Source organism: Aeromonas sp. R7-2 (assembly GCF_040908105.1).
Lineage (GTDB): Bacteria > Pseudomonadota > Gammaproteobacteria > Enterobacterales > Aeromonadaceae > Aeromonas > Aeromonas caviae.
The window spans coordinates 1-113427 of sequence record NZ_JBFODC010000026.1 but is presented as its reverse complement, the minus strand read 5'-3'; the positions used below and the strand labels follow the sequence as shown (position 1 = coordinate 113427).

The window sequence follows — 113427 nt, the reverse complement described above, 5'->3', positions numbered from 1 at the left end:
GCCCGCCAGTGCCTGCACATCGGCGGCCTTCAGGAAGTCATCGGCCAGGGCAACCGCCAGCCCCGTCGGTGCCACGGGTTTGGGAGCAGGCACCGACTCGGCCTTGTCAGGCTCGGCCACGGGTTTCTCTGGTTTGGTCACCGGCTTGTCCGGCTCGCCGACCGGCGCAGGCGTCCCCCCATAGGGATTGACCGCACACCCGCCCAGCAACAGGGCACCCACCATCAACAAGGAACGCAGCTTCATCTTTTCTCTCCGCCAGAAGTGTGCAAGGCGCACTTCGTCCATCATCCATCTTGACGGAGCCAGACTCCGCCGCCCCTCCATGCTAGAGACAAACCCGCCCCGGGTCGATGCGCACATGGGCAGGGGGCGACAGAGACTGGCGAAGCGGAGGGCACAAAAGGGTGGCAAGGCTCCACCCGATTCCGTTAGGGTAGCCAGAGACCCGATTCCAGAGGCGCCCCCATGCACGGACCCGATCCCGCCAACCCCCACCCCATGAACGGCTTCCCCCAGGTGTGCTTTATCAAGAACACCATCAAGGGAACCAATATCGAGGTGGGTGACTACACCTATTACGACGACCCGGAGGATGCGGCGGGCTTCGAGCGCAACGTCCTCTACCACTTCCCCTTCATCGGCGACAAGCTCATCATCGGCAAGTTCTGCGCCATCGCCCGCGGGGTGAAGTTCATCATGAACGGCGCCAACCACCAGACCTCCGGCTTCTCCACCTACCCCTTCTTTATCTTCGGCAACGGCTGGGAGAGCGCCGCCCCTGCCCCGGGCAGCCTCCCCTACAAGGGCGATACCGTCATCGGCAACGATGTCTGGATAGGCTATGACGCCCTGATCATGCCAGGGGTCAAAGTCGGCAACGGCGCCATCATCGCCGCCCGCTCAGTGGTCACCACGGACGTGCCCGACTACGCCGTGGTCGGCGGCAACCCCGCCAAGGTGATCCGCTATCGCTTCGACGACGACACCATCGCCCGTTTGGGCGCCCTCGCCTGGTGGGACTGGCCGGTGGAGCGGATCAGCCGGAATTTGAACTTGATCGGCGGCGGGGAGATTACGGAGTTGGAGAGGGCGGGGTGATGGCTGCCCACCTAGAGGCATCAGGAGAACCTCACCCTACAGCCCTGGAGAGCACGGAACCATCACCAGATCAGTGCGTTACATGGGAAGTTAAAACAATCAGGTCCCACTGGAGTTATCAACATGACCACACCCGCTTTCACTGTCGTCCACTCAACACCGCCCGTCGAAACCTATCGCTATCTTCGAACCGCAGCCGGGCTCAGCCCAAAGACGCTTGAAGCCGCAGAGCGTGGTCTGCCCAATACGCTGTTTGCCGTCCAGGTGTTTTGCGGCCAGACCGCCATCGGCATGGGCCGCATCATCGGAGATGGCGGGACATTTTATCAAGTGGTTGATATTGCTGTGCTGCCTGAATATCAGGGTCAAGGGGTAGGCAAGAAGATCATGACGGAGATCGCGGACTATATCGCCCGCGAGGTACCGGAGTCAGGCTATGTCAGCTTGCTGGCAGATGGGGAGGCGTACCGACTCTATCAACAATTCGGTTTCTCGCTCACGGCGCCTGCCAGTCTTGGTATGGGGCTTAAGCGGATTGCCGCCGAAAAGTCCTGACCAATCAATCACCTTCATACCCAGGACTGTCATGTTGGGATATCCGCCTTCTTGTCTGCCCGGTGGAACAGGTCAGCCCGCAGGTGACACTGAACAGCCGCGGGCAGATAGCCGTGCAGGAAGCCATCCCCCAGCCATCATCAAACAGGAAGCACCATGCAACTCACCCCACCCCAACCGCCTCAGGACGATGAGATCGAAGCGCTGCGCATTGGTCTCTCGGGCTACAACAAGGATCACGCCGGCACCCATCTGCGCGAGCGGATCGCCAGCTTTATCAAGGATGAAGAGGGCAAGGTACACGGCGGCATCATCGCCGACATCAAGTGGGGCTGGCTGCACGTCGACTGGCTCTGGATCGACGAACGCATCCGCCGCGATGGCTGGGGCGGCCGCCTGCTCGGCGCCATGGAGCAGTACGCCCAAAGCAAGTGCATCACCAACTACCACTTGGAAACCACCAGTTTTCAGGCCCTCCCCTTCTACCAGAAGCAGGGTTACGAGGTCTTTGGCCAGCTGCCCGATATGCCGCCGGGGCATGTCAGTTATTTTCTGAGGAAGATGAAGTGCTGAGATCCCAATACCATCAGATAATCCGTTCCAGCATTGAGAAAGAGGTTGGCGGAAAAATCTTGGGATCGGAAATGACACTCTCAATCATGCCCTATGTGAAAGTCGGAAACCGCGCCATCGTCGGTGGCAACCTCGTCAAGGTGATCCACAACCGCTTTGACGACAACACCATCACCCGCCCAAAACCCTCTCCTTGTGGGATTGGCCTATAGAGCAAATCAGCCGAAATTTGCAGCGTATTTCCGACGGAGACATTATGAAACTGAAGAAAACGAACAATGAGATTAACTATTAGTCGATATGCATTGCTAAATTAGATTTATACGACGTCGAAATAACGTAACTCTAACATTATGTAGCTTTATATTTTAGTGAGGGAATTCAAGTGAAGTATATAACCATTGATGATTATTGTGCCAGGCTACAAGATATGTATAACTCAAGTCCATTTACGTTGAAATCTGATGATAACTTTAGTTTTTTCCTCATTTGCTACATGTATAAACTAGATCTACACATGAGTTCTATACGCAAATTGTCACCTTCACCAGACGTACAGCTGATTGCTCGATCCATGATTGAAACACTCATACAGATGCTATGGGTAGCACATAGTCCAACTCAACGAGCTTCTATGTGGCGTGAATATATATTTGTAGAAGACTGGATGAAATTAGATGAACTTCTGCGTAAAGGTAGAATCATTCCAGCAGAAGAACAGCTTCTCATTAACAATGCATATACAGCCATCAGAGAAAAATACCTAACTGGCAGAGGTGATAAGATTCATAAAAACTGGAAAAAAGGAAATGACATTCACAGCATGGCAAATGATGTTGAAGCAAAAGAACTATATTCAATATTATATTCCGGCTTGTCCGATTGGGTTCATAGTGGTCCTAACTCATTTTCACATATGGTGACGTTTACTCCAGATATGAGGTTGAACATACGAAATGACGCACCTAACCATATTTTAAACTCTAGTTTTAGCATTGCCTTTCAATGTATCTTTCAAGCACTTGAAGTTTGCTCTAAACATTTTTCCTTAGGATTGGATAAATCACTTTAATCTATATACGAACAATATATTAATGATATGTCACAAGAAAAATAGCTCCGTAACTATAGCTACCATTGGATTCAATTAACGAAGTGAATTGCACCCTATGATTCCTCTGAAGTTATGGCGGGCACGGCCTTGGTTCCCCCTCCAATCCGCCGAGGGGAAGGGGCAAGGTCAGGAGCGCCATCAGGGATGATGGCGCAGACGCAGCCGGCACAGGGATGTGCCGTCTGCGGCGGTCCGTCCGACCTTGCCCCTGACCCGAGGGAAACCGCGCAGCGGTCGGATTGGCGGGGGTGGCCGCTCGATTGGTGACTTTTCTTTGGCCACGCAAAGAAAAGTTACTCGCCCAAGCCCGAAGGGCGGGCGAAACCCCTTCGAGGCCAGCGGCCTCGCGTCCAGCACGGCGAAGCCGTGCCACCACACAACGGCTCCTGCCGCCAACGCCATACCTCGGAACGGACGATTACGCCTAACGGCTAATCGACCCTACGATGGCAATGAAATATCGCATCAAGACCCCTCCCCAGCCCTCCCCTTCGCAGGGGAGGGAGCTAAAGCGTCGCCACCAGCAAGGTGTGTGGCCGAACACCGCCCAACCATGCCGGATGCCACCGACAAAGAGGGGCGTGGCCACCCCTATCGGCCCAGGAAGGGCTCCCAATCCTTGAACACCGGCTGCAACCCCGCCTGTCGCACGGCGGCGGCCACTTCCCCCACCGGGCGGTCGTCGTGGATGGCGAACTGCTCCAGCTCCTCTTTATCCCCCTCGGCATAGCCACCCGGCTGGGTGCGCGACTCGGCCGACATCTGGGTGATGCCAAGACGCACCGCGCCGTTGCGAAAGGTGGCGGACTCGCGGGTGGAGAGGGACAAGTCCAGGGTCGGCGAGAAGAGACGCCAGGCGCAGATAAGCTGGGCCAGTTGGCGATCCGACATGACCACGGCAGGCTCCAACCCGCCGGTACAGGGGCGCAGACGCGGGAACGAAAGTGAATAGCGGCTCTGCCAGTGGTGGCGCTCAAGCCAGGCGAGGTGCTCGGCGACAAAGTAGCTGTCGGCACGCCAGTCCGAGGAGAGGCCGATGAGCGCCCCCAGCCCGATTTTATCGATCCCGGCGCGGCCCAGCCGATCCGGCGTGGCGAGGCGCCATGCGATGTCCCGCTTGTTGCCGCGCAGGTGGTGGCGGGCGTAGGTGGGAGCGTGGTAGGTCTCCTGATAGACCATGACCGAATCGAGGCCGAGGGTCTTGAGCTCGGCGTATTCATCCTGCGAGAGGGGCTGCACCTCCATCCCCACCGTGCTGAAGTGACGGCGGATGATGGGCATCACTTCGCGAAAATAGGCGAGCCCCACCTTGTGTTCGTGCTCGCCGGTCACCAGCAGCACGCTGTCAAAACCGCGCGCCTTGATGGCCAGACACTCGCGCTCAATCTCCTCGCTATTCAAGGTCTTGCGCTTGAGGCGATTGCTCATGGAGAAGCCGCAGTAGGTGCAGTCGTTGGCGCACAGGTTCGACAGATAGAGAGGCACATAGAAGCCGATGGTGTTGCCAAAGCGCTGGCGGGTCAGGCGCTCGGCCTCGGCTGCCATCTGCGGCAAATACGCCTCGGCGGCCGGGGAGATCAGCGCCATAAAATCGCTCAGGGTGCGGCGGGAGGTAGTCAGCGCCCGCTCTACATCGGCGGCGGTCTTGGCGCGGATCTGCATGCCGATATCGTCCCACTCCAGCTCCTGCCATCTATCGAGAAAACTCTCCGACTTTCTCTCAACCCCCTCCCGGCCTCCCCCTTCACAAGGGGGAGGTGTTAATCCGCCCCCCCGATCTCCTACTTCACAAGAGGGCGAAGTCGACACTCCCTCCCCTGGCAAGGGGAGGGTCGGGGTGGGGTCATTGGCATGCTGACTCATAACGCCCCCAGAAAATCGGTAAGCGGGCTGGAGGCTTGCGCCTGCAGGGCGCGGGCGCCGAGACCGGCTTCATAGGCGCTGCGCCCGGCAGTGCAGGCCAGCGCAAAGGCGCGGCCCATGGCGATCGGGTCGCCGCTCACCGCAATTGCGGTGTTGACCAGCACGGCATCGGCCCCCAGCTCAAAGGCGGCCGCCGCATGGCTCGGTGCACCGATCCCCGCATCCACCACCACGGGCACATTGGCCTGCTCGATGATGATGGAGAGAAACTCCCGGGTCACCAGCCCCTGATTGGAGCCGATGGGGGCGCCGAGCGGCATCACGGCGGCGCAACCCACCTCTTCGAGCCGTTTGCAGAGCACGGGGTCGGCACCGCAGTAGGGCAGCACCACAAAGCCCTCTTTCACCAGCTGCTCGGCGGCTTTGAGCGTCTCGATGGGGTCTGGCAGCAGGTAGCGGGGATCGGGGTGGATCTCGAGCTTGAGCCAGTTCGTCCCCAGCGCCTCGCGGGCGAGGTGGGCGGCAAATACCGCCTCGGCGGCGGTCTTGGCCCCCGAGGTGTTGGGCAGCAGCTTGACCCCGAGTTGCCGAAGGGGCGTGAGGATATCGTCGTGGGCCTTGCCCGGTTCGAGCCGCTTGATGGCCATGGTGACCAGCTGGGAGCCACTTGCCTCGATGGCGGCGGCCATCAGTTCCGGGCGGGCAAACTTGCCGGTGCCGGTGAAGAGGCGCGAAGAGAAGGTGTGATCGGCAATTTTGAGCATGTCAGCCTCCGGCCACTGCGATAAGAAGAGATGAAGTGCCGCCGCAAGGCAGAGCACGCGAAGATGGGACTGCGAGCATCATGGATCAGCCTCCCGCGATGGCGGTGAAGAGGTGGAGTTCGTCCCCGTCATTAAGACGGGTCTCGGCCCAGCGGCCACGGGGCAGCACGGCGCCGTTGAGGGCCACTGCTACCCCCTGAGGGGGAATCTCCTGCACCGCCAGCAGCTCAGTCAGGCGCTGGCCGGTGGGCAGCGTCAGCTCGATATCGTTCAATCGGATCTTCATGGTTAATTCTCCAGGGCCGGGTGGGTGCTGCCGCAGACCGGGCAATCGGGGTCGGGAGCCAGCGTGAGGGTCTGCCACTGATGGGTCAACGCATCGAACCGGCGCAATGTGCCCGCCACCGGGCTCGGCATCCCGAGCAGCAGTTTCAGTGCCTCCAGCGCCTGCAAAGAGCCCATCACCCCCACCAGCGGGCCGGTGACGCCGCTGGTCTCGCAGCTTTCCCTGATCTCGGTATCCAGCGGATAGAGGCAGGCGTAGCAGGCGTGATCGCTGCTGGTGCGCACCATCAGCTGCCCCTGCCAGCCCACTGCGGCGGCACAGATCCAGGGCTTGCCCTGAGCCACGCAGGCGGCGTTGATGGCCTGGCGGGTGGCGAGGTTGTCGCAGCAGTCGATCACCAGATCTACCTCGGCCACAAACTCCGGCAGACTGGCGGCATCGAGCCGCTGGTTGATGGCAATCAGCTCCACCAGCGGGTTGTGGGCCGCCAATCGCTCGCGGGCCAGCTCCGCCTTGGAGTGGTTGACCGCCTCGCTATCGAACAGGATCTGGCGCGGCAGGTTGCTGGAATCCACCGTATCGCCATCGGCCAGCCACAAGGTGCCCACCCCGGCCCCGGCGAGATAGAGGGCGAGCGGCGAGCCGAGCCCGCCGAGGCCCACGATCAGCACGGATTTATCCTTGAGCCGTGCCTGACCGGCTTCCCCAATTTCCGCCAGCATCAGCTGGCGGCCGTATCGCAGGTACTCTTTGTCACTAAGAGAAGCGGCATCAGAGCGCATGTTCTGCCTCCCGTATCACGCAGGCCGAGCGCGGTTCATCCCCCGCCCCCACGGCAGCGAGCAGCCGCTCGGTCGCGCCCTGCCAGTCATCGCTCGCCGTGATGGCCGAGACCAGCGCAATGCTGCCGACCCCGCTTGCCTTGACCGCCGCCACCCGCTCCTCGCTGATGCCACCGATGGCCACCGTGGGCCACTGCGCCATCAGGGCGCGGTAGTGGTGCAGCCGCGCCAGCCCCTGGGGGCGCGAAGGCATCGCCTTGGTGTTGGTCGGGAAGATATGGCCCAGCGCGATATAGGAGGGGGCAAGCTCGCGGGCCCGCATCAGCTCGAAGTAGCCGTGGGTGGAGATGCCAAGGCGCAGCCCCGCCGCCTGAATGGCGGCGAGATCGGCGGTCTCCATATCCTCCTGCCCCAGATGCACGCCCCAGGCGCCCGCCTCGATGGCCTGCTGCCAGTAGTCGTTGATAAAGAGCCGCGCTCCATGGCGGCGACCGAGCGCTACCGCATCACGAATGGCCGGCGCCACCTCTGTGGCGGGCAGATTCTTGATCCGCAGCTGGATGGTCTTGACCCCGGCCCCCAGCAGGCGTTTGAGCCACTTGACCGAGTCCACCACCGGATAGAGGCCGAGGTTGTGTTCGGTCGGCGCAAAGGGGCCCTGCGGCAGACGGGCGCTGCTCGCTTCATACAATCCAAAGCGGCGATCGAGCGGTGAGCCCGCCAGCACGGCACGGGGGAAGTGGGCAAGATCGGCAGGCCAGCCGAGATGGGCGATGGGCCCCGGGCCTGCGCCCACCCCTTGCGCCGCCGCCAAGCCCTGTTGCAGGTAGGCGCGCGCCAGGGTGATGGCGTCCTCCACCGGATAGTCCTGCGCCACCACGGCGGCGATGGCGCTGGCGTAAGCGCAACCGGTGCCGTGACCGTGGCGGGTATCGAGGCGCGGCGTGGCGAGCCAGAATTCGCGGGTCTCATCCTGGTAGTAGTCGAGGCAAAGATCCCCGCCCCATTCAAGGTGGCCCCCCTTGACCAGCACGGCGCGAGCGCCGAGTTCGCGCAGCCGCCGGGCGGCGAGGCGCACCAGCTCGGGACTGGTGGCGGGCAGGCCGGTCAGGGCTTCCAGCTCGGGACCATTGGGGGTGATCAAGGAGAGGCGCGGCAGCAGGTGCTCGCGCACCGCCACCAGCATGCCGGGCTCCGCCATGGGGGTGCCGGTGCTGGCGATGGCCACCGGGTCGTAGACCACGAAGGGAGCCTCGACGGTCGACAACCTGCGTGCCAGCACCTCCACATGCAGCCGGGTCGGCAGCAGGCCGATCTTGATGGCGGCGGGTGGCAGATCCAGCCCCAGGGCATCGATCTGGGCGGCGAAGGTCTGCATCAGCACGGGGTCGACCATCTTCACCGCCACCGAGTTCTGGGCCGTGATGGCGGAGATGACGGAGCAGCCGTGCACGCCGAGGTCATGCATCGTGTGCAAGTCGGCCTGAATGCCGGCCCCGCCGCCGGAGTCGGACCCGGCGATGGTCCAGACCACGGGGCGGGCCTGCGTCACGGCGGACAGGTCGGCGGGGCTGACAGCCCCGCGCTCGCTGCTCACGCCTCCTCCCCTGCGGCCTGCTTCAGGGTCGCCGCCTGATGGTAGATCTCGCCGCCGGTCTCCTTGAAGGTTTCAGCCATGCGGGCCATGCCGCTCTCCACCTCGGCCACCACCCGCTCCTGCTGACCGTCCATGCCGACCAGCTTTATCTCTACGGCTTCCAGCTTGGCGGCGTAGTCGCGCACGTCCTGGGTGATCTTCATGGAGCAGAACTTGGGCCCGCACATGGAGCAGAAATGTGCCACTTTGCCGGACTCCTGAGGCAGGGTCTCGTCGTGGTAGGCGCGGGCGGTGTCGGGATCCAGGGCCAGGTTGAACTGATCCTCCCAGCGGAACTCGAAGCGCGCCTTGGACATGGCGTTGTCGCGGATCTGGGCGCCCGGGTGGCCTTTGGCCAGATCGGCGGCGTGGGCGGCGATCTTGTAGGTAATCAGCCCCTGCTTCACGTCCTCCTTGTTGGGCAGGCCCAGGTGCTCCTTGGGGGTCACGTAGCAGAGCATGGCGCAGCCGTACCAGCCGATGAGCGCGGCGCCGATGCCGGAGGTGAAGTGATCGTACCCTGGGGCAATGTCGGTGGTGAGCGGGCCCAGGGTATAGAAGGGCGCCTCGTGGCAGTGCTCCAGCTGCTCGGTCATGTTGCGCTCGATCATGTGCATGGGTACGTGGCCGGGGCCCTCGATCATCACCTGCACGTCGTACTCCCACGCAATCTTGGTGAGCTCGCCCAGGGTGCGCAGCTCGGCGAACTGGGCCTCGTCGTTGGCGTCATAGACGGAGCCCGGACGCAGACCGTCACCCAGCGACAAGCTCACGTCGTAGGCGGCGCAGATCTCGCAGATCTCGCGGAAGTGCTCGTAGAGGAAGTTCTCCTTGTGGTGCGACAGGCACCACTTGGCCATGATGCTGCCACCGCGCGACACGATGCCGGTGAGGCGCTTGGCGGTCATCGGCACGAAGCGCAGCAAGACGCCGGCGTGGATGGTGAAGTAGTCCACCCCCTGCTCGGCCTGCTCCAGCAGGGTGTCGCGGAACAGCTCCCAGGTGAGGTCTTCGGCGATGCCGTTGGTCTTCTCCAGCGCCTGATAGATGGGCACGGTACCGATGGGCACCGGGCTGTTGCGCAGGATCCACTCGCGGGTCTCGTGGATGTAGCGGCCGGTGGAGAGATCCATCACGGTGTCGGCGCCCCAGCGGGTGGACCACACCAGCTTCTCCACTTCCTCTTCGATGCTGGAGGTGACCGCCGAGTTGCCGATGTTGGCGTTGATCTTCACCAGGAAGTTGCGGCCGATGATCATGGGCTCCGCTTCCGGGTGGTTGATGTTGCTGGGGATGATGGCGCGACCGGCGGCCACCTCATCGCGCACGAACTCGGGGGTGATGTTCTGGGGCAGTCTGGCGCCAAAGCCCTGACCCGGATGCTGGGTGCGCAAGAGCTCGGAGCGCACCCGCTCGCGGCCCATGTTCTCGCGCAGGGCGATAAATTCCATCTCGGGAGTGACGATGCCAGCACGGGCGTAGTGGAGCTGGGTGACCCGGCGGCCCGGCTTGGCGCGGCGGGCCTTATGTTGCGAAGAGTGCAGATGTTCGAAGCGCAGGTGATCCAGCCCCTCGTCCGCCAGCCGCTCCTGAGTGAAGGTGGAGCTCAGCCCGTCCAGCGCGTCGGTGTCAGCACGCTCCAGCACCCAGGCTTCGCGCAGGCGCGGCAGACCGCGGCGCACGTCGATGGGGGCGGCCTCTTCCCCATAGGGGCCCGAGGTATCGTAAACCGGCACCGGCTCGTTGGGCTCGAACTGGGGAGCTTCCTTGGTGCCGCCGACGAAGGTGTCGGCCAGCTGGATCTCCCGCAGAGGCACCCGGATATCGGCGCGGGAGCCTTCGATAAAGATGCGGCGGGAGTTGGGGTGAGCCATCCCTTTCAAGTTGTCGATAAAGGTCTGGGCGCTGGAGCGCTGCTCGCGGCGGCTGGATTTGGTGGTATCAGATACATTGGTAGACATAGCAAAACTCACATTAACTGGTTGAAGTTATGGGTGTTTGCTTGTCTGGAGTTCGAGGAGAAGATGAACTTGCGGCGGGGTGTGCTCGGGGGAGTGAGCCGGGCATGGATCTTCCCTGCTCTGCCGTCCCTCTGCCCTGTGTGGCAGATCCGCAGGCCTAACGGCCCGGCGGGACAACCTCCCCCTGTGCGCCTGTGCCAGCCAGAGGCGGTCTGCCTCCAGTTGGCGGGAAGGTGTGCCTTCCCCGGCGCGGTAACCCGCAAGTTACCCTTGTTTCCCTTCGCAGGTCTTAACCTGATCAGGTTCCACGGATCCCGAATTAACGGTCTCAGCTTAGCGTCGTTCGACGGTCAGCACTCCGACAAGATGTGCGCCAGTATAAGTGGGGAAATTTAAAGTACAAGCCATTAACAAGGGGAAAGGGAGAGAGGTCTCACTCTTCGGCGTCGAGGGGATCCTCGGGGTCAGGAATGAGGATATCGGTGAGGCGGCCCTCTTCATCCCGGCTCAGCACCAGGCGGCGACCCGGTTGCAAATCGGCAGCGCTGCCGTTGATCCAGCGAGTGTCAGCATCAAACACCAGCATGCCGAGTTCCTGTAGCAGCAATGCCTGCTGATTATGGGTGAGCAGTCGATCCTCCGCCCGCCGCCAGCTGGCCCCGAGCGCCGGATCCGGCGCCCCGTCGAGCACCCGGATCGTCTCGGCGACGCCGTAGCGGCTCTGGATCGCGAGGTGCATGCCGGGCACGAGTCCGTCCGGCTGCGCCACGCCGTGCAGTTCGGCACTGCCGAGCTCCAGCTCAGCCCCCTGGAATTGCAGGCGCACCCCGTCGTTGTGCTCCAGCTCCACCAGCCAGAGCTCGGCGTCGTCGGCAAGGGTGCAGAAGGGCAACAGCAGCAGGCAGAGTGCGGTTCGGGTCATGGCAGGCGGTCCGGGGTCACGGGGTGAGGTTTAACTATGGCCCCGGACGGGCAATTTTTCCCGGTCCGCCCTGACCGGTCAGTCATCCTCCCGGCACTGGCTCAGGCGCATGCCGTCAAACTTGCACTCCAGCTCCAGCCAGCGTCCCTCGAACGGGGAGAGGCTCCCATCCGAGGTGACATAGCCCCAGATCCGTCCCCCTTCCACCGGCCCTTCCAGTTCCATCTCGTCCTCCTCTTCCAGCGCCTCCACCTCGCGAACGAGCCGCCGCGCCCCTGCCGCCGTCTCCTGCACGACCCCTTCCAGATCGACCCAGGTCCCGCCGAGATCGTCCTCATCCAGGCCATCCTTGAAGCGGGTGCGCTCATCGATCACGAAGGGAATGCCGTTGACCATCAACTGGCCAAGCTGCCAAGTGGTGCGGCCCGTGAGCTTGAACTCGGCCGCCTGCACCAGACCAAAAGGCAATAGAATCAATAACCAGAAGGCGCAGAGAGACTTCTTCATCGGGGATCCTCGGGGTTACACTGGCACACAGGATGACCCATCCGGTGTGAAATGGCCGTGAAATAGCGGCACAGACCAGGAGATCAGAGCATGAAAATACTGGTGGTGGAAGACAGTCCCCAGGTGGCGGAGACCATCATGGACTATCTGGCGCTGGCCGGGCACAAGGTGGATTGCGCCTATCATGGCCAGGCCGCGCTACAACTGCTGGCCCAGGAGCGCTTCGACGTCATCATCATGGACGTCATGATGCCGCGCCTCGACGGCCTGCGTACCGTGGAGCGGCTGCGTGCGGACGGCATCGCGACCCCGGTGCTCTTTCTCACCGCCCGTGACAGCCTGGAGGACAAGCTGGCAGGCTTTCGGGCGGGGGGCGACGACTATCTGGTCAAGCCGTTCGCCATGGAGGAGCTGGAGGTGCGCCTGGAGGCCCTCAGCCTGCGTGGCCCCAGAGGGGACATGGGCGTCCTCGGCTTTGGCGATCTGACGGTGGATCCCGCCAGCGGCCGCGCCACCCGCGCCGGGGTCGAGCTCAAACTCGGCAAGATCCCGTTCCAGATCCTCACCCTGCTGGTGAAGCGCGCGCCACAGCTGGTGACGCGCCAGGAGGTGCTCGACACCGTCTGGGGCGACGAGGAGCCCGACTCCGACGCCCTGCGCAGCCACATCTATGCCCTGCGCAATGTCCTCGACAAGCCCTTCCCCACCCCCATGCTGGAGACCCTGCACGGCCAGGGCTACCGGCTGGTGACCCCATGACGAACCCGACGCCGCCCCTTGCCTCCGGTCTGCCGAGCCTGCGCCGGCGCCTGGTGCTGGCGCTGGGAGGGGCCGGTCTGCTGCTGCTGGTGATCCTGAGCCTGCTGATGGTGGTGGCAGAGAACAAGATGGAGGAGCTGAGCCTGCGCCACTGGCTGGAGGCGGAGGCAACCCGCTATGACGACGACTGGTTGCGCCTCGGAATGGCGGCCCCCGCGCCCAGCCCGCGCCAGTTCTCCAGCTACTGGACAGAGGCGGGCCGCCTGCCCGCCTGGCTCAAGGCCTACCAGAGCCCCGGCTTCTTCGAGCATCAGCTGGGCCGGGAGGACAAGCACTTCCTGGTACGCGCCCACCCCTCGGGTCAGGGGCTGCTCTATCTGGTGTTCAACGACGATGCGGACGACTACCTGGACCCTTACGAAGCCAAGCTGCATCTGGTGACCCGCCTCATCGGCCTGGCCCTGCTGCTGGGGAGCCTCGCCTTCGGCATCTGGCTGGTGCGTCACATCACCAGGCCGCTGGAGCGGCTGCGCCAGCGGGTCGCCCACCTCACCCCGGATCAGGGGGACTTCGTGCCCGATGCCCCCTGGCAGGAGCTGCGAGAGATAGAGCTGGCGCTGCTGGCGGGCAAGCACGAGGTAGCCGCCGTGTTTGCCCGTGAACAGGAGTTCAGCCGCTTTGCCAGCCACGAGCTGCGCACCCCCAACATGGTGATCCAGGGATCCGCGGCCCTGCTCGGCAAGGTGAATGACCTGCCCGCCCCGGCAGCCCGCGCCGTCAGCCGCATCCGCGCCGCCGCCGACGAGATGGCCCTGCTCACCGAAACCTTCCTGCTGCTGGGACGCAAGGAGGCCGTGGAACGCCCGCCCCAGCAGGTGGCGCCGCTCATTCGCCGGGAGCTGACCCGCCTCGCCCCCCTGCTGCAACGGGAGACGCTGGACATTCGCCTGCAACTGGACGAGGAGAGCGAGGTGCAGGCCCCCCTCTCCCTGCTCGCCATCGCCCTCGGCAACCTCTTGAAAAACGCCCTGAGCTACGCCGAGGGGCACATCGAGATCACCCTGCACGAGCAGGTGCTCACCATCAGCAACCCCACCGCCGCCGCACCGGATCAGATCCTCGGCTACGGCTGCGGCCTCACCATCATCCAGCGCATCTGCGAGAAGCTGGGCTGGCAAATTGAGACCCACCTGGTGGATGGGGTCTTCAGCGCCCGGCTGGTGATGATCCCCGGCGCCCCCGGGGCGGCATAACCCCCTCATTCCCGGCCCTTCTTCCCGGCTGTTCAACAGAGTGGGAGAAGGGAGACACTTCCCGGCAAGCCCGCTGCCTTCCAGCCCCCCCCAGATAGCAACAAGGCGCCCGAGGGCGCCCTGTGTTTACCTGTCTGACACTCGTTTGGGGCTCATTCCGCCGGCTTGTGCTTGCGGCTCGCCTTGAGCTCGAGGAACTCGATGATCTTGCCCGCCACGTCCTTGCCGGAGGCAGCTTCCACCCCCTGCAGGCCGGGGGAGGAGTTCACCTCCAGCACCAGCGGGCCGCGGGCGCTTCGCAGGATGTCCACCCCGGCCACGTCCAGCCCCATGATCTTGGCGGCCTGCACGGCGGTAGCACGCTCTTCCGGCGTGATCTTGATGGCTTCGGCGGTGCCGCCCCGGTGCAGGTTGGAGCGAAACTCCCCCGGCTGAGCCTGGCGGCGCATGGCGGCCACCACCTTGCCGTTGACCACCAGGCAGCGGATATCGGCGCCGTTGGCCTCGCGGATGTACTCCTGCACCAGGATGTTGTTGTTGGTCTGGATAAAGGCCTCAATGACGCTCTCGGCGGCCTTCTGGGTCTCGCACAGCACCACGCCAATCCCCTGGGTGCCCTCCAGCAGCTTCACCACCAGGGGGGCGCCCCCCACCATGGTGATGAGATCCGGTACGTCGTGGGTGCTGTGGGCATAGCCGGTCACCGGCAGGCCGATGCCGTGGCGGGAGAGCAACTGCATGGCGCGCAGCTTGTCCCGGGAGCGGGAGATGGCCACCGAGCTGTTGAGGGCCATGGTGCTCATCATCTCGAACTGGCGCAGCACGGCGGTGCCATAGAAGGTGATGCTGGCACCGATGCGCGGGATCACTGCGTCATAGCTCTCCAGCTCCCGTCCTTCGTAATGGATGGAGGGGCTGTGGGAGGCGATGTTCATGTAGCAGCGCAGGGTGTCGAGCACCTCGACCTGATGCCCACGGGCCCGGGCCACCTCGACCAGACGGCGGGTGGAGTAGTTGTTAGGCTCACGGGATAAAATGGCAATATTCATGGAAATGGCAGACCTGATAATCGGACTGGAGAGTATAAGGTGCCATGAACGACTGGCAACGCCAATCCTTTCCCCTCACCATGCGCGGTTCTGCAAGAACGGGCAAAAACCGAGAGTGCCGCAATCAAGAACGGACCGTTCTGCAAGACGGTGCCAGCCACCAGCCCTCATGCCGGATGGCGCACAGCGACGTCAATGGGGGCCGCGCAGCCCTTGCTGCAACTCAAGCAGCAGGGCAACCTCCTGCAAACGGCGCGCCGTGGTGCCGGTCCAGCCTCCCAAAGGCACGGGGGCCAGCAGGGTCTGGGCGATACAGTGGCGATAGAGGGGCCCCTCACGTTGCCAGCCCCGCATCCCGTCGACGTCGTGATGGTGCAACCACTCCAGGTTGCCGCGGCGAAGCAGCTCGATGCGCCGCCCGTCTTTGAAGTGCAGGCAAAGCCCCTTCTTCTCCACCCCGGGACCGGCATACTTGTCGAGCCAGAGGGTCAGGGGCACCCCTGCCGCTTCGCCACGCAGGCAGGCTCGCCCCTCGGCGCTCTCCAGATCCCCGCGCCGGATGGGCTGCCCCAGCCGGTCGCAGACGCCCTCCGCGATCAGGTGCAGGCGGTCGTCCCCACCCAGGGCCACCAGCAGTTCCCGGATCATCGCCAGCAGATGGGTGCCGATGTCGAGGATGACACCGTCCGGGTGGCGCAACAGCCGCCGATCCGGCTCGCCGGTGGCGAAGTTGAGGGCATAGGGATGCCCCGCCTCGTCCAGGCCGCAGGGTTCCAGCAAAAAGCCCTCCACCGCGCTGATATCGGCGAGGGTGGCCAGCCCGATCCCGGCGCAGCCTGGTTCCCGAGGCTGCCAGCCTTCATCCAGTTTGCCGCTCAGCAGCAACTGCTGGACGGCATTGCGGGCCATCCAGTGATCCAGCGCCAGCACCCTGGCCGCGACCTCGGGGTCCGCCAGCAGGGCGCGCAGGCGATCGTGCTGGGCCAGGGTGGCCACCACGGGTTTCTCCACCAGGATGAGGGGAATGGCGCTGGCCAGTGCCTGTTCCAGCACGGGCAGATGCAGCAGGGAAGGCGTGGCGATCACCAGCCGATCCAGGGGTTCGGCCAGCAGGGCTTCCAGGGTCGAGGCAGACATGACGCCGGGCAGGGTGATGGCGGGATCAAAACCCCATATCTCGGGATTTTCCGCCAGTGCGGCGAGTGCAGGTAGATAGGCTGTCTGCACTACGGCCCCCAGACCGACAAATCCAATCTTCATGGCAACCTCGATATGGCGTAAGTACCCGGCGCCTGCCCCGCACCGCATGAAGCGGGGCAGACGGGGATCAATGCAGGTTGGGCCCCAGCCAGCGTTCGGCCTCTGCCAGGGTCATCCCCTTGCGCTGGGCGTAGTCTTCCACCTGATCCTGCTGGATCTGGGCCACGGCGAAGTATTTGCTCTCGGGGTGGGAGAAGTACCAGCCCGACACCGCTGCCCCCGGCCACATGGCGTAGGACTCGGTGAGCTGCATGCCGATGGCCTGCTCCACGTCCAGCAACTCCCAGATGCTCCCCTTCTCGGTGTGCTCCGGGCAGGCCGGGTAGCCCGGCGCCGGACGTATCCCCTGGTAATTTTCGCGAATCAGTTCCTCGTTGCTGAGCGCCTCGTCCGGGGCATAGCCCCAGTGCACTTTGCGCACCTGCTCGTGGAGGTATTCGGCAAAGGCCTCGGCGAGGCGATCGCACACCGCCTGGATGAGAATGGCGTTGTAGTCGTCGTGGTCCGCCTTGTAGGCCTTGGCGATGGCCTCCTCGCCGATGCCGCCGGTCACCGCGAAGGCACCGATCCAGTCGGGCTTGCCGCTCTCTTTCGGCGCCACATAGTCCGCCAGACAGTAGTTGGGGAAGCCCTGCTTCTCGCTTTGCTGGCGCAGGTGGTGCAGCACCTTGCGCACCTGGGTGCGGGACTCGTCGGTGTAGACCTCGATGCTGTCCCCCACGGCGTTGGCGGGGAACAGGCCGACGATGCCGGCGCAGCGTACGCTCTGATCCTTCTCCAGCTGGTCCAGCATGGCGTTGGCGTCGGCGTAGAGGCGCGTCGCCTCCTCCCCCACGACTTCATCCTCCAGAATGCGGGGGAACTTGCCCGCCAGCTCCCAGCTCAGGAAAAACGGCGTCCAGTCGATGTAGGGGCGCAGCACAGAGATGGGCACGTTTTCGAAGGTCTGCACGCCGGGCTCCCGGGGCGCCGGGGGCTCATAACCGACCCAGTCCAGCTGATGGCGGTTGGCCCGGGCATGGGCCAGGCTGACCGGCTTGGAGCGCGGCTGCTTGCGGGCATGCTGATCCCGTGCAATCTCGTACTCCTTGTCGATGCGGGCCACGAAGGCGGGCTTGAGCTCCGGGCTCAGCAGGCTCTGGGCCACCCCCACGGCGCGGGAGGCGTTGGAGACATAGACCACGGGCTCCGAGTAGTTCTGCTCTATCTTCACCGCGGTGTGGGCCTTGGAAGTGGTGGCACCGCCGATGAGCAGCGGCAGCTTGAACCCCTGACGCTCCATCTCCTTTGCTACGTGCACCATCTCGTCCAGGGACGGAGTGATGAGGCCCGACAGGCCGATGATGTCGGCGTTCACTTCCCGGGCCGTCTTGAGGATGGTCTCGCAGGAGACCATGACCCCGAGATCCACGATCTCGAAGTTGTTGCACTGGAGCACCACCCCGACGATGTTCTTGCCGATGTCGTGCACGTCGCCCTTGACGGTGGCCAGCACGATTTTGCCGTTGCTGGAACCGCCGGACTTCTCCGCCTCGATGTAGGGCTGCAGGTAGGCCACCGCCCGCTTCATCACCCGGGCCGACTTCACCACCTGGGGCAGGAACATCTTGCCGGCGCCGAACAGATCTCCCACCACGTTCATGCCATCCATCAGCGGCCCCTCGATGACGTGCAGCGGCTTCTCGGCCTGGGCGCGCGCCTCCTCGGTATCCTCCTCGATGAAATCAGTGATCCCCTTGACCAGGGCGTGTTCGAGCCGCTTGCCCACCGGCCAGCTGCGCCACTCCTGATCCCGCGGATCCTCCGCCTGGGCACCCGCGCCGCGATACTTCTCTGCGATGGCCAGCAGCGCCTCGGTGGCGTTGTCGTTGAGGTTCAGCACCACCGCCTCGACCTTCTCTTTGAGCTCGGCCGGGATGTCTTCGTAGATGGCAAGCTGGCCCGCGTTGACGATCCCCATGTCCATGCCGTTCCTGATGGCGTGGTAGAGGAAGACAGCGTGGATGGCTTCGCGCACCGGCTCGTTGCCACGGAAGGAGAAGGAGACGTTGGAGACGCCGCCGGAGATCATGGCGTGGGGCAGGTGCGTTTTGATGTCCTTCACCGCCTCGATGAAGTCCACCGCGTAGTTGTTGTGCTCGTCGATGCCGGTCGCCACCGCGAAGATGTTGGGGTCGAAGATGATGTCTTCCGGCGGGAAGCCGACGCGGTCCACCAGAATGCGGTAGGCGCGCTGGCAGATCTCGAACTTGCGGGCCCGGGTATCGGCCTGGCCCACCTCGTCGAACGCCATGACGATGACGGCGGCGCCGTAGCGGCGCAGCAGTTTCGCCTGCTCGATGAATTTGTCCTCCCCCTCCTTCATGGAGATGGAGTTGACCACCGGCTTGCCCTGCACGCACTTGAGGCCCGCCTCCAGCACCTCCCACTTGGAGGAGTCGATCATCACCGGCACCCGGGCGATGTCCGGTTCCCCGGCGATGAGGTTCAGGAAGCGCACCATGGCCGCCTCGGCGTCCAGCATCCCCTCATCCATGTTGATGTCGATGATCTGGGCGCCGTTTTCCACCTGCTGCTTGGCCACATCCAAGGCCTCGTCGTAGAGCCCTTCTTTTATCAAGCGCTTGAACTTGGCCGAGCCGGTGACGTTGGTCCGCTCACCCACGTTCACGAACATGGAGTCCGCCGTGATGATGAGAGGCTCCAGGCCCGACAACCGACAGGCCACCGGCAGATCCGGCAGGGCGCGGGGTGTGATGCCCGCCACGGCGTCCGCCATGGCGCGGATGTGGGTCGGGGTGGTGCCGCAGCAGCCGCCCACCAGGTTGAGAAAGCCGCTCGAAGCCCACTCGCGGATATGCTCCGCCATCTCGACCGCGTCCAGATCGTACTCGCCAAACGCATTGGGCAGACCGGCGTTGGGGTGGGCGCTGACATGGGTCTCGCTGATGCGGGACAGCTCCTCCACGTATTGGCGCAGCTCGTCCGGCCCCAGCGCACAGTTGAGGCCGAAGGAGACCGGTTTGACGTGGCGAAGGGAGTGGTAGAAGGCCTCGGTGGTCTGGCCCGAGAGAGTACGACCGGAGGCGTCCGTGATGGTGCCGGAGATCATCACCGGCAGGCTGTAACCCAGCTCCTCGAACACCAGGTCCACCGCGAAGGCGGCCGCCTTGGCGTTGAGGGTGTCGAAGATGGTCTCGATCAGGATGATGTCGGCACCGCCCTCGATGAGGGCGTGGGTCGATTCGGTGTAGGCGGCCACCAGCTCGTCATAGGTGACGTTGCGCTTGCCCGGGTCGTTCACGTCCGGCGAGATGGAGGCGGTACGGTTGGTGGGACCCAGGACCCCTGCCACAAAGCGCGGTTTCGCCGGGTCCTTGGCGGTCCACTCGTCCGCCACGGCGCGGGCCAGGCGGGCCGCCTCCCGGTTTATCTCGGCCGAGAGCGCTTCCATCTCGTAGTCCGCCATGGCGATGCGGGTGGCGTTGAAGGTGTTGGTCTCGAGGATGTCGGCCCCGGCGGCACAATACTGGTCGTGGATCTCGCGAATAACGGCGGGACGGCTCAACACCAGCAGGTCGTTGTTGCCCTTGATGTCGGTATGCCAGTCGGCAAACCGCTCCCCCCGATAGTCCGCCTCACCGAGTTTGTAACCCTGGATCATGGTGCCCATGGCCCCGTCGATGATCAGGATCCGCTCCTTGAGACAGGCTTCCAGCCTGGCTGTGACATCCGCTTTCTTGTTCGACTCTCTGCTCGACACCGCTCGTACCCCTTACATCCATGCAACTGCGTGATGCCCATCCTAGCAGCAATCAAATTAAATGGAAATCTAGCCGTCTATCTGTCCGTGATGACGATTAAATATAACCATAAATAGGTAATGAGCATGATCTAACCCGGGAGTACCCTATGCCCGTCCTCAAGAGGGATACGTGCTTGCTGTTTACCAAAGAGAAAAATAACTATGAGCGTCTACTACACACTCTGCTTCCTGGCAGCGTTGGCGATCTTCATCGCCTTTGCCAACCAGTATGTTGTGAAGATCCAGACCACCATCGCCATCACTGCGGGCTCCATGCTGATCTCCGCGCTGCTGGTGCTGTTTGGCAAACTGGGTTGGTTCAATCTGGAGCCTCTCGCCATCAAGACCATGGAGAGCATCGACTTCCAGAACTTCCTGTTGAAGGGGATCCTGGGCTTCCTGCTGTTCGCCGGCGGGCTTGGCATCAACCTCAAGGCGCTGCGTAGCCAGAAGTGGGAAATCACCATTCTGGCCATAGCCGCCACCCTGCTCTCCACCTTCCTCATCGGCTACGGCTTCTGGTTCATCGCCAAGCTGCTGGGCTGGGATGTGCCGCTGGTCTACTGCATGCTGTTCGGCGCGCTGATCTCCCCCACTGACCCGATTGCCGTACTGGCCATCGTCAAGAAGATGAAGGCGCCACCCCAGATCGCCATCCAGATCGAAGGGGAATCCCTGTTCAACGACGGTGTTGGCCTCGTCATCTTCGCTACCGTGTTTGCCGTGGCCTTTGGCGGTGTGGAGCCCACCTTCGGCAGCGTGGCCGGTCTGTTCCTGCATGAGGCTCTCGGCGGCATCCTGTTCGGGGCCGTGCTGGGTCTCATCGCCCACGTGATGATCAGCGCCACCGACGACGGCTCCCTGGAGCTGCTGCTGACCCTCTGCATCCCGACCGCGGGCTTCGCCTTCGCCAACATGATCGGCGTCTCCGGCGCCCTGGCCATGGTGGTGACCGGCATCATGATCGGCAACTGGACCCGTCATTCCGGCTTCTCCGAGCAGAGCCAGCACCACCTGGATCACTTCTGGGAGTTGATGGATCAGTTCCTCAACGCCCTGCTGTTCCTGCTGATCGGTCTGGCACTGGTGCTGCTGGATCTGGCCTGGCGCGACTGGATCCTGCTGGTCATCGCGGTGCCGCTCTGCCTGGCCGCACGCTTCATCAGCGTCTCCCTGCCCTATGTGGCGTTCCGCAAGTTCCGCAGCTACAACACCTTCTCGGTGCGCATCCTCACCTGGGGCGGCCTGCGTGGCGGCCTGGCCATGGCCATGGCCCTGGCCCTGCCATCCGGTGTCATGATGATCCCGGAGCACAACGTCGATCTGCGCCAGGTGATCCTGGTGATGACCTACTCGGTGGTGATGTTCTCCATCGTGGTACAGGGCATGACCATTACCCCCATGATCACCGCCGCCAAGAAGGCCTGCGGCGACGCCTGAGCCCGTCCCTGACCGGCAATGAAAAGGGCTCCCTCGGGAGCCCTTTTGCCGTCCCCGTGGCAGTGAAAAACAGGGAATGACTGGGTGAACGCACAATTAGTGTTTGCTTTTTACACATTTCTAGGAGAGAATGCGCGCCGGCTAGTTAATCAGCCCTGATTATGTTCGCAATGCTTCACCTCACGATGAATCCTGCCAGTACCCGCATAACCTTCTTCTGATTTACTCGCCTTGAGAACCGTTCAGGCTGTCTGCCTGCGTTGCCCGGCTCTCACGGTGCAGACCCGATCTGCCCACTCCCAAGTAGCATCATGCATCCGCGTGGTCCTTGGCGCCTTCCTTGAAAGTGCAGACGCCCCTGAACCGGGCTGGGTATTCCTGCGCGCTCGTCCGCCATCGTGCTGACCGCGCCCATTGACCTGACATTTGCCAATACAAGGAGCAAACACTTAATTTATATAGAGAAATACCATGATGAAACACGTACAGATCCGCAAACCCCTGCGTCGCAGCAAACCCATCAACCTGCCCGTGCAAGAACACGACGACGATGCGTTCCTGATCCAGTTCAGCACCCGCTTCAGCGGCGGCTTCGCCATCTCCTGTGATGGCATCGCCGGCGAGTTCTCCATCGAAGAGCTCAACTGACCTTGCCTGCCCACCGGCAGCGCCCGATGCAGACAGGCCGCAACTCACGGCGGCCTCCTTGCCTGACGTCATAGTCTGCATGGCCCCGCTCCCAGAGCGGTGGCTAGACCCCGCAAGTCTCCTTGTCCGGCGCCTCCAGCAGCAGGCACTCCTCCTCGCCAGCTCCCAGCCTGACCCGTTTGCCCTGACTCAGCCCCAGCTTGGCGAGTAGCCGGACCGAGCGCTCATTGCCCGGGGTGACGATGGCGACCACCCGCTCGATACCGAGCCGTTCACGGCCATCTGCCATGGCCGCCCGCGCGGCCTCGATGGCATAGCCCTGGCCGCGCCAGGCGGGCAGGAAGGCATAGCCGATGTCTTCACAGGGCAGGGTATCGCGCTTGATCAGACCGCAGATGCCGAGCCTGGCCCCGTCTTCCCGCCGCACCACCAGATAGAGTCCGTGACCGTGGCGGGCATAACTGACCGCAGGCCCCTGCTGGATATAGTTTTCGGCATCCGCCAGGGTACGCACCCCGCGATCGCCGATGTAGCGGTGAAAATCACCATCGTTGAGCAGTTCGAGAATGAAGGGGGCATCGACAATGGTCAGTTCGCGCAGTTCCAGGCGCTCGGAGAGGATCATGACATGGGCTCGTTCGGCAGAGAGAGTGTCCAAGACTGCTCCCGCCCCGCTTCCTTGGCAAGACCCGGAGGATATTTTCGCCCCCGGGAGCCGCGTCCCCGCTATACTGCCCACCCCATGGAACAGGCAGGAGAACGGCCATGACCGATACCCCCGAATTTTTTGATGAAGAGACACTGCTGGAGATGGTGGAGAACCAGCTCGCCGACGGCCACCCCCTCCAGGTGAAAGCGACCCTGATGCGCCTGGTGATGAAGGGCACCCCGCGGGAAGAGGCGCTGCAATACATCGCCTGCGCCCTGGGCGCCGAACTCATGACCATGGAAGCCGAACAGGGCCCCTTCAACCTCGTCCGTTACGGCGAGTTTCTCGACAGCCTGCCCGAGATGCCCTGGGCCGAATGACCCGGGCCGATTAGGCAAGCCCCGGCGCCAGCCATTATCATTACTGCCACCACCAATGACGGGAGTATGGGGATATGCGCTGGCAAGATCGCCGTGAGAGCAACAATGTGGAAGACCGACGCCAGCAAGGCGGCGGCAACGGGGGTCGCGGCCTGCCCATCGGCGGCAAGGGGCGCCTTATCCTGCTGGTGGTGGTCATGGTGGCGGGGTACTACGGCGTGGACCTCGGCCCCCTGCTGCAGGATCCGGCCCCGCAGAGCCAGCCCCAGCGTCAGAACTCGTCCCAGGCTGCCAACGATCCCCTCGCCCGCTTCACCTCGGTGATGCTCGCCTCCACGGAGGACGCCTGGGGTGAGATGTTCCAGCAAAGCGGCAACCACTATCAGGCCCCCAGACTGGTGCTCTATCGCGGTGCGACCCGCACCGGCTGCGGCCAGGGGCAGTCGGTGATGGGGCCCTTCTACTGTCCGGCCGACAGCACCGTCTACATCGATCTCTCCTTCTATCAGGACATGCGCGACAAGCTGGGGGCCGACGGCGACTTCGCCCAGGGCTATGTGATCGCCCACGAGGTGGGCCACCACGTGCAGAACCTGCTCGGTATCTCCACCAAGGTGCGCCAGCAGCAACAGGGACTGAGCCAGGTTGCCCAGAACCGGTTGTCGGTCAAGCTCGAACTGCAGGCGGACTGCTTCGCCGGGGTCTGGGGCCACTACATGGAAAAAGAGCAGGTGCTGGAACGCGGCGATCTGGAAGAGGCGCTCAATGCCGCCCAGGCCATCGGCGACGACAGGTTGCAGCAGCAAGGTCAGGGCCGGGTCGTTCCCGACAGCTTCACCCACGGCACCTCGGCCCAGCGCCTCGCCTGGTTCAAACGCGGTTTTGACAGCGGCAAGCCCGCCAGTTGCGACACCTTCGCCGCCCGCTAGACGCCCAAAAGAAGGGCCGGAACCTGACAGGATCCGGCCCTTTTGCCATGCATGGGAATCTCAGTACAGGGAGTTGACGCTCACCTCCTCCTCCCATGCGGCAGCGGCAAGTAGGTGGAGTTGGCCGAACGGCCGGTGACGAAGTAGATGTGATCGCCGCGCGGGAAGTGCATGGCGATGAGCGCCTTGCCCACCTCTTTCGGCACGCTGAACGCGTCCCAGCCGTTGCTCATCTTCTCCCAGAAGGCCGGATTCTTCAGGCAGCTCTCACCATTGGGGGAGAACGCCTTCTTGCCGCGATAGCACCCCGGGCTGGAGAAGAACAGGGTGTCATCGATGTCGAAACCCACCGCCATCGGCGGCAGCCCATCCAGGCTCCTGGCAATCTGCGTCATCGACACCCAGTGAAGGGGGGCCTGCTGGGCCAGGCTCACCGCAATGACACCGGCGGGGCTGGCCGGGATTTCGACTGCCACGGCGGGCAGGGTCAGGCTGGCGGCAGCCAGGGCAAAGCGGGGCGATAAGGACATTAGTCCCGATATAAGATGTTCATGACGAACTCCCCAGGCCCAAGTCTCACCCACCAGCAGGCTCTTTCGGCACTTCTTGTCCCCCGCTCTCGCCCCGGTGGGCTATAACTGCTGTACGCCTTCTAATGGCATTCAAATCAATTGCACCATTTACCGGAGATGCCATGGACGTGCACACCGCAGCTGCCCATTCGAATACTGTCACTCCCGCTTCATCCCAGGCCAGACTGGAGGCCGTCGACCAGCTGATGGCCCGGCTCGAGATCGCGCCAGACGGATTGATTCTGGATGCCAACCCCCGCTTTCTCGCCATCATGGGATACCAGCTGGCCGAGCTCAAGGGTCAGCACTACAGCATGCTGTTCCCCGCGGAGGCAGCAGAATCCGCCAACGAGGCCGCCCGTTGGCAGGCGCTGCGAACGGGGCAGGCACAGGAGGGAGAGTTTCGCCGCCGGGATCGGCAGGGGCGGGACATATGGCTGCGAGGCAGTTGCAGCCCCCTGCTGGACGAACAGGGCGCGCTGGTTCAGGTCATCGAATACACCATGGACCTGACCGAACAGAAGCAGCTGAACGCCAACTTCGAGGGGCAGCTCAACGCCCTGAGCCGGGTCATGGGCAAGGTGGAGTTTTCACTGGATGGCATCATCCTCGATGCCAATGCCCGCTTCCTGGAGACAGTGGGCTATCAGCTGGAAGAGCTGAAGGGCCAGCACCACAGGCTGCTGGTCGATCCCGACTACGCCCAGTCGGCCGACTATCGCACCTTCTGGGAAACCCTGCGCCGCGGTGAATTCCTGGCGGGAGAGTTCTGCCGAATCGGCAAACAGGGTGAAGAGATCTGGATCCAGGGCTCCTACAACCCGGTGCTGGATCTCACCGGCAAGCCCAGCAAGATCGTCAAGTTTGCCACCGACATCACAGCCCAAGTAGAACAGCATCACCAGCTCAAGCGCGCCATGGAGGAGGCGGAAGAGGCCGCCAGGGTGCGCGAGGAGCTGCACAAGTCGCTGCAGGAGATGTCGACCCCGGTCACCCCCATCTGGGACGGGATCCTGCTGCTGCCGCTGGTGGGGATCATCGATTCCATGCGTACCGCCGACGTGATGAACAAATCGCTCACCAAGATTGCCGAGACCCGGGCCCGGGTCTTCGTGCTGGACATCGCCGGAGTCGCCACCGTGGATACCGGCGTCGCCAACCAGCTGATCAAGATCACCAAGGCGACCCAGTTCATGGGGTGCGAGGCCATCATCTCCGGCGTCTCGCCGGCCATCGCCCGCACCATGGTGGAGCTGGGGGTCTCTGTCGGCGACATCCGCACCACGGCGACCCTGCGGGATGCCTTCGAGATCGCCCTCAAGCGGGTCGGATCCACCCTCTAGGCCTCCAGGAGAGATGCATGCTGCTCAACAATGATCTGGGCATCGCCGACGTGGCCGACTGCATCGTGGTCAGCATGCGCCCCGACCTCGGTGACGAGGGCATGCAGCAACTGATGCAGGCCCTCTCCCAGCGGCTGATGCTGGGCCGCCAGCACGCGGTACTGCTCGACTTCTCCGGGGTCATGCTGCTCGATCACCACGAATTCAGGCAGGTACGCAAACTGGCTGAGGTGTGCCGCCTGCTCGGTGCCGTCTGCCTGCTGGTTGGGCTCAATGCAGGGATCGCCGCCTTCCTGGCGCTGGCCGATGCCGAGCCCGGGCCGCTGCGCTGCTTTCTCGACATGGATGATGCCTTCGCCCATGTTCGCAGGACGCTCAAGGATGAGGAGTAGCGCATCATGCAGTTGGAACAGAGCCTTCAAGAAGCCAGCTACCCGCTGCGCCACGACATCGACCTGCACCTGATGGTGATGGCGGTACGCCGCCTCCCCTTCATCGCCAACCTGTCCGAGGTGGACCGCGCCATGCTCTCCACCGTGGTCTCCGAGCTTGGCAGCAACATTCTGAAATACGCCGAGCGGGGAGAGATCACCCTCACCCTCCACCATCCCAGCGGGCGTCCCTGCATCGACATCGTCGCCCGCGATCAGGGCCCCGGCATTGGGGATGTGCATCAGGCCATGCAGGATCACTACAGCACCTCGGGCACCCTGGGGCTAGGCCTGCCCGGCGTGCGCCGCATGATGTCGGAACTCACCATCAGCACCCCGCCGGAAGGGGGAACTCTGGTGCAGGCCCGCAAGTGGCTGGGCGCGGCCCCTCTGGTATCCAGGCCAATCCCCCCCCTCGCCTGTGCCGGCCAGCTGCACGCCGGCCTGCAACTGGCATGGGCCAGCGAGAACCGCCCCTGCTATCCGGAACGGGTCTCCGGTGATCTGGCCTTCATCCGGCCGGGGCCGGAGGGGGTATCGCTGATCCTGATCGACGTGAGCGGCCACGGCGCCTCGGCCAACAAGCTGGTACAGGTGCTGGAGGCGGCGCTGCAGCAAACCCGCGAGCAGGAACCGGCCCGCCTGTTGCAACTGCTGCACCAACACTGCATCGGTACCCGGGGCGCCGCCGCCGGCGTGGCCCTGGTCAACGGCGAACGGGGTGAGCTGAGCTATGCCGGCATCGGCAATACCCGCATCTGCCTGCGCGGCCACGAGCCTTGGCGCGGCATCTCCCGCGACGGGGTGCTGGGAGAGCGCTTCCCCACCCCCTTGCTGCAGCGCCAGCCACTCGTCGCGGGGGACGTGGTGATGCTCTATTCGGACGGTATCAGCGAATCCCTCAACCTGCGCGACGGTACACTGGATCTGGCCGCCGAGCCCGCCCAGCTGGCACGCCAGGTGATCGCCCACAGTGGCCGCAGCACCGACGATGCCAGCTGCATCGTGCTGCGCGTGCTGGCAGGAAAGGAGGACTAGATGCGGCAACTGATCGGCGAAACCCTGCTGTCAGGCCCGGCGGCGGCACTCACCGCCCGGCGCAAGGTGATCCAGGTACTCACCTGCCTCGACGGAACTCCCACCTTCGTGGCACCGCTGGCGGGCGCCACCTCCGAGCTGGTACGCCAGCTGGTGGCAAACGCTGAGCCGCTGCAACTGCAGTTGTGGCTGGAGCCTAGCACACAGGAGTTGTGGCTCTCGCTCTCGGCTGACGCCCCCATCCCCCCCGAGCCGGACGGCCGCCAATCATGTGGCATCCGATTGGTCGCGCACGCGGACAACGCCATCGCCCTGGTCTACCGCCTGCCCCGCGGGCCCGATGAACTGCTGCTGCAACAGATGCAGCAGCAGTTCGCAGAACCGACCCGGGACGAGCTGTTTGCGGTGATGCAGGCCAAGAACCAGGAGCTGGAAGTGGCCTATGAGCTGGCGGAGGGCGCAACCCGGGCCAAGAGCGATTTTCTCGCCAACATGAGCCACGAGATCCGCACCCCCATGAACGCCATCCTCGGCATGTCCCATCTCGCCCTGCAGACCCGGCTCGATCCGCAGCAGTTCGACTATGTCAGCAAGATCCAGCGTTCGGCCCAGCATCTGCTCGGCATCATCAACGACATCCTCGACTTCTCCAAGATCGAGGCCGGCAAGCTGGATCTGGAGCGGATCGAATTCGATCTCGACCATGTACTGGAGAATCTGGCCACCCTGGTGGGTGAAAAGGCGGAAGCCAAGGGCATAGAGCTGCTGTTCGAGGTCGATCACCAGCTCGACACCCTGCTCTATGGCGATCCCCTTCGCCTCGGCCAGATCCTGATCAACTACGCCAACAACGCCGTCAAGTTCACCGAGCAGGGGGAGATCCTGGTCAAGGTCAGCTGCCTGGAGAAACAACCCCAGGAGGTGTTGCTGCACTGCTCGGTACAGGACACCGGGATCGGCATGAGCCAGGAGCAGCAGCAGCGGCTGTTCCAGTCATTCCAGCAGGCGGACAGCTCCACCACCCGCAAGTATGGCGGCACCGGCCTCGGCCTCGCCATCTCCCGCAAACTGGCGGAGCTGATGGGCGGCGAGGTGGGGGTACAGAGCGAACCAGGCCAGGGCAGCACCTTCTGGTTTACCGCCCGACTCGGTAGGGGCAGGCGCAGATCCCGCTATCTGCCGAGCCTGGATCTGCGCGGGCGCCGCATGCTGGTGGCCGACGACAGTGCCAGCGCCCGCACCATCATGGCCGCCCTGCTGCGCAGCATGAGCTTTGTGGTGGACACCGCCGAGTCGGGCCAGCAGGCACTGCAGATGATCGCCGGCGCCGAGCAGGAGGGACAGCCTTACGAAGTGGTATTGCTGGACTGGCACATGCCGGGGCTGGATGGCATCGAGACCGGTCGCCGCCTCATCGCCCGCGGCATGGGCCCGCGTCCCTATCGGGTCATGGTGACCGGCTACGGACGGGAAGAGGTCTTTCGCCAGGCCGATGCCGCCGGCTTTGATCGGGTGCTGGTCAAGCCCGTATGCGCCTCCGTGCTGTTCGATACCGTCATCGGCCTGTTTGGCCAGCAAACCAGTTCACTCACCTTCAAACCACCGCAGGTGGCCCATCGCTACCGCTTCGACGGACTCAGGATCCTGCTGGCGGAAGACAACGAGCTCAATCAGCAAGTCGCGCTGGAGCTGCTGCGGGCGGTCGGTGCCGATGTCAGCATCGCCGGCAATGGTGCCATCGCGCTGGAGATGGTGGCCCAGACCCACTACGACCTGATCCTGATGGACATGCAGATGCCGGTGATGGATGGCCTGGCCGCCACCCGGCTGTTGCGCGAGCGGGAAGACATCGGGCAACACACCCCGATCCTGGCGATGACGGCCAACGTCATGGCCGGTGACCGCGAACGCTGCCTCGCTGCCGGGATGGACGATCACATTGCCAAGCCCATCGACCCCGACAGGCTGTATGCGGCCCTGCAGCGCTGGGCAACCTCCTTCAGCCGCGAGGTCAACAGCACGCTCACTGCCTCACACGCATCACCCGCCACCGCCTTGCTGCCACAGCTGCAGGCGATCGGGCTCAACGCCGAGCCAGCCCTGCAACGATTGATGCATAACTGGGAGTGGTATCGGGATCTGCTGCAACGTTTCGCCCGCCAGGGGAGTCAGCCGATGGAAACCCTGCTGGCCGCCCTGCAGGCGAATGACCGGGAAGAAGCGCATCGACAGGCCCATACCCTCAAGGGCATAGCCGCAACGCTGGGGGCCGGGTCGCTGCAGGATGTCTCGGCCCGGCTGGAGAGCGCCCTCGCCCGGGGAGACGATGCCACCAGCCTGCTGCCGCTGGCCGAGCTGGGGCTGCAACAGCAGCAGCAACTGGCCGCCAGCCTGCTGACACTGCTGCCGGCCCCTGCCACCCCCGGCTTGCCGGAGGCTACCCCCGCCGAGCTGGCCCCCCTGCTGCACCAGCTGACCGAGCTGCTGCTGGAAGACGATGCGGAAGCCTTCATCCTGTTCCAGCGCAATCAGGCCAGGCTCGCTCCCCTGCTGGGCGAGGCAGCACCGGCCATGCACGATGCCATGACCCGTTTTCGCTTCGCCGATGCCCTGGCATATCTGCAACAAGTCCGGGCCCTCAGACCCGATCTGTTCAACCAAGAGTGAGGCGCCATCATGCTCAACTTGCTGGATCCCGATACCAAACCCACCCTGCTGGTGGTCGATGACACACCGGAGAACCTCTCCCTGCTCAGCGCCCTGCTCAGCCCCCACTACCGGGTCAAGGTCGCCATCAGCGGCCAGCGGGCACTGGAGATCCTCTCGGCCGGCACCCGGGTGGATCTGATCCTGCTCGACGTGGTGATGCCCCAGATGGACGGCTATCAGGTGATGCAGGCGCTGCAGGAGATGCCGCAGGTGCGGGAGATCCCGGTGATCTTCCTGACCGCCAAGGTGGAGGAGAGTGCGGAGGCGCACGGCCTGGCGCTGGGAGCCGTCGACTACATCCACAAGCCGATCACCCCCGCCATCGTGCTGGCCCGGGTCAGAAACCACCTGGAGCTGAAAGCGGCGCGGGATCTGCTGCACGACCAGAACGCCTTTCTGGAGCAGGAGGTGGAGCGGCGCACCCGGGAGAACGAACTGATCCAGAACATCACCATCCACTCCCTCGCCTCTCTTGCCGAAACCCGCGACAACGAGACCGGCAACCATATCCTGCGCACCCAGCACTATGTGCGGCTGCTGGCGGAGACCCTCTGCGAGCATGCCCGCTTTCGTGCAGAGCTGACCCCCAAGACCATCGATCTGCTGTTCAAATCGGCCCCGCTGCACGACATCGGCAAGGTCGGCGTGCCAGACCGGATCCTGCTCAAGCCTGGCAAGCTGGATGCGGACGAGTTTGCCCAGATGAAGCACCACTCCATTCTCGGCAAGGAGGCCATCGTCCATGCCGAGGAGGCGCTGGGGGTAGAGGTGGAATTTCTGCGACTGGCCAAGGAGATCGCCTGCTACCACCACGAAAAGTGGGACGGCACCGGCTATCCCTATGGCCTGCACGGTGACGAGATCCCGCTCTCGGCCCGCTTGATGGCGCTGGCCGACGTGTACGACGCCCTCATCAGCAAGCGCTGCTACAAGGCTGCCATGTCCCACCAGGAGGTGGTGCCGATCATACTGGCGGGACGAGGCAATCACTTCGACCCCGACATCACGGACGCCTTTGCCCGTATCCACCAGCAGTTCCACGAGATCGCCCTGCGTTACAACGACGACAAGGGCGAGCGGGAGTCCAATCGCGACTAGGCGGTGGCGGGCAGCAGATCGGTAAAGACGAAGCCGTCCCGCAGCACCGTCTCCCCCACCCGGATGGGCAAGGGATGCAGGAACATGGGGCCGTCCCAGGCCAGGGTGTGGAACTCCCCGTTCTCGCCGCAGGGATCCACCCCGGCGGGCAGGGCAGCCAGCAAGGCCGGGCCGAATTCATGACCACCTAACCCGGCGTCCAGCTTGCCCGGATCCAGGGTACAGACCCTGGCCTTGAGCCCGGCGTCGATCATCGCCTGCGCCAGCTCGGTCGTGTCGCTGCCCCAGAGCGGGAAGAGCGGCGTGATGCCGGTCCCCGCCAGTTGCCGCTCCCGATAGGCGCGCACATCCTCAAGAAAGAGATCCCCGAACGCCATGTGGTAAATGTCCTTGGCCTGCACATCGGCGATGAAGCCCGTCATGATGCGCCCATACTCCTCGTTGCTGCAGGGCCAGGGCAGGTCGATGGTGGTCAGCGGCAAGCCCACACACTCAGCCTGTGCCAGCAGCAACTGCTTGCGCACCCCGTGCATGGCCACCCGTTCGAACGCCTGGTTGAGGGTGGTGAACAGCCCCACCACCTCGATGGCCGGATCCTGGCGCAGGCGATGCAAGGCCCAGGCGCTGTCTTTTCCGCTGCTCCAGGAGAGCAGTACCTTTTTCTTCGTCATGATCTCTCCAGCTACTTGCCGCACCGTGCTGCAAGACAGTGTTGCGAATTGTGCGATTTACATTGCGGGACACAAAAGCATACCCTCGTGGGTGAGCGTATCCCCGCAGCACACCGGGGAGAATAACTAAAAAAACGATGGGAAACATAAGGATATGAGTAAAGTCAGCACATCGCACGACCACGGTCGCCCCCTCAATCGACAGGATTACAAAACCCTGAGCCTGGCGGCGCTGGGCGGCGCCCTCGAATTCTACGACTTCATCATCTTCGTCTTCTTCGCCGTGGTCATCGGCGAGCTCTTCTTCCCGGCCGACATTCCCGAGTGGCTGCGCCAGTTCCAGACCTTCGGCATCTTCGCCGCCGGCTACCTGGCTCGTCCCCTGGGGGGCATCATCATGGCCCACTTTGGCGATCTCATCGGCCGCAAGCGGATGTTCACCCTCAGCATCATCCTGATGGCCTTGCCGACCTTGCTGATCGGCCTGCTGCCCACCTACGCCGTGCTCGGCATCGCCGCCCCCCTGCTGTTGCTGCTGCTGCGGATCCTGCAAGGGGCCGCCATCGGCGGGGAGGTCCCCGGTGCCTGGGTCTTCGTGGCCGAACACGTGCCCGCCCGCCGGGTCGGTGTCGCCTGCGGCACCCTCACCGCGGGGCTGACCGCCGGCATCCTGCTCGGCTCCCTGGTGGCGACCGCCATCAACCGTGGCATGAGCCCGGGCGATGTGAGCGACTGGGGCTGGCGTCTGGCCTTCGTGCTCGGCGGCGTGTTCGGCATCGTCGCCATGTACCTGCGCCGCTGGCTGCACGAGACTCCGGTCTTCGCAGAGATGCAGGCCAACAAGTCCCTGGCCGAGGAGCTGCCCCTCAAGACGGTGCTGCGTGAACACAAGGGCAGCGTCGTCGTCTCCATGCTGCTGACCTGGCTGCTCTCCGCCGGCATAGTGGTGGTGATCCTGATGACCCCGACCTATCTGCAGAAGGTGCACGGCATCAGCCCGGCCGATGCCCTGACCGCCAACTCCCTGGCCATCGTCGCCCTCACCCTGGGCTGCATCGTCTATGGTCGCCTGATCGATGCCATCGGCAGCGGCCCTACCTTCATCCTGGGCTCCCTGCTGCTGGCCGGCGCCACTTATACCTTCTACCACAGCCTGGCAGCCGGCACGGATCAGCTGGTGCCCCTCTACATGCTGGCTGGCTTTGCGGTGGGGATCGTCGGCGCCGTGCCCTACGTCATGGTCAATGCCTTCCCGCCGGTGGTGCGCTTCTCCGGGCTGTCGTTCTCCTACAACGTGGCCTACGCCATCTTCGGTGGCCTCACCCCCATGCTGGTCACCCTCTGGATGAAGGAGGACGTGCTGGCCCCCTCCCACTATGTGGTCAGCCTGGCCGCCCTCGGTTTCGTGCTCGGCATCTGGCTCTGGCTGCGCCAGCGCGGCCAACGCCAGGCCACCCCGCAGGCCGCCTGATCCTTCCCAAGCAAGCCCCGCACTGTCGGGGCTTGTTCTTTGCGGATATCATCGACCAGGTGGCGACCCGCCCGCTCACCCCAATCCGTCCACCTGCCCGAGGTCCACTATGTTCTTCCAGGTCATCTTTCTCGCCTTGCTGGCCCTGCTGCCCATGGTCAACCCGCCCACCACGGCCACCCTGCTGCTGGGACTGAGCAAGGGCATGTCCCGCGAGCACATTCGCCGCCAGATCAACATGGCCGCCCTTTATCTGTTCGCCACCCTGTGCGTCAGCTTCTTCATCGGATCCTCCATCCTGGATCTGTTCGGGATCTCCATTCCCGGCCTGCGCCTGGCCGGTGGCCTCATCATCGCCTTCATCGGCTTTCGCATGCTGTTCCCCTCGCCAAACCAGTCTGCCGGGGTCGAGGCCAACCAGAATATCGCCTTCGTGCCCCTGACCATGCCCAGCATGTGCGGACCCGGCACCATGGCGCTGGTGATCAGCGGCGCGGCCCAGATCGCCGAGCTGCCGGCCGAGACCGATCGCGTCGTCATCTATGCCGCCATGGTCACCGCCTTCGCCCTGATGAGCCTGATCAGCTGGGGTGTGCTCAAGCTGGCAGATCCCGTGTGCAAGATCCTGGGTGCCACCGGCATCGACGCCATGACACGCATCATGGGTTTCCTGCTGGTGTGCATGGGTATGCAGTTCTGCATCAACGGCGTCAAGGAGGTGGCGCAGGATCCCGTCTTCCATGGTCAGGTGATGGAACAACCCGCTGCCGCCTTGCCGTCCCATGCCGGATCCACCGCCCTCGATCATCTCGCCGTGCCGCGCCAGCCCTGATTGAAAACGGTGTCATTTTTCGTGCAAATCCCTCCTGATCTTGCGCCTGATCATATTGCCTTCATCTTGATGGGGTAGTCTGGTTTTTGTACAGGCAGGGTTCAGAAGGTTGCCGCTAGCGTGGCATGTGCTGAGCCCATTACTTGAGGAGATATGCAAATGGAAAAGATGCTGACCGAGATTGGAAGCTACAGCCTGTTTCATGAGTATCTGAATGTGGTCGGTGCCGCCAGCCCCGCGCTGACCCGGATCAAGACAGGATGGGAGTTCAAGCGAAAGGATCGCCTGCTCGCCCAGATAAGGGTGGATGACCACGGCCACGCCCGCTTCTTCATCGACGCCCGCGCCATTTCGGTCAACTGACCCGACCCCTTTCCCAGCCCCGGCGCCTGCCGGGGCTTTTTATTGCTTGCGCGTTCCAATAAAAACCCCGGCGCCGGGCCGGGGTTTACAAAGGTGTGTGACCTTACTGGGTGCCGCCCACGGTGAGCTGATCCAGCTTGAGGGTGGGCTGGCCGACGCCGACCGGCACGCTCTGCCCCTCCTTGCCGCAGACCCCGACCCCGCGATCCAGCGCGAGATCACGGCCCACCATGGAAACCTGGCTCATCGCCTCGGGGCCGTTGCCGATCAGAGTCGCCCCCTTGATGGGCGCGGTGATCCTGCCATCCTCGATGAGGTAGGCCTCGGAGGCGGAGAAGACGAACTTGCCGGAGGTGATGTCCACCTGGCCGCCACCGAAGTTGGGGGCGTAAATGCCCTTCTTCACCGAGGCGATGATCTCCGCCGGATCATACTGACCCGCCAGCATGTAGGTGTTGGTCATGCGCGGCATCGGCAGGGCGGCGTAGGATTCACGGCGGCCATTGCCGGTGAGCGGCACGCCCATCAGACGGGCGTTCTGCTTGTCCTGCAGGTAACCCTTGAGAATGCCGTTCTCGATCAGCACGTTGTAGCCCCCCGGCGTCCCCTCGTCGTCGATGGAGACGGAGCCGCGCCGACCCGGCAGGGTGCCGTCATCGACGATGGTGCAGTGTTTGGAAGCCACCTGCTCGCCGATGCGCCCGGCAAAGGCGGAGGAGCCCTTGCGGTTGAAGTCCCCTTCCAGACCGTGACCCACCGCCTCGTGCAGCAGCACACCGGGCCAGCCGGCACCGAGCACCACCGGCATGGTGCCGGCCGGGGCGTCGATGGCCTCCAGGTTGACCAGGGCCTGGCGCACCGCTTCGCGCACATAGCCAAACGCCCGGCTCTCGAGCCCGTCCAGCTCGAGGAAATGGTCGTAACCGAAGCGGCCACCGCCCCCCGCGCTGCCGCGCTCACGGCGATCCCCCTTCTCGGCGATGACGGTCACAGACAGCCGCACCAGGGGGCGCACGTCAGCGGCCAGGGTGCCATCGGTGGCGGCCACCAGGATCTCTTCATAGACCCCGCTGATGGAGGCCATCACCTGATTGATGGCGGGATCCAGACTTCTGGCGAACTTGTCCATCTGCTCCAGCAGGGCAATTTTCTGCTGCTTGTCGAGGGTCTGCAGGGGATCCAGCGCCGGGTAGAGCAGGTTTGCTTCGGTGCGAGCCCATGCTTTTACCTTGCCCTGCGCACCGGCGGCGGCGATGCCGCGAGCGGCAGTCACCGACTGTTGCAGCGCCAGCAGGCTCAGCTCGTCCGAGTAGGCGAAACCGGTCTTCTCGCCGCTGACGGCGCGCACCCCCACCCCCTGATCGATGTTGTAGCTGCCATCCTTGACGATGCCGTCCTCCAGCATCCAGGACTCGTGCCAGCTGCGCTGGAAATAGAGGTCGCCGAACTCCACCTGATGGCTCATCAGGCTGCCGAGCAGCTGTTGCAGCCGCCCTTCGTCGAGATCGTTCGGGGCCAACAGGGAGGCACTAACCTGGCTCAATAGACTCAAATCTTTCTCTCCACTCTCATGCGAGATGTCGTAACGGTTAAATCCACGGCCGCGGGCTCACAGCAGGCGGGCGTGTTGCAGCACCGGCATGGTGCGTTTCAATTCATCGACCAGGGCCCCATCCAGCGGCGCCAGCACAGTGCCCTGCCCCGACGCCCGACAGGCCAGCACCCGGCCCCAGGGGTCGATCACCATGCTGTGGCCCCAGGTCTGACGCCCTGTCTCGTGGGTGCCCCCCTGGTTGGCGGCCACCACGTAGCACTGGTTCTCGATGGCACGGGCCCGCAGCAGGGGCTCCCAGTGCGCCTCGCCGGTGACGGCGGTAAAGGCGGCAGGCACCAGCAGCACCCGGGCACCGGCCCGGGCCAACTGGCGGTACAGCTCGGGAAAGCGCAGATCATAACAGATAGAAAGGCCGAGGGGACCAAAGGGGGAGTCCACCAACACAGGCTGATCACCCGGGCTGAAGGTCTCCGACTCCCGGTAGCGGCCGTGATTGTCCGCCACGTCCACGTCGAACAGGTGGATCTTGTGGTAGTGCCCCTTGAGCTCGCCGTCGGGATCGAACACCAGGGTACTGGTGTGGATGTGGTCGGCACCGGCGATGGCGGTGGGCATGGCCCCGGCCACCAGCCAGATGCCGTGGGATTTGGCCCAATCAGAGAGTTGCTGCTGGATTGGGCCATTTCCCAATGGCTCTGCCCCGTCCAGATACCCCTGCCGCTCGCCAAAGAGGGCGAAGTTTTCCGGCAGCAGCACCAGCAAGGGGCGCTCCCCGGGCAGACTCGCCAGCTCGGCGGCGATCCGCTCCCGGTTATCCTGCCAGGTACGACCCGAAATCAACTGCATGGCGGCTAGCCACATGACGCGCTCCTTCTGTTGGGCGAGCCGGTGACACAAGGCCTTCTCGGCTCGCGGGGCAATATCCGCACTATGAGGGGTTTGGCGGCCGGGGGAAAGTCCCCCAGCCCGGTGTATGCCCTCAACGCTGACCCGAGCCCTGATGCTTGGGATCGAGCAGGAAGGGGGTGACCTCCTTGGCGGGCAGGCCGGGCGCCACCGCATCCACCGCATCCTTCTGGTGCTGGTTGAGCTTGATGCGGGCGCGATCCCGCCCCGCCTCCACCAGCCTGGGGGCGTCCAGCGGGCCGGAGACCCGAAAATCGATGCGGGTCACCACGTCCACCACAGGCTCCAGCAGCTTGGAGAGGGCCAGCACATAGAGCCCGGTGATGGGGGTCAGGGAGAAGGCCGCCACCACCGGCAGGGTGCCGCCCAGGTTGGGGGAGAAGCTCAGATCAAAGTCGAGCCGCCAGCGCACCAGATCCGCGATGCCCTTGCCCCGCAGGTTGCCCGCGGCGCCCTTCATGTAGAAGTCGTTGTTCTCCACCACCCCCTGATTGACCTTGGCGGAGGCGGACATGGACTCGAAATAGAAGCCCTTGTCGAACACATCGCGAAAATCGAGGCGCAGCTTGCGCATCAGGGAGTCGAGGCTCAGCAGGGAGAGCAGCCGGGCCCCCTTGTCGTTGACCTCCCGCAGGGTGCCTCCCTCCAGCTGGTAGTCGGCACTGCCCGCCAGAGTCGGCAGGCTCAGGCGGTAGGGCACGTCACGCCAGTTCAGATCCAGCGCCAGCTTGCCCGGGGCATCCCCGATGGGCGAGGTGTAGCCGAGCCGCTTGAGCAGCAGCTCGCTGTTGCGGGTCTCGAGGTTCACCCTGGCACGGGTCTGCATCTGGCTGCCACGGGCCAGCCACTCGGCGCTGCCGCGCAGGGTGCTGCCCGCCAGGCGCATCTCCAGTCCCTTGAGATCCAGCCGGTTGGCCCCGGGCAGCAGCTCCCCCTTCACCTCACCCAGGGGCAGCTCGCCGAAGCGGCAATCCACGCAACTGAAGGTGAGCCAGGGAATGGCATTCATGATGGCCCTGTCCTGGCGCTCATCGGGATCCGGGCTGAGATCGGTCCCCTTGCCGGACCAGTAGATGCGGGCAAACTTGGCATCGATGGGGCGCCCATCGGCCACCGGCACCCGCACCACCCCCATCACGTCGGGGCTGTCGATCATCACCTCGGTGGCCTGGTTCACCGGCCCCAGGGTGAAGTGCACCGCCTTGAGGCTGGCACTGCCGATGTCGGCACGGGCCAGCTGGCCATCTACCCACCACTCCTGGGGCAAGAAAGAGGGGCCCACCACCGCATTGTCACTCGGCGCCGAACCGGCCGGCAGCCACTGCTTGAGACGAGCCAGCCAGCCGGCCACGTCCGCCTGCTGCTGGTTGATGGCGAGCAGCATGGGCTTGTCCTGCATCACCCGCGCCCCGGGCTGGCCGATGTTGACCCGCACCCGGCTGAGGTAGGGGACGCCGTCGCCGTACACCAGGCGGCTCTGCATGTCGATGTCCGCCCCCAGCACGGCGCGGATGTCGGCGCTGCCATCCCGCCCACGGGCCGTCACCTTGAGGGGCAGCCGGGTACCCGCCGCCTTGGTCAGGGGCACGGGCAGATCCAGCCCCATGCCCTGCAGGTTGGAGTCCAGCGCCAGCTGGAAGCTGAACGCCTTGTTCTCGGGCAGGGTCAGCCCCAGGGTACCGGACCAGTTGCTGCGCCCCTGGAGCATCTCGAGGGCCGGTATGTCCCGGCGCTGGCGGCGGCTGTCCCACTGCCCCTGGAACTTGAGGTCGGCCTGATAGCCGTGGGGCAGTTGCCGCCCCTGATAATCCAGGGTCAGCGGCTGGTTCCACAGGCTGGCCTTGAGGTTGTGAATGCGCGTCTGCTCGTTGTCATACTCGAGCGTCCCTGCGACCCCGTCGAGGGGCAGATCCAGGGAGGCGATCCTCACCTTGTTGTCCTTGAAGCTGGCTTCCCCGCTGGCCTTGACCTCCCCCTCGCCATCCAGCGGTATGTCGAGCTTCACCGTACCCTTCATGGGGCCGCGGATCTCCACCTCCCGCAGCGCCTGACCGACGGATCCCCCCAGCGGCGAGTCCTGCAAATAGTCGCTGATGGCCTTGCCCTCGCCCTCAACCTTGGCATCCACGTAGAGGTGGGCCCCCGGATAGAGGTCCGGGATCCAGGCGTGCACCGAGTCGGAGCTGGCCTTGCCGAGCTGGGTGGCGCGGCTGTTCATGTCGAGGCTGGCGTTCTGGAACAGCAGATCGATCTGCAGGTCGGTCAGCGGCTGCCAGCCCGGGAAAAACTCGTAGGTGGCCTGTTGCAGCGGCACCGCCACCTGGAAGACGCCCTTGCCGTTGTCGTAGGGGAAGTCACGGAATTCGCCGTACCAGAGCAGGTCGGCCCCCTTGGCCTTGCCCCCCTTGATGGCGCCGCTCAGGTAGCTCACCAGCCCCTCATCCATCACCGCCAGGGGGTAGTAGCGATCCGCATGGGCCGCGTTCTTGACGTCGATGCGCCCGGTCAGGGCGAGGAAGGGGTGCTCGAACAGCTCGAGGCGAAAGCGGCTGGCGAGGCGCAGATCCGGGTTGTCCAGGGCAATGTCCTGGCCATAGAGCACCCAGCCTTGCGGCGCCCGCCACCAGTCGAGGGCCGCACTCAGGCTGTCCACCGGGATGGGTTCCTTGAAGTGGCGGGCCGGATCCACCTTGCCCTTGCCCAGGGTCAGGCGGGCACGCCCCCCGTTCGGGGTCAGCCAGAAGTCACCGTCCAGCTTTTGCAGACCGGGCACATCATGCCAGGCCCGGGTCCCGAAGCCGCGCAGTTGCCCCTGCACAGAGAGCCCCTGCCAGTCCCCGTCGGCCTGCAGGACCAGCTCCTGCAACTGGCCCCTTGGCCGGGTGCGCTTGAGGGTCTCGGTCAGCGCGGGATAGAGGCCGGAGACCAACTGGCTCAAGTTGGCAATCTGGTCGAGATCGATGGCGGGCACATAGCCCTGGATGCGCGAGCCGATGCGCTCGAGCTGCAGGCGGCTGTGCAGCCAGGTGGCGCCATCGAGCTTGAAGATGACGTCGTGGCTGGCGAGCTGCCACGCCTCGCCGTCCCGGCGCAGCTGGATCTTGCCCCCCTGCAGGTCGAGGCGGTGCGGCTCTCCCTTGATCTCGTCCTTCCAGATCAGGTGGTTGTTGCCAAAGGCCAGCAGGGAGTTGCCGAGCCTGCCCTTCTCGAACTCGCTCCACAGCTGGAAGTCGAGCTGGCCGCTCACCGGCGGCGCGCCGGCGTGGATCCGGGCCAGCATGGGTCTGATGTCCAGCTCGCTGGCCCCCAGATAGAGCTGGCCCTTGAGGCGGTCGAGCCGCACCTCGGGGGCATCCACATCGATGATGAGGTCCAGGGTGCTCTCTCCCACCCCGTTGATGAGATAGGCCTTGCCGACCCCCTGATGCCGCTTGCCGCGGTTCTGCCAGCGCAACTGGGCGATGTCGAGGGCGCGCACCTCCCCCAGTGCCGTGGTGAGGCTCAGGCGAGTGTCGTGAATGTCGAAGGTGGAGAGCTGGGTCAGCAGGAAGCGCAGCAGGGCCTCCTGCTGGTTCGCGCTCTTCCCGCTGACGGGGGTGGCGGGCTGGGTCATGTCCAGCGCGATGTTGCCGTCGCTCAGGATCAACTGGCCAAACACCGGTCTGAGTTCGTTGAGGGAGCGCCAGAAGTCGAGGTGGGCCCACACCTTGCCAAGGCGCAGGGAGAAACGCCCCGAATCGGGGGCGATGGCCAGTCCTTCCAGCCCGATGGCCGGGCCGCGGGGAGTCCACTCCAGCCCGACGTGATCCACGCTCACCTCGAGCTGACTCTCTCCGAGCAGGGTCCCTATCACGGCCGCCCGGTGCTGGTTGAGCAAAGGGCCGCCCAGTCGTACCACGCTGACCAGAACGGCCAGCAGCACGAAGAAGACTCCGAGGGCCAACCAGCCCCGACTCAGCCAGCGATAGACCAATTACATCATCACCACATCGAACTGTTCCTGCCCACAGAGCGGCTCGGAGACCACCCTGACCTGCTTGCCGATGAAGACTTCCAGCTCCGCCAGACTGTGGGACTCCTCCCCCCGCAGGTAATCGGCCACCGAGGGGGCCGCATAGACGGTGAACTGATCCGCGTCGTAGGCGCGGTTGACCCGGATGATCTCCCGCAGGATCTCGAAGCAGACCGACTCCACCGTCTTGACCCGGCCGCGCCCCTTGCACTCGGGGCACTCGGCGCAGAGCACGTGCTCCAGGCTCTCCCGGGTGCGCTTGCGGGTCATCTCCACCAGCCCGAGCTGGGAGAAACCGTTGACGTTGGTCTTGGCCCTGTCCTTGGCCAGCGCCAGCTCCAGGCTGTGCAGCACCCGACGACGGTGATCCTCGGACTGCATGTCGATGAAGTCGATGATGATGATGCCGCCGAGGTTGCGCAGGCGCAGGTGACGGGCGATGGCGGCGGTGGCCTCGACGTTGGTGTTGAAGATGGTCTCTTCCAGATTGCGATGGCCGACGAAGGCCCCGGTGTTGATGTCCACCGTGGTCATGGCTTCGGTCTGGTCGATGATGAGATAGCCGCCGGATTTGAGCTCCACCTTGCGCTCCAGGGCCCGCTGGATCTCGTTCTCCACGTCGTAGAGATCGAAGATCGGCGACTCGCCGGTGTAGTACTCCAGCTTGTTGGCAAGCTCGGGCACGTACTCCTCGGTGAAGCGCTTGAGCTGATCGAAGCTCTGGCGCGAGTCGACCCGGATCTTGTCGAGCTCGGCACCGACGAAGTCACGCACCACCCTGAACGCCAGGCTGGGATCCTCGTAGAGGATCTTGCAGGGGGGGTACTTCTGCTTGCGCTCGAGGATCTTGCGCCACAGGCGCTTCAAGAAGGCGGCGTCCTGCTCCAGCTCCTGCTCCCCCACCCCTTCGGCGGCGGTGCGGATGATGTAGCCGCCCAGTTCGTCCACATAGCCGGCCACGGTGCGCTTGAGGCGCTCGCGCTCCGCCTCGGATTCGATGCGCTGGGAGACCCCCACGTGGGCACTGCCCGGCATGAAGACCAGATAACGGGATGGCAGGGTGATGTCGGTGGTGAGGCGGGCTCCCTTGGTACCGAGCGGGTCTTTGACCACCTGTACCATGATGTCCTGCCCCTGGCGCACCAGTTCGGCGATGTTGCCGGCCTGGAACTGCTCCTTCTCCTTGATCGCCACGCACTCGGTATGGGGGACGATGTCGGAGGCGTGCAGAAAGGCGGCCTTGTCCATGCCGATGTCGACGAAGGCGGCCTGCATGCCGGGCAGCACGCGGCTGATCTTGCCCTTGTAGATGTTGCCCACGATGCCGCGCTTGGCCTGACGCTCCACATGCACTTCCTGCAGCAGACCGTTCTCGACCAGGGCGACCCGGGTTTCGGAGGGGGTGACGTTTACCAGCAGTTCTACCGACATAAGTTACCTTGCCTTTCTAGTTTTGAATTCTGGCACGACGAACAACGGGTAACTCAGCAGCGCACTGCTGACGAGAGGATTACCGGGTCTGCTCGAGGTGCTGCTTGATCAACAGGTCCGTCTCCAGCAGGGGCAGGCCGACCACGGCACTGTAGCTCCCCTCGAGGCGACTGACGAATTTGCCGGCAATGCCCTGGATAGCATAGGCGCCCGCCTTGTCGCACGGCTCGCCGGTGCGCCAGTAGGCTTCGATCTCGGCCTCGTCCAGCTTGCGAAACGCCACGTTGGTGGTGACCAGTCGCACATCGCACCGCTCCGGGGTGGCCAGGGCCACCGCCGTCATCACCTGGTGTACCCGCCCGGAGAGGGCTTCCAGCATGTCCTTGGCGTCCAGCAGGTCGGAGGGTTTCTCCAGCACCCGCTCCCCCAGCACCACTATGGTGTCGGCCCCCAGCACAGGCAGCGCCGTGGGCGCCGCGGCCACACCGGCCATCGCCTTGTCGCGGGCCAGCCGGCAGACGTAATCCTGGGGCTTCTCACCGTCGTTGCGCAGCTCCGGCACATCCAGCTTGAGGACCTCGAAACGGTAGCCCAGGCGGGTCAGAAGCTCGTGCCGGCGGGGGGAGCCCGAGGCGAGATAGAGTTGCAGTTCGTTGTGCTTGTTCATACTTCACTCAATGAGACGATGCGCAGTTACAATGCGTTGTTTTTATTCACATTCACTTGATATTGAAGCGACGCCGCACCTTGCGCAAGACCATAAAAATCCAGGGCCATATTAACATCGTCGTCAACGTCGACCAAAAGTAGGCGAAGTTGAGGCTGGCCCGGCTGAACAGATGCTCCGCCCAGAACACGGTGATCTTCCCCACCAGGGAGAGCAGACCGATGATCAGCGCCTGCTGCCAGAGGGAGAAGTTGCGGATCTTCTGGAACTGGAAGGCCGCCAGGTAGGTGGTGATGGCCATGGCCATGGCCCGCACGCCGAGGGTGCTGCCGAGCAGCACGTCCAGCAGCAGGCCCGCCACCCAGGCGGTGCCGACGTTGGTCCGGTGCGGCAGCGCCAGCGCCCAGTAGATGAGCACCATGGCGAGCCAGTCCGGACGGAAGGGTTCGAATTGAAAGGGAAGCGGCAGGATGGAGAGGCACAGGGCCAGCAGGATCGAACACCAGATCCAGATCCTGCCGCTGGCGGGTTGCAGCATCAGCGCGTCGCCCCCGCCGCCGAGGTTGCCGTGGCCGCCGAGGCGCTCGCCGCAGGCTCAAGGGCATCCTTGTCGTGTACTTCCGGTTTCTTGTCGGTCCACAGCAGCAGCAGGTAGCGCAGACGGTCCAGCGCCACCAGCGGCTTGGCCTCGATCTGGGCGAAGGGCTTGCCCTCCACGTAGTCGGAGCGGGTCACGGTCGCCACCGGATAACCTTCCGGGAAGCGGCCGCCCAGGCCCGAGGTGACCAGCAGATCGCCGACCTGGACGTCGGTGTTGCGGGGCAGGTTGCGCAGCTCCAGCTTGTCCAGCTCGCCGCTGCCGGAGGCGATGGCGCGCAAGTCGTTGCGCAGCACCCGCACCGGGATACCGTGGCTGGAGTCGGTGATGAGCAGGACGCGACTGGTGGTGGAGCCCACGTGGAGCACCTGACCGACCACCCCCTGATCGTTGATCACCGGCTGGCCGTTGTAGACGCCATCCAGCGCCCCCTTGTTGATCAGCACCTGATGGCTGAAGGGGTCGGAATCCACCGACAGCAGCTCGGCCACCATCTTGCGGGACTCCTTGTGTACCGGCGACCCCAGCAGCTCGCGCAGCCGCTGGTTCTCGTGCTCCAGCTGATCCATCTTGAGCAGGCGCGAGCGCAGGGTGAACAGTTGCTGCTCCTGCTGCTTGGTCTGCTCGATGAGATCGGCGCGGGTCTGCACCTGGGTCGACATGGTGTCGAGCAGGGTGCCGGGGGCGTTGGCGATGTATTGCAGCGGGCTCACCAGGGAGCTCAGATAAACGCGGACATGGCTGAACACACCGAAGCGGGAATCCGCGACGATGGCAGCGACGGAGATGATGACGGCGAGAAACAACCGTAACTGAAGCGAAGGGCCTCTACCGAAGATGGGTTTCATGAGTCGTCAAAAAAGAGCCGGCGCTCGGCCGGCTTTGGGTCTTATTCGTAGTGGAACAGATCGCCACCGTGCATATCGATCAGTTCCAGCGCCTTGCCACCGCCACGGGCGACACAGGTGAGGGGATCTTCAGCCACGACGACCGGGATGCCGGTCTCTTCCATCAGCAGACGGTCGATGTCCTTGAGCAGGGCACCACCACCGGTCAGCACCATGCCGCGCTCGGAGATGTCGGACGCCAGCTCGGGCGGGGATTGCTCCAGGGCCACCATGACGGCGGAGACGATGCCGGAGAGCGGCTCTTGCAGCGCTTCCAGGATCTCGTTGGAGTTCAGGGTGAAGCTGCGGGGCACACCCTCGGCCAGGTTGCGACCGCGCACTTCGATCTCGCGCACCTCTTCGCCCGGATAGGCGGAGCCGATCTCGTGCTTGATGCGCTCGGCGGTGGCTTCCCCGATCAGGCTGCCGTAGTTGCGACGGACGTAGCTGATGATGGCTTCGTCGAACTTGTCGCCACCGATACGGACGGACTGGGAGTAGACCACGCCGTTCAGGGAGATGATGGCCACTTCGGTGGTACCGCCACCGATGTCCACCACCATGGAACCGGTCGCTTCGGAGACCGGCAGGCCGGCACCGATGGCGGCAGCCATGGGTTCATCGATCAGGTAAACCTCGCGGGCGCCGGCGCCCAGAGCGGATTCCTTGATGGCGCGACGTTCCACCTGGGTGGAGCCGCAGGGCACGCACACCAGCACGCGCGGGCTGGGGCGGAAATAGTTGTTGTCGTGAACCTGTTTGATGAAGTGCTGCAGCATCTTCTCGGTCACGTAGAAATCGGCGATCACGCCGTCTTTCATCGGGCGAATGGCGGAGATGTTACCCGGGGTACGACCCAGCATCTGCTTGGCGGCATGACCGACAGCAGCGACCGATTTGGCGTTCCCGCGCTCTTGGCGAATGGCGACAACTGAGGGTTCGTTAAGGACGATCCCTTGATCTTTTACATAGATCAGGGTGTTGGCAGTTCCCAAGTCGATCGACAGATCGTTGGAAAAGACGCCTCTGAGCTTTTTGAACATGGCTACGGGAAATCCTAAGAATTTGGAGGTGCAGAAAACCGGCTAACTTTACCAATGCCCACCCCAATGGGCAAGCGCTCAAACTGTCGCCAATCAATCAGGCGCGACAAAAATGCGAGTCATCACTCACCCGCTCAGGCCGACAAACACTACGAAACAAGGAGATAAGACGCCACTGTACAGCAATGCGTCTATCTCCCCGTGTCAGCCCGGGTGTCAGGGCATCACTTCGCGGCGATAAATAATTCTGTCATTACCCCGATCCCGGCCAAAAATTGCCTCTCCCAGCAGGTGATCCGCCGTGGCCGGATCCGCCAGCCAAACGGGGGAGAGGGGCTGTTTGTCCAGCAGGATCTCGTAGGGAATGCGCACACTCTGGTTCGGCGCGGCGAAATGGAACCGGGTCTCCCCACCATTGATGCGAACATCGCTGCCGCCAGGGGCAACCGGCCCCAGGCCGAGACGGATCCGGGGGCCATCCTTGAGGCCCAGATCTCCGGTCGCGGCGTCGTAATGCTGCTCGCCATCGGTAAAGCGAATGCCATCGTTCGCGAGGGATATCCGGGTACAGAGATCGTCCTGATTCACCCGCCACTGGCCCCCTTCGAAATATTGCACCTGAAGCGGCAGCGCCAGCGGGGCGCTGGCCGCCCCCTGACGAGTGCTGGCCAGCAGGCGGCCGTAATAGGCGATCATGGTGTCGTTCTTCCCTTGCAAAATAGAGAGCTGCCTGGCGGTGCAGTTCACCCCGCTCTGGCAGTTGCCGCTGACGGCCGGATTCATGTTCCGACCGCTGAGGAAGCTGGTCTCAGGAGTCTCACCGTCCGTCACTCTGAGCCCTAGTCGCAGGAGCGGCAAGGGCTCTTCCGGTGCGGTCAGGCTAGGGGTCAGTTCGCGCAGCCGCATAAAGCGGGTTTGACCTGATTGCTTGCCTGTTCCTTCGGTCCAGCTGGCGGCCAGAGGTGCCAGCCGATTGGATCTGTCCACCCCGTCCTGATTGTTGGCGGCCACCAGGGTGAGGGCCCCTCTGGCAAAGGCATCACGGTAGTTCCTCGTGACACTCCCTTCCTTGTTGCGCGCCTCCACCACCGTCTGTATCCCGAATGGCTGGCTCATATAGCTGAAACCGCCGCAGGCCGGGGTGACGGTACCGCTCGTCATGTTGAAGTCCCAGGGTACGAAGCGCCCCAACGGTACGCTGGTGGCGGGAGGGATGGTGTAACCGAAATAGCCCGTTGATACTGTGCTTCCCTCTGGCAACGTAGCCGCTGGTGGCGTCGCCTTGATCCTGAAGACCCCGACCTCGTTGAGGCTGAGGGCGGGTGTATTGAGGCTGGCACTGGCTGCAACGTGGCTGTACCTGGTCGGGGTGACCTGGGCGACCACGCCCCCCTGAGGGGCCACCAGCTCGCTGGTCAGGGCGATGTCGGACAACACGAAGTTGGGGGTGGTGCCATTGCCGGTGCAGATATCCCCATCGCTGTCGCTCTGCCACGCCATGGCCTGGATATTGAGCGAGAAGCTGTCTCCCGTCCTCTTGAACACAGGGCAGGTGATATCACCTGCCGCGCAGGTCCCCTGGGTGGGCGTGATGCAGAGCCCCACCGGGCGGGAGACAAACTGATCCGCCCCCGTCATCACCAACCCGGCGCTGTCGCCGCTGCCCTCGTGGCGGGCGTTGAGCTGCATCTTGCCCGCATCCGGGTAGTTGACCGTCAGGGTCACCTCCCCCTGGGCATCGAAGGCCAGTTCCGTGCTGGCGGCCGCCGCCTGGCTAGTGGCGACGGCACTGCCATTGACCGTCACCTTGCTGCCAAATGCATTGCCAGTCGGATCTATGTAGTCGCTCCAGAAGCTGACGGGCTTGCTCACATCGGCAAAGCCCGGCACGCACTGCTGGCTGGCGTCATCTTTCTTGACCGCCTTCATCAGCACCTGCTGCGGCTTGTTGGCATAGGTATCTTGCACCTCGAACAGGAAGCCGCTGTCGGCAAAGTCCAGGGTGCAGTCCTCGGCACTCGGCTCGCCACCCGCGGCCCGACACAGGGTGGCAGACCCGGCCTGAGGGGTAGCGCTTGCCACACCGATCGTCAGCACTCCGGGCTTGTTGCCCCGCAAGGAGACGGACGCGGCACCGCCGGAAAGGGAGATATTGCCCCCACCGACCCAGAGCCCGTTGCTCTCAGGGGTAACCGAGAGCTGAACCTCCACAGGGTCCGTCACCAGGGCCGTACACGCCAGGTCGGCACAGGCTCTGACCGTGACCGATTCTGGGTTGCAGGTGAGGCCTGATCCCGTATGGTCGAGTTCGAAGTGGTGCAGGGTGACGCCTTCCGGTTGGCATACGTCGGGCCAGTCGCCGGTAAAGGGCTCATGGATGATCTTGCTGCCCCAGCCTGACATGGTCACGTTGACGGCGGACACTGCCCCGGTCAGCACAGCCTGGTCACTCATGGTCAGATTGCCTGCTTTCACATAGAGAATGGCGTTGAGCTTGGCATTACCGCTCAGGGTGGCCTTGCCAAACCCGTAGAACAGGAAGTTGTTTGCCGAGCCCTCTGCGTTGACATTCATCTGACCACGCAGGGAAATGTCGCCATTCACATAGAGCCGAGCCGTGCTGTCATCATCCACCACCACATCCAGATTGGTGTTGCTGATGCTGAGCTTGTCGATCCAATGTTCCCCGCCGGAGAGATAGAACACGACCTCGTGGGTGCCGCTGAGGCTGAGCTGGTCGAGATAGTGAGCATGCACATAGCCCTTCACGGCAGACCCATCCTGCATGCTCAGGCTCTGATAGAGCTTGATCAGTAAGTTGTCTGGAGGGGAGCCTGTCCCGCTTGAGTAGATCTTGGACTCGCTCATCATGGCCAGGGTGTAGATGTCCATGTGGGCCTTGGTCGTACTACCGCTATCAACGAAGTTGATCCGGCTGTTGTTTTTCATCGTCAGCGTACGGATCGCCCACTGCCCATTCGCCAGGGTGATGACGCTCTGCGCCCCCAGAGTCAGGCTGTTCAATGAGTGAGGCTGAAAGCGGGCGGCCGCGACCTGGTCTGCCTGGTTGACCGCCACCGCCAGGGTGTCATGGACCCTGATGGCAAGACCGGAGAGGGTCGCACCTTCATTGAGGGTGACACTGTTCGCGTTCAGCGTGCCCGTCCCCTGCAGCTTGCTCGAGTCTTGCATGGTCAGGGTCTTGACGAACACATTGGCGCCATTGACATTCAGTGCCGCCCCTCCGGAGAGGGAGAGGCTCTGGAAGTAGTAATTCTTGCCGCTCTCCAGCGTGGCCTGACAATTCCAGCCAGACCAGTTTCCTGCCCCATAGTTGCCAGGGCTCAGGTTTATCGCGCCGTTACAAGACACATTGCTGCCGCCGCTATAACTGGGGAAATCCTGGGTGGCGGCGGGGAAATCCTTGGGGTCGGCCTTGAAGGTCTGGTCCGCAAGTGGTGTGGCCAACGCTCCCGTGATCCCGCAATAGGATTGCCAGGCACTGCCCACATACTGACCCCCGGCGTTCCCCGTACTGGTCGAACAGCCGGACTGGCCGCCGAGAGAGGCACTCAGAAACGGATAGTTGGCCGGCTGGCTAGCCCCCACGATCGAGGAACCATCTGTCATGGAGAGCTTTCCCGGAGAGGCATGGCTCTGGACCGGGTAATCAAACACCCCCATGCACTGATCGGCCGCCTGTACCGAGGCCGCACCCAGCAGCATGGTGAACAGCATGGGACCCCAAAGAGGCTGTTTTGACGTCATGAATGCGGGCTCCTTGCAAGGGGTCTCACGGCGTGGTGCCATCGAAGGCCTCCGCCATCACGCTGCGGCTGACCGCAAAATCGGGGGAGGCGCCGCCGCTGTCATCCCCGCACTGACCGATACCCGTCAGTCGCCACCCCTTGGTGGTACGAGCGTTATGGTCGACGATCACCTCTGTACAACCCAGGCTGGCTCGGCAACCCGCCAATCCCAGCGCATCGGCGGGGAGGTCCAGGCTGAGATCGCTGCAGCTCTGCCCCTGCCAGTGGCCGTTGGGGTAGAGGCGATAGAGCCCGATTTCGACGGCGCTCTGGGCCGCCATCAGGGCCCGCACGCCGCGCACCTCCACCGTATTCTTCTCGCTGCTGTCGAGCAGGAAGCGTCCCATGGCGGCGGCGAGCAGCCCCATGATGACGATGACGAAGAGGGCGATCAGGATGGCGCTGCCCCGCTGAGACCTCACCATGGAGGGAGTGTCAGGGCGCATTGAGGGTCTCCAGCTTGTGGTGGAAGACGACGTGCTCGTCGCGCTGCTCGAACTCCAGTCGCAGCCCCACCTCGCTCTGGTTGAAGGCGGCGGGTTCCCGATAGAAGTAATAGGCGGCGGGACGGATATGCTCCGCCATCAACCGGGTGGTCTCGCTGCTGTTCAGGGTGTCGTCGAGGGACTTGGCCATGCGCCAGAGGTTGCCCCCTCTCACGCAATAGAGCACCTGCTGGTTCGCAAAATAGATGCGCTGGCCCGGGGAGTCCTTGGCGAGCGCACCAGCCAGGGTCAGCGGCACGGCCCCGGAGACGGGAGTTCCTACCTCGGTCACTCTGGCAGTGCAACGCCCCTGCACACACCTCTTGTCCAGCATGATGGTACTGCCAGAGGTCGTGTCAGGCAGCGGATAGATGATGGCCGTATCTTCCTTTTCCGGCATGGTGACAGGCTCGACGATGCGAAGCACGGTGCTGCTCGCCGTCTCCAGGTAGCGGCTAGCGGTAGCGATGGGCCAGAAGCGCAGGCAAGGCCCCTGCTCCCCCAAGCCGCCAGCGGCGTCCTCCACGCGCACCGAGCCGGGGACCGCGTCGCGCACCTCGCGGTTGAGCCGCTCCAGGGCGAAACGGGCATCGCTCATCAGCTGCTCGCGGCGGCTGGCATCTCCGTAAATCTGTGTGCCGATGCCGATAAACTGGCTGGAAAATGTCGCCATCACTCCGAGCAGCAGGATCACCATCACCAGCTCCACCAGGGTGAAGCCCCCCTCACGCCCGAGTCGGACGCGGTCACGGGCGAGTCTGGCGCATGGGTATTCCCACGCGGCATCACGGGAATGTGGCTTGCCCATCAGTAGTTCCCCCGATAGAGGCCGAAGACCAGCTCGCTCCCGTCCGGCAGGCGCACGGTCAGGGTGATGCGCTTGCCGATGGACTCGGCCCCCTCCCCCGCGCTGCCAAAGAGGGTATCCGGCACCACCGCGATCTTCACCTGGTAGCGCCGATACTCCTCTTCGCTGCTCGCGGCCGAGGCCTGGGTAAAGTAGCTGGCGTCCACCCAGCGGCCTGCCGTGTCGAAATCGTCCACGTCGTTGAACTGGTAGGGGCGGGTTTCGCCACTATCGGGGCCATAGTCGGCGCTCGCCGTGCAGGGGGGATAGGTGAAGGCGGGCACACCGGCCGTCTCGCCACAGCGAAAACGGCCGCCGTTGTGATCGGAATGCTCGTCGAAAGACTTCTCCAGCATCTCGCCGAGGATGCGCTGGGCGAGCTGAGCGGCGCGTACCTGCTGCACCGGATCCACCGCCTGGGGAGCCTGATTGATAAGCAGCCCCAGGATGCCGGTCAGGGCGACGGCCAGCAGCACGATGCCGACCACGAACTCGACCAGGGTGAAGCCGCGGCGGATCTTAGGGGATCGCATGGATATAGCCTTCCGGCTCGATGCGCAGCCGGGCACTCTCCTGGCCGCTGCTGACCGCCAGTTCGCAGCCGTTGATGCAGCCAGGCCACAGGGGCCTGCCGCTGCGCTTGTCGAAATGGAATGTCCCCTGGGGGGAGAATTGCAGGTTGCCGGACGCCTGCACCAGGCGCCCGCGACTCTGCTCATTCCCACGCCAGCCCGAAATGGGGGCAGGCGCACAGCTCGCCCCGGTCAGATGGCCAAAACGCCCCGCCTCCAGCACTAGCTGGGTGCAGCGCGCGTCCCCTTCCTGCATGTTCATGGTCTGCACCAGCCGCAGCCGGGCCACCAGCTCATCGCGCAGGGTATGGGTTTCAAAGCCGCCTTTGCCCAGCCATTTAGGCACGGCAAAGGCGGCCAGAATCCCGAGTAACAGGATCACTATCACCAGTTCTATCAGGGTGAAACCATCACTTCGTGCCGCCATGACACAGCACTCCTTGGGAGGAAGATGGAGAGAGACCCTCTCTCCATCTTGATTGAAATTGACCTTACTTACAGGCCGTCACTTCAGAGGTCGGCAGGGATACCGAAGTAGCCTGGGTATAAGTGACGAAGCAATCGGTCGCGGTAGAGGAAGAAATAGCGGCCGGGAAGATCAGAATGCTGCTTGCACCGGAAGTTTTATAGCTCCAGTCACCAGAGCTCAGCTCGAGCACTTTGGAAAGATCATCCTGGGTTGCCTTGGGGTAACCAAACGCGATCCCCACGTTGACACCATTGCCTATGTCCAGCGTTTCGGATTCGGCAGCGTCTTTACCTGCAATGACGGCTTTGCTGTACACCATGGCGCCAGCAGAATTCAGGGAGCCCTCAACGCCTTTCAGGGTAGAAGTGCGCGCATCATCCTGCAGATTCAGGAACTTGGGTGCGGCGGTGACCGCCAGAATGCCCAGAATGATGATCACGATGACCAGTTCGATCAGGGTAAAGCCCGATTGCTTTTTCATTACGTCTTTCCTCGGTTTATCAATTGATATGGGTGGTCACCTGGCCGGAGGCCGGGCGATAACTGAAACTCATGAACGCATCCGTGCTCCCTTGCGGGTCCTGATAACGTCCATCACTTCCCTTGCTCAGGCTGTTGACCAGATAGTAACGGCAGACCGAATCCAGTCCATTGTTGCTCACCGTGGCATAGAACTTCAGGTCATTGCCGCTACCGCGCACCTCGTCAAAGCGGGCAGTAGCCTTGGGAGGATTCTGCAACAACCCCTCCCAAATATTGAGGCAGCGGGCCGCCGTCAGGCTGGCCGGATCCACATCGGGCGTGCCACTTGCTGCCGTGTCCATGGGATACCCGGGAGAGAGCTCGCCATTGCTGACCTGGCTGTCGGTCGGCGTGGTCAGATAGAAACGCGAGCCGTCATAGAGCACGGTGTTGAGTCCATCCTGCCTGGCACGCCCTTCGGCCTCCCACTGGGCACGCACCAGGGACACCCCGGTGGCGAAACCGCCGGACACCCCTTCCACGCTCGCCTTCTTCGCCTCGTCGGTCACATCGAGAAAACGGGGCAAGGCGGTGACGGCCAGGATCCCCAGGATCACGATGACGATCACCAGCTCAATCAGGGAAAAACCGGCCATCCGGCCAAGCGCCCTAACGGGTCTCACTCTCTTTGCTGCCATGCTGCCTCCGTAATGGTCCGCATTATTTCATGCGGATAGAAAAAAATCATGTCAATGAAATACTTGAAGCACCCAATCAGGGGCGGGCCACCACCCGGCCATCGGTGAAGCTGTAGTGCAGCCAGTGCCCTTCCTGGCCGAAATCACACCCGCCGCCTCCTTCGCTGGCAAGGGCCTGCCAGGATAAGAGCCCCTCATCGTGCCCCAACAGGGCGAGCCAGAGCTGACGGCAATCGGCCGATGGCGACTGGCGCGGCAACACCGCCAGAGGCCAGCCCCGCTCATCGAACTGCCAGGCTGTGCCCTCGGCATGGAGCACCGACGGACGCCGCTCGTCGAGCCAGCGTCCGTGCAGGCGCTGGGCCCGCTGTGCGAACTGCTCACCGAGCAGGCTGGCGCTGATGGCCAGCGCCTCTTCCCTGTGATTGCGATAGCTCATGACCAGGGCCGTGACGATGACCGCCAGCAGGATAAAGACGACGACCCGCCGATACCCCCCCAGCCAGTGCTCATCCCGCTCGGACTCTCTGCTCATGCTCTTTCATACCCTGTTCTCTGTGCCCGGCACGGGCGGCATCCGGATGACCGTGAAGATACTGCCTACTGGCCGCGCACCGCTCTCATCATGTCCCACCATCAGAGGAGTGAAGATGCTGAACCCTGTCACTGGCCGCGCACCGCTCTCATCGTATCTCACCATCAGGGGAGTAAAGATGCTGAACCCTGTCACTGACCGCGAACAGCCCTCATCATGTCCCACCATCAGAGGAGTGAAGATGCTAAACCCTGTCACTGACCGCGAACAGCTCTCATCATGTCCCACATGGGAGTGAAGATACCCAGCGCCAGCACCAGTACCATGACCGCCACTATGCCGATGAGGATGGGTTCGATGCGGGCGGTGAGGCTCTTGAGGTCATAATCCACCTCACGCTCGTAATACTCGGCCGCTTCGTGCAGCAGCTCGTCCACCTGGCCGGTCTCCTCCCCCACCGCGATCATCTGCATCACCAATGGAGTGAACAGGCCGCTGGCGCCGGCGGTGCGCAGCAGGCTCTCGCCGCGCTCGATGCCGCCCCGCATGTCGCGGATCTGTCCCGCCATCCAGGCGTTGTCCACCGCGTCGGCCACCAGGGTCAGCGCCGTGTTGAGCGGCACGCCGGCCTTGAGCATCATGGAGAAGCTGCGGGCAAAACGGGCAAGCAGGGAGCGCTCTATGATGGAGCCGACGATGGGCAGCCGCAGCTGCCATCTGTGCCAGGTCAGCCTGCCTTTGGTGGTGGCGACCCAGCGTCGCCAGCCGACGACGGCGCCCACCAGGATGGCGAGCAGCAGCCACCAGTAGTGAACGAAGAAGTGGGAGGTGGCCAGCAGGATACGGGTCGCCAGCGGCAGCTCCACCCCGAACTTGGCAAACATCCCGGCAAAGACGGGGATCACCATGATGTTGAGGATCACCATGGCGACGGCGATGGCAATCAGCACGAAGGTGGGGTAGCGCATGGCGGTCTTGATCCGCTTGCGGGTCTCCAGCTCCAGATCGAAATAGTTGGCGAGCTGCAGGAAGGCCTCCTCCAGCTGACCCGTGTTCTCCCCCACGTGGATGATGGCCACGAAGAGGCTGCTGAACACCTTCGGGTGCGACTGCATCGCGCTCGACAGCGGCCGGCCGTTGGCCAGATCCTCCCCCAGGGCGTGAAGCGCCCGCTTGAGGGGCTTGCTGTGGGCGCTCTCCTCCAGCCCCGCGATGGCGCGCAGGATAGGGATGCCTGCCCGGGTCAGGGCATACATCTGGCGGCTGAAGACCACCAGCTCCTCCAGCTTGACGCTCCCTTCCAGCAGCAGCGACCAGTCGATGCTGGCAGACCTGGCCTTGCCGGCCTTCAGCTCGGTGGGCATCACCCCGCGGCGCATCAGCTGCTCGGCGGCGGCCAGCTCGCTCACCGCTTCCACCACACCGCTGACGGCCTGGCCCTGGCTGTCACGCCCCTTGTAGGCAAAACGGTTCATGGGCGACCCCAGCAGAGTGATTCAGTACGATCCAGATGCCTCATGCGTTACCCCAGGTCCTCGGCCAGCCGAAGCACCTCGTCCACCGAGGTGATCCCCTCGCGGGCATAGTCGAGCGCCGTCAGGGCCAGGGGGCGGTAGTGCTCGTGCGCCCGTGCCGCCCGGGCAAACCCCTCGGCATCATTGCGGCGCAGGGCATCCATCATGGATTGATCCAGCTCCAGCAGCTCGTAGACCCCGATCCGGCCCGCATAGCCGGTGAAGTTGCAGCTCTGGCAGCCCCGCCCCTTGCGATAGCGATGCTGGCCCGGCGCTTCACCGGAGAGCACCGAGAGCCAGGTGGCCTGCCCCTCGTCCGGCGCCGTCTCGCAGGCGCAGTGTTCACACACCCGCCGCACCAGGCGCTGGGCCACCACGGCCCGCAGGGCGCTCGCCACCAGATAGCCGGGCGCCCCCATGTCGATGAGACGCAGGGCGCTGGTCACGGCGTCGTTGGTGTGCAAGGTGGTCAGCACCAGGTGGCCCGTGATGGCGCCGCGCAGGCCGATCTCCACCGTCTCGTTGTCCCGCATCTCCCCCACCAGCAGGATGTCCGGATCCTGGCGCAGGGTGGAGCGCAGCACCTGGGAGAAGGTGAGCCCTATCTTGGGATTGACCTGCACCTGGCTGATGCGGGGCAGACGGTACTCCACCGGGTCTTCCACCGTGATGATCTTGTGGCTGGCCTGGTTGAGCTCGGAGAGGGCGCCGTAGAGCGTCGTGGTCTTGCCGCTGCCGGTCGGGCCCGTCACCAGGATCATGCCGTGAGGGCGTTTGAGCTGACGGCGGAAGCGGGTCAGGATGGCGGGCGGCATCCCGGTCTCGGCGAGCGACAAGATGCCGGAGGATTGATCCAGCAGCCGCATCACCACGGACTCGCCATACTGCACCGGCATGGTGGACATCCGCACATCCACGTCGCGGCCGCGCACCTTCATGTTGAAACGGCCATCCTGGGGCAGACGCTTCTCCGAGATGTCGAGCCCGGCCACCAGCTTGAGGCGCAGCACCAGCGCCTGGGCAATGCGCACCTCGTTGAGGATGTTCTCGTGCAGCACGCCGTCGATACGCTGGCGAATGCGCAGCACCTTCTCGTCCGGTTCGATATGGATGTCGGAGGCCCCCACCTGTACCGCGTCCTCGAACAGGGAGCGCAGCAGCTTGGCCACCGTCGCCTCCCCCTCGTCGGTTGCGGCATTGAGGCTGCCGGCCCCCAGCTCGAAGCCGGTCTCCTGGTGCTCTTCGTGCAGTTGCACCGCGAAGTTCTCTATCTCCCGGGTGCGGCGATAGAGGCGGTCGAAATACTCCAGCAGCTGGCCTTCACGGGCTACGGCCAGCACCAGCTCCCGCGGGCTGAGCAGGGCAGCGATGGCGTCGAGGGCGCTCAGATCCGCCGGATCCGACATCACCACGGTGACCTTGTCGTCGCTCAGGTTGACGGCCAGCGCCCGGTAGCGGCGCGCCTGCACCTCGGGCAACAGCGCCACGGCCGAGACGTCGATGGTGAGGTTGTTGAGATCGAAGAAGGGCACATCCAGCTGACGGGCGAGGAAGGTCAGCAGTTGCACCTCGCTGATGAAGCCGAGATCGATGAGGGTGGTCCCCAGCTTGCGGCCGGTCTGGCGCTGCTGCTGCAGGGCGAGCTGCAGCTGATCATCCGAGATGATCTGTTCCTGTACCAGCAGGTCGCCTAGGCGCATTTTCAGTCTGGGTTGTGCCATTGTTGCTCCGATCTCTGTTGCTTCACGCCCGCTGCCTTGTCCGATGGCATGGGCTCATCGAACTGCCGTTCTATCAATGGGTCAGTTGGCCAATTCGTTGTTCGAGCCATTGGGTGGAGGCCTCCCCCAGATTGCCGTGCAACTGGGCATTGCGATAGGCATCCAGTGCCCGCTGACGGTGTCCCTGACCATCCTCCGCCACCCCCAGTCCCAGCCACCAGCGCCCCTGATCCGGCTGCTGGCGCAGCAGCCTGACGTACATCTCGGACGCCTGGACAGGCTGCCCCAGCTCCTGGGCAAGGCCGGCCCAGGTGGCGTAATAATCCAGATTGCTGGCAATATCGGGCTGATAGCCGGTGAGCCAGTCCAGCGCCTTCTGCCGATCCCCGCCGCTGATGGCCACACGGGCCAGCAGCAGACGCAGGTCCGCCTGCGCGGGATCCAGCCTCAGCCCCTCTTCCAGCACCTGGGCGGCCTCGGTCAGCCGTCCGGCGCCATAGAGCAGGCCCGCCAGCTGTTCCCGCGCCCCCTGGTTGTGGGGATCGTGGGCCAGCACTTCGTAGTAGCCATCCTGCGCCTCCTGCATCCGTCCCTTGGCCATGGCCGTGGTCGCCTTGCGCTCGGCCAGGGTGGCCAGCTCGGCGTCGGAGAGTTCCACCGTCTCGATCTTCAGGATCCCGGGTTTGCGCGGCGCGGCGGGGGCAGGCGCCTCTTCGGCACTCTGCTCCGCGGCCAGCTCGGCATAGAGGTCCGGCTGCAGCTCCTCGTCGCTCGGGATCGTCTCGTCCCCCAGCGCTTCCTGCGGATTACCCTCATCGGCGAGCACGGCCTCATCGGCCGGAGCCTGCTCGGCTGCGGAGGGGGCCACTCTCGCGGCGGTCGACTCGGCACTGGCGGCGGGCACCTTTGCCACTGGCGCGGCAGAGGAGACCGCCTGCGTGGTGGCCACCACCGCCAGGGGCGCGGATGGCGCCACCGCAGGGGCGGTGCGGGGGGCCTCGACCTGCGCCGCTGGCAGGGAGGCTCGCTGGCTCTGCTGCCAGAAGATCCAGGTGCGCCAGCCGAGGATCCCCAGGGCCAGGGTACACAGCAGGGTCAGCACCAGCATCCACCAGCCTTGCTGGCGCACCGGCGCCACATAGACGGCGGCTCCCTCGGCCTCTTGCTGACGCCTATCCAGATCTTTCAGCATCTGATTGATCACGCTCATGACCAGACTCCATACGCCAGGGCGGTGCCCAGCAACAACAACAGGGGCCACCAGAGGGTGAGACGGCCACGGCGGGCATCATCGGTATCCCGGATGGCGAGCCGGACCAGGGCGCTGTCGATCCGCCGCACACCGCGACCATAGGCCAGCATCAGGCACTTCTGCGCCAGTATGTTGATGAGGCGGGGAATGCCGCGGGATGCGCGCCACAGCCTGCGCAGGGCGCGGCCATCGAACAGGGCGGCCCCGCGATAACCGGACACCTGCAGCCGGTACTCCAGATAGGCCCGGGTCTCGTCGAGCCGCAGCGGCCGCAGGCGGTAGGAAAAACCGATGCGCTGGCGCAACTGGCGAAGACGGGGCTGCCCGAGCCTGGCATCCAGCTCGGGCTGGCCGAACAACACGATTTGCAGCAGCTTGCTGGATTCGGTTTCCAGGTTGCCAAACAGCCGGATCGCCTCCAGGGTCTCGTCCGGCAGGGCTTGCGCCTCGTCTATCAGCACCACCACCCGGCTCCCCTGCCGATGCAGGGAGATCAGATGGCGGTGAATACGATCCGTGAGATCCAGCTCGCTCTCCCCCGCCAGCGTCAACCCCAGCTCCAGGGCCAGGGCCGTGCGCAGCTCCCCCGGAGTGAGATGGGGGTTGGGCAGCCAGGCCAGGCGCACCGGGCAGGCCTCGGAGCCGAGCTCGCTCAGCAGTTTGCGACAGAGCAGGGTCTTGCCAGTGCCGACCTCGCCGGTCACCTTGATGAACCCCTCCCCCTGGGAAAGCGCCCAGTTGAGCACCTGCATGGCCTCCTCGTGGGGGGGCAGGCCGTAATAGAAACCGGTGTTCGGGGTCAGGCCGAAGGGGGCCTCCCGCAGTCCGAAGTGGCTCAGATACATGCACCCTCCCGGCCAGAGTCCAGGGCGCGTAGCCGCAGACAGCCCCGGATCAGCGACATGGCGCCTCCGCCGTCGGGCAGGGCAGAGTGGTGACAGCCGGGAGGCGCCGCCACATGGGAGAAGGAGTGCTCAACAGGCGTGTCATCCCGGATCAGCCCTTGGGGGGATACCATTTATCGAGCAGCTCGGAGGAGCGTTGCAGCTCTTTCTGCCAGGTGTCTTTTTCCACCACGGTGGGCTTGAGCAGGATCACCAGCTCCACCTTGCGGTTGCTCTCCCGGCGGTTGGTGAAGGCCTCGCCGACCCAGGGGATGTCACCCAGCAGGGGCACCTTGCTGACAATCTCCTGCCTGTCGGTCTTCATCAGACCACCGATGACGATGATGTCCCCATTGTTGGCCTGCACTACGGTATCGGACTCGCGGATGGAGCTCTTGGCCAGCGGCAACACCAGGGGATCGGCGGTGCCGACGCTGATGGTCTTGCTCTGCTCCTCGGTGTCGATGACGGAGGGGTGGATATGCAGCAATACCTTGCCCTGCTCGTCGATCTGGGGAGTCACGTCCAGGGCTATCCCCGAGAAGAAGGGGGTCAACTCCACGTTCGGGGTGACGATGGGGGCCGAAGTCCCCGAGGTGGTGGTGGTGGTAGAGGCGTTGGTGACGAAGTATTCGTCCGTCCCCACCTTGATCACCGCTTTCTGGTTGTTGGTGGCCGTCACGCGCGGGCTGGAGAGGGTGTTCACGTCCCCCTGGGTCTTGAGCAGGCTGACCGCGACGTTGAAGTTGCCATCGGAGATGGTGAAACCGGCGCCGCCCCCCAGAGCCCGGAAGATCTGGTTGGGGGTCGAAGCGATGGGGCTGTCCATGAGGGAGCCGCCCCCCGTGATGCCCTTGCCGCCGTCCCAGCTTGCGGAGAGACCGCTCCAGTCCACCCCCTGCTCGTAACCCTCGTTGAGGGACACTTCCAGGATCCGCGCCTCCAGCACCACCTGGCGCTTGAGGTGTTCGCCGGACTGGTCCAGGAACTCGCGCACCGCCTTGAGCTCCTTGGGATAGGCACGCACCGTGACCAGGCCCGCCTGGGGACTGGTGATGACGGCCCGCCCTTCCCCTGTGCCGATCAGGGTCTGCAGGGCATCCCGCAGATCGGTCCAGTAGTCGTTGTTGCTGTCCGTCTCGATGCGGGTGCCGTTGCTGTTGGTGTTGTTGTCACCGCTGGCGGTGTTGCCCTGGCTGTTGTTGTTGCCGCTGTTGTTCAGGCCGTTGTCAAAGTTGTTGTTATTGCCATTGTTGTTGTCGTTGGCCGTCACCCCGCCTGTGCTCACCGAGGTACGGGAGAGACCGCGCCGGGCCATCATCAGGTAGTTGACCGGAATGGTCTCGGTGCGCAGACCGGCGGGATAGACGTGGAACACGTTGCCCTTGCGCTGTACGTCGAAGCCGTACATGTCGCCGACGGTCGCCAGCGCCTCCTGCAGGGTCACATCCTTGAGCTCTACCGAAATGACGCCCGCCACACCGGGATGGACCGCCACGCTGTAGCGGGAGCCCTTGAACAGGGAGCCGAAGAACTCCACCGCGTCCACGTCATGGGCCGCGATGCGCATCCGCTTCTCGGGAATGGTCATCGGCTGCTGGGGACGATTGAGCTGCAACAGCTCGCTCTGCACCGAGGGCGGCAGGGAAGTCAGGGGGGCGGTCGGGCTCTGCTCGCTCATCGCCTGCTTGAGTGCATCTTTGGCCTGTACCGGCTCGGGGTGACGATAGGTAGTGCAACCCGCCACCGCCAGCGCGAGGGGAAGCAGACAAAAAGGGTGTTTTTTCATGTTATTCGTGCACCTGACTCGCTATGAAACTCGACAAACCTGGCCCGCACCATCCCGTGCGACACCCACTTCACATCCGGATCTTGCTGCCAAACAGGGTCAGTGTCTGGCGTTTGCCCGCTTTTTCCAGCACCACGCTGTCGGCGCTGATCCCCACCAGCCGGAATCCGTTGACCTGCTGGCCGACCCGGTAGCTTTGACCGTCGAGCACCGCCAGGGCGGGCCCGCTCCCCAGGATGACGCTCTGCAACCTGGGCAGACCGGCCTCCTTGGCGACACTCGCCGCCGAGCCGGATCCCGCCAGGGGCATGGTGGGATCCTGCAGCACCTCGGCCTGGGCCTGCAGCGCGAGCAGGCTCCCCCACAGGGCCAGCCAGCGCCAGGATGGGAAGGCAAAAATGCGGGATCCCGTCCCGCCGACATGCCGCTTAACCACGGATGAACTCCTTGCTGGTGCTGAGGGTGTAGATCTCCATCGCTACCGCCGCCTTGGGATGCTCGACCACCCGGTAGTCAAAGCCCTTCCAGTAGAAGTGGCGAGGCAGGGCTTCGAGCGCTTTCAGGTACTGGTAGACATCGAAATAGCCGCCCTCCAGCTGAAGCCGGATGCCGTGCCTGAACAGGTTCACCTTCTGCTCCCCGGCCATCAGCGGCTCGGGCTTGAGGGAGGTGAGCGCCAGCATATGCAGGTTGGCGGAGCGGGACAACAGGGCTTCCAGCACAGCGGGCATTTCGTGGGCGGGGATCAGATCCACCGTCTGAGCCAGCAGCTCGGCATCCATCTGGCGCAGAGTGGTCTCGACACCGGCGAGCTGCTCGCGCACCTGGGCATCGGGATCCCGCCCCAGCCTGGCCTGCTTGCCCTGGTTTTCCAGGGTCAGGATCTCCAGATCCCGCTGCGCCGCAGCCAGGGCCTGCCGATCCTGGCCCAGCCGGGTGTCGGCGTCATCCAGCCAGCCATAGATGCCCATGGCCCCGAGCAGCACAACCCCGGTCAACAGAATGAGGATCCGCTCACGCAGGCTGAGGGCTGCGATCTGCTGCGCCCATCCCTGCCATTGTGCCTTCATGTCCATCAGGGAGTCTCCCGCGCTATGCCACTGAGCTGGAAGGCAAGCTGGCCCTCCTTGTCCCGACTCAGGGTGAGCTCGCCAAACTGCTTGCCCGCCAGGGAGGGGGTCTGTTTGAAGCGGTTCACCCAGGCGGGCACGTCCTGACTGCGTTCGGCCACGCCCGCGAGGTTGATGCGCCCGTCGCTTATTTCGATCCGTTGCAGGGAGAGGCGGGGATCCCGCAGGCGGGCAAGGTCCGCCATCACCCCCGCATAGCCCTGGGATTTTTGCAGGGAGAGGTGGCCAAGCTGCTGCATCAGCGCCTGTTTGGCCCCCAGCTCTTCCCGCTTGTCGGCCAGTTGCCGCTGCAAGTCTGCATTCGCCAGATGGCGCGCCAGCTCCGCATCGAGACGCCTGGCCTCGCCGCGCTGCACGTCGAGCTGTGCCCGTACGCCAGCCAATTCACGATCGAGGCCCTGCTGTTGCCAGCCATAGAAGAGGGTGGCCCCCAGCAGCAGCACCAGGACGCCGCCCCAGACCAACGCCATCTGGGGCAGGCTGGCCCACAGGCGTCTTGGCCGGAATTCGGCGCCATAGAGGTTGATATGGTGTTTCATCAGTCGCTCCTGCCCAGGGCCGCGCCATAGGCACTGAGGTATTCGACTCCTGCCAGTACCGCCTTGTTTGCCATGGCCGACACCGGGAAACCGAATGTCTGTTCCAGGTGACGCACCAATACCCCCATGGCGGAGGAGGCGATGGCCAGTTGCAACTGGCCGGGCTCGGGCAGCTTGAGATGGCCGGCCAGATAATCGATGGATCGCTGGATCTCCAGCGCCAGCGCGTCGAGCTGGTCGGCATCTGGCTCATGGCTGCCGGTGAGGCTCGCAAATCCACGCAACTGGCGGGAGAAACAGAGTCCGCCCCGATGGAAGACCAGCAGTTGCAGCTCCTGCCCCCGGGGTTGCCAGAGCAGCATGCGCACCATCTGGTCCGCCTCGTAGAGGGCCGTCATGGCCAGCTCGTCACTGACGATGGCCTCCAGGGTCGCCGCGCCGTTGACCGCATCCGCCACCTGCTGCACCCGGCTCTTGGGCATGCAGATAACGTTGATGCGCGGACGCCCGGCAGGGGGCGTCGGCAGATCCACATAATCCATGGCGAGCTGCAACACCGGCTCGTTGACGAAATCCTTGATGGCCCAGGGCAGGGCCCCCGCCATCTCGGCATCGGGGACGGCGGGCTTGTCGATCTGGATCTGCTGATAAAGGCTGGCCGCGAGGGCCACCCGCACCTTAGACTTGGCCAGACCGTGCCGGGAAAACAGCTCGGCCAGGGCCTTGGACCAGTCGTGGGGGCCGTTGACAGGCTGGCTGGCAAACACGGGAACGGGGTCCACGCAGGCCAGCAGAATGCGATCGCTGGCCAGCAGGATCCCGACCTGATGGCTGGAGGGAGAACGTCTGAACAGTGACTTCATCTGGATCTTCACCTGGCCGCGTAAAACGGACTAAACCTTAACATAAACAGGCTATTAGCCTCCAACTTTATGACAAACGACGCATCGACGACCACGCTGGCACCCACGGGAGACGATCCCATGGCCCCCCTTCAGCTCCCCTCCCCCCTGCACCGGATCCGGCATCCTCTGCTGGCAGCCCATGACGTCACGCTCTGGTGCAAGCGGGACGATCTCATCCACCCGACCCTCTCCGGCAACAAGTGGCGAAAGCTCAAATACCATCTGCAACAGGCACAGATGCTGGGCAAGGGCCACATCCTCTCCTTTGGCGGCGCCTACTCCAATCACATCCACGCCCTGGCCGCAGCAGGACTCAGACTGGGACTGCGCACCACGGGCATCATACGCGGTGAAGGGGATACCGTCAGCAATCCCACCCTGAAAGCGGCCAAAGGCTGGGGCATGGATCTCGTTTTTGTCGACCGGCAGGACTATCGCCGGCGCCAGGATCCCGAATGGCTTGCCCGGTTCGAGGATGACGACACACTGCTGGTACCGGAAGGAGGCAGCAGCCCGCTGGCCATCCCCGGGGTGGCCGAGCTGGTCGACGAGGTGCCCTTCTCGCCGGATCTCTGGGTGCTGCCCTGCGCCAGCGGCGGCACCCTGGCGGGGCTCATCGCGGGCAAGCGGGCGCAGGAGCAGATCCTGGCCATCGCCGTGCTCAAGGGGGCCGATTTCATCACCGGCGAGGTATGCCGGTTGCATCCGGCGGCGGCCACCACCCCAGGCTGGCGCATCGCGCTGGATCACCACGACGGCGGCTATGCCAGGTTCAGTCCGGCACTCTGGCAATGGGTGCAGGCATTCAGTGCCGAAACCGGCTTGCCGCTGGAACCCATCTACAGTGGCAAGGCGATGTGGGGGCTGTTTCGCGAACTGGCGGCAGGCCGCATTGCGCGCGGCAGCAAGATCATCTTCATCCACACAGGTGGCTTGCAGGGGCTGGCGGGCCTGCAGGAGCAGGGCCGCCTGTCACCCCGGCCGGGACGCTAGTCAGGCAGGTTGAGGGGCTCGGGGTCGGCAAACCAGGGACCTTGACCGGCATGCACGCCCAGGTGTCGCAGCATCTTCCACTCGTCGCCACTCTCCACCCCCACCGCGATGACCCGGGCCTGGGTATTGGCACAGCCCCCCACCAGACTGCGTACCGCCATCTGGTTGACCTGGCGCAGGTGGATCTCCCGCACCAGGCTGGGGTGCAGCTTGAGGAAGTGGATCTCGAACTCCTTGATGTACTGGGTGCTCACCACGTCCTGGCCCGCATGATCGATGGCAAGCCTGCACCCCAGCATGCGCATCGCCCGAAGCGGCCGCTTGAGGGCCTCGTAGTGGCGGGTCACCTGAGACTCCGACAACTGCAGGATCAACCCCTCGTTGGTACTGCGCGGCAACTGGAACAGCTCGAAGAAGAGCTCGCGCTGGAACTCGCGGGTGAGCAGGTTCTGGGCGCACAGAGAGAGGCTGATGGGGCAGCTCGATGCCGGTCGCTGGCGCAGCAGTCGCAAGGCTCGGGCCACCACCAGCCTGTCCAGCGGCAGCAGCAGACCGGCCTTCTCCGCCATGGGCATGAAGACCCCCGCCTGCAGCTCCCGGCCCTGCTCGTCGTGAAGGCGGATGAGCAGCTCCTGCTGCAACACCACCTGATCCCGCTCCTGCTGCACAGGCTGGACGTAGAAGTCGATGCCCTGCTCCTCGATGCGACGGCTGATCAGGGTGCGCCAGCGCACCGTTCCCTTGCTGCTCGCCTCCTCGTTGAGGGATTTCTCGAACAGGAACCAACCGCTGTGTCCTTGCAGGCGTGCGCTCTTGAGCGCCAGCTCTGCCTCTTCCTGCACCTTGAGCAGGGAATCCTGTGCCTGATAGCAGACCGCGCCGAGATAGACGGCGGTGTCGGCATTGACCGCTTCGGGCCAGTGCAGCCGCTGCAGACTCTTGAGCAACTGGCTGGCACCGTCCACCATCTCGCTCTCTGACATGTTCGGCAGCAGCACGGCAAAGACCTGACCGGCATAGCGCGCCTGCAGGGCTCCGCTGTGCTTTCGCACGAAGGCGGCGATGGTGGCGCTCGCCTCCATCAGGAGTTCCTGGCTCGGGCGCCCGCTCAGCTCGGGATCCAGCTCCTCCAGACCGGCCAGCTCGATCAGCAGCACACCGCCGCTGATCACGCTTGCTTCCATGATGGCGCTCTCCAGCCGGTTGTCGAAGAAGAGGCGGTTGCCGATGCCCGTCGTCTTGTCGACGAAGGCGTTGCTGCGGATGAAGTTGTCGAAGCGGCTGCGCTCCTTGCGGGCGTCGGCCAGCTCGGTCAGCAGATGGGTGAGGGCCTGACTGGCCGAAACAGGCCACTCCTCGGCAGGGTCATGGGCCAGCTTGGTCAGCTTGCCATCCAGGATCAGCTGGGCACGCTCCGCCAGCAGCTCGGCACCGCGCAACTGCTGACGGAGCCAGCGGATGGAGTACCAGAGCCCGAACACCACGATGAAGATACCCAGAGAGATGCCGAACATCGCCTTCATGGAGTACTCGAACTCCTTGAACGGCCTGTCCAGCTTGAACTCGGCCCGCATCCCGGCCTGATTGGGGATCGCCTCGCTGTAGGCGATCAGCAGGCTCTCGTCCGTCTGCTGTTGCACATCGCGAAACCAGTAGACCCGCTGCTTGTCCTGACGGATCTCCAGCTCCACCACATGGGAGGCCCGCAACAGGGAGGGCAGCCAGCGGGCAAGGGCTTGCTGGTCATCGGTCACCCCGAGCTGCTTGTCGATGATCTCCACCAGGGAGTCGACACGGTTCTGCTGCAGCTCCATTCCCATCTGGCGAAAACTGAAGACCCCGCCGAGCATCACCATGGCCATGGCCGAGATCACGCACAGCGTAATAAAAGAGACGAGTTGAGTGGTCAGTTTCATGTGCCTTTCCGTAGCCGACAGCATCCATAGGGCCTCATGGTATCAGCCCAGACCAAACGCCGCCTATGGATGAAGATCCCGCTTCTACAAATAAGCGGGCGGATGCGTCATGCGGCGCCGTTGTGCGGGCCGCAAAAGAGGCATCAAGGGAGAGAACGAGGGGACACAGGCTGAGGAGCGGACAGAAAAATGGTCCCACAACGGGGACCAAAAGAAACACTCATATCAAAACTAACACTCTGTGCTACTGACAAAAATAGATACAGGAGTATTGAACACACGGTGAGTCAAACCGCACCGCTACTTTAGCCACTTCAGATAAGCTGGACAATTGTCATTTATGACAGGTCAGCGATTGAATCTTGTTCAGGTGTGTAGCCATATCCTTTATTTATCAATTAATTATCGTTTTTGTTCCAAGTGTGACCAACTTGGCTCAAATCGATGCAGCTAATGCTATGATGCTTGAGTCTCAATCGGGTTGTTTCATTTCAGGGAAGAAGGGGGCCCACCATGTCTGCACGATCTCCGTTATGGATTCCTCTGGGCCTCTTCTGTTTGCCCCCGCTGCTGATGCTGTTGCTCACCCCCCTGTTGAGCGACAAGCTGGCTCACCACCTGTTGCAGACAAAGGAAAGGGCTCTGCTCGACTACCAGCAGGAGCGCAACCAGCTCCTGGATCACGATGTCCCCGCTCAACTCGCCCACTTTGCCTTCGATTGCGGCCCCAAAGACATGGCGCTGCTGCGCTCACCCCAGTATTACAACCGCCATATTCGCCTGGCCGGCCTGCAGCTTGCCAACGGGAGCGGCTGCTCCACCCTGGGCCCCGCCCTGCCCCAGCTTGCCGACGCCGGCATACCGGTCTCCCCCGACTTTCATATTTCCAGCACGGCCCCCATGTTCGATACCGAACGCGAAACCCTGGTCTATGCGAGACGCAACGGCAATCTGGCCTATTGGGTGCTCGACAGCAGCTGGAGCCATGAGCTGCTGCGCACCCCCTGCAACGACTGTTTCTACCTGGAGTTCAACCACAAGCACCCGACCCAGTCCGGGCTCTTTTTCCCCCGTGGCAACAAGCACATTCGAGAAGAGGCACACCCGATGCGGCTGCTCAGTTTCGACCCCCAGCATCAGGTGGAACAGACCCTCTGGGCTGGCGAGGCACTGAAACGCTACGCCCGCTCACAGATACACCGTTATGGCCTCTGGTCGGCCGGGGCGCTGGGGGCGCTGCTGGCGGCCCTCTACTGGAGCCTTAGAAACTACCGGCGCTCCCTCAAAGGATTGCTGCAAAGAGGGCTGGCTCGGCGGGAGTTCATCCCCTTCTATCAGCCCATAGTGGACAGCAGAAACCGAAGGGTGGTGGGATTCGAGGCCTTGCTGCGCTGGCAGCGAGGACGGGATTTGGTGTCGCCAGGCACCTTCATCGCCTATGCGGAGGAGCAGGGGCTGATCCTGCCGATGACGGATCAACTGCTGGAGCGCATCCTGGCGGATCTCCCCGTCCTGGCCCCGCACCAGTGGGTCAGCGTCAATCTGGTGGCGGGCCATATCGAGCAACCTCGTCTGCGCACCCAGTTGCAGCGCCATGGCTGGCCCTCGCCGGCCCGCCTCACCTTCGAACTCACCGAGCGGGATCCCATCAAGCACATCCAGGGGGCCATGGCGGAGATCGCTGCTCTGCAGGAGAGGGGCTATCACTTCAAGCTGGATGACTTCGGCACCGGCTATGGCGGCTTTGCCTACCTGCAACGGCTCGGCATTCGCCAGATCAAGATCGACAAGATGTTCGTGGATACCATAGGCACGGACGACCTCAAACGCAGCGTGCTGGATGCCACCATCGCTTTCGGCCTCAAATCGGGCATGGAGATGATCGCCGAAGGGGTCGAAACCCAGGAGCAGGTGGATTATCTGCATCGCCACGGAGTCCACCTGATCCAGGGCTACGTCTATGCCAAGCCCATGCCCCTGAGCAAACTGAAGATCTGGCTGATGGCATGGCAAGAGGGCGAGACAACCAGCCCCTCCGACCCGCACTGAGGCGGTACCTGCCCCGCCTCTCACCCTTTGCAACAAAATGATGCTCCGCATGAGGAGCATCTCCCCTTATCATGGGTCTGTGCACCCTGGGTGCACCAAGTCGCTCCATACCCCGTCGGCCGAGGCCGCCCCGAGATGAGAACCACTGCCTATGAAGTCTTTTATCCGACAAGAGATTGCTCTGCCTGCCGGTCTGCTGACCCTGCTCTTCTTCAAAACCCTGGGGAGCGACCTGCTGGCAGAGACAACCCCCCTTGCGGTCTACCTGCCGGTGTCGCTGGCCCTGCTTGCCATCGTGACCTGGGCCATCTTCTCCGTCGTGCGTCACTCTGACGCCCTCGCCATCAAGCTCGGGGAACCCTTCGGTACCCTGATCCTGACCCTCTCGGTCATCTCCCTGGAAGTGGTGATGATCTCCTCCGTCATGCTGACCGGCGATCCCAATCCCACCATGGCCCGCGACACCATGTTCGCGGTGGTGATGCTGGTCACCAACGGTCTGGTGGGCTTCACCCTGCTGTTTGGCGGCTGGCGCTATCACACCCAGAACTTCAATCTGGACGGGGTCAAATCCTATCTGGTGGCCATCATTCCCCTGGCACTGCTCTGTCTGGTCCTGCCGAACTTCACCCAGGGCGGCACCCTGGGCAGCCTCTCCAAGGCCATGTCATGGATGCTGATCATCATCTCCATCCTGCTCTATGGTGTTTTCCTGCTGATCCAGACCCGCAGCCACAGCCACTTCTTCGTCGACAGCGATCACGAGGATCTCGAGGATCACCACGGCCCGCTGCAGAGCAACGTCTATCACACCCTCTTGCTGCTCGCCTACCTGGTGGTGGTCATCCTGCTGGCCAAGACCCTGGCTATCCCCATCAACTACGGGGTGCACGTGATGGAAGCCCCGATGGCACTGGGTGGCTTCATCGTCGCCTGTATCGTACTGGCCCCCGAAGCGGTCGGCGCCATCAAGGCGGCCTTCAACAACCAGTTGCAGCGGGCCATGAATCTCTACTTCGGCTCCGTGCTGGCCACCATCGCCCTCACGGTACCCTCCGTGCTCTTCATCGGCTCCCTGATGGGGCAGGAAGTGCGCCTGGGCCTCTCCCCTGCCGACATGGTGCTGCTCATCACCACCCTCATGGTCTGTAAAGTGACCTTCAGCAGCGGCCGCACCCACGCCCTGCACGGCGCCACCCATCTTGTGCTGTTTGTCGTTTACCTGTTCCTGATGTTTGAACACGGATAAGGCTGCCAGCACTCACCCCAGTGCTGTTCGTGGTTTATCTGTTCCGGATGTTTGAACACGGATAAGGCCGCCACCACCTGCCTGCTGCCACTCTGCGCAGCGCGCTTCCGATGGCCCCGACGCGGAGCGCGGGAGACGGAAATGAAAAGACCGCCCCATGGGCGGTCTTTTTTATGGTTGCTCAAGCTCCAATTCAGAGGCTGGGCAGAGTCCCGGCCGGGATCAGGTCGTTGTAGCTGGCACGGCCCAGCAGGGCGGCGGCCGCCTCGATGTCCGGTGCAAAGTACCTGTCCTTGTCATAGAAGCTGACCTCTTCCCGCAGACGGCCCTTGGCCAGCTCGATGAGCTCGGTGGAGCGCAGGGGTGCGCGGAAGTCGAGCCCCTGGGCCGCTGCCAGCAGTTCCACCGCCAGGATGCCACGGGTGTTCTCGGCCATGTCCGCCAGCCGGCGACCGGCAAAGGTGGCCATGGAGACGTGGTCCTCCTGGTTGGCCGAGGTGGGCAGGCTGTCCACCGAGGCCGGGTGGGCCAGGGTCTTGTTCTCGGAGGCGAGCGCCGCCGAAGTGACCTGGGCGATCATGAAACCGGAGTTCACCCCGCCGTTGTTCACCAGGAAGGCCGGCAGGCCGGACATACGCGAGTCGATGAGCAGCGCCATGCGCCGCTCGGACAGCGACCCGATCTCGGCGATGGCCAGGGCCAGGTTGTCGGCGGCAAAGGCCACGGGTTCTGCGTGGAAGTTGCCGCCGGAGATGATCTCCTCATCCTCGGCAAACACCAGGGGGTTGTCGGAGACCGCGTTCGCCTCGCACACCAGCACCTCGGCGGCCTGACGGATCTGGGTCAGGCAGGCACCCATCACCTGGGGCTGACAGCGCAGGGAGTAAGGATCCTGCACCTTCTCGCAGTTGTGGTGGGACATGCCGATCTCGCTGCCGTCCACCAGCAGGTGGCGGTAGCAGGCGGCCGCATCGATCTGGCCGCGCTGACCGCGCACCTCGTGGATGCGGGCATCGAACGGCCGGCGGCTGCCCAGCGCCGCTTCAACGCTCATGGCACCGATGGTGATGGCACCGGCGTAGAGATCCTCGGCATGGAACAGCCCTTCCAGCGCGAAGGCGGTGCTCGCCTGGGTGCCGTTGAGCAGGGCCAGCCCCTCTTTCGGCGCCAGGGCAATGGGCTCCAGCCCGGCAATCTTCAGGGCAGTGGCGGCGTCGATCAGCTCACCCTTGTGACGGGCCTTGCCTTCACCGATCAGCAGGCAGCTCATATGGGCCAGGGGCGCCAGATCGCCGGAAGCGCCGACGGAGCCCTTCTTCGGCACCACGGGGTAGACCTCGGCGTTGATAAGGGTCATCAGGGCCTCGAGCACCGTCAGCCGGATGCCGGAGAAGCCACGGGCGAGCGAGTTGACCTTGAGCACCATCATCAACCGTACGGTGGCGTCCTCCATGTACTCGCCAATCCCTGCCGCATGGGAGAGCACGATGGAACGCTGCAGCTCGTCCAGCTGCTCCACCGGAATGCGGGTGTTGGCCAGCAGGCCAAAGCCGGTGTTGATGCCGTAGACCACCCGGTTTTGCTCGATCACCTTGGTGACCACGGCGGCGGAGGCGTGGATCCCCGCCAGGGCAGCCGGATCCAGGCTGACATGTACCGGCTCACGGCTGACACGGCGCAGGGTGGCGAGGCAGAGTTTGCCCGGTTGCAGATTGAGTTCGAACATCTTATTTCACCCCTTTGCCGGTGGCGTCGATCATCGGCAGATCCAGTTTCGCCTCAACGGCACAGTTGATGGCAATCTCGTAGCCGGCGTCGGCGTGACGCATCACCCCGGTGGCCGGGTCGTTGCGCAGCACGCGGCCGACCCGCTTGGCGGCATCGTCGGTGCCGTCACAGACGATCACCACGCCGGAGTGCTGGGAGAAGCCCATGCCCACACCGCCACCGTGGTGCAGGGAAACCCAGGTCGCGCCGCCGGCGGTGTTGAGCAGGGCGTTGAGCAGCGGCCAGTCGGAAACGGCGTCGGAACCATCCATCATGGATTCGGTCTCGCGGTTCGGGCTCGCCACCGAGCCGGAGTCAAGGTGGTCACGGCCGATGACGACCGGAGCCTTCAGCTCGCCATTCTTCACCATCTCATTGAAGGCCAGGCCCAGGCGCACCCGATCCTTGACGCCAACCCAGCAGATCCGCGCCGGCAGGCCCTGGAAGGCGATGCGCTCGCGGGCCATGTCGAGCCAGTTGTGCAGGTGGGGATCGTCCGGGATCAGCTCTTTTACCTTCTGGTCGGTCTTGTAGATGTCTTCCGGGTCGCCGGAGAGCGCCACCCAGCGGAACGGGCCAATGCCCTCGCAGAACAGCGGGCGGATGTAGGCCGGCACGAAGCCCGGGAAGTCGAAGGCATTCTTGACCCCCTCTTCCAGCGCCATCTGACGGATGTTGTTGCCGTAATCGAGCGTGGCGGCGCCGCGGGATTGCAGGGTCAGCATGGCTTCGACCTGACGGGCCATGGAGCGGCGAGCCGCCACGTTGACCTCGTCCGGTGCGCTCTTTTGCAGATCGCGCCATTGGGCCACACTCCAGCCCTGGGGCAGGTAGCCGTGTACCGGGTCATGGGCGGAGGTCTGGTCGGTCACCACGTCCGGCGTGATGCCGCGAGCCACCAGCTCGGCGAAGACGTCGGCGGCGTTGCCGAGCAGGCCGACGGAGACGGCGGTGCCGCTGCGTTTGGCCTCCTCGATCATGGCCAGCGCCTCATCTAGGCTGTGGGCCTTCTTGTCGACGTAGCGGGTACGCAGACGGAAATCGATACGGGTCTCGTCGCACTCCACGGCGATCATGGAGAAACCGGCCATGGTGGCAGCAAGGGGCTGGGCACCGCCCATGCCACCCAGGCCCCCGGTCAGGATCCAGCGGCCTTTGGGCTCGCCATTGAAGTGCTGGTTCGCCACCGCGAAGAAGGTCTCGTAGGTGCCCTGCACGATGCCCTGGGTGCCGATGTAGATCCAGGAGCCAGCAGTCATCTGGCCGTACATCATCAAACCCTTTTTATCGAGCTCGTTGAAGTGCTCCCAGTTGGCCCAGTGGGGCACCAGGTTGGAGTTGGCGATGAGCACCCGCGGCGCATCCTTGTGGGTCTGGAACACCCCGACCGGCTTGCCGGATTGCACCAGCAGGGTCTGATCGTCCTCGAGCCGGGTCAGTACCTCGACGATCTTGTCATAGCAGGCCCAGTTGCGGGCGGCGCGGCCGATGCCGCCGTACACCACCAGGGACTGGGGATGCTCGGCAACATCCGGATCCAGGTTGTTCATCAGCATCCGCAATGGCGCTTCGGTGAGCCAGCTCTTGGCGGTCAGCTGGGTGCCGTGGGGAGCACGGATCACGCGGCTCGGATCGTGGCGGGGATCCTGGTGTTGTACAGACATAGACACTCCTTGTTTAGCGATGCAGTCAGGCGGCGCGGTGCGCCACTACTTGGTCAACTGGTGAACCAGGCGCGCGGCCACGCGGGCACTGCGGTTGTCCTGATCCAGGTTCGGGTTGTACTCAGCCAGATCGGCGAGCCTGAGCTTGCCGCTGGCCCGGATATGGGCGATAAGCGGTTCGATGACCGCCAGCTCCACGCCGCGAGCGGCGGGAGCGCTCACTCCCGGCATCACCGCCGCCGGCAGCACGTCGAGATCGATGGTGAGATAGAGGTGGTCGCAACGGGCTATGAAGGCATCCAGCCCGCCTAGCAAGACTGGCAGCTCGGTCGGCGTCATCGCCTCGTCCAGCACGTGCCAGACTCCCAGCGCCTCGGCGCGGGCAAAGAGCGCCGCGGTATTGGCGGTTTCAGCCACCCCGAGACAGGCATAGTGAAAGGGGGTGCCCTGGGCAGCGCACTGCTCGGCAATCTGGAAGAAGGGGGTGCCCGAGCTCGCCTGCTCCTGTTTCATGCGTAGATCGAAGTGGGCGTCGAAATTGATGATCCCGACCCGCCCTTCGCCACCAAGATGACGGTTCAGGCCGCTCCAGCTGCCAAACGCCACCTCGTGGCCGCCTCCCAGCACCAGGGGGAAGTGCCCCTGATCCAGCGCACTCGCGACCCGCTCGGCCAAGCGCCCGTGGGCGGCATCGAGATCGCCGTCCTCACAGGCCAGATCCCCGCCGTCATAGACGGGGGCTCCCAGATGCCAGGCCGTGTTGGTCAGCAGCTTGCGCACCGCCAGCGGTGCACCGGCCGCACCGACCCGCCCCTTGTTGCGGCGCACCCCTTCGTCACAGGCAAAGCCGAGCAGCACCACGCCGGGTTCGCGATTCCCCTGCCAGGGTTGCACCCTATCGTGCCAGCGCAGGGCCAGCTCGCCGTCTTCGGGATCCTGACGCCCCTGCCAGACCGACATGTCGATCCCGTTGAACTTATCCATGAAGGGTCTCCTCCCCGTTGACCACACGGCTCACCAGCTGATCGACACCGATGAGGTAGCTGAGCTCGGCCGGATGGCCGCAGTTCCAGACAAGGAAATCCGCCAGCATGCCGACCTTGAGCTGCCCCAGCCGTTCCTGCTCACCGAGCGCCCTGGCGGCGTGGCGGGTCACCCCGGCCATGGCCTCCACCGGGGTCAGGCCAAACAGGGTGCAAGCCATGTTCATGGCCATGCGCAGGGAGACGATGGGGGCCGTGCCCGGGTTGATGTCGGAAGAGACAGCCATGGGTACCCCCGCCTTGCGCAAGGCGGCGACCGGGGGCAGCTTGGTCTCCTTGAGGAAATAGAAAGCGGTGGGCAGCAGGGTGGCGACCACGCCACGGTGGGCCAGCGCCTGGATCCCGTCCTGATCCAGGTACTCCAGGTGATCCACAGAGAGGGCGCCGAAGTGGGCGGCGAGCGTGCTGCCCCCCAGGTTGGAGAGCTGATCCATGTGCCCTTTCACCGCGAGGTTGTACTGATCCGCCGCCAGATAGACCTGCTCGGTCTGGGCAAGGGAGAAGCCGATGTGCTCGCAGAAGACATCCACCGCATCCGCGAGACCTGCCTCGGCCGCCGCCGGGATGATCTCCTGGCAGATGGTCTCGACCCAGGAGTCGGGATCGTCGCGATACTCCGGCGGCACCGCATGGGCCGCCAGCAGCGTGGTCTTGACCCGGATGGGTTGCGCCTCTCCCAGACGACGGGCCACCCGCAACATCTTGAGCTCGTCTTCCAGGGTGAGGCCGTAGCCGGACTTGATTTCGACTGTGGTGACCCCTTCCCGGATCAGGGACTTGATCCGCGGCAACGCCAGCTCATAGAGCCGCTCCTCGCTGGCTGACCGGGTGGCGCGCACCGTGCTGATGATACCGCCCCCCTTGCGGGCAATATCCGCATAGGGGACTCCCTTCTGGCGAAGTTCGAACTCTTCGGCGCGGCTGCCGGCGAAGATGAGGTGGGTGTGACAATCGATAAGACCGGGGGTGACCAGCTTCCCCTTCATGTCCTGCCAGGAGGCGGCATAGGGGCCCTTGAGATCCTGCATGGGGACCAGAGCGTGGATCTTGCCATCCCGCACGCCAAGGGCATGGGGCTCCAGCAGGCCGTAGTCCGCCAGATCGGGGCGCAGGGTGGCGGGTGTCACGTTGAGCCAGACCCGCTCGCAGTTCAACAGTTCCTTGTTCATACCGACCTCTAAATGTATATACAATAATTTATAGCCGATCTCTGAAAAGAAAGGAAGGATCAAGTTCACATCTTGATAACAGCGGCTTTATTAGAGTGTAAGCACAAAAAAGCCCACCGAGAGGTGGGCTTTTAAATGCTTAATTTGTATATACAATTATGCGAGGCGCGTCTTGGAGCTCAGCTTGTAGCGGGAACCCGGCGACAACAATCTGGCATAGGAGACCAGACAGCCGTCTGACCAGGTGCGCCGGTGCAGCAGCAGGCAGGGGGTGTCGACCCTCACTTGCAGCAGTCCGGCTTCACCAGCACTCGGCAACACGGCTTCTACCACGTGCTCCATCTCGGAGAGGGGGCAGATCTCCATCAGATAGCTGTTTGGCGTCTGCTGGGTGAAATCCTGCTCGCCATAGCCGGGCAGTCGCTCGGCATCGACGAAGCGCTCCTCCAGTTGCAGCGGCTCCCCATCGGCCTGATGGACGATGAGGCTGTGAAAGGTGGGCGCCCCGACCCGCAGGCCCAGACGCACCGCCACTTTCTCGTCGGCGGCCTGACGTTGCAGCCGGATCACCCGCGCGCTGTACTCGCTGCCCCGCTCGGCGATCTCGTCTGCAATATTGCGAATCGCCAGGAGCGGCGACTCGGTACGCCTGTCGGCCACGAAACTGCCGGATCCGGCGGTGCGCACCAGCCAGCCTTCGGCCACCAGCTCACGCAGCGCCTTGTTCACCGTCATGCGGCTCACGGCAAACTGCTCGCACAGGGCGGCCTCGGTCGGGATCCGGTCGCCCGCCTGATAGTGGCGTTCGCGGATCCCGTCCAGGATGTGCTGCTTTATCTGAAGGTAGAGCGCAGGAGCCACCGGATGGTCCTCAGCGGCGACGATGGGGCGGACGCATGTCCGGCCAGGCGCGATAGACGTCCGGGATCTGGTCAGGGCCGCTGATGCAGAGATCGAGATCGTGCAGCAGGCCATCCTTGATGCCGTAGATCCAGCCGTGCACCGCCAGCTCCTGCCCCTTGCGCCAGGCATTCTGGATGATGGTGGTGTGACAGACGTTGGCGACCTGCTCGGCCACGTTCAGCTCGCACAGGTAGTCGAAGCGCTCGTGCTCATCCTCGATGGCTTCGAGCTGTTCGCCGTATTTGAAGTAGACGTCCTTGATGTTGCGCAGCCAGTTGTCGATGAGACCCAGCTCCTGGTTCTGCATCGCAGCCTTGACCCCACCGCAGCCATAGTGGCCGCAGACGATGATGTGCTTCACCTTGAGCACCTCCACCGCGTATTGCAGCACCGAGAGGCAGTTGAAGTCGGTGTGCACCACCAGGTTGGCGACGTTGCGGTGGACAAAGACGTCCCCCGGCAAGAGCCCCATCAGCTGGTTGGCGGGAACCCGGCTGTCGGAACAGCCGATCCAGAGGTACTCGGGTGCCTGCTGGGCGGACAGGGTAGCGAAGAAATTGGGATCCTCGGCCTTGATCCGTTCCGCCCACTCGCGGTTGTTGGTAAACAAGTCGTTCAACAGTTTCACTTCTGCTCTCCCTACTGTGGCAATGGCGGCAACATACCATACACAAGGGTAACCAAGGCAAGGCCGACCAGATCCCCGCAAAACAAAAACAGGGCCATCAGGCCCTGCTTCTTACCGGAGGAGGCCGTCAGGCATCCATGGCATCTTTCAGCTTCTTGAGCGCGTTTTTCTCAAGCTGGCGCACCCGCTCGGCCGAGACGCCGTAAGTATCGGCCAGCTCCTGCAGGGTGGTCTTGCTCTCGTCATCGAGCCAGCGGGCACGGATGATGTGCTGGCTGCGCTCGTCCAGGGTCGCCATGGCCGCACTCAGACGACGGGTGGCATGGCTGTCCCAGTTGTCGTTCTCGATGTTCGCGGCGAGATCGGAAGATTTGTCTTCCAGATAGTGCACCGGCGCGAAGCCACCCTCGTCTTCATCGTCACCGACCAGATCGAAAGCCTGATCGTAATTGCTCATGCGCGCTTCCATCTCGGTGACGTCGGCAGCGGATACCCCGAGGTCGGCAGCCACGGCCTGCACTTCTTCGTGGTTCAGCCAGCCCAGACGCTTCTTGGACTTGCGCAGGTTGAAGAACAGCTTGCGCTGGGCCTTGGTGGTCGCCACCTTGACCATGCGCCAGTTGCGCAACACATATTCGTGGATTTCGGCCTTGATCCAGTGCACGGCGAAGGAGACCAGACGCACGCCCACGCTCGGGTCGAAGCGTTTGACGGCTTTCATCAGGCCGATGTTGCCTTCCTGCACCAGATCGGCCTGAGGCAGGCCATAGCCGGAGTAGCTCTTGGCCACGTGAACGACAAAACGCAGGTGCGACATAACGAGCTGGCGTGCAGCTTCGAGATCGCCATCCTGCTGCAGACGCATCGCCAGTTCGCGCTCTTCCTCTGCGCTCAGCACAGGGATCGAGTTGACGGCCTGGATATAGCCTTCCAGACTACCTTGCGGAATCAGAGCCATAGTGCGTTGCAATGAAGTTCCCATGTTCTACCTCTTACTTTTCAATCGAATCAGTCTAACACCCTGAGAAGACGTGTCTACCGACCAGGTATCATTCTGCGTGCTGCATCATACATCACCCCAGCATGAACCCGGCCTATCTTAGGCTGACGGCATGAATCATAAATGAACAGTCAAAAAAAAGGGGTCACAGTAAAGGACCCCTGAAAAGTAGCATGCTAAGTCCATTGTTGCGGAGCTCGCAACCTTCACATGCTTGCCAAGTCAGACGAGCAAGGCATAGGGGCCATACCCGTATTCATTCTGTTGCAGTCAATAGACCATTGATAAATCAAAAGGTTCAGAGGATCCACATATGATCCTCGGCGCAGACACCATTCAGATTACTCTGAGAAAGTGGCCCGTGCCAGAAACGGGCCACTCTTTTACTTGATCCAGTTCGCAAAATCCAGCGCTTTAAAATGCTGACAAATTAATCAGGACGGTTCTATGTCGCGAATGTGCCTGTGCACCGAGAACCAGGAGGCGATCAACCCCAGCAGGGCGCCCAGCAGTATGAGATTGAAGCCGTCGAACGCCCCCATCCCCACCAGACGAAAGTTGCTGTTGTAGAGCCCCGCCAGCTCCTTCACCACCCCCTCGCTCCAGATCACCATCACCTCGGTCAGCCACCAGGCCAGCATGCCGCCGATGACCCCGAACCAGATGCCCGTATAGAGGAAGGGACGGTGGATGAAGGCATCGGTCGCACCCACCAGCTTGAGCACTTCAATCTCGGAACGCTGGTTGAGGATATTCAGGCGCAGGGTGTTGCCCACGATCAGCAACACGGCGGAGAGCAGCAACACCGCGATACCTGTAATGGTGTGGCGCAGCAGGTTCATGATCCCCTGCAACCGGGTCAACCACTGCAGATCCAGCTTGCCCTGCTCGATACCGGGCTCGTTCTCCAGCTTGGCAAGCAGCTCGGCGGCCCCTTCCGGATTCTGCCAGCGCGGATCCGGGATCACGCTCAGCACCGGCGGCAGCGGGTTGCTGTCCAGATAATCCAGGGCATCACCGAAACCGGAGATCTCCCGAAATTCCCTGAGCGCCTCGTCACGGTTCATATAAGTGACGGACTCCACTTCCGGATAGAGCAGGATCCGCTGCTTCATGTCCAGGATGCTCTGCTCCGGCAGATCCTTGCGCAGATAGAGGGAGATCTGGGAGCTGGTCTGCCAGCTCCCCTCTACCACTTCGGCATTCTTCAGCAATACGTGGAAACAGGAAGGCAGCGCCAGACTCACGCCAAGCACCGCCAGGGTCATCAGGGAGGCGAGCGGGTTGCGCCACAGCTCACCCAGGCTGGCAAAGGCCTGACGCACATGATCCACTCCATACATCATCAAACGACGCAACGGCGGCTGTTTATGACGAACAATAGCCATCAGCGATCCTCCCCGGACGAATACATGCGACCCGCCTTGAGGGTCAGGGTGCGGTAGCGCATCCGGGCGATCAGCCCCAGATCGTGAGTGGCAATCAGCACGGAGACGCCGAAGCGGTTGAACTCCTCGAACAGGCGCATGATGTCCATGGAAAGTTGGGGATCCAGGTTGCCGGTCGGCTCGTCCGCCAGCAGCAGCGGCGGTTTGTTGACGATGGCGCGGGCGATGCCGACCCGTTGCTGCTCACCACCGGAGAGCATGCGCGGCTGGTAGCGCTCCTTGCCGAGCAGCCCAACCTTGTCCAGCGCCGCCGCCACCCGCTTGTTGATGTCCCCATGGCTGTAGCCATCGATCACCAGGGGCAGGGCGACGTTGTCGAACACGGTACGATCCATCAACAGGCGGTGATCCTGGAAGATCATGCCGATCTGGCGGCGCACGTAGGGGATCTGACTGCGCTGGATGTGGCTGACGTCATCGCCGTGGAAGAAGACGCGGCCGTCGGTCGGCCGTTCCATCACGCTGATGAGCTTGAGGAGGGTACTCTTGCCCGCCCCCGAATGGCCGGTCAGGAAGGCCATCTCCCCCTTGCGCAGGTGAAAACTGACCTTTTGCAGCGCTTGATGACCGCCACTGTAGACCTTGCTGACCTTGTCAAAACGAATCATAACGGTTCCCTGAGATTGACAAACCCCGACCGGGATAAAGCAAGGGGCGCTCACTCCCCCGTACCGGCACAACACCTGGATGACAACACCGGTCACAAGCATGCCACATGTCACCCTTGCCTGGATGAGCCATGCCTGCGCCCTCATAGTGACATACCCCGACCGGAGTCGGGGTATGGAACACGTGCTTGTCACGGCCGGGCCGACTCATGTCAGCCGGATTTATTCTTCGCGGCTGAAGAGCGCCTCGATAAAATCGTTGGCGACGAACGGGCGCAGATCGTCGATCCCCTCGCCCACCCCGATGTAGCGGATCGGGATCTGGAACTTGTCGGCCACCGCGAAGATGACACCACCCTTGGCAGTGCCGTCCAGCTTGGTGAGGGTGATGCCGGTCAGGCCCACCGCCTCGCTGAACAGCTTGGCCTGGCTCAATGCGTTCTGGCCGGTGCCTGCGTCCAGGGTAAGCATGATCTCGTGGGGCGCCGCATCGTCCAGCTTCTTCATCACCCGCACCACCTTCTTGAGCTCCTCCATCAGGTTGCTCTTGTTCTGCAGGCGGCCGGCGGTATCGGCGATCAGCACGTCAGCCCCGCGGGAGCGGGCAGCCTCGATGGCGTCATAGATGACGGAGGCGGAGTCGGCACCGGTGTGCTGGGCAATCACCGGAATGTTGTTGCGCTGACCCCACACCTGCAGCTGCTCGACCGCAGCGGCACGGAAGGTATCGCCAGCGGCCAGCATTACGCTCTTGCCCTCGGCCTGGAACTGTTTGGCCAGCTTGCCGATGGTGGTGGTCTTGCCGACGCCGTTCACACCGACCATCAGGATGACGTAAGGCTTCTTGCTGGTGTCGATCACCAGGGGCTGCTCGACCTTGGCCAGCATCTCGCCCATGTCCTGTTTGAGCAGACCGTAGAGCGCCTCGGCGTCCTTGAGTTGCTTGCGATCCGCGTGCTGTACCAGCCCCTCGATGATGCGGGTGGTGGTGTCGACGCCAAGATCGGCGGTCAGCAGCTGGGTCTCCAGCTCTTCGAACAGATCGTCATCGATCTTCTTGCCACGGAACAGGCCGAAGAAACCGGAACCGATATTCTCCCTGGTACGCACCAGGCTGCGCTTGAGGCGGGCAAAGAAGCCCTCCCGCTGCGGCTTCTCCTGAGTGTCGTCGTCCACCTTGGCGGCCAGTGGCAGAGCGGCCAGCGCGGCGGCCTCAGCCTCCATCGCGGCGACCAGACGCAAATCTTCCGCTCGCTGGGCCTCTTTGGCGACACGGGCTTCCTCGGCAGCCTGAGCTTCGGCGGCAATACGGGCTTCTTCTGCGGCGCGAGCCTCGGCGGCAATACGGGCTTCTTCCGCGGCAAGGGCTTCGGCAGCGATGCGAGCCTCTTCCGCAGCGCGGGCCTCGGCAGCAATACGGGCTTCTTCTGCGGCGCGGGCTTCGGCAGCGATGCGAGCCTCTTCCGCAGCGCGGGCCTCGGCGGCAATACGGGCTTCTTCTGCGGCACGAGCCTCGGCGGCAATACGGGCTTCTTCTGCGGCGCGAGCTTCGGCGGCAATACGGGCTTCTTCTGCGGCACGAGCCTCGGCGGCAATACGGGCTTCTTCTGCGGCGCGAGCCTCGGCGGCAACACGGGCTTCTTCTGCGGCGCGAGCCTCGGCGGCAATACGGGCCTCTTCCAAAGCGCGGGCTTCGGCGGCGACAATGGCTTCTTCTGCGACCTGAGCTTCGGTTGAGATCAAGGCCTCATTGACGATGACGGGCTCAAGCTCGCCCTCCGGCTCTTCCACAACCAGGGGGCCTTCGTCAGGGCCACTCAGCGGCGCTTCGGGCTTGGCGGTGGGGGCATCAGCCGGGGCAACATCGGCGACAGGCGCGGGAACAGCGGCGGCCTCCGACTCGACTACCGCCGGGGTAGCGTCGGGCGCCTGCGATGGAACGGCCTCAGCCTCTTCTTTCTTGCGGCCGAAACCCAGCCAGGAAAACAAACCTTTTGCCATCTAAAAATACTCACATCAAAGGCTGACTGCTAAGATAGCCGTCCCTCGGCGGGTCGGCATAAAAATGAACCGCCTTATACTATCACTTTATTTTCTGACGACGAAACGCGATGCCCAGAGTGAAATCCAGCCGTAACAGCCCGAGCAAGAGCCCGGCCCCCCAGGGGCGAGCGGGCGTGGTACGAATCATCAGCGGTCAATGGAAGGGGCGCAAACTCCCCGTCAGGGATGTGGAAGGGCTCAGACCCACCACGGATCGCGTCAAGGAGACCATCTTCAACTGGCTGGCTCCCCACGTGCGCGGTACCCGCTGCCTAGATCTGTTCGCCGGCAGCGGCGGGCTGGGGCTGGAAGCCTTGTCCCGCTATGCCCAACAGGTCACCCTGATCGAGATGGACAGAGGCGCCGCCGACCAGCTCAAGAAGAACCTGACGACCCTGGGCAGCAGCCAGGGGCAGGTGATCCAGGCTGATGCCGTGAGCTGGCTGCAAGGCACGGCCACCCCCTTCGATCTGGTCTTTCTGGACCCACCGTTTCGTCGCGAGCTGCTGCCCCAAGTGTGCGAGCTGCTCGAGCAGCGCGGCTGGCTGGCATCCGATGCCCTCATCTATCTGGAGCGGGAAAAAGAGATGGCCGATCTGGCTCTGCCCGCCAACTGGAAACTACTCAAGGACAAGCAAGCTGGTCAGGTCTGCTATCAGCTCTATCTGCGGGACACCAAGCATGACGCTGCTGTTTAAAGGGGAGATGGGTACAGTCCCCTTCTCCGTCAATTTGGACAACGGCTCAAGGACAAGCAGGTCGATCACATCAGGTCTGCTATCAACTCTATGTACGGGAGGTAAACGATGAAGCGGGTGTTTAATCTGTTGGCGATGGGGGTGCTGCTGTTCTTCTGGTTCGGTGTGGCACTCGCCCTGCTGGGCACCCTGCCGGGCAAACTGAACGGCTTTCTGCCTGTGTGCGGCGTCATCGTGATATTGATGCACTGGGTACAGGCCAGCATGATCAAGGCGGCTTGCAAACCCTACTTCGCGGTCACTCGTCTCGAATTCACCCAGGTGCTGATCTTCGGGGTGTTCGGCATGATGGATATCCGCACCAAGCTGCAGGCCATCATAGACGCTAGGAAGAAGGGAGAGACCCCCCCCAGGGCCGACTAGGCCACCCCCGGCCCGACCAGAAGGAGTGATTCGTCACTCCTTCTGCGTTTTTCCGAGGCTGATTCCCAGCTTGATGGAGAGGGCGGCGAGCAGCAGCAGCATGGCAATGAGGGAGAAGAAGTTGCTGCCAAGCTCGGGGTACTGCACCTTGACCAGGGCAGAATGGCCGAACACGCCGATAAAGAAGCAGAGCAGGATGCAGCTGGGTGTGTTGCCCACCATGGGCTCATGGCGATAGTGCTGATAGAGCTGGCTGGCCGCCAGCAACAGGGCGATGAGGGGGTAGAAGGAGAAGGGGACGACCGACTCCATCAAGGCCGACAGGAAGGCATCGCCACAGATACCGATCAGCAGGGCCAGCACCAGGGGCTTCTTCGGAATCGCGTTCGGTTCATGCATGAGGCTGTCCATCCTTGCGTTATGTGAGAGATTCGTGGCGCTTGCGGTTCTGCACCTCGGCGCCCATGGCGATCATCCGCAGCTGGCTGATGGTCCGCTCCGACAGTGCCTTGCACTCTTCCGGGGTCATGTCGAGGGCGTCTGCACCGGCGCTGAAGACGATGGTCACCATGGCCTCCGCCTGGATATAGGCCTCTTCCCGTGGCGCCTGCGTGGTGGCTTCCAGATAATCGGTCAGCTCGGCGATGAAGTGCTGGATCTCCCGAGCCACCGCCTGACGGAATGCAGCCGAGGTGCCGGAGCGCTCGCGCAGCAGTAGCCGGAAGATGTTCGGGTTGTTTTCGACGAATTCCATGAAGGTCTGCACCGAGGTGCTGATGACGCTGCCACCACCGGCAATGCGCTGGCGCGCCTGGCGCATCAGTTGGCGCAGGGTCAGCCCTCCCTCGTCCACCAGCGTCAGCCCCAGCTCTTCCATGTCCCTAAAGTGGCGATAGAAGGAGGTCGGCGCTATGCCCGCCTCTCTGGCCACTTCCCGCAGGCTGAGGTTGGAGAAACTGCGGTTGGCGCAGAGTTGACTGAACGCCGCCTCGATCAGCGTACGCCGGGTTTTTTCTTTTTGTTGCGCGCGAATACCCACGAAAACAGTCACCTTGAGATTAGCGAGGCCAGATGATAACCCGAAGGCGGGGCCGGGATCAGGTTTGTCTCCGACTTTTTTACCATTGACCCGCATTCCGGCTCAATGGAGAATAGTGAACAGCTGTTCGCTGAAAGGAGCCGAGTGAAATGGACCGCCCCCCGATCATCATGACCAACACCCTGCTGTTCGCCCTCTCCGGGCTCACGGCACTGATAGCGGTCCCCTGGTATGGACTGAGCCAGGGCTACGACCTATGGCAGTGGCTCTGCTTCCTGCTGCTGTTCTGCTATTGCGGCATCTCCATCACCGCCGGCTACCACAGGCTCTGGTCCCACAAGGCCTACAAGGCACACCCGGCCCTGCAATGGATCTTCGCCATCGGAGGCGCGCTCGCCCTGCAGAACTCGGCGCTGCACTGGTCCTCGGATCATCGCCGCCACCACCGCCACGTGGATGACAACCAGAAGGATCCCTACAGTGCGGGTCGCGGCTTCTGGTACTCCCACATCGGCTGGATGCTGCGGGAATACCAGCGCGATACCTACCACGACTACAGCAATGTGCGCGACCTGCAAAACAACCCCGTGGTCGCATTCCAGCACAGGCACTATCTGGCCCTGGCTCTGGTCACCAACATCGGCATTCCGCTGCTGCTCGGCCTCTTGCACGGGGATCTGCTCGGTATGTTGCTGCTGGCCGGGGTGCTGCGCATGGTGATGACCCATCACACCACCTTCTTCATCAACTCCCTGGCCCACATCTGGGGCAGCCAGCCGTTCACGGATCGCAACAGCGCCCGGGACAACGGCATCCTGGCCTTCTTCACCTTTGGCGAGGGCTATCACAACTTCCATCACCTGTTCGAGAACGACTACCGCAACGGCATTCAGTGGTGGCAGTTCGATCCCACCAAGTGGCTGATCCGCACCGCCGCCTGGTGCGGGCTCGCCAAAGACCTGAGATCCTGCCCGGAGGAACGCATCGAGCAGGCCAGGCTGGAGATGCAACTCAAGCGCGCCCAGGCCAGAGTGCACCAGCAGGACGACAGGGAACGCTGGCAGGCACTGCTGCAGGAGGAGTACGACAAGCTGAGCCTGCAGATCCAGCTCTACTATGCCAACCGCAAGTCACTGCTGGAGCAGCGCAAGCGCACAGCCCTCGCACGCTACGACAGGCTCAGGCTGCAACTGGAGTACCGCACATTGCGAGACGGTTTCCTCGTTGCCAAGCGCAACTGGAGTCGTCTGCTGGCGGGCCTCGCCTGATCGCCGAGACATCACGCAAAAGACCGCCAGCAGGCGGTCTTTTTGATTGAGCAAACGGACGGCGGCATAAAAAAATGGGGCAACATTCGCATGTCACCCCCTCGCAAATAGCATGTTCCATATTGGGCTCCCGCAACCACGGGGGTCTGTCTGGAATCACGGGTTTCCGCTCCCGATCCGCCTCGCCTGCCGGAGCAATCCGGTTGGCCCATTTCCCCTGTTGCCGTCACCCACACGGCAGACCAGCCGCCGTGTTTGTCCTTGCACTCGAGATACTACGCAGTTAAATAAAATAAAAAACCGTTCTACACGCACCTCTATGCAGTCGAGGATCCTGGATTGTTACGGCGCTATCAATATAAATCGATTAAAAACAATACGATGCAATCCAGTCCCGTTTTTGGATGGCAAACGTTATCCTCGAAGGCGCACAAGGCTTTGCGAGATCTCGCACAAGGCGGATCCCACTCACAACCAACGGTGCAAAGGTAACCAATCGCTCAATTGCGCCAGCAGGCGCCGCCATGCAGAAGGGGACACCGCCACCGGGTGCACGGCCTGCTGCAACCAGCCATCGATGAGTTGCTGCAACTCGTCGCACAACCTCGGGCTATGGAGGTGCAGCATCAACTCGGTGTTGAGCATCAGGGAGCGGGGATCCAGGTTGAAACTGCCGAGCAGCGCCTCCTCCTTCCCCATCAGGATCAGCTTGGCATGCAGACTGAACGCCTCCGTCGTCAGCTCGAACAGGTTGACCCCCTGACGCTCGAGCCAGGGGCGGTGACGTCGATAGGCGCCATAGACCAGGGGCACGTCCGTGCTGGCCAGGGAGTTGGTCAGGATCTCGATGTCGACCCCCTGCCGTCGCTGCCCCTTGAGCCGGCGACGCAGCCCCCGTGTCAGGATCAGGTAAGGGCTCACCAACCTCAGGGCCCCCTGATTGCTCGCCAGCATGCGTCCCAGCAGGGGCGCCGTGGTCGGCCGGGCGACCAGCCCCTTGCCGGGGCGATCGAACCAGCACCGCCCTCGCCCGGGATGCCAGCAAAGGGGAACGGGGCACTCATCAAACAGAGTGGCCGGCAGATCATAGGCGGCCGCCATGGCGGGGTCGGTCAGGGTCAGCAGGAAGTCATTCAGGGCCCGGGTTTCGGCTGGCAGCAAGGGGCGTCTCAACAGACGACGGACCGGGTGGCTCCAGCGACTGTGCCAGAACAGCGCGAACCCCTGCTCGGCCTGCTGACAGAGGGGGCCGCGGCAGACCAGATCCAGGTCGATGAAGTGAGGCGGCATCCCCAGCCCGAAGTAACGATCACCGATGTTGCGCCCGCCGATCACCGCCTGGCTGCCATCCACCAGCAGCAGCTTGTTGTGCATCCGGTGGTTGATGCGGCGAAAGCTCAGCACCCCTTCCAGCAGCAGGGTCAGAGGACGCCAGCCCCGCAACCAGAAGGGGTTGAACAGGCGCACCTCGATGCCCGGTTCCGCCGCCACCGCCTCCAGAAAGCGGTTCTCCCCGCCGTAGAGATCGTCGATGAGCAGCTGCACCACCACTCCGCGCCGGGCCGCCCGCACCAGCTCCGCCAGCAGCAGCTTGCCGCTGCCGTCCTCTTCCCAGCTGTAATACTGGGCGAGGATCCGGTGGCGAGCCTGGCGGATCAACTGGCATCGGGCTTTCAGGGCGGCGCCGGGATCGGCGAGCAAGGCAAACTCGGCGGGGATCAAGGGTCATCTCCCTGTCATCTGGTGGTGGCATAACCCAGACAACCGCCCCAATAGCCCAGTGTCAAGGAGCCGATGATGGAACTGCGCGACCACCCCTCCCTCAGTCAGAGACCTCATGCCAGCCAACCGGATCCCACCCCGGCCAGGCTGTTGATGCCCTGGTACCAGCAGCACCGGGATCTGGGCTGGGAACCCCTTGCGCAGCATCACGAGGATCCCCTCCCCGGCCAGCATTGACAGGCTCAGGGCTGCACCGCCTCGATGGCCTCTGACTTGCCCTCCAGCTGGGGCAGGCTGAAACGGTAGGCCACGTAGTATTTGTAGATGGTGCCAACGTAGTTGATGGGCCCCTGGCCCACGTCGTTGGCCACCAGCTGCTCCACATTGCCGAACCAGACATTCGGATCCAGCCCCTTGTCGGCCGCCTTGGCCTGCAATGCCTGGACCCGGTTCGGACCCGCATTGTAGGCGGCCAGGGCGAACAGATGGCGATTGAGCCTGTCCATCCCGGGATCATTGAAGTAGGTGTCCAGGATGAGCCGCATGTAGCGACAGGCCGCCTCCACATTGCCCTCCAGACTGGTGAGTCTGGCGCCGCGGATCCCCACCTCCTTGCCGGTGCTCGGCAGCAGCTGCATGATGCCGACGGCCCCCCGGTGAGAGCCGACATTGGGATTGAGCCCCGACTCCTTGTAAGCCAGCGCGGCCAGCATCAGCCAGTCCAGCTGATACTTGTCCGCCTGGGCCTCCAGTACCTTGCGAATGGTCGACAGGCGCCCCAGCGGATCCGGCGCCAGTATGTTGCTCATGCGGTCGCTGTGCGCCAGCAGGCGGCGCAATGTCATGTCACTGTAGAGGGTCCGCTTGCTCGACTCCGAGATGTAGGCGTTCACCGCCTTGAGCAGCTCCGGGCTGTTGTTGCGCAGGGCCCAGGCGCTGCGCCCCTTGTCCCGCAGCGGTATCAGCCTGTGGGCCTTGAGACCGCCAATCATGTCGAGCCAGATCCGCCCCTTGAAGCTGTCGGTGACCGTCAGCGGAATGATCCCGGCTGACACCATCTCCAGCAGGTCCCCGTCCTGCAGGTATTCGGGAACCGTCTCGATGTAGACCGGGGGCAACCCCAGCTCCCGAAACAGCCAGTTGAGCTGGTGCAGGCTCTCGAAATAACTGGAGCTGGCTCGCACCCAGATCCGCCGGCCGGACAGCTGGGTGATGCGATTGAAGGCAGGGAGCTCCCGCTGGCTCACCACCCACTCCTCGATGGGGGCGATCAGCGGCTGGGAGAAGGTCACCTGCTCGCGCCGGGTGGGAGTGACCGTCAGGTTGGCGGCCACCAGATCCCCGCGCCCCTCGGCCAGATAGTCCAGCAGCTTGTCCTGGCGCACCGGGATATAAATGATCTTGAGCTTGAGCTTCTCCTTGGCCAGGTAGGTCTGGTTCAACCAGCGCTCGAATCCCTGAAGCTGATTGACCAGGATGCCGTACTGGGCTCCCTTGTCGAAAAAGAAAAACCCCCGCTCATAGACCACCAGGGCCCTGAGCTCTTTTTTTTGCAGGATGTGTTCGAGATCACCGGCCTGGGGCAGCAACTGCGGCTTGAGATCCGCCGCCAGCAGAGGGAGAGAGCAGAGAGCCAGCAGGGCCCAGATCCATCGCCGCATCATGATTTAACCACCTCGCTGTGGGCCGGTGCGCACCGTCGGGTCTGTCAGAGAAGGCGCCTGCGCCAAGTCATGGGGCGTCGCGGGATCTTCTGCCGATCGGCGCATGCCGGACGGAAAACGGATCGTCCGTGGGATAACTCACTATACAACGCAAAGGGAGGGAAAAAGCGAGGGGCAGAGCAAGACGGCAGGCAAGCCTGCCGTGTCATCACGATCTCAGAGGGAGCGGGCGCGCATCTCGAAGATCAGCTTCTCGGCGGTGCAGGTGAATTGCAGGCGGGCCTTCAGGATCACGCCATCCGGGCCCCGGCTCAGCTCGCTGCTGCTTTTGGCTTCGGCAGTGACCTGCTTGGCCAGCGCCTCGTAAGCTGCAAATTTCTCGCGGGCGTCGGCTTCTGCAGCGGCCTCGATCACCAGCTCCATGACGTCGTCACCTTCGCCGATGATGGTGCCAATTTCGGCGAAACAGCCGCAACTGTCACAGGTCTCGTTCAGTTCCACTTTCTCGTCTACAGACATACGTTCACTCCTACTTATTCCGGATATTGTCATCGTCGCGCAAGGCGTTGCGAAAATCCCTGATGGCAGTGCCCAGATCCTCACCGGCGCCAGCCAGGCGTTTGCTGCCAAACACCACGACGACGACCACGAGCAGGATCAGCAGATGCCAGATATGAATGCCACCCAGTCCCATAGGGAGACTCCTGACTGTTAGATACCTGGAGGTTGTATCAAAAGAAAGCGTATCGATTGTTGGGCAAAATCAAGGCAGGTGCAAGTTGGCGAAAAAATCGCGCAAAAACGGCGACGAGGCGCAAAAAAATACGGCGACCATGGGCCGCCGTATGAGTCGGTGCTACTTGTCCCCTCAACCGCTACATCCTGTACCAGCCGCCACCAGGGCGAGAGACCCGTCGAGCATAGGATCGCCAAGATATGAAAACAAATGGTATATATTCATCTAGGAATTGAAGAGGATTCATATCATGTTGCTGGAACAGCTTGCACGCATAGACCTTAATTTGTTGATAATCCTGCAAGTCTTGCTGGAAGAGCGCAACGGCAGCCGGGCTGCACGCCGTTTGCACCTGAGCCAGTCCGCCGTCAGCAAGGCCCTCGGACGGTTGCGGGAGACCTTTGACGATCCCCTGTTCGTGCGCTCGGCCTACGGGATGGATCCCACTCCCCGCGCCCTGGATCTCCAGCAGCAACTGCAGCCCATACTGCTCTCCCTGGACAACCTGATCCAGCCGCCGGACTTCGATCCCGCCAGCACGGAGCGGGAGTTCGTCATCGCCAGCATGGACAGCGCCTTCACCCTGTTTGCCCCCCTCTACCTGAGCGAACTGAAGCGTCAGGCTCCTGGCATCCGCCTGCGCTACGAGGAGTGGACCGAGCACAGCCTGACCGAGATGAGCCAGGGCCAGGTGGATATCGCCTTCACGGTGCGGGAGAACTGCATCAATTCGGATTTTCGCCTCGACACCCTGCCCAACGCCATCTGCCAGCGATTGCTCACCATCGACGATCTCACCTGCCTGGTGCAGCGGGATCACCCTGCCTTGCAGGAGCCCGAGTGGGATCTCGCCCGTTACCTCGCCTACCCCCATGTGCAGACCTACTGCGAAGGGCGGGATCGCTGGATGCTGGATCACAAGCTGGCGGAGCAGGATCTCTATCGCCGGATCGAGGCGACCGTGCCCTCCTTCGAGGCGGCCCTGCGCATGGGCATGCACTCGGACATGATAGTGACCCTCTCCCGCCTCTACGCCCGCCACGCGACCCAGGTCTATCCCCTGGTGCCGCTGCCGCTGCCCATCGCCCTGGACAGCATCTCCCACCTGCTCATCTGGCATCAGCGCCACGAGGAGGATCCGGGCCACCGCTGGCTGCGGGAGACCCTGCTCGCCCTCATCATGGGCAAGCTGGAAACCTCGGCGGACGGCCCGGCCGCTGCCGCCTGACGCGCAAAAAAAACGGGGCTCAAGAAGCCCCGTTTCACGTTGACATCAGCATTCGCCCCGTCAGTTCTGACCCGTCACCGCCAGATAGTGGTGCACCCCGTCCAGCAGCATCTGCACCGAGATCATCACCAGCAGCATGCCCATCAGCCGCTCCACCGCGGTGAGTCCTCGCTCACCCAGCAGCTTGTTGAACAGCTCGTAGAACATCAGGATCACGGCGCTGGCCCCCCAGGCCATCAGCAGGGCCAATGACCAGTCCACCATCCGGGTCGGCTCCTGGTTGGCCAGAAGCAGCAGGGAAGCCAGGATGGAGGGGCCCGCAATCATGGGGATGGCCATGGGCACCAGGAAGGGCTCCTCCCCCGCCGCCAGCCCGGTCACGCCACCGGGGCTCGGGAAGATCATCTTGATGGCGATGAGGAAGAGGATGATGCCCCCCGCGATGCTGACCGCCTCCTGACGCAGGTTGAGGAAGCTCAGGATCTGCTGACCGGCGAACAGGAAGCCCATCATGATCACCAGTGAAAACAACAGCTCCCGCAGCATTACCTTGCGTCGACGCTTGGGGTCGACATGGCGCAGGATGGAGAGGAAGACCGGCAGGTTGCCCAGCGGATCCATGATCAGAAACAGCATGACGGCAGCGGAGAATGTGTCCATAGAGCGCCCGGGCAGAACCTTTCAACAAGAGGGGAAGGAGGGCGAAATATAACAAAGGTGGCGGGATTCGGCGAGCGCACCACCGCGCCCGCCGCTGGCGATCATCCGTGGTTGCAGATCTTGTCGGCGCGGGTCTGGAACCCTGACTCCGAGTCGATGAACTTGCCGCGCCTGGCCAGGAAGTCGATCAGGGCGTCAGCGTCCATCTCGCTGGCGCTGCAGGTGTGGAACCGGGCCTCGGCACCGAAGCGCGAGGCGATCGCCGCCCTGAGGCTGGCCCGGGTAAACGGACTCTTCTGCTCCAGCATCATCTCCATCACTTCGTGACCGTGTATCGATTGGGACATCTCAAACCTCTTTAATCATCATGTCAGATGACAATTAAAGCCCGAAGCCCGGAGAGGGTTCTTGATATAGGCCAACAAAACGCCTTTTTTAACGCCAGCGGGCTGGTCGTGAGCGCCGCTTTGTCGATAATGTGGCAACCTGACGGGGGGATGGCTACACTGTCGCCCCTTTTTGCCACCGCAGACAGAAATAAGGACATTGGCGTCATGCTGTTCCATGGATTGGTCTTCAAACCCTGGCGGATCTGGACCCGTCGCCCGCTCTGGTTGAAGACCCTGCTCGGCATGCTGACCGGGATAGGTCTGGGGCTCTGCTTCAGCGAGCAGGCCCTGCTGCTCAAGCCCATCGGCGTCCTGTTCGTCAACACCATCCAGATGCTGATGGTGCCCCTCATCTTCTGTTCCGTCCTGGCAGGCCTCACCGCCCTGCTCAAGGGCAAGCGGCTCGACCGCATCGCCGGCAAGGCCATCGGCTTCTATCTCTGCTCCACCGCCGTCGCCATCTGCATCGGCCTGATGATGGGCTGGCTGCTGGAACCGGGCATGGGCGCCAACATGGGTCCTTATGAACGGGGCGCCATGGCACAGCAACCTACCCTGGCCAGCGTGCTGAGCCACCTGGTGCCGCGCAACCCGGTGCAGGCCATGGGCGATGGCAAGATATTGCAGGTGATCGTGTTCGCCGTGGCCCTCGCTCTCGCCCTCAACGCCACCGGACGACGCGGCCGCCCCGCCATCCTGTTCTTTACCTCCCTGGCAGAGGGAATGTTCAAGCTGACCCAGATGGTGATGGCCCTGGCCCCCTATGGCGTCTGCGCCCTGATGGCCTGGATGACCGGCAAGTACGGCGTCAGCCTGCTGTTGCCGCTGCTCAAGGTGATCGGCGCCGTCTACCTCGGCTGCCTGCTCCACGTGCTTGGCGTCTACAGCAGCCTGCTGCTCCTGATGGCGCGCCTCAACCCGTTGCACTACTTCAAGAGCATCGTCGATGCCCAGGCGGTGGCCTTCACCAGCAGTTCAAGCAGCAGCACCCTGCCCATCAGCCTGGCCTGCGCCGAACGCAGGCTCGGGGTCTCCCCCGCCATCACCGCCAAGGTGCTGCCCATCGGCGCCACCATCAACATGGATGGCACCGCCCTCTATCAGGGGGTCACCGCCCTGTTCGTGGCCCAGGCCTTCGGGGTGGATCTGCATCTGGTGGACTACCTGACCATCATCAGCATCGTCACGCTGGCCAGCATCGGCACGGCGGGCACACCCGGTACCGGGCTGATGCTGCTGACCCTGACCCTCACTGCCGTGGGACTGCCGCTGGAAGGGGTGGCGCTCATCGCAGGCATAGACCGGATCCTCGACATGGCGCGCACCACGGTCAATGTCTCCGGCGACATCCTGGTCTCCGTGCTCATCGCCCGCAGCGAGAAGGAGCTGGATCTCGCCACCTACCACGATGCCCATGCGGGGGATGACATCGACTTCACCCTGCGCTGAGGGCGCGAGGGGCGTTCAATGATCCTGGGGATCGTGATGGCAGCGCCAGCAGATATCGAAGTTGGCGCCGTTCTCCTCCCCGCACTGGCCGCACAGCCAGCCGTTGCCCTGGCGCTGCTGGTAGCGCTCGATGATCCGGCCCGCCCGCTGACGATCCCGCTCGTTCACCATCAGGGTCACTTGCAGCAGATCCACCGGCAGCTCCCCGAGCGCGCCGGAGAGCCCTTCGCCGCTGAGGCGCACCCTGACTCCCTCTACCTCCAAGGCCCCTTTCAGGGCATGCGCCTCCAGGGAGTGAGAGGCGCGATACAAGTTAATCCACTGATCCATACGTTGTCCTCGAAACCCTTGCCAGTGCCGTCATCACCAGCACTACCATCATTCCAGGGCGAGCATCTTCCGGGAGTGAGATGCCCGATACAGATTCATCCACCGCTCCATACGTTGTCCTCGAAACCCTTACAGCAGCTTGTCGATACCGTAAGCCGGGCCGTTGGCCACCAGAAAATCGATGAATGCCCTCAGCTTGCGCGGCATCAGGCGCCGCTCGGGAAACAGCAGGTAGATGGGTACCCTGGGTTGCTGCCACTCCGGCAGCAAGGAGACCAGCGTCCCGTTCGCCAGCTCATCATGGCACAGCATGGCAGGCAGGGAAGCCAGCCCCAGCCCCGCCTTCGCCGCCTCCCTGGCACAGGTGATGTTGTTGACCTGGAAGCGGGACGGGGGATCCACCAGCACTTCGCGATCATCCAGCTCGAAACACCAGTGTGAGGCGAGGAACCCCGTGCTGACCGCGATCCGTTCGTGATGCACCAGATCGGCGGGCCTCTGGATCACCGGGTGGCGCGCCAGATAGTCCGGGCTGGCGCACAGCAGCCGCTCGGTGCTCCAGAGACGCCGCGCCGCTAGGTTGGAGTCGCTCATGTCGCCGACCCGCACGATGGCATCCAGCCCCTCGCTGATGGGATCCACGATGCGGTTGGTCAGCTCCAGCTCCACCTTCATGCCCGGATAGGCTTGCAGGAAGTTCGCCACCAGCCTGCCCACCACCAGCTGTCCCGTCTCGATGGGCACCGCCAGCTTGAGGGTCCCCGTCACCTCCTGCTGGCTGGCACTGAGCATCAGCTCGGCCTGGGCCAGCTCCTCCACCGCCTTGCTGCAGCGTAGATAATATTGTTCACCGGCTTCCGTCAGGGTGAGCTGCCGGGTGGAGCGATAGAGCAGCCGCGCGCCGAGACGCTGCTCCAGCTCGGCGATGCGGCGGCTCACCGTCGCTTTGGTCATGCCCAGCTCCTGGGCAGCGGCGGTAAAGGAGCCCTTGTCGACGATACGAACGAGGATTAAGGCAGCATTCAGGTCCATTGTTTCACCAGTGAAACTGTATATCTCATGAATGGATACTAATCGAAACAGTTGCACGATGTTAGCCTGCCCGCCACAGTTCAGGAAAACCAATATCATGAGTCAACACAAGAAGATCCCCCTGCTGGCCGCCCTGGTGCTGGCCCTGCTCGGCCTGCTGTTTGCCGGTTACTGGTATCTGCATGGCCGCTACTTCGAGAGCACCGACAACGCCTACCTGCAAAGCGAGGTGACCGGCATCGGTTCCAAGCTCTCCGGCTACATCAGCGAAGTACTGGTGACCGACAACCAGGCGGTGAAGGCCGGCCAGCTCATCGCCCGGCTCGACGACCGCGAATACAGAACCAAGGTGGCGGAGGCCGAGGCCGATCTGCACCTCAACCAGGCGACGGCGGATAACCTCGCCGCCACCCGTATCCAGCAGTTGAGCCTCATCCGCCAGGCCGAGGCAAAAGTCAGCTCGGCCAACGCCGAGCAGGTCCGGGCCCAGCAGCAGGTGCGCCGGGTCAGCCAGCTCAATGAGCGTCACTACAGCTCCCAGGACAGCCTGGACGAGGTGCGCGCCGGCTTGCAGGTCAACCAGGCCCAGGCACTGGAGGCCAAAGCCGCCCTGCAGGCCGCCCGCGAGCGGCTGCTGGTGCTGGATGCCGAAGCCAAGCAGAACCAGGCCAGGCTGGCTTTGAGCGAAGCCCAGCTTGAACAAGCCAGGCTGGAACTCGGCTACACCGAGCTGCGAGCCCCCGCTGATGGCATCATCGGCAAACGCAGCCTGCGGGAAGGGCTCTACGTCCAGTCCGGTATGCAGGTGGCCAGCCTGGTGCCCCTGAGCCAGGTGTGGGTCGAGGCCAACTTCAAAGAGACCCAGTTGCAGCACATGCAGCCGGGCCAGAAGGTGGAGGTGATCCTGGATGCCTATCCGGATCAACCGGTCGAGGGGATCATCGACAGCCTCTCTCCGGCCACCGGCGCCAAGTTCGCCCTGCTGCCGCCGGAGAACGCCACCGGCAACTTCACCAAAATCGTGCAGCGGGTGCCGGTCAAGATCCGCATCCCGGATCCGGGCGCCCTGGCGGGCAAGCTGCTGCCCGGCCTCTCCACCGAGGTGATCGTCGACACCCGCACCCCTGATCCCGTGGTGGCCGCCCACTGATGGACGCCATACCACGCCGCAACTGGATCGCGGTCATGGGGGGCCTCATCGGCGCCTTCATGGCCATCCTCGACATCCAGATCACCAACGCCTCCCTGAAAGACATTCAGGGGGCGCTCTCGGCCACCCTGAGCGAGAGCTCCTGGATCTCCACCTCCTATCTGGTGGCGGAGATGATCGCCATTCCGCTGAGCGGCTGGCTGAGCCGGGGACTGAGCGTGCGGCGCTACCTGCTGTGGACCACGGGCGCCTTCATCGTCGCCTCCGTGCTCTGCTCGTTCAGCTGGAACCTCACCAGCATGATCGTCTTTCGGGCGCTGCAGGGCTTTACCGGCGGGGCCCTGATCCCCATGGCCTTCTCCCTCATTGTCAGCCTGCTGCCGCTGCACAAGCGAGCCACCGGCATGGCGCTGTTCGGCCTGTGCGCCACCTTCGCCCCCGCCATCGGCCCGACCCTGGGGGGCTGGCTGACGGAGCAGATGTCCTGGCACTACATCTTCTATCTGAACGTGCCGCCCGGTCTGCTGGTCATGGCCATGCTGGCCCACGGGCTGGACAGGAAGCCGGTGGACTGGGAAGTGATCAAGCGGGTGGATCTCATCGGTATCCTCACCATGGCGGTGGGGCTCGGACTCCTGGAGGTGGTGCTGGAAGAGGGCAACCGGGAGGACTGGTTCGGCTCGAGCTTCATCGTGCGGCTCACCGTCATCTCGGTGGTGGCCCTGGTGTTCTTCGTCATCAGCCAGTTGCTGCGCCGCCACCCCCTGGTCAACCTGCGGCTGCTGCACAACCCGCGCTTCGCCCTGGCCTGCTTCGCCTACCTGGTGCTCGGCATGGGGTTGATGGGCTCCATCTATGTGCTGCCCCTCTACATGACCCAGATCCACAACTACAACGCCCTGGAAATCGGTGAAGTGCTGATGTGGATGGGGTTGCCCCAGTTGCTGGTGCTCCCCCTGGTGCCCAAGCTGACCCACAAGATAGATCCGCGCTATCTGGTGAGCTTCGGCTTTCTGGTCTTCGCCATCAGCTGCTTCATGAACGTGAACATGAATGCCGACTACGCCGGGCCCCAGCTGATCCAGTCCCTCATCGTGCGGGCCCTGGGGCAGCCCTTCATCATGGTGCCCCTCTCCCTGGTGGCGACCGCCAGCCTGACGCCGGACGAGATCCCCTCTTCCTCGACCCTGCTCAACATGCTGCGCAACCTGGGGGGCGCCTTTGGCATCGCCATCATCGCCACCCTGATCGACAACGACACCCGGACTCATGTCAGCCAGATCGGCAGCACCCTGGCCGCCACCAGCATCGAGGGGCAGGCCTATCTGATGCAGCTGGCCCAGAACATGATGGCCCAGGGAGCCGGGCCGGAGCAGGCCCAGTTGCAGGCCCGGGCCATGCTGTCGAACACCATCAGCCGCGAGGCGGCCATCATGGCCTACAACCAGGTGTTCTACGTGATGGGTATCTTCCTGCTGATCGCCAGCGCCCTGATGCTGCTGCTCAAGCAGCCGGCCCCGAGGGCCCCTGACGCAGAACCGGTCGAGGCGTGAAAGGTGGGGATCACATAGCAAAACGGGCCAGAAGGCCCGTTTTTCATGGCTGCCCGCCGGTCAGCCCGCCAGGGAGGCGGCGATCAGGAACTGTGCCGCGAAGTAGCTGCTCATGATCCAGGCCGTGGCATGGGGGAAGGGGCGGCGGAATCTGTCCAGCGCCAGCATGCTGTCGGAGAAGAGGAACATCAGCGCCCCCACCAGGGCGGCGGCGCTGCCGGCAGTGAGAGAGGCATGCCAGGCACCGGCGGCCACCCAGGCCATGGCGATGATCACCAGCATGTAGCAGAAGACGGGGATCCTCATCTCGCCGAGCTGGCCCCACAGGAGCCCGAACACCATGCCGGCCACCAGCAACAGCAGCAGGCCGTCCACCAGCTTGAGCACCAGGGGCCCCTGGGCGAAGCCGACGATGTAGCAGAGGTGAGCGACAAAAAATGCCGCCAGCCCCTGGATGAAGCGATCCCGTGGCAGCATCAGCAGCACGTCCCCCGCCAGCGACAGGCAGAGACCGAGCAGGATCCAGGCGTGGGAGCCGTTGTGATCGTCGCTCTGGTAGCCAAACGCCAGGGCGATGATGAACAGCATGGTCAGGGGTTTGCTGATGTAAAACTGACGGGAGTCTGAGCCGTAAGCCGCGCGGATGTGCCACCAGCCCGATGCGATGATCAAGAAACTCAATAACATGCCCTGCTCCTCACCGGCTGCTCACCCTGGGGCGGCAACCTCTTTAGTGCCCGCAAGAGTAGCAAATTCCCCCGGCCAGTGGCAGAGGCTGAAGCAGATGGCACCCTACACCTAAAGTCTAATTGCCCCCATCCCCGCCCTCGGGCATAAGAGACAGTTCTGGAGGATCACCATGGAAGACGCTATGACCAACTACCTGCCCGCTATCGATATCATGATGTGCCATCTTGGCATCAGCTTTGAACAGGCCTGCGAGCAGCTTGGCCTCAGCCCGCAGGAGCAGCAGACCCTCGACCAACTGCAAAAACAGAAGCAGACCCAGTCCAACTGATGCCCTGGACTGATGGCCCGAAGCGGCCGGCATCACAGCCCAGCATAAAAAACGGCGCCCGAAGGCGCCGTTTTTTATTGGGTGATGATCAGGGTCGAGCGACCCGGCGGCGTTGCAGCCAGACCACGGCCCCGAACAGCAGGAAGCCCGGCAGCCACATCAGCTCCTTGGGCCAGCGCTCGGTGGGCGCCTTGACGCTCAGGATCTGCTGATCCATCTCCAGCCCCAGATCGGCGGCCTGGCTGCCGAACGTGACGGTGTCGATCAGGATCTTGCCGTCCTGCTCATAGGTCTGGATCCCCAGCTTGGCCAGACGATCCTCACCACTGACGCCCGAAGGCACCGGCAGCAGCACGGTGAAGCGGCGCAACTTGCCCACCGCATCTTCCCCTTCCATGCGCAGGCGCAGGGTGCTTTCGGCCTCCACCTGCCCCATGGTCTGGACCAGCTCGGCCGGGGCGGTGTCGCGATACGGGTCGTGCAGCAGATCCATCCAGAAGCCAGGACGGAACAGGGTGAAAGCCACCAGCAGCAGCAGCACGCTCTCGTACCAACGGCTCTTCACCAGGAAGAAGCCCTGGGTGGCGGCAGCGAAGATCAGCATGGCGATGGTGGCCACGATGAAGATCAGTACGCCGTGGGCGAAGTCCACGTTGATGAGCAGCAGATCGGTGTTGAAGATGAACAGGAACGGCAGCGCCGCGGTACGCAGGCTGTAGTAGAACGCCGTGATCCCGGTCTTGATGGGATCGCCCTTGGAGACGGCGGCCGCGGCGAACGAGGCCAGCCCCACCGGCGGGGTCACGTCCGCCATGATGCCGAAGTAGAAGACGAACAGGTGCACCGCGATGAGCGGCACGATGAGGCCGTTCTGCTGACCCAGGGTGACGATCACCGGCGCCAGCAGGCTCGATACCACGATGTAGTTGGCAGTGGTCGGCAGCCCCATGCCGAGGATGAGGCTCAGCAGCGCGGTGAGGATCAGCATGAGCAGCAGGTTGCCCATGGAGAGGAACTCCACCAGATCCGCCAGTACCAGGCCGACGCCGGTCTGGGAGACGGCCCCGACGATGATGCCGGCAGTGGCGGTGGCAATGCCGATGCCGATCATGTTGCGGGCACCGGCAATCAGCCCCTCGCGCAGGTCCACCACGCCATCGGTGAAGGAGCCGTAGTCATGCTTGCCGTCGGTGCGCAGCCAGTTCAGCAGCGGTCGCTGGGTCAGCAGGATGATGATCAGCATCACCGAACCCCAGAAGGCCGACAGGCCGGGGGAGAGGCGCTCCACCATCAGACACCACACCAGCACCACCACGGGCAGCAGGAAGTGCAGGCCCGAGAGCAGCACGGCGCGGGTCTCGGGCAGCTCGTCCAGCGGCTTGTCCGGGTCTTCCGCTGGCAGCGGCGCGTTGCTGGCGGCGATCTTCAGCAGTCCGAGATAGGCGACGGCCAGCAGCACGCTGATCCCCGGCAGGGCATAGTCACCCAGTACCGGCTTGAGCCAGCCCAGACCGTAGTAGACCGCCATGGAGAGGCCGCTGATGAGGGCGGCACCGAAGGCGAAGCCGGTCAGGCGACGCAGCCAGGGGCGCGGCTGACGGTTGCCGATGGGCTGCATCCCGAGCTTGAGCGCTTCTAGGTGCACGATGTAGAGCAGGGCGATGTAGGAGATGGCCGCCGGCAGGAAGGCGTGCTTGATGATCTCCACATAGGGAATGCCCACGTACTCCACCATCAGGAAGGCCGCAGCCCCCATGACTGGCGGCATGATCTGGCCGTTGACCGAAGAGGCCACTTCCACCGCGCCGGCCTTCTCCTTGGAGAAACCGACCCGTTTCATCATGGGGATGGTGAAGGTGCCCGTGGTCACCACGTTGGCGATGGAGGAGCCGGAGATGACGCCGGTCAGGGCCGAGGCGACCACGGCCGCCTTGGCCGGGCCGCCGCGCAGGTGACCCAGCAGGCTGAAGGCGAGCTGGATGAAGTAGTGGCCCGCACCGGCGCGCTCGAGCAGGGCGCCAAACAGCACGAACAGGAAGACGAAGCTGGTGGAGACCCCAAGGGCGATGCCGAACACCCCTTCGGTGGTGATCCACTGGTGGTTGGCCAGCGCATGCAGGCTCACCCCGCGGTGGGCCAGCAGGGAAGGCATCCAGGGACCGGCCAGGCTGTAGGCCAGGAAGACGATGGCGATGACCGCTAGGGCCGGGCCCAGGGCGCGGCGGGCCGCTTCCAGCAGAAGCGGGATACCGACGCAGGCCACCGCGAAGTCCATGGTGGTCAGGTTGCCGGGACGCTGGGCAAGCTCCTGGTACATCACGAACAGATAGCTGGCGACGGCGGCACCGACGAGGCCGAGGGCGATGTCGGCAAGGGGAACCCTGTCTCGCGGTGAGCTGCGCATGGCGGGGAACACCAGGTAGGCGAGCAGGATGGCGAAGGCCAGGTGAATCGAGCGTGTTTCAGTGTCGTTGAGGACGCCGATGCCGAGGGAGAAGGGCAGCGGCGAGGCAATCCAGAGCTGGAACAGGGACCAGATCAGCGCAAGACCCGCGATGATCCAGCTCATGGGGCCGACGGGCAGCCTGGCGCCGACGTCCTGGGCGATCAGCTCCTCGGCCGAGAACGCCTCTTGTTGTTGTGTTTGCTGCATAGTGTGACTCTGTAGGTACTGCAATAAATGAGACTCGCTCCCCCGAAGGAGGAGCGAGTCCGGGGCACATCCGAAGACGCAGCCGGATTACATCCAGCCACGTTCCTTGTAGTAACGCACAGCGCCTTCATGCAGCGGAGCGGAGAGACCCACCTTGATCATGTCGGCTTCTTTCAGATCCGCGAAGGCCGGGTGCAGGCGCTTGAAGCGGTCCAGGTTGTCGAACACGGACTTGACCAGCTGGTAGACCACTTCCGGGTCAGCCTTGGCGCTGGTGGAGAGCACCGCCTTGCCACCGATGGACGGGGTCGGGTTCGGGCTGCCCTTGTAGAGACCACCCGGGATCTCGGCCTTGCTGTAGTAGCTCTTCTCGGCCAGCAGCTTGTCGATCTCGGGGCCGGTGACCGGTACCAGCACGGTGTCCGTGGTGGTGGAGGCTTCCTGGATGGCGCCGTTCGGGTGGCCGACGAAGTAGCTCATGGCGTCGATGTTGTTGTCACCCAGGGCAGAGGCCTGCTCGGCGGGTTTCAGTTCGGAGACCAGGCTGAAGGCGGATTTGTCCCAGCCCTTCACGGTCATGATCTCTTCAAAGGTGTCACGCTGACCGGAACCCGGGTTGCCGATGTTGACGCGCTTGCCCTTCAGGTCGTCGAAGCTGGCTACCTTGGCGTCCTTGCGGGCCAGGATGGTGAACACTTCGCTCTGCAGGGAGAAGACGGCGCGGATGTCATCCATCGGACCTTCGGCCTTGAACGGCTCGACGCCCTTCATCGCCTTGTACTGGTGGTCGGACTGCATGATGCCGAAGTTGAATTCGCCGGAGCGGATGCCGTTGACGTTGGCAACACCGCCGCCACTGGCCGGGGCGTTGCACTTGATCTGGTGATCGGCGGCGCCGCGGTTGAGGAAGCGGCAGATGGACTGGCCCGCCACGTAGTAGACGCCGGTCTGACCGCCGGTGCCTATGGTCACGAAGCGCTCCTGCGCTTGCACCGGACCACCAAACGACACACCGACCAGAGCCGCCGACAAGGCGCACGCCAAGGATAATCCTTTCATGTTCTTCATCCTTTTCATTGATTTATTTCACCCGTTTCCCGGGAGAATATGAGACAGACCCGCACCAAGACTGGGTTCGCCTATACGACCTCGTACGAGGAAATGGTCGAGCAGCACGCGCCCTTCCAGAAGCCACCATCATCCTGCGGTGAGATAATCAGCGTCATGCCGATCGGAGGTGATCTGACCAGAAACGGGTCAGTTCAAAAGCATTAACGCTCCGATTAAGCACATAACACCAACATAAATCAAACAAAACAGCAAAATGGCGGATTTAAATAGCGAGAAGTTTGAAGCGGATCATTCATTTCTCAAGGGCAGATTAATTACATGAACTATCAAAGGGAAGCAATAAAAAGCACGCCCAGATTCTTTCGCAACCCTTGACTGGCAAGGATTAGAAACCTGGTCCGTTATATTGCGAAATGCATACTGAACAGCATAAACACGACGTTAATGACGCTTTTGTCGCCAAGATGCAAAAACCCCGATCCGGGGCTGCCGGAACGGGGTTTGGTAACAAGCTGATTTCATTTGGGCCCGGCCATCACGCCTTGCTGCCAGCCAGCTCCAGAATGAAGGCGAACTCCAGGGCGATGTCCTCATAGGCCTTGAAACGGCCCGACTTGCCGCCATGACCGGCCTCCATGTCGGTGCTGAGCAGCAACTGGTTGTCGTCCGTCTTCAGCTCACGCAGCTTGGCCACCCACTTGGCCGGCTCCCAGTACTGCACCTGGGAGTCGTGCAGCCCCGTGGTCACCAGCAGATTCGGGTAGGCCTGGGCCTTGACCTGATCGTAGGGGCTGTAGGCCTTCATGTAGTCGTAGTAGCGCTTCTTGTTCGGGTTGCCCCACTCGTCATACTCCCCTGTGGTGAGGGGAATGGACTCGTCCAGCATGGTGGTGACCACGTCGACGAAGGGCACCTGGGCCACCACGCCGCGATAGAGCTGGGGCGCCTGGTTGATGACGGCCCCCATCAGCAGGCCGCCGGCGCTGCCTCCCATGGCATAGACCTGATCCCTGGCGCCGTAGCCTTGCGCCACCAGCGCCTCGGTCACGTCGATGAAGTCGTTGAAGGTGTTCTGCTTCTTGAGCAGCTTGCCCTCTTCATACCAGGTGCGGCCCAGCTCCTCGCCACCCCGGATATGGGCGATGGCGTAGACGAAGCCCCGGTCCAGCAGGCTCAAGCGTGAGCTGCTGAAGTCCGGGTCCATGCTGGCGCCGTAGGAGCCATAGCCGTAGACCAGCAGGGGATTGGTGCCTGCACCACCCCCTGCCTTCTTGAACTTGTCCTTGCGATAGACCAGCGACACCGGCACGGCTACGCCGTCACGGGCGGTGATCCAGAGCCGCTCGCTGGCATATTGCGCAGGCACGAAGCCCGCCACCGGCTGCTGCTTGAGCAGGGTCCGCTTGCCGCTGTCCATGTCCAGCTCGTAGGTGGAGGACGGCGTGGTCATGGAGGAGTAGCCATAGCGCAGGGCGCTGGTGTCCGGCTCCGGGTTGTAGGCAAGCCAGGTGACATAGGCGGGATCGTCGAAGGCGATCTCCTTCTGCTCGCCGCTCTGCCAGTTGACCTGGCGCAACCGGGTCAACCCCTGGCTGCGCTCCTCCAGCACCAGCCAGTCCCTGAACAGGGCATAGCTCTCCAGCAGCACGTCCGGATTGGGGGCGATCACCGCCTTCCAGCGATCCACCGGACTCTCCTTGGTCTCATAGAGGCCGAAGTTCTTGCCGTCCTTGTTGGAGCGCACATAGAAGCGACCGCGGTAGTGATCCAGGCTGTATTCGTGATCCACCTGGCGGGGCAGGAACAGGCGTGGCGTCTGGCCCGGCACATTGGCATCAATGAGGCGCGCCTCGCTGGTGGTGGTGCTGGAGAGGGAGATGACGATGAAATCTTCCGAGGTGGTGGCGTAGAGGCTCACATAGAAGGAGTCGTCCTTCTCCTCGTAGACCAGGGTATCCTTCGCGGGATCCGTGCCCAGCTCGTGGCGATAGACCTGGTAGGGCAGCAGGGTCTTGGGGTGCTTGCGCACGTAGAAGACCGTCTTGCTGTCGTTGGCCCACACCAGGTTGCCGGAGGTGTTCTCGAGGGTGTCGGCGGCCCAGGCGCCGCTCTCCAGATCGAGGAACTGGATCCTATATTGACGGCGGGAGAGATAATCTTCCGCCACCGCCAGCCAGCGGTTGTTGCGGCTCACCTCGAGCGCCCCCAGGGCATAGAACTCGTGGCCTTCGGCGCGCTGGTTGCCATCCAGCAGCAGGGCGGGCGCCCCGTCCCCTTCCACCTTGCTGCGGGAGTAGATGGCGTACTCCTTGCCCGGCTCGTAACGGGTCTGATAGCGGTAGCCGTTCTTCACATAGGGGACAGACTCGTCCTGCTGGGGAATACGGGCCACCATCTCCTTGTAGAGCTGCTCGCGCAGCGGCTTGATCGGTGCAAGCATGGCCTCGGTGTAGGCATTCTCGGCCTTGAGATAGTCCAGCACCTCGGGCTTCTGCCGCTCGTCGTCACGCAGCCAGTAGTAGTTGTCGACGCGCGTGTCCCCGTGTTTTTTCAGGGTATGGGGGTGCTTGGCAGCCACCGGGGGGACAATGACAGGCTGGGTGGAAGTATCGCTTGTAGGCATGGCGGACTCTTCGTTGGCATGGGAACAGGGCGCAGCAAGCAGGCAAGCCAGCAGCAACCCCCGGGAAAAGGTGAACATGTCGCATCCTTTGCGCTGTCACAGGGCCGCCCCTCCCGCTGGTGCTGCACGCATCCAGACGGCACACCGGCAGGCAGCGGGAAAAGCGTCCCTGAGAAAATAAAAATTGGCGATCAATCTGCCCCTTGTCGCCCGGGGTTGCAAGGGCTCCCCGGACATTCCCCCCCAAATCGACGAAAAAGGGCCGCCATCTCGCGATGGCGGCCCTCCTCCCTGACCGTGAGCGACACGGGTTCGCTCAGGTGTGCCTCACATGATGGAAGTGTGTCTGCTCACGGTCAGCATCCATCAGCCGGGGTAGCTCGACCAGACTTTGGTCGCGCCCTCGTCACTGATGCTCAGCACCTGATAGGGCTGACCCGGAATATCCATGCCCGGCGCACTCTGGGGCATCCCCGGAATGGTCAGACCGCGGATCGCCGGTTTTTCCTTGAGCAGCTTCTGCACGTCGGCAGCGGGCACATGCCCCTCCACCACATAGCCGTTCACCACCCCGGTGTGGCAGGAGGCCAGCTGCGGGGTGATGCCATGCTGCTGCTTGATCGGGTCAAGCTGCTCGGTTTCCACGACCTTGACCTCAAAGCCGTTCTCTTCCATGTGCTTGATCCAGGTCTTGCAGCAACCGCAATACTGGGACTTGTAGACGGTCATCTGCCCGGTTGCCAGAGCAGAAACACTGACGGTACCGGCCAGCACGGCCAGTAACAGGGACTTGTACATATCTCACCTCGGTTAAGAAGAAATGCCCGGAAAGGGAAACTCGACTCAGCCGTGGTGACGGGGCGGACGCTCGAGACGCTCCAGGGGCGCCTCCGGCATGAACAGAGAGGGAGAGAGGTACGTCGGCCTGTCAGGCTCAAGCCAGGCAACCATCAGGCTGTCGCTGGTGAGCACCGTCATGGCGAGCGCCGAGGTGAAGCTGCCGCAGGGCATGGCTTTTTCCAGGGTACGCTCGCTCTGGCTGCAATGGGGCGTCAGGGTACAGAGATCGGTGGCCGCCCGGCTGCCAAACGACATCAGCACCAGCACCAGACTCCACAGGGGGAGCCAGCGGCGGGCGCGAGCGAGTTGGCGACGGGTCAGGACCATGAGACGACTCAATGACGAAAGAGGGCCTATGGTAACCCTTGGCCCAGGGGGAGGGTCAACCCCTCCCCCGTCTGCATCAGGGTTGCTGGCGGGTGGCCGCCAGCACGATCTCCCGCACGCAGACGTTGGCCGGCTGGAGCCAGGCGTAGAGCACGGCGTCGGCGATCACCTCGGGTGCAATGACGCCTCCCATCTGATCCTTCCAGTCGTGATAGCCCGCCTTGATGCTCTCGTCCGTGGTGTGGCTGAGCAGCTCGGTCTCCACCGCGCCCGGAGCGATGGTCACCATCCGCACGCCCACATCGGCCACCTCTTCCCGGATATTCTCGGTCAGGGCGTGAACGGCGAACTTGGTGGCGCAGTAAGCGGCATGGTTCGGGAAGGTCTTGCGACCGGCGATGGAGCTGATGTTGATGATGGTGCCGCTGCGGCGGGCCTTCATGCCGGCCAGTACCGTATGCACGCCATTCAGAACCCCCATCACGTTGATGTTGAGCATCTGCTGCCACTCGGCGGGATCCTGCACGTCGGCCTGTCCCAGCAGCATGACGCCGGCATTGTTGACCAGACATCCCACCGGGCCGAATTGCACCTCCGCCTGCGCCACGGCGGCCTTCATGGCGGTGGTGTCGGTGACATCGACCCCGATGCAGAGGGTATCGGGCAGGTTCAGCGCCTGCATGGGCTCGACCCGGCGGGCCAGCAACAGCAGCGGATGGCCGGCGGCGGAGAAGGCGCGGGCAATGGCGGCACCGATCCCGGCGGACGCGCCGGTGATCACCACGAGGGACTTGGACATGGAGTTTTCCTTCTGATGCGTTGAAATGGGCGTCAAACAAGGGCTGGCCAGCACGGGACCCAGTCACTATAGTCGCTACATCCATCGGCGATAAATATAGTTTTCCGCTGGTTATCATCTGAATTAACTATGGTATCCCCATGCTGGACCTGAGATTGCTGCGCTTCTTCATCGCCATCTATGAAGAGAAGAACATCACGGCGGCGGCAGCCCGCTGCCACGTGAGCCAACCCTCCCTCTCCGCCGGCCTTCGCCAGCTCGAAGAGAGCCTGGGGGACAGCCTCTTCATCCGGGGCAAGAAGGGGGTGGAAGCGAAGGATCCGACCCACTATCTCTATCCCCACGCCGTCAAGCTGGTGGAAGAGGCGCGTCGCCTGCCGACTCTGTTTCGCCAGAAGGCGACGCGTGCGAGACTCAACATGGCCATCATGCCCGACCTCAGCCGCCGTCGGCTGGCGGGATTGCTTCGGCGGGTGCAGGGGGTGCTGCCCGAGCTGGATCTCACCCTCTCCGATTACGGCACCCCGGCCGACTGCCGGCTGACCCTGGATGCCCTGCGCCGGGAGGACGAGATCTTCCTGCCGCTCTGGGAAGAGGAGTACGTGCTGTGCGTTCCCAGGGGACACCCTCTTGCGGGCAGGGCGCGTATCGAGCTGGCTGAGTTGCAACACCATGATTTCATTGAGTGTCCCCCCTGCGAAGCCCATCAACAAACCATAGGCCTGCTGGCCTGTGACCGGCTCACCCTCAATCTGGTGGCCAAGGCCGAGAGCAAGGGGCTGGTGATGGCGCTGGTGCTGGCCGGAGTGGGCATCAGCTTCCTGCCCGACGGGCTGGTGGAGGACGAAGCGGGCCTGTGCACCCTGCCCGTGAGCGGCCCCCGGATGTTCCGCCGCATCGGCCTCTGCTACCCCGCCCACCAGACCCTGAATCCGGCGCTGCGCGCACTGATCCCGGAACTGGCGGGCCAGGGAGCTTCTTGATAACGTTTCAGCTCACAGTCTGTCGCATGTGCCGGCAGCAGACCCTCTTCAGGAATCCCATGAAACGCATTCTGGTCATCTTTTCACACCCGGCACTGCAGAGTTCCCGGGCCAACAAGCAACTGCTGCACGCCATCGAGGGGCTGGAGGGGATCACCCTGCACGATCTCTACCAGCGCTATCCGGACATGTTCATCAACGTGAAACGGGAACAGGCCCTGCTGGCGGAGCACGACATCATCGTCTTCCAGCACCCCTTCTACTGGTACTCCTGCCCGGCCATCATGAAAGAGTGGATGGACCTGGTGCTGGAGTACGGCTATGCCTACGGCCCCGAGGCCCACGCCCTCAACGGCAAGCAGTGGCTCAGCGCCATCACCACGGGGGGCGGCCCCGAATCCTACTGCCGAGCCGGCTACAACCAGCGCCCGCTGCTCGACTTCCTGCTCCCCTTCCAGCAGACCGCACAGCTGTGCGGCATGCGCTGGCTGCCCCCTTTCGTGCTGCACTCCTTCCACAAACTCGAGGATCCCGAGGCGCTGCGCCGCTGCGGCCAGGACTATCGCCAACTGCTGTGCGCCCTGCGTGACGAACAGCTGACCCCGGCCCAGCTGGCCGAGAGCCCCTATCTGCGCGATCTGCTGGGGGTACTCCCATGACACACACTCGATCCGGGCGCAGGCCCGGCCAGCCCTCACCGGCATTCATCATGTTAAGGAGGAGCCGCTGATGGGACATGGATTGCTGTTTGACGCCCTGATCTACCTCTCGGCGGCGGTGATCGCCGTCCCGCTGGCCAAGCGGTGGGGGCTGGGCTCCGTCCTTGGCTACCTGCTGGCGGGGATCATCATAGGTCCCTTCCTGCTTGGTCTGGTGGGCGAGCAGAAAGACGTGATGCACTTCGCCGAGTTCGGGGTGGTGCTGATGCTGTTTCTGGTCGGTCTGGAGCTGCGCCCGGCCCTGTTGTGGCAACTGAAAGGGCCCATCCTCGGCACCGGTGGCCTGCAGGTGCTGCTCACCAGTGTCGCCCTGACCGGGGTGGGTTATCTTTTGGGTCTGCCCTGGCAGCAGGGGCTCGCCATCGGTCTCATTCTTGCGCTCTCCTCCACCGCCATCGTGCTGCAGAGCCTGCAGGAGCGCAAACTGATGCAGAGCGAGAGCGGCCGCTCCGCTTTCGCCGTGCTGCTGTTCCAGGACATCGCCGTCATCCCCATCCTGGCGATCCTGCCGCTGCTGGCCATCGCACCGGTCGCCAGCAGCGGCAACTCGGAGCTGGCAGGCTGGCAGCACGGCCTGCTGGTGGTGGCCGCCATCGCCGGCATCGTGCTGGGTGGTCATTACCTGATGCGGCCGGTGTTTCGCGCCATCGCCCAGTCCCACATGCGGGAGATCTTCGTCGCTGCCGCCCTGCTGCTGGTGATCGCCATCGCCGTGCTGATGGAATCCGTCGGCCTCTCCCCCGCCCTCGGCTCCTTCCTCGCCGGCGTGGTGCTGGCGGACAGCGAATACCGCCACGAGCTGGAAGCAGACATAGAGCCGTTCAAGGGGCTGCTGCTCGGCCTCTTCTTCATGTCGGTGGGTGCCGGCATCGACTTCAGCCTCTTTGCCGCCCATCCCCTGTTGATCCCGGCACTGGTGATCGGTCTGATGGTGCTCAAGTGGCTGGTGCTGATGGGGCTCGGCTTTGTCATTCGCCTCTCCCCGAACCAGCGCTGGACCTTCGCCCTGGCCCTGGCCCAGGGCGGGGAGTTCGCCTTCGTGTTGTTCTCGTTCGCCGCCCAGAACAAGGTACTGCCGGGCAGCACCATCTCACTGCTGACTCTTGTCGTCGCCCTCTCCATGGCGCTGACACCGCTGCTGCTTATCCTCAACGATCGGGTGATCCAGCCCTGGTTCGACTACCGCAACCAGAGCGACACCCCCGAACACGAACAGCCCGAGCTGGTGGAACACCCGGTCATCATCGCCGGCTTCGGTCGCTTCGGTCAGATAGTGGGGCGTCTGCTCCACGGCCACGGTATTGGCACCACCATCCTGGAGCAGGATGCTAGCCAGATAGAGATGCTGCGAAAGTACGGCTACCAGGTGTTTTATGGGGATGCCAGCCGACTCGATCTGCTGCACGCGGCCGGCGCCCACAAGGCCAAACTGCTGGTGCTCTCCCTCAATGACCCGGCCACCTCCCTCGAAGTGATCGAGATGGTGAAAAAGCACTTCCCGCACCTCAGAATACTGGCCCGTGCCCAGGACAGACCCCATGCCCACGAGATCCTGCGCCACGGGATAGACAGCGTGCACCGCGAAACCCTGGGATCGGCCGTGGATCTTGGGGTAGAAGCACTCACCCTCTTGGGGTTCAGGGCCAATCAGGCCTGGCGTGCGGGACAGATGTTCAAGCAGTATGACAACCGGCTGCTGCGGGAACAGGTCAACTACCTGGACGACGAGCACACCTATATCAACAAGAGCCTGCAATACCGCGACATCCTCTCCGACCTGCTGCAAGACGATCAGGAAGGACAGGAGCGTACCCACGCCCATCAATGGAACAGCGGTCTGCCCGACAACGACAAGGAAGCAACATGATTGCCTATTACCCCATGCTCAAACACCTTCACATGACCCTGGCCCTGGTCAGCCTGCTGCTCTTCCTCTACCGCTGGAGCCTGGCGCTGGCGGGCAGCGGGCGGCTGCAACAGAAATGGTTGAAGGTGCTGCCCCACATCAACGACACCTTCCTGCTGCTGTTTGGCGTGCTGCTGGCGGTGACCCTGCAGATCAGCCCTGGCCAGCAGCCCTGGTTGCTGGCCAAGCTGATTGCCCTGGTGATCTACATCGGCCTGGGCGTCATGGCACTCAAGCGCCCTGCCCGCGGCCAGAAGCTGGTGGCCGGGGTGGCCGCTCTCGCAGTATTCGGCTACATGGTGGGGGCAGCCATCACCAAATCAGCCTGGTCCTGGCTGGCATAACGACGTGTCGAGGTGGGGGCCCGTCCCTCACCTCCTTCCCACTTCCCCCTCCTTACTGCTTCCATTTCCTTCCAGTCACCCTGGTCGCGAGCATTCTCGCAAGGCTTGTTTTCAATAAAAAAAAGGGCTCAAACAACCCCTTTCCATTGTTATTTTGTTTTATTTATCAATGCTTTGTTTCTTCATGTATGAAAATGGCGACAGTTGTCGCAGCAAAACTTGCGACATAGACTGTCGCAGACCATGGCTAGGATACACTCAACGCTAAACCAGTGAAGGCATGCACCATGAGTAAGAAGCTGTTACGACAACTGACCTTGGCGCGTTGCATCCCGCACCGCCCTTACAAGCTGACCGCCAGCCAACTCCAGGTAAAACTGGAAGAGGAAGGCATTCACGTCAGTCTCCGTACCGTGCAACGGGACCTGGAAGAGATGTCCGGCATGGGGCTGTTCGACCTCACCTCCGATGAGCGCAGCAAGCCTCATGGCTGGTGCTTCGAGCGCCATGGTCTCAATGACTTTGCCAACATCATGCCGCTCTCGCTGGCAGTGGCCCTGAAAACCTGGAGCGACCAGGCGAGCCAACTGTTGCCGGCAAGCGTGCTGACCGAATTGAACCCGCTGATCGACAAGGCTGGCCAGGTGATCCGCGACAGCCAGAGCGAACTGGCCGAGCGCTGGCTGGAGAGCGTGCACCAGTCACCTCGCCCCTTCGCCGGCAATCCGGAGATCCGCCGCAGCACCCTGATCCGCGACGCCCTCTGGCGTGGCCGCAAGTTCAGCGCCGAGATCCAGCGTGTCATCAAGGAGCGTACTGTCTGGCTCTGCTATGACCGCATCAATCCCCTCGGCATCCTGAACCAACCCGATGGCCCCATCCTGCTCTGTACCCTGTCCGAGCTGGATCCCAAGGTCTACGGTATCCCGTTCGATCACATCAAGAACGTGGAGTTGACCAACTTCAGCGCGACCCAGCCGAAGGACTTCAATATCCAGAAGCTGATCCGCGACCAGGGCTATCAGGACGTCAGCGGTCCGATCCGCTTCGTCGGGCGCATCGATGCCAACTGCCCGACCCTGATCGATGGACAAATCCCGGGACATAACCCGCGTATGACCCGTTACGACAAGCGCAGCGTGGTGGTGGAGACTGAAGTGCAGGATACGCCCGAGTTCCGCTCCTGGCTGAACAACATGAGCGGCAACCTGGAGGTGCTTGCACCCGAATCACTGCGCAAGGCCTACCCGACTCCTGGGACAAGGGTCAGCTAAAGAAACCAGCAGACAATACAAAGCCGAGATTTATCTCGGCTTTTGTCTACTTTTAAAGCATAAGTATTCAATTAATTTTGAACTCTTACACCCCTGATTGAAGCGGCTGTACCATCGTTTTCCTACCGATTTCTGCTTGTAAGAGATCTGCCATTCCCCCTGTAAGACCCCTCAGTGTTGAACCGTACGTGAAGCCATCCCGCACTGGGTATGCTTTCCACGGAAACTATCTAAATAACTGATAAACATAGATAATATTCCACGCCAGCCCATTTCTGTACCACATGTCACGGAGCTCAATCCGATTGCACACCTTGTTCGAGCCTGCAATTGCCTTAGTATGGGTCTCACAAGGACGAGCTGATTCGGCAGGATGCAGAAACAGCGCATAAACAAGGAATAGCCTGCAGGATGTGGGCAAGGAACACCTCGGGATGGGGTTGATAGCCAGGATGGTTATCACAAGGATCGACAGGACAACCGCAGGATGCGGTAGTTGGATACCTCGGGATGAGGTTGAGTGGCACGGATTGTCGCTCATCAAGGATGAAAGGACACCGCAAGACGCGGTCAGGAACAGCTTCAAGATGAAGCGTGATAGCCAGGATGGTTATCAGTCAGGATGACGCAGGAACACCACGGGATGTGGTAATGGACACCTCCAGGAAGGAGAGGGTGAAGCAATCAGGACAGATTGCCAGGCTAGGAAGGCCACAGGACACCCCAACGGATTGGGAAGGGGAATTTCCAAAGGAAAGGATAGCGTCAAGGATTGCAGGGAGCATGGCAGTTCAGGGAATGGACGAAATGACTTGAGGGGACAGCATCTGCTGTCCCCTTTTCTTTTGTGCACCCCATGCCCGCGACACAACAGAAAATGGAATCAGCCTGAGCGATCCTGCCTACATCACGCCATCTGCATCACTGATAACCTGTTTGTATACCCACCAGAGGCAGCCACAGTAGCGCTCCTTGCCTTTCCTCCGCCCTCCCTCATCTATACTCAGCGATATCCACTAGGCCCTCAGAGCGCAGCAGATCAGCCGCGGCCAACCAGCCAGAGTGCTCCTGGCGACTGATTCCAGGTAACAATGGCCACTGGCTTCTGATCCGCCAGGCAGATTGTTGAGTCATCCCTGAACTGTCTATATGTGTGACCACGAATGAAGCGTGGATGCCATTCGGCAAGGCGGAGATGGTCGTGTAGGGAAATGAGGATAACCCGGCCAAGCCACCTGGCACTGAGGATGAGGGATTGGGTAAATGTCAGAAAGCAAAAAGGCCTTCCCGTCAGGGAAGGCCTTTCAATTTAGTGGCGGAGCGGACGGGACTCGAACCCGCGACCCCCGGCGTGACAGGCCGGTATTCTAACCGACTGAACTACCGCTCCGCATTCGGTTAGCTTTCGCTAAATCTTTTGCTGCTTGTTTGTGAGGTGTCATCCTCGCAGCCAGCCATGTGATTCTTCACATCACCGTTTAATTGGGTGCCTGGCAGTGTCCTACTCTCGCATGGCGAATGCCACACTACCATCGGCGCTACAGCGTTTCACTTCTGAGTTCGGCATGGGGTCAG

At 63.2% G+C, this 113427-nt stretch carries 103 protein-coding genes, 1 tRNA gene and 1 riboswitch (1 of these 105 only partly in view); of the genes, 35 read left to right on the top strand and 69 right to left on the bottom strand.

Features of this window, described 5'->3' with window-relative positions:
- A protein-coding gene (locus AB5Y47_RS11235) for a penicillin-binding protein activator LpoB (RefSeq protein ID WP_223953995.1) crosses the window boundary here: on the bottom strand, positions 1 to 246 show its start. 339 nt of this gene lie to the left of the window's left edge; the window shows 246 of its 585 coding nt (coding positions 1–246); it begins with the start codon at positions 244 to 246; its stop codon lies off the left edge, out of view.
- A gap of 222 nt (positions 247 to 468) precedes the next feature.
- Between AB5Y47_RS11235 and AB5Y47_RS11230 the strand changes: the two genes are divergently transcribed.
- From AB5Y47_RS11230 to AB5Y47_RS11215, 4 genes are all read left to right on the top strand, one after another.
- On the top strand, positions 469 to 1101 hold the full coding sequence (locus tag AB5Y47_RS11230; protein ID WP_368220246.1) for a Vat family streptogramin A O-acetyltransferase: 633 nt from the start codon (positions 469 to 471) through the stop codon (positions 1099 to 1101).
- A gap of 123 nt (positions 1102 to 1224) precedes the next feature.
- Positions 1225 to 1656: a GNAT family N-acetyltransferase gene (locus tag AB5Y47_RS11225; RefSeq protein WP_041997343.1), complete on the top strand. Its 432-nt coding sequence runs from the start codon at positions 1225 to 1227 to the stop codon at positions 1654 to 1656.
- A gap of 156 nt (positions 1657 to 1812) precedes the next feature.
- Positions 1813 to 2229, top strand: coding sequence for a GNAT family N-acetyltransferase (locus AB5Y47_RS11220; RefSeq protein ID WP_368220245.1), 417 nt, complete (start codon positions 1813 to 1815; stop codon positions 2227 to 2229).
- 430 nt (positions 2230 to 2659) lie between these two features.
- Positions 2660 to 3301, top strand: a complete 642-nt coding sequence (locus AB5Y47_RS11215; protein ID WP_368220252.1) for a DUF5677 domain-containing protein — start codon at positions 2660 to 2662, stop codon at positions 3299 to 3301.
- Between the two features lie 633 nt (positions 3302 to 3934).
- Here the strand turns inward: AB5Y47_RS11215 and thiH are convergent.
- The 8 genes from thiH to AB5Y47_RS11175 form a co-directional block, all read right to left on the bottom strand.
- Complete coding sequence (thiH, locus tag AB5Y47_RS11210) at positions 3935 to 5206, bottom strand: 2-iminoacetate synthase ThiH (RefSeq protein WP_324037270.1); 1272 nt, start codon at positions 5204 to 5206, stop codon at positions 3935 to 3937.
- Positions 5203 to 5970: a thiazole synthase gene (locus AB5Y47_RS11205; RefSeq protein ID WP_223953042.1), complete on the bottom strand. Its 768-nt coding sequence runs from the start codon at positions 5968 to 5970 to the stop codon at positions 5203 to 5205. The genes thiH and AB5Y47_RS11205 overlap by 4 nt, the downstream gene beginning before the upstream one ends.
- A gap of 85 nt (positions 5971 to 6055) precedes the next feature.
- Complete coding sequence (thiS, locus tag AB5Y47_RS11200; protein ID WP_039040452.1) at positions 6056 to 6256, bottom strand: sulfur carrier protein ThiS; 201 nt, start codon at positions 6254 to 6256, stop codon at positions 6056 to 6058.
- A 2-nt stretch (positions 6257 to 6258) separates the two neighbouring features.
- On the bottom strand, positions 6259 to 7038 hold the full coding sequence (locus AB5Y47_RS11195; RefSeq protein WP_182976136.1) for a HesA/MoeB/ThiF family protein: 780 nt from the start codon (positions 7036 to 7038) through the stop codon (positions 6259 to 6261).
- Positions 7028 to 8635 (bottom strand): thiamine phosphate synthase, encoded by a 1608-nt coding sequence (gene thiE / locus AB5Y47_RS11190; protein WP_368220244.1) that lies wholly within the window; start codon positions 8633 to 8635, stop codon positions 7028 to 7030. The genes AB5Y47_RS11195 and thiE overlap by 11 nt, the downstream gene beginning before the upstream one ends.
- Positions 8632 to 10635, bottom strand: coding sequence for a phosphomethylpyrimidine synthase ThiC (thiC, locus tag AB5Y47_RS11185; protein WP_368220243.1), 2004 nt, complete (start codon positions 10633 to 10635; stop codon positions 8632 to 8634). Before thiC ends, thiE begins: the two co-directional genes overlap by 4 nt.
- A 257-nt stretch (positions 10636 to 10892) precedes the next feature.
- Positions 10893 to 11006: riboswitch (TPP riboswitch) on the bottom strand.
- 62 nt (positions 11007 to 11068) lie between these two features.
- Positions 11069 to 11557: a hypothetical protein gene (locus tag AB5Y47_RS11180; RefSeq protein ID WP_124245173.1), complete on the bottom strand. Its 489-nt coding sequence runs from the start codon at positions 11555 to 11557 to the stop codon at positions 11069 to 11071.
- Positions 11558 to 11635: 78 nt separating this feature from the next.
- The gene (locus AB5Y47_RS11175; protein ID WP_029313554.1) at positions 11636 to 12064 is read right to left on the bottom strand and encodes a hypothetical protein; all 429 of its coding nucleotides are present in this window, start codon (positions 12062 to 12064) and stop codon (positions 11636 to 11638) included.
- A 90-nt stretch (positions 12065 to 12154) separates the two neighbouring features.
- Here AB5Y47_RS11175 and AB5Y47_RS11170 point away from each other — a divergent pair, with 90 nt between their 5' ends.
- Positions 12155 to 12823 (top strand): response regulator transcription factor, encoded by a 669-nt coding sequence (locus AB5Y47_RS11170; protein ID WP_041212228.1) that lies wholly within the window; start codon positions 12155 to 12157, stop codon positions 12821 to 12823.
- Positions 12820 to 14076: a sensor histidine kinase gene (locus tag AB5Y47_RS11165; RefSeq protein WP_368220242.1), complete on the top strand. Its 1257-nt coding sequence runs from the start codon at positions 12820 to 12822 to the stop codon at positions 14074 to 14076. The genes AB5Y47_RS11170 and AB5Y47_RS11165 overlap by 4 nt, the downstream gene beginning before the upstream one ends.
- 152 nt (positions 14077 to 14228) lie before the next feature.
- Here AB5Y47_RS11165 and rimK read toward each other — a convergent pair whose 3' ends face one another.
- The 3 genes from rimK to metH form a co-directional block, all read right to left on the bottom strand.
- Positions 14229 to 15125, bottom strand: a complete 897-nt coding sequence (rimK, locus tag AB5Y47_RS11160) for a 30S ribosomal protein S6--L-glutamate ligase (RefSeq protein WP_010672657.1) — start codon at positions 15123 to 15125, stop codon at positions 14229 to 14231.
- Between the two features lie 192 nt (positions 15126 to 15317).
- Entirely contained in the window at positions 15318 to 16385 is a 1068-nt protein-coding gene (locus tag AB5Y47_RS11155; RefSeq protein ID WP_368220241.1) for a Gfo/Idh/MocA family oxidoreductase, read from the bottom strand.
- Positions 16386 to 16452: 67 nt separating this feature from the next.
- A complete protein-coding gene (metH, locus tag AB5Y47_RS11150; RefSeq protein WP_368220240.1) occupies positions 16453 to 20148 on the bottom strand; it encodes a methionine synthase in 3696 nt (1231 codons plus the stop codon).
- Positions 20149 to 20352: 204 nt separating this feature from the next.
- Between metH and AB5Y47_RS11145 the strand changes: the two genes are divergently transcribed.
- Both AB5Y47_RS11145 and AB5Y47_RS11140 read left to right on the top strand, forming a co-directional pair.
- Positions 20353 to 21630 carry a sodium:proton antiporter gene (locus AB5Y47_RS11145; RefSeq protein ID WP_010672654.1) on the top strand — a complete coding sequence of 426 codons (1278 nt, stop codon included), beginning with the start codon at positions 20353 to 20355 and terminating at the stop codon, positions 21628 to 21630.
- A 471-nt stretch (positions 21631 to 22101) separates the two neighbouring features.
- The gene (locus tag AB5Y47_RS11140) at positions 22102 to 22278 is read left to right on the top strand and encodes a hypothetical protein (protein ID WP_010672653.1); all 177 of its coding nucleotides are present in this window, start codon (positions 22102 to 22104) and stop codon (positions 22276 to 22278) included.
- A gap of 103 nt (positions 22279 to 22381) precedes the next feature.
- On the opposite strand, the gene AB5Y47_RS11135 is transcribed toward AB5Y47_RS11140, so the two are convergent.
- The gene (locus AB5Y47_RS11135) at positions 22382 to 22903 is read right to left on the bottom strand and encodes a GNAT family N-acetyltransferase (protein WP_010672652.1); all 522 of its coding nucleotides are present in this window, start codon (positions 22901 to 22903) and stop codon (positions 22382 to 22384) included.
- A gap of 140 nt (positions 22904 to 23043) precedes the next feature.
- On the opposite strand from AB5Y47_RS11135, the gene AB5Y47_RS11130 reads away from it, so the two are divergent.
- The gene (locus tag AB5Y47_RS11130; RefSeq protein WP_368220239.1) at positions 23044 to 23307 is read left to right on the top strand and encodes a hypothetical protein; all 264 of its coding nucleotides are present in this window, start codon (positions 23044 to 23046) and stop codon (positions 23305 to 23307) included.
- Positions 23308 to 23381: 74 nt separating this feature from the next.
- The gene (locus tag AB5Y47_RS11125; protein WP_223919359.1) at positions 23382 to 24236 is read left to right on the top strand and encodes a neutral zinc metallopeptidase; all 855 of its coding nucleotides are present in this window, start codon (positions 23382 to 23384) and stop codon (positions 24234 to 24236) included.
- Positions 24237 to 24316: 80 nt separating this feature from the next.
- On the opposite strand, the gene AB5Y47_RS11120 is transcribed toward AB5Y47_RS11125, so the two are convergent.
- On the bottom strand, positions 24317 to 24766 hold the full coding sequence (locus AB5Y47_RS11120; RefSeq protein WP_368220238.1) for an HAD family acid phosphatase: 450 nt from the start codon (positions 24764 to 24766) through the stop codon (positions 24317 to 24319).
- Positions 24767 to 24930: 164 nt separating this feature from the next.
- Here AB5Y47_RS11120 and AB5Y47_RS11115 point away from each other — a divergent pair, with 164 nt between their 5' ends.
- From AB5Y47_RS11115 to AB5Y47_RS11095, 5 genes are read left to right on the top strand one after another with little or no spacing between them, the layout of a single operon-like run.
- Positions 24931 to 26151, top strand: a complete 1221-nt coding sequence (locus AB5Y47_RS11115) for a PAS domain-containing protein (RefSeq protein ID WP_368220237.1) — start codon at positions 24931 to 24933, stop codon at positions 26149 to 26151.
- A 17-nt stretch (positions 26152 to 26168) separates the two neighbouring features.
- Positions 26169 to 26543, top strand: coding sequence for an anti-anti-sigma regulatory factor (locus tag AB5Y47_RS11110; protein WP_043154645.1), 375 nt, complete (start codon positions 26169 to 26171; stop codon positions 26541 to 26543).
- Positions 26544 to 26549: 6 nt separating this feature from the next.
- Positions 26550 to 27620, top strand: a complete 1071-nt coding sequence (locus AB5Y47_RS11105; protein WP_368220236.1) for a SpoIIE family protein phosphatase — start codon at positions 26550 to 26552, stop codon at positions 27618 to 27620.
- Positions 27621 to 30287: a response regulator gene (locus AB5Y47_RS11100; RefSeq protein WP_368220235.1), complete on the top strand. Its 2667-nt coding sequence runs from the start codon at positions 27621 to 27623 to the stop codon at positions 30285 to 30287.
- 9 nt (positions 30288 to 30296) lie between these two features.
- Positions 30297 to 31427 (top strand): HD-GYP domain-containing protein, encoded by a 1131-nt coding sequence (locus AB5Y47_RS11095; RefSeq protein WP_043154351.1) that lies wholly within the window; start codon positions 30297 to 30299, stop codon positions 31425 to 31427.
- Here the strand turns inward: AB5Y47_RS11095 and AB5Y47_RS11090 are convergent.
- A complete protein-coding gene (locus tag AB5Y47_RS11090; RefSeq protein WP_045522934.1) occupies positions 31424 to 32098 on the bottom strand; it encodes an ATP-binding domain-containing protein in 675 nt (224 codons plus the stop codon). The two genes, AB5Y47_RS11095 and AB5Y47_RS11090, sit on opposite strands and share 4 nt — an antisense overlap.
- Before the next feature lie 154 nt (positions 32099 to 32252).
- On the opposite strand from AB5Y47_RS11090, the gene AB5Y47_RS11085 reads away from it, so the two are divergent.
- The 3 genes from AB5Y47_RS11085 to AB5Y47_RS11075 all read left to right on the top strand — a co-directional run bounded on the left by AB5Y47_RS11085 (position 32253) and on the right by AB5Y47_RS11075 (position 34764).
- Positions 32253 to 33569: an MFS transporter gene (locus AB5Y47_RS11085; protein ID WP_039040437.1), complete on the top strand. Its 1317-nt coding sequence runs from the start codon at positions 32253 to 32255 to the stop codon at positions 33567 to 33569.
- A 109-nt stretch (positions 33570 to 33678) separates the two neighbouring features.
- Complete coding sequence (locus AB5Y47_RS11080; protein WP_143238170.1) at positions 33679 to 34401, top strand: MarC family NAAT transporter; 723 nt, start codon at positions 33679 to 33681, stop codon at positions 34399 to 34401.
- A 159-nt stretch (positions 34402 to 34560) separates the two neighbouring features.
- Positions 34561 to 34764 (top strand): hypothetical protein, encoded by a 204-nt coding sequence (locus AB5Y47_RS11075; RefSeq protein WP_041212219.1) that lies wholly within the window; start codon positions 34561 to 34563, stop codon positions 34762 to 34764.
- Positions 34765 to 34867: 103 nt separating this feature from the next.
- Here AB5Y47_RS11075 and tldD read toward each other — a convergent pair whose 3' ends face one another.
- The 25 genes from tldD to AB5Y47_RS10950 form a co-directional block, all read right to left on the bottom strand.
- Positions 34868 to 36316, bottom strand: coding sequence for a metalloprotease TldD (gene tldD, locus AB5Y47_RS11070; protein ID WP_041212218.1), 1449 nt, complete (start codon positions 36314 to 36316; stop codon positions 34868 to 34870).
- 57 nt (positions 36317 to 36373) lie between these two features.
- The gene (locus AB5Y47_RS11065; RefSeq protein ID WP_043154366.1) at positions 36374 to 37180 is read right to left on the bottom strand and encodes a carbon-nitrogen hydrolase family protein; all 807 of its coding nucleotides are present in this window, start codon (positions 37178 to 37180) and stop codon (positions 36374 to 36376) included.
- A 118-nt stretch (positions 37181 to 37298) separates the two neighbouring features.
- A complete protein-coding gene (locus AB5Y47_RS11060) occupies positions 37299 to 41198 on the bottom strand; it encodes a YhdP family protein (RefSeq protein ID WP_368220234.1) in 3900 nt (1299 codons plus the stop codon).
- Positions 41199 to 42668, bottom strand: coding sequence for a ribonuclease G (rng, locus tag AB5Y47_RS11055; RefSeq protein ID WP_010672637.1), 1470 nt, complete (start codon positions 42666 to 42668; stop codon positions 41199 to 41201).
- Between the two features lie 79 nt (positions 42669 to 42747).
- Entirely contained in the window at positions 42748 to 43335 is a 588-nt protein-coding gene (locus tag AB5Y47_RS11050; protein WP_010672636.1) for a nucleoside triphosphate pyrophosphatase, read from the bottom strand.
- A 52-nt stretch (positions 43336 to 43387) separates the two neighbouring features.
- Positions 43388 to 43873: a rod shape-determining protein MreD gene (gene mreD / locus AB5Y47_RS11045; protein WP_010672635.1), complete on the bottom strand. Its 486-nt coding sequence runs from the start codon at positions 43871 to 43873 to the stop codon at positions 43388 to 43390.
- Positions 43873 to 44781, bottom strand: coding sequence for a rod shape-determining protein MreC (gene mreC / locus AB5Y47_RS11040; RefSeq protein ID WP_029313545.1), 909 nt, complete (start codon positions 44779 to 44781; stop codon positions 43873 to 43875). The genes mreD and mreC overlap by 1 nt, the downstream gene beginning before the upstream one ends.
- 41 nt (positions 44782 to 44822) lie before the next feature.
- Positions 44823 to 45863, bottom strand: coding sequence for a rod shape-determining protein (locus AB5Y47_RS11035; protein WP_005308111.1), 1041 nt, complete (start codon positions 45861 to 45863; stop codon positions 44823 to 44825).
- A 216-nt stretch (positions 45864 to 46079) separates the two neighbouring features.
- Positions 46080 to 49631, bottom strand: coding sequence for a DUF6701 domain-containing protein (locus tag AB5Y47_RS11030; RefSeq protein WP_368220233.1), 3552 nt, complete (start codon positions 49629 to 49631; stop codon positions 46080 to 46082).
- A 25-nt stretch (positions 49632 to 49656) separates the two neighbouring features.
- Positions 49657 to 50118, bottom strand: a complete 462-nt coding sequence (locus tag AB5Y47_RS11025) for an MSHA biogenesis protein MshP (protein ID WP_319911601.1) — start codon at positions 50116 to 50118, stop codon at positions 49657 to 49659.
- On the bottom strand, positions 50108 to 50965 hold the full coding sequence (locus AB5Y47_RS11020) for a PilW family protein (RefSeq protein WP_368220232.1): 858 nt from the start codon (positions 50963 to 50965) through the stop codon (positions 50108 to 50110). Before AB5Y47_RS11020 ends, AB5Y47_RS11025 begins: the two co-directional genes overlap by 11 nt.
- Positions 50965 to 51537, bottom strand: a complete 573-nt coding sequence (locus AB5Y47_RS11015; RefSeq protein WP_368220231.1) for a prepilin-type N-terminal cleavage/methylation domain-containing protein — start codon at positions 51535 to 51537, stop codon at positions 50965 to 50967. The genes AB5Y47_RS11020 and AB5Y47_RS11015 overlap by 1 nt, the downstream gene beginning before the upstream one ends.
- Positions 51524 to 52003 carry a prepilin-type N-terminal cleavage/methylation domain-containing protein gene (locus AB5Y47_RS11010; protein WP_323928773.1) on the bottom strand — a complete coding sequence of 160 codons (480 nt, stop codon included), beginning with the start codon at positions 52001 to 52003 and terminating at the stop codon, positions 51524 to 51526. The genes AB5Y47_RS11015 and AB5Y47_RS11010 overlap by 14 nt, the downstream gene beginning before the upstream one ends.
- Positions 52004 to 52067: 64 nt before the next feature.
- A complete protein-coding gene (locus AB5Y47_RS11005; protein ID WP_041214309.1) occupies positions 52068 to 52526 on the bottom strand; it encodes a prepilin-type N-terminal cleavage/methylation domain-containing protein in 459 nt (152 codons plus the stop codon).
- A 19-nt stretch (positions 52527 to 52545) separates the two neighbouring features.
- Positions 52546 to 53205 carry a type II secretion system protein gene (locus tag AB5Y47_RS11000; RefSeq protein WP_041212210.1) on the bottom strand — a complete coding sequence of 220 codons (660 nt, stop codon included), beginning with the start codon at positions 53203 to 53205 and terminating at the stop codon, positions 52546 to 52548.
- A gap of 76 nt (positions 53206 to 53281) precedes the next feature.
- Positions 53282 to 53740 carry a hypothetical protein gene (locus AB5Y47_RS10995; RefSeq protein WP_368220230.1) on the bottom strand — a complete coding sequence of 153 codons (459 nt, stop codon included), beginning with the start codon at positions 53738 to 53740 and terminating at the stop codon, positions 53282 to 53284.
- 254 nt (positions 53741 to 53994) lie between these two features.
- On the bottom strand, positions 53995 to 55215 hold the full coding sequence (locus AB5Y47_RS10990) for a type II secretion system F family protein (protein ID WP_043154386.1): 1221 nt from the start codon (positions 55213 to 55215) through the stop codon (positions 53995 to 53997).
- Between the two features lie 47 nt (positions 55216 to 55262).
- Positions 55263 to 56975, bottom strand: a complete 1713-nt coding sequence (mshE, locus tag AB5Y47_RS10985; protein WP_043154387.1) for an MSHA fimbrial ATPase MshE — start codon at positions 56973 to 56975, stop codon at positions 55263 to 55265.
- 73 nt (positions 56976 to 57048) lie between these two features.
- Positions 57049 to 58185 carry a tetratricopeptide repeat protein gene (locus AB5Y47_RS10980; RefSeq protein WP_244073156.1) on the bottom strand — a complete coding sequence of 379 codons (1137 nt, stop codon included), beginning with the start codon at positions 58183 to 58185 and terminating at the stop codon, positions 57049 to 57051.
- Positions 58182 to 59072 carry an ExeA family protein gene (locus AB5Y47_RS10975; RefSeq protein ID WP_010672622.1) on the bottom strand — a complete coding sequence of 297 codons (891 nt, stop codon included), beginning with the start codon at positions 59070 to 59072 and terminating at the stop codon, positions 58182 to 58184. The genes AB5Y47_RS10980 and AB5Y47_RS10975 overlap by 4 nt, the downstream gene beginning before the upstream one ends.
- Positions 59073 to 59223: 151 nt before the next feature.
- Positions 59224 to 60900 carry a pilus (MSHA type) biogenesis protein MshL gene (gene mshL, locus AB5Y47_RS10970; protein ID WP_041212205.1) on the bottom strand — a complete coding sequence of 559 codons (1677 nt, stop codon included), beginning with the start codon at positions 60898 to 60900 and terminating at the stop codon, positions 59224 to 59226.
- A 70-nt stretch (positions 60901 to 60970) separates the two neighbouring features.
- The gene (locus AB5Y47_RS10965; RefSeq protein WP_029313533.1) at positions 60971 to 61273 is read right to left on the bottom strand and encodes an MSHA biogenesis protein MshK; all 303 of its coding nucleotides are present in this window, start codon (positions 61271 to 61273) and stop codon (positions 60971 to 60973) included.
- 55 nt (positions 61274 to 61328) lie between these two features.
- Positions 61329 to 61976, bottom strand: coding sequence for an MSHA biogenesis protein MshJ (locus AB5Y47_RS10960; protein WP_103259363.1), 648 nt, complete (start codon positions 61974 to 61976; stop codon positions 61329 to 61331).
- On the bottom strand, positions 61976 to 62569 hold the full coding sequence (locus tag AB5Y47_RS10955; RefSeq protein ID WP_010672617.1) for a PilN domain-containing protein: 594 nt from the start codon (positions 62567 to 62569) through the stop codon (positions 61976 to 61978). Before AB5Y47_RS10955 ends, AB5Y47_RS10960 begins: the two co-directional genes overlap by 1 nt.
- Positions 62569 to 63432: an MSHA biogenesis protein MshI gene (locus tag AB5Y47_RS10950; protein WP_111896477.1), complete on the bottom strand. Its 864-nt coding sequence runs from the start codon at positions 63430 to 63432 to the stop codon at positions 62569 to 62571. The genes AB5Y47_RS10955 and AB5Y47_RS10950 overlap by 1 nt, the downstream gene beginning before the upstream one ends.
- Before the next feature lie 120 nt (positions 63433 to 63552).
- Here AB5Y47_RS10950 and AB5Y47_RS10945 point away from each other — a divergent pair, with 120 nt between their 5' ends.
- The gene (locus AB5Y47_RS10945) at positions 63553 to 64467 is read left to right on the top strand and encodes a 1-aminocyclopropane-1-carboxylate deaminase/D-cysteine desulfhydrase (RefSeq protein WP_050498262.1); all 915 of its coding nucleotides are present in this window, start codon (positions 63553 to 63555) and stop codon (positions 64465 to 64467) included.
- Here AB5Y47_RS10945 and AB5Y47_RS10940 read toward each other — a convergent pair.
- Positions 64464 to 66383 carry an EAL domain-containing protein gene (locus AB5Y47_RS10940; protein WP_221436169.1) on the bottom strand — a complete coding sequence of 640 codons (1920 nt, stop codon included), beginning with the start codon at positions 66381 to 66383 and terminating at the stop codon, positions 64464 to 64466. The genes AB5Y47_RS10945 and AB5Y47_RS10940 overlap by 4 nt on opposite strands.
- 513 nt (positions 66384 to 66896) lie before the next feature.
- Here AB5Y47_RS10940 and AB5Y47_RS10935 point away from each other — a divergent pair.
- Complete coding sequence (locus AB5Y47_RS10935) at positions 66897 to 68432, top strand: EAL domain-containing protein (RefSeq protein WP_368220229.1); 1536 nt, start codon at positions 66897 to 66899, stop codon at positions 68430 to 68432.
- A 151-nt stretch (positions 68433 to 68583) separates the two neighbouring features.
- Positions 68584 to 69681: a calcium:proton antiporter gene (locus tag AB5Y47_RS10930; RefSeq protein WP_010672612.1), complete on the top strand. Its 1098-nt coding sequence runs from the start codon at positions 68584 to 68586 to the stop codon at positions 69679 to 69681.
- 193 nt (positions 69682 to 69874) lie between these two features.
- Here AB5Y47_RS10930 and hutH read toward each other — a convergent pair whose 3' ends face one another.
- From hutH to ftsY, 10 genes are all read right to left on the bottom strand, one after another.
- Complete coding sequence (hutH, locus tag AB5Y47_RS10925; RefSeq protein WP_043154412.1) at positions 69875 to 71407, bottom strand: histidine ammonia-lyase; 1533 nt, start codon at positions 71405 to 71407, stop codon at positions 69875 to 69877.
- A 1-nt stretch (position 71408) separates the two neighbouring features.
- Positions 71409 to 73112, bottom strand: a complete 1704-nt coding sequence (hutU, locus tag AB5Y47_RS10920; RefSeq protein WP_103244106.1) for a urocanate hydratase — start codon at positions 73110 to 73112, stop codon at positions 71409 to 71411.
- Positions 73113 to 73157: 45 nt separating this feature from the next.
- Complete coding sequence (hutG, locus tag AB5Y47_RS10915) at positions 73158 to 74096, bottom strand: formimidoylglutamase (RefSeq protein WP_201933872.1); 939 nt, start codon at positions 74094 to 74096, stop codon at positions 73158 to 73160.
- Positions 74089 to 75324 (bottom strand): imidazolonepropionase, encoded by a 1236-nt coding sequence (hutI, locus tag AB5Y47_RS10910; RefSeq protein ID WP_201933874.1) that lies wholly within the window; start codon positions 75322 to 75324, stop codon positions 74089 to 74091. Before hutI ends, hutG begins: the two co-directional genes overlap by 8 nt.
- A gap of 156 nt (positions 75325 to 75480) precedes the next feature.
- Positions 75481 to 76185 (bottom strand): histidine utilization repressor, encoded by a 705-nt coding sequence (gene hutC / locus AB5Y47_RS10905; RefSeq protein ID WP_041212197.1) that lies wholly within the window; start codon positions 76183 to 76185, stop codon positions 75481 to 75483.
- 10 nt (positions 76186 to 76195) lie between these two features.
- Positions 76196 to 76855 carry a carbonate dehydratase gene (can, locus tag AB5Y47_RS10900; protein WP_010672606.1) on the bottom strand — a complete coding sequence of 220 codons (660 nt, stop codon included), beginning with the start codon at positions 76853 to 76855 and terminating at the stop codon, positions 76196 to 76198.
- A gap of 127 nt (positions 76856 to 76982) precedes the next feature.
- On the bottom strand, positions 76983 to 77837 hold the full coding sequence (gene rpoH / locus AB5Y47_RS10895; RefSeq protein WP_029313526.1) for an RNA polymerase sigma factor RpoH: 855 nt from the start codon (positions 77835 to 77837) through the stop codon (positions 76983 to 76985).
- A gap of 452 nt (positions 77838 to 78289) precedes the next feature.
- On the bottom strand, positions 78290 to 79243 hold the full coding sequence (gene ftsX, locus AB5Y47_RS10890) for a permease-like cell division protein FtsX (RefSeq protein WP_029313524.1): 954 nt from the start codon (positions 79241 to 79243) through the stop codon (positions 78290 to 78292).
- Positions 79243 to 79911: a cell division ATP-binding protein FtsE gene (ftsE, locus tag AB5Y47_RS10885; protein WP_010672603.1), complete on the bottom strand. Its 669-nt coding sequence runs from the start codon at positions 79909 to 79911 to the stop codon at positions 79243 to 79245. Before ftsE ends, ftsX begins: the two co-directional genes overlap by 1 nt.
- A 222-nt stretch (positions 79912 to 80133) precedes the next feature.
- The gene (gene ftsY, locus AB5Y47_RS10880; protein ID WP_216944792.1) at positions 80134 to 81912 is read right to left on the bottom strand and encodes a signal recognition particle-docking protein FtsY; all 1779 of its coding nucleotides are present in this window, start codon (positions 81910 to 81912) and stop codon (positions 80134 to 80136) included.
- Positions 81913 to 82022: 110 nt separating this feature from the next.
- Here ftsY and rsmD point away from each other — a divergent pair, with 110 nt between their 5' ends.
- Positions 82023 to 82652: a 16S rRNA (guanine(966)-N(2))-methyltransferase RsmD gene (rsmD, locus tag AB5Y47_RS10875; RefSeq protein WP_045522974.1), complete on the top strand. Its 630-nt coding sequence runs from the start codon at positions 82023 to 82025 to the stop codon at positions 82650 to 82652.
- A 108-nt stretch (positions 82653 to 82760) separates the two neighbouring features.
- Entirely contained in the window at positions 82761 to 83075 is a 315-nt protein-coding gene (locus tag AB5Y47_RS10870; protein ID WP_010672600.1) for a DUF1145 domain-containing protein, read from the top strand.
- A 33-nt stretch (positions 83076 to 83108) separates the two neighbouring features.
- Here the strand turns inward: AB5Y47_RS10870 and AB5Y47_RS10865 are convergent, their stop codons facing one another.
- Positions 83109 to 83474, bottom strand: coding sequence for a YijD family membrane protein (locus AB5Y47_RS10865; protein WP_041212194.1), 366 nt, complete (start codon positions 83472 to 83474; stop codon positions 83109 to 83111).
- 19 nt (positions 83475 to 83493) lie between these two features.
- Positions 83494 to 84114, bottom strand: coding sequence for an HTH-type transcriptional repressor FabR (fabR, locus tag AB5Y47_RS10860; protein WP_010672598.1), 621 nt, complete (start codon positions 84112 to 84114; stop codon positions 83494 to 83496).
- Positions 84115 to 84263: 149 nt separating this feature from the next.
- Here fabR and AB5Y47_RS10855 point away from each other — a divergent pair, with 149 nt between their 5' ends.
- Positions 84264 to 85382 carry a fatty acid desaturase gene (locus AB5Y47_RS10855; protein ID WP_161646815.1) on the top strand — a complete coding sequence of 373 codons (1119 nt, stop codon included), beginning with the start codon at positions 84264 to 84266 and terminating at the stop codon, positions 85380 to 85382.
- A gap of 468 nt (positions 85383 to 85850) precedes the next feature.
- Here the strand turns inward: AB5Y47_RS10855 and AB5Y47_RS10850 are convergent, their stop codons facing one another.
- Positions 85851 to 87104 carry a phosphatidylserine/phosphatidylglycerophosphate/cardiolipin synthase family protein gene (locus AB5Y47_RS10850; protein WP_368220228.1) on the bottom strand — a complete coding sequence of 418 codons (1254 nt, stop codon included), beginning with the start codon at positions 87102 to 87104 and terminating at the stop codon, positions 85851 to 85853.
- 75 nt (positions 87105 to 87179) lie between these two features.
- Between AB5Y47_RS10850 and AB5Y47_RS10845 the strand changes: the two genes are divergently transcribed.
- Positions 87180 to 87341 (top strand): hypothetical protein, encoded by a 162-nt coding sequence (locus AB5Y47_RS10845; protein WP_010672595.1) that lies wholly within the window; start codon positions 87180 to 87182, stop codon positions 87339 to 87341.
- Positions 87342 to 87346: 5 nt separating this feature from the next.
- Here the strand turns inward: AB5Y47_RS10845 and AB5Y47_RS10840 are convergent, their stop codons facing one another.
- From AB5Y47_RS10840 to tatA, 3 genes are all read right to left on the bottom strand, one after another.
- Positions 87347 to 88768, bottom strand: a complete 1422-nt coding sequence (locus tag AB5Y47_RS10840; RefSeq protein ID WP_368220227.1) for a transporter substrate-binding domain-containing protein — start codon at positions 88766 to 88768, stop codon at positions 87347 to 87349.
- A gap of 216 nt (positions 88769 to 88984) precedes the next feature.
- The gene (locus tag AB5Y47_RS10835; protein WP_010672593.1) at positions 88985 to 89287 is read right to left on the bottom strand and encodes a YfcZ/YiiS family protein; all 303 of its coding nucleotides are present in this window, start codon (positions 89285 to 89287) and stop codon (positions 88985 to 88987) included.
- A 10-nt stretch (positions 89288 to 89297) separates the two neighbouring features.
- Entirely contained in the window at positions 89298 to 89462 is a 165-nt protein-coding gene (tatA, locus tag AB5Y47_RS10830) for a twin-arginine translocase TatA/TatE family subunit (RefSeq protein ID WP_010672592.1), read from the bottom strand.
- A 292-nt stretch (positions 89463 to 89754) separates the two neighbouring features.
- On the opposite strand from tatA, the gene AB5Y47_RS10825 reads away from it, so the two are divergent.
- Positions 89755 to 90732: a LysR substrate-binding domain-containing protein gene (locus tag AB5Y47_RS10825; RefSeq protein WP_010672591.1), complete on the top strand. Its 978-nt coding sequence runs from the start codon at positions 89755 to 89757 to the stop codon at positions 90730 to 90732.
- Between the two features lie 60 nt (positions 90733 to 90792).
- On the opposite strand, the gene AB5Y47_RS10820 is transcribed toward AB5Y47_RS10825, so the two are convergent.
- Entirely contained in the window at positions 90793 to 91392 is a 600-nt protein-coding gene (locus AB5Y47_RS10820) for a YhgN family NAAT transporter (RefSeq protein ID WP_010672590.1), read from the bottom strand.
- Between the two features lie 101 nt (positions 91393 to 91493).
- Positions 91494 to 91739, bottom strand: a complete 246-nt coding sequence (locus AB5Y47_RS10815; protein WP_010672589.1) for a YecH family metal-binding protein — start codon at positions 91737 to 91739, stop codon at positions 91494 to 91496.
- A 207-nt stretch (positions 91740 to 91946) separates the two neighbouring features.
- Here AB5Y47_RS10815 and AB5Y47_RS10810 point away from each other — a divergent pair, with 207 nt between their 5' ends.
- Positions 91947 to 93230 (top strand): dicarboxylate/amino acid:cation symporter, encoded by a 1284-nt coding sequence (locus AB5Y47_RS10810; RefSeq protein ID WP_041214291.1) that lies wholly within the window; start codon positions 91947 to 91949, stop codon positions 93228 to 93230.
- 15 nt (positions 93231 to 93245) lie between these two features.
- Here the strand turns inward: AB5Y47_RS10810 and AB5Y47_RS10805 are convergent, their stop codons facing one another.
- Positions 93246 to 93560 (bottom strand): DUF2007 domain-containing protein, encoded by a 315-nt coding sequence (locus AB5Y47_RS10805; protein ID WP_010672587.1) that lies wholly within the window; start codon positions 93558 to 93560, stop codon positions 93246 to 93248.
- A 129-nt stretch (positions 93561 to 93689) separates the two neighbouring features.
- On the bottom strand, positions 93690 to 94592 hold the full coding sequence (locus AB5Y47_RS10800; RefSeq protein WP_010672586.1) for a LysR family transcriptional regulator: 903 nt from the start codon (positions 94590 to 94592) through the stop codon (positions 93690 to 93692).
- A 97-nt stretch (positions 94593 to 94689) separates the two neighbouring features.
- Between AB5Y47_RS10800 and AB5Y47_RS10795 the strand changes: the two genes are divergently transcribed.
- Complete coding sequence (locus AB5Y47_RS10795; protein ID WP_039040403.1) at positions 94690 to 95742, top strand: HlyD family secretion protein; 1053 nt, start codon at positions 94690 to 94692, stop codon at positions 95740 to 95742.
- Entirely contained in the window at positions 95742 to 97295 is a 1554-nt protein-coding gene (locus tag AB5Y47_RS10790) for a DHA2 family efflux MFS transporter permease subunit (RefSeq protein WP_368220226.1), read from the top strand. Before AB5Y47_RS10795 ends, AB5Y47_RS10790 begins: the two co-directional genes overlap by 1 nt.
- 60 nt (positions 97296 to 97355) lie before the next feature.
- On the opposite strand, the gene AB5Y47_RS10785 is transcribed toward AB5Y47_RS10790, so the two are convergent.
- Positions 97356 to 97982, bottom strand: a complete 627-nt coding sequence (locus AB5Y47_RS10785) for a lysoplasmalogenase (RefSeq protein ID WP_010672583.1) — start codon at positions 97980 to 97982, stop codon at positions 97356 to 97358.
- Between the two features lie 172 nt (positions 97983 to 98154).
- On the opposite strand from AB5Y47_RS10785, the gene AB5Y47_RS10780 reads away from it, so the two are divergent.
- Entirely contained in the window at positions 98155 to 98313 is a 159-nt protein-coding gene (locus AB5Y47_RS10780; protein ID WP_005332188.1) for a hypothetical protein, read from the top strand.
- A gap of 88 nt (positions 98314 to 98401) precedes the next feature.
- Here the strand turns inward: AB5Y47_RS10780 and AB5Y47_RS10775 are convergent, their stop codons facing one another.
- The 6 genes from AB5Y47_RS10775 to AB5Y47_RS10750 form a co-directional block, all read right to left on the bottom strand.
- Positions 98402 to 100966 (bottom strand): TRAP transporter permease, encoded by a 2565-nt coding sequence (locus AB5Y47_RS10775; RefSeq protein WP_113978373.1) that lies wholly within the window; start codon positions 100964 to 100966, stop codon positions 98402 to 98404.
- Positions 100967 to 101053: 87 nt separating this feature from the next.
- Entirely contained in the window at positions 101054 to 102025 is a 972-nt protein-coding gene (locus AB5Y47_RS10770; protein ID WP_029313514.1) for a TAXI family TRAP transporter solute-binding subunit, read from the bottom strand.
- A 547-nt stretch (positions 102026 to 102572) separates the two neighbouring features.
- Complete coding sequence (locus AB5Y47_RS10765) at positions 102573 to 104738, bottom strand: oligopeptidase B (RefSeq protein WP_049637321.1); 2166 nt, start codon at positions 104736 to 104738, stop codon at positions 102573 to 102575.
- Positions 104739 to 105026: 288 nt separating this feature from the next.
- The gene (locus AB5Y47_RS10760) at positions 105027 to 105458 is read right to left on the bottom strand and encodes a DUF411 domain-containing protein (RefSeq protein WP_049637322.1); all 432 of its coding nucleotides are present in this window, start codon (positions 105456 to 105458) and stop codon (positions 105027 to 105029) included.
- A gap of 45 nt (positions 105459 to 105503) precedes the next feature.
- Positions 105504 to 105827, bottom strand: a complete 324-nt coding sequence (locus AB5Y47_RS10755; protein ID WP_049637323.1) for a hypothetical protein — start codon at positions 105825 to 105827, stop codon at positions 105504 to 105506.
- 76 nt (positions 105828 to 105903) lie between these two features.
- Entirely contained in the window at positions 105904 to 106626 is a 723-nt protein-coding gene (locus AB5Y47_RS10750) for an SDR family oxidoreductase (RefSeq protein ID WP_049637324.1), read from the bottom strand.
- 140 nt (positions 106627 to 106766) lie between these two features.
- Here AB5Y47_RS10750 and AB5Y47_RS10745 point away from each other — a divergent pair, with 140 nt between their 5' ends.
- The 5 genes from AB5Y47_RS10745 (at position 106767) to AB5Y47_RS10725 (ending at position 111852) form a co-directional block, all read left to right on the top strand.
- The gene (locus AB5Y47_RS10745) at positions 106767 to 107609 is read left to right on the top strand and encodes a LysR family transcriptional regulator (RefSeq protein ID WP_368220225.1); all 843 of its coding nucleotides are present in this window, start codon (positions 106767 to 106769) and stop codon (positions 107607 to 107609) included.
- Positions 107610 to 107668: 59 nt separating this feature from the next.
- On the top strand, positions 107669 to 108268 hold the full coding sequence (locus AB5Y47_RS10740; protein WP_039040395.1) for an NAD(P)H-dependent oxidoreductase: 600 nt from the start codon (positions 107669 to 107671) through the stop codon (positions 108266 to 108268).
- A gap of 70 nt (positions 108269 to 108338) precedes the next feature.
- Positions 108339 to 110195 carry a monovalent cation:proton antiporter-2 (CPA2) family protein gene (locus AB5Y47_RS10735; protein WP_368220224.1) on the top strand — a complete coding sequence of 619 codons (1857 nt, stop codon included), beginning with the start codon at positions 108339 to 108341 and terminating at the stop codon, positions 110193 to 110195.
- Entirely contained in the window at positions 110192 to 110578 is a 387-nt protein-coding gene (locus AB5Y47_RS10730) for a SirB2 family protein (protein ID WP_368220223.1), read from the top strand. Before AB5Y47_RS10735 ends, AB5Y47_RS10730 begins: the two co-directional genes overlap by 4 nt.
- A gap of 287 nt (positions 110579 to 110865) precedes the next feature.
- Positions 110866 to 111852 carry a YafY family protein gene (locus AB5Y47_RS10725; RefSeq protein ID WP_029313511.1) on the top strand — a complete coding sequence of 329 codons (987 nt, stop codon included), beginning with the start codon at positions 110866 to 110868 and terminating at the stop codon, positions 111850 to 111852.
- A 1313-nt stretch (positions 111853 to 113165) separates the two neighbouring features.
- On the opposite strand, the gene AB5Y47_RS10720 is transcribed toward AB5Y47_RS10725, so the two are convergent.
- Positions 113166 to 113242: transfer RNA gene (locus AB5Y47_RS10720), tRNA-Asp, on the bottom strand.
- Positions 113243 to 113427: the final 185 nt, after the last annotated feature.

Excerpts from the sequence above, each read along its gene's own strand:
- AB5Y47_RS10725 (WP_029313511.1), top strand. The coding sequence starts at position 110,866 with ATGAGTAAGAAGCTGTTACGACAACTGACCTTGGCGCGTTGCATCCCG.
- AB5Y47_RS10865 (WP_041212194.1), bottom strand. The coding sequence starts at position 83,474 with ATGCATGAACCGAACGCGATTCCGAAGAAGCCCCTGGTGCTGGCCCTG.
- AB5Y47_RS10770 (WP_029313514.1), bottom strand. The coding sequence starts at position 102,025 with ATGAAAGGATTATCCTTGGCGTGCGCCTTGTCGGCGGCTCTGGTCGGT.
- AB5Y47_RS11220 (WP_368220245.1), top strand. The coding sequence starts at position 1,813 with ATGCAACTCACCCCACCCCAACCGCCTCAGGACGATGAGATCGAAGCG.
- rng (WP_010672637.1), bottom strand. The coding sequence starts at position 42,668 with ATGTCGGTAGAACTGCTGGTAAACGTCACCCCCTCCGAAACCCGGGTC.
- AB5Y47_RS10825 (WP_010672591.1), top strand. The coding sequence starts at position 89,755 with ATGTTGCTGGAACAGCTTGCACGCATAGACCTTAATTTGTTGATAATC.
- AB5Y47_RS10815 (WP_010672589.1), bottom strand. The coding sequence starts at position 91,739 with ATGTCCCAATCGATACACGGTCACGAAGTGATGGAGATGATGCTGGAG.
- AB5Y47_RS11135 (WP_010672652.1), bottom strand. The coding sequence starts at position 22,903 with ATGATCCTCTCCGAGCGCCTGGAACTGCGCGAACTGACCATTGTCGAT.
- ftsY (WP_216944792.1), bottom strand. The coding sequence starts at position 81,912 with ATGGCAAAAGGTTTGTTTTCCTGGCTGGGTTTCGGCCGCAAGAAAGAA.
- AB5Y47_RS10935 (WP_368220229.1), top strand. The coding sequence starts at position 66,897 with ATGTCTGCACGATCTCCGTTATGGATTCCTCTGGGCCTCTTCTGTTTG.
- mshE (WP_043154387.1), bottom strand. The coding sequence starts at position 56,975 with ATGGCACAACCCAGACTGAAAATGCGCCTAGGCGACCTGCTGGTACAG.
- hutH (WP_043154412.1), bottom strand. The coding sequence starts at position 71,407 with ATGTTCGAACTCAATCTGCAACCGGGCAAACTCTGCCTCGCCACCCTG.
- AB5Y47_RS11225 (WP_041997343.1), top strand. The coding sequence starts at position 1,225 with ATGACCACACCCGCTTTCACTGTCGTCCACTCAACACCGCCCGTCGAA.
- AB5Y47_RS11120 (WP_368220238.1), bottom strand. The coding sequence starts at position 24,766 with ATGTCCTTATCGCCCCGCTTTGCCCTGGCTGCCGCCAGCCTGACCCTG.
- AB5Y47_RS11165 (WP_368220242.1), top strand. The coding sequence starts at position 12,820 with ATGACGAACCCGACGCCGCCCCTTGCCTCCGGTCTGCCGAGCCTGCGC.
- AB5Y47_RS11155 (WP_368220241.1), bottom strand. The coding sequence starts at position 16,385 with ATGAAGATTGGATTTGTCGGTCTGGGGGCCGTAGTGCAGACAGCCTAT.
- AB5Y47_RS11010 (WP_323928773.1), bottom strand. The coding sequence starts at position 52,003 with ATGGCGGCACGAAGTGATGGTTTCACCCTGATAGAACTGGTGATAGTG.
- AB5Y47_RS10975 (WP_010672622.1), bottom strand. The coding sequence starts at position 59,072 with ATGTATCTGAGCCACTTCGGACTGCGGGAGGCCCCCTTCGGCCTGACC.
- AB5Y47_RS10775 (WP_113978373.1), bottom strand. The coding sequence starts at position 100,966 with ATGCAGCAAACACAACAACAAGAGGCGTTCTCGGCCGAGGAGCTGATC.
- AB5Y47_RS11080 (WP_143238170.1), top strand. The coding sequence starts at position 33,679 with ATGTTCTTCCAGGTCATCTTTCTCGCCTTGCTGGCCCTGCTGCCCATG.
- AB5Y47_RS11170 (WP_041212228.1), top strand. The coding sequence starts at position 12,155 with ATGAAAATACTGGTGGTGGAAGACAGTCCCCAGGTGGCGGAGACCATC.
- AB5Y47_RS11100 (WP_368220235.1), top strand. The coding sequence starts at position 27,621 with ATGCGGCAACTGATCGGCGAAACCCTGCTGTCAGGCCCGGCGGCGGCA.
- mreD (WP_010672635.1), bottom strand. The coding sequence starts at position 43,873 with ATGCTGCAACCCGCCAGCGGCAGGATCTGGATCTGGTGTTCGATCCTG.
- AB5Y47_RS11030 (WP_368220233.1), bottom strand. The coding sequence starts at position 49,631 with ATGACGTCAAAACAGCCTCTTTGGGGTCCCATGCTGTTCACCATGCTG.
- AB5Y47_RS11125 (WP_223919359.1), top strand. The coding sequence starts at position 23,382 with ATGCGCTGGCAAGATCGCCGTGAGAGCAACAATGTGGAAGACCGACGC.
- AB5Y47_RS11015 (WP_368220231.1), bottom strand. The coding sequence starts at position 51,537 with ATGCGATCCCCTAAGATCCGCCGCGGCTTCACCCTGGTCGAGTTCGTG.
- AB5Y47_RS10870 (WP_010672600.1), top strand. The coding sequence starts at position 82,761 with ATGAAGCGGGTGTTTAATCTGTTGGCGATGGGGGTGCTGCTGTTCTTC.
- AB5Y47_RS10760 (WP_049637322.1), bottom strand. The coding sequence starts at position 105,458 with ATGTACAAGTCCCTGTTACTGGCCGTGCTGGCCGGTACCGTCAGTGTT.
- ftsE (WP_010672603.1), bottom strand. The coding sequence starts at position 79,911 with ATGATTCGTTTTGACAAGGTCAGCAAGGTCTACAGTGGCGGTCATCAA.
- AB5Y47_RS11145 (WP_010672654.1), top strand. The coding sequence starts at position 20,353 with ATGAGCGTCTACTACACACTCTGCTTCCTGGCAGCGTTGGCGATCTTC.
- AB5Y47_RS10790 (WP_368220226.1), top strand. The coding sequence starts at position 95,742 with ATGGACGCCATACCACGCCGCAACTGGATCGCGGTCATGGGGGGCCTC.
- AB5Y47_RS11090 (WP_045522934.1), bottom strand. The coding sequence starts at position 32,098 with ATGACGAAGAAAAAGGTACTGCTCTCCTGGAGCAGCGGAAAAGACAGC.
- AB5Y47_RS10990 (WP_043154386.1), bottom strand. The coding sequence starts at position 55,215 with ATGAACCGTTTTGCCTACAAGGGGCGTGACAGCCAGGGCCAGGCCGTC.
- mshL (WP_041212205.1), bottom strand. The coding sequence starts at position 60,900 with ATGAAAAAACACCCTTTTTGTCTGCTTCCCCTCGCGCTGGCGGTGGCG.
- AB5Y47_RS10960 (WP_103259363.1), bottom strand. The coding sequence starts at position 61,976 with ATGGACATGAAGGCACAATGGCAGGGATGGGCGCAGCAGATCGCAGCC.
- AB5Y47_RS10845 (WP_010672595.1), top strand. The coding sequence starts at position 87,180 with ATGGAACTGCGCGACCACCCCTCCCTCAGTCAGAGACCTCATGCCAGC.
- thiC (WP_368220243.1), bottom strand. The coding sequence starts at position 10,635 with ATGTCTACCAATGTATCTGATACCACCAAATCCAGCCGCCGCGAGCAG.
- AB5Y47_RS11095 (WP_043154351.1), top strand. The coding sequence starts at position 30,297 with ATGCTCAACTTGCTGGATCCCGATACCAAACCCACCCTGCTGGTGGTC.
- AB5Y47_RS11205 (WP_223953042.1), bottom strand. The coding sequence starts at position 5,970 with ATGCTCAAAATTGCCGATCACACCTTCTCTTCGCGCCTCTTCACCGGC.
- AB5Y47_RS10995 (WP_368220230.1), bottom strand. The coding sequence starts at position 53,740 with ATGAGCAGAGAGTCCGAGCGGGATGAGCACTGGCTGGGGGGGTATCGG.
- AB5Y47_RS10735 (WP_368220224.1), top strand. The coding sequence starts at position 108,339 with ATGGGACATGGATTGCTGTTTGACGCCCTGATCTACCTCTCGGCGGCG.
- ftsX (WP_029313524.1), bottom strand. The coding sequence starts at position 79,243 with ATGGCTATTGTTCGTCATAAACAGCCGCCGTTGCGTCGTTTGATGATG.
- AB5Y47_RS11000 (WP_041212210.1), bottom strand. The coding sequence starts at position 53,205 with ATGGCAGCAAAGAGAGTGAGACCCGTTAGGGCGCTTGGCCGGATGGCC.
- AB5Y47_RS11140 (WP_010672653.1), top strand. The coding sequence starts at position 22,102 with ATGATGAAACACGTACAGATCCGCAAACCCCTGCGTCGCAGCAAACCC.
- AB5Y47_RS10765 (WP_049637321.1), bottom strand. The coding sequence starts at position 104,738 with ATGTTCACCTTTTCCCGGGGGTTGCTGCTGGCTTGCCTGCTTGCTGCG.
- AB5Y47_RS10780 (WP_005332188.1), top strand. The coding sequence starts at position 98,155 with ATGGAAGACGCTATGACCAACTACCTGCCCGCTATCGATATCATGATG.
- AB5Y47_RS10980 (WP_244073156.1), bottom strand. The coding sequence starts at position 58,185 with ATGAGCGTGATCAATCAGATGCTGAAAGATCTGGATAGGCGTCAGCAA.
- rimK (WP_010672657.1), bottom strand. The coding sequence starts at position 15,125 with ATGAATATTGCCATTTTATCCCGTGAGCCTAACAACTACTCCACCCGC.
- AB5Y47_RS10940 (WP_221436169.1), bottom strand. The coding sequence starts at position 66,383 with ATGAAACTGACCACTCAACTCGTCTCTTTTATTACGCTGTGCGTGATC.
- AB5Y47_RS10800 (WP_010672586.1), bottom strand. The coding sequence starts at position 94,592 with ATGGACCTGAATGCTGCCTTAATCCTCGTTCGTATCGTCGACAAGGGC.
- hutI (WP_201933874.1), bottom strand. The coding sequence starts at position 75,324 with ATGAACAAGGAACTGTTGAACTGCGAGCGGGTCTGGCTCAACGTGACA.
- AB5Y47_RS11110 (WP_043154645.1), top strand. The coding sequence starts at position 26,169 with ATGCTGCTCAACAATGATCTGGGCATCGCCGACGTGGCCGACTGCATC.
- AB5Y47_RS10840 (WP_368220227.1), bottom strand. The coding sequence starts at position 88,768 with ATGATGCGGCGATGGATCTGGGCCCTGCTGGCTCTCTGCTCTCTCCCT.
- AB5Y47_RS11075 (WP_041212219.1), top strand. The coding sequence starts at position 34,561 with ATGGAAAAGATGCTGACCGAGATTGGAAGCTACAGCCTGTTTCATGAG.
- rsmD (WP_045522974.1), top strand. The coding sequence starts at position 82,023 with ATGCCCAGAGTGAAATCCAGCCGTAACAGCCCGAGCAAGAGCCCGGCC.
- AB5Y47_RS10950 (WP_111896477.1), bottom strand. The coding sequence starts at position 63,432 with ATGAAGTCACTGTTCAGACGTTCTCCCTCCAGCCATCAGGTCGGGATC.
- AB5Y47_RS11130 (WP_368220239.1), top strand. The coding sequence starts at position 23,044 with ATGACCGATACCCCCGAATTTTTTGATGAAGAGACACTGCTGGAGATG.
- AB5Y47_RS10740 (WP_039040395.1), top strand. The coding sequence starts at position 107,669 with ATGAAACGCATTCTGGTCATCTTTTCACACCCGGCACTGCAGAGTTCC.
- hutU (WP_103244106.1), bottom strand. The coding sequence starts at position 73,112 with ATGTCTGTACAACACCAGGATCCCCGCCACGATCCGAGCCGCGTGATC.
- thiH (WP_324037270.1), bottom strand. The coding sequence starts at position 5,206 with ATGAGTCAGCATGCCAATGACCCCACCCCGACCCTCCCCTTGCCAGGG.
- rpoH (WP_029313526.1), bottom strand. The coding sequence starts at position 77,837 with ATGGGAACTTCATTGCAACGCACTATGGCTCTGATTCCGCAAGGTAGT.
- AB5Y47_RS10795 (WP_039040403.1), top strand. The coding sequence starts at position 94,690 with ATGAGTCAACACAAGAAGATCCCCCTGCTGGCCGCCCTGGTGCTGGCC.
- AB5Y47_RS11105 (WP_368220236.1), top strand. The coding sequence starts at position 26,550 with ATGCAGTTGGAACAGAGCCTTCAAGAAGCCAGCTACCCGCTGCGCCAC.
- AB5Y47_RS11180 (WP_124245173.1), bottom strand. The coding sequence starts at position 11,557 with ATGACCCGAACCGCACTCTGCCTGCTGCTGTTGCCCTTCTGCACCCTT.
- AB5Y47_RS11025 (WP_319911601.1), bottom strand. The coding sequence starts at position 50,118 with ATGCGCCCTGACACTCCCTCCATGGTGAGGTCTCAGCGGGGCAGCGCC.
- AB5Y47_RS11005 (WP_041214309.1), bottom strand. The coding sequence starts at position 52,526 with ATGAAAAAGCAATCGGGCTTTACCCTGATCGAACTGGTCATCGTGATC.
- AB5Y47_RS11020 (WP_368220232.1), bottom strand. The coding sequence starts at position 50,965 with ATGGGCAAGCCACATTCCCGTGATGCCGCGTGGGAATACCCATGCGCC.
- AB5Y47_RS10755 (WP_049637323.1), bottom strand. The coding sequence starts at position 105,827 with ATGGTCCTGACCCGTCGCCAACTCGCTCGCGCCCGCCGCTGGCTCCCC.
- AB5Y47_RS10820 (WP_010672590.1), bottom strand. The coding sequence starts at position 91,392 with ATGGACACATTCTCCGCTGCCGTCATGCTGTTTCTGATCATGGATCCG.
- AB5Y47_RS10745 (WP_368220225.1), top strand. The coding sequence starts at position 106,767 with ATGCTGGACCTGAGATTGCTGCGCTTCTTCATCGCCATCTATGAAGAG.
- AB5Y47_RS10805 (WP_010672587.1), bottom strand. The coding sequence starts at position 93,560 with ATGGATCAGTGGATTAACTTGTATCGCGCCTCTCACTCCCTGGAGGCG.
- AB5Y47_RS11195 (WP_182976136.1), bottom strand. The coding sequence starts at position 7,038 with ATGCGCTCTGATGCCGCTTCTCTTAGTGACAAAGAGTACCTGCGATAC.
- AB5Y47_RS11050 (WP_010672636.1), bottom strand. The coding sequence starts at position 43,335 with ATGAACAAGCACAACGAACTGCAACTCTATCTCGCCTCGGGCTCCCCC.
- AB5Y47_RS10730 (WP_368220223.1), top strand. The coding sequence starts at position 110,192 with ATGATTGCCTATTACCCCATGCTCAAACACCTTCACATGACCCTGGCC.
- mreC (WP_029313545.1), bottom strand. The coding sequence starts at position 44,781 with ATGAAACCCATCTTCGGTAGAGGCCCTTCGCTTCAGTTACGGTTGTTT.
- AB5Y47_RS11215 (WP_368220252.1), top strand. The coding sequence starts at position 2,660 with ATGTATAACTCAAGTCCATTTACGTTGAAATCTGATGATAACTTTAGT.
- AB5Y47_RS10810 (WP_041214291.1), top strand. The coding sequence starts at position 91,947 with ATGCTGTTCCATGGATTGGTCTTCAAACCCTGGCGGATCTGGACCCGT.
- AB5Y47_RS11115 (WP_368220237.1), top strand. The coding sequence starts at position 24,931 with ATGGACGTGCACACCGCAGCTGCCCATTCGAATACTGTCACTCCCGCT.
- AB5Y47_RS11065 (WP_043154366.1), bottom strand. The coding sequence starts at position 37,180 with ATGTGGCTAGCCGCCATGCAGTTGATTTCGGGTCGTACCTGGCAGGAT.
- AB5Y47_RS11230 (WP_368220246.1), top strand. The coding sequence starts at position 469 with ATGCACGGACCCGATCCCGCCAACCCCCACCCCATGAACGGCTTCCCC.
- AB5Y47_RS10955 (WP_010672617.1), bottom strand. The coding sequence starts at position 62,569 with ATGAAACACCATATCAACCTCTATGGCGCCGAATTCCGGCCAAGACGC.
- AB5Y47_RS10835 (WP_010672593.1), bottom strand. The coding sequence starts at position 89,287 with ATGTCTGTAGACGAGAAAGTGGAACTGAACGAGACCTGTGACAGTTGC.
- AB5Y47_RS10855 (WP_161646815.1), top strand. The coding sequence starts at position 84,264 with ATGGACCGCCCCCCGATCATCATGACCAACACCCTGCTGTTCGCCCTC.
- AB5Y47_RS10930 (WP_010672612.1), top strand. The coding sequence starts at position 68,584 with ATGAAGTCTTTTATCCGACAAGAGATTGCTCTGCCTGCCGGTCTGCTG.
- hutG (WP_201933872.1), bottom strand. The coding sequence starts at position 74,096 with ATGGATAAGTTCAACGGGATCGACATGTCGGTCTGGCAGGGGCGTCAG.
- AB5Y47_RS11035 (WP_005308111.1), bottom strand. The coding sequence starts at position 45,863 with ATGTTCAAAAAGCTCAGAGGCGTCTTTTCCAACGATCTGTCGATCGAC.
- AB5Y47_RS11175 (WP_029313554.1), bottom strand. The coding sequence starts at position 12,064 with ATGAAGAAGTCTCTCTGCGCCTTCTGGTTATTGATTCTATTGCCTTTT.
- tatA (WP_010672592.1), bottom strand. The coding sequence starts at position 89,462 with ATGGGACTGGGTGGCATTCATATCTGGCATCTGCTGATCCTGCTCGTG.
- AB5Y47_RS10750 (WP_049637324.1), bottom strand. The coding sequence starts at position 106,626 with ATGTCCAAGTCCCTCGTGGTGATCACCGGCGCGTCCGCCGGGATCGGT.
- AB5Y47_RS11085 (WP_039040437.1), top strand. The coding sequence starts at position 32,253 with ATGAGTAAAGTCAGCACATCGCACGACCACGGTCGCCCCCTCAATCGA.
- thiS (WP_039040452.1), bottom strand. The coding sequence starts at position 6,256 with ATGAAGATCCGATTGAACGATATCGAGCTGACGCTGCCCACCGGCCAG.
- AB5Y47_RS10945 (WP_050498262.1), top strand. The coding sequence starts at position 63,553 with ATGGCCCCCCTTCAGCTCCCCTCCCCCCTGCACCGGATCCGGCATCCT.
- AB5Y47_RS10785 (WP_010672583.1), bottom strand. The coding sequence starts at position 97,982 with ATGTTATTGAGTTTCTTGATCATCGCATCGGGCTGGTGGCACATCCGC.